Annotated in this window: 98 protein-coding genes, 3 tRNA genes, 1 pseudogene and 2 riboswitches (2 of these 104 cut by a window edge); of the genes and pseudogenes, 52 read left to right on the top strand and 50 right to left on the bottom strand. The window is 58.6% G+C overall.

Features of this window, described 5'->3' with window-relative positions; all coding sequences use genetic code 11:
• Positions 1-1,062, top strand: partial view of an MFS transporter gene (locus F8N44_RS18495; RefSeq protein WP_150651300.1) — the 3' portion only. The gene continues 249 nt to the left of window position 1, outside the view; only the last 1,062 of its 1,311 coding nucleotides appear in the window; its start codon lies off the left edge, out of view; its stop codon occupies positions 1,060-1,062.
• A gap of 330 nt (positions 1,063-1,392) precedes the next feature.
• On the opposite strand, the gene F8N44_RS18490 is transcribed toward F8N44_RS18495, so the two are convergent.
• The gene (locus tag F8N44_RS18490; RefSeq protein ID WP_150651299.1) at positions 1,393-1,761 is read right to left on the bottom strand and encodes a hypothetical protein; all 369 of its coding nucleotides are present in this window, start codon (positions 1,759-1,761) and stop codon (positions 1,393-1,395) included.
• A 98-nt stretch (positions 1,762-1,859) separates the two neighbouring features.
• Here F8N44_RS18490 and F8N44_RS18485 point away from each other — a divergent pair, with 98 nt between their 5' ends.
• Positions 1,860-2,759 carry a LysR family transcriptional regulator gene (locus tag F8N44_RS18485; protein WP_150651298.1) on the top strand — a complete coding sequence of 300 codons (900 nt, stop codon included), beginning with the start codon at positions 1,860-1,862 and terminating at the stop codon, positions 2,757-2,759.
• A gap of 65 nt (positions 2,760-2,824) precedes the next feature.
• On the opposite strand, the gene F8N44_RS18480 is transcribed toward F8N44_RS18485, so the two are convergent.
• Positions 2,825-4,774, bottom strand: coding sequence for an Ig-like domain-containing protein (locus F8N44_RS18480; RefSeq protein ID WP_150651297.1), 1,950 nt, complete (start codon positions 4,772-4,774; stop codon positions 2,825-2,827).
• Positions 4,775-4,980: 206 nt separating this feature from the next.
• On the opposite strand from F8N44_RS18480, the gene F8N44_RS18475 reads away from it, so the two are divergent.
• From F8N44_RS18475 to rarD, 3 genes are all read left to right on the top strand, one after another.
• Positions 4,981-5,994 (top strand): aldo/keto reductase, encoded by a 1,014-nt coding sequence (locus F8N44_RS18475; protein ID WP_150651296.1) that lies wholly within the window; start codon positions 4,981-4,983, stop codon positions 5,992-5,994.
• Positions 5,995-6,103: 109 nt separating this feature from the next.
• Complete coding sequence (locus tag F8N44_RS18470) at positions 6,104-8,221, top strand: acyltransferase family protein (protein ID WP_150651295.1); 2,118 nt, start codon at positions 6,104-6,106, stop codon at positions 8,219-8,221.
• Between the two features lie 141 nt (positions 8,222-8,362).
• On the top strand, positions 8,363-9,244 hold the full coding sequence (rarD, locus tag F8N44_RS18465; protein ID WP_150651294.1) for an EamA family transporter RarD: 882 nt from the start codon (positions 8,363-8,365) through the stop codon (positions 9,242-9,244).
• Positions 9,245-9,390: 146 nt separating this feature from the next.
• On the opposite strand, the gene hppD is transcribed toward rarD, so the two are convergent.
• Positions 9,391-10,467 (bottom strand): 4-hydroxyphenylpyruvate dioxygenase, encoded by a 1,077-nt coding sequence (hppD, locus tag F8N44_RS18460; RefSeq protein WP_007912211.1) that lies wholly within the window; start codon positions 10,465-10,467, stop codon positions 9,391-9,393.
• A gap of 245 nt (positions 10,468-10,712) precedes the next feature.
• On the bottom strand, positions 10,713-11,660 hold the full coding sequence (locus F8N44_RS18455; protein ID WP_150651293.1) for a DMT family transporter: 948 nt from the start codon (positions 11,658-11,660) through the stop codon (positions 10,713-10,715).
• Positions 11,661-11,738: 78 nt separating this feature from the next.
• On the opposite strand from F8N44_RS18455, the gene F8N44_RS18450 reads away from it, so the two are divergent.
• From F8N44_RS18450 to F8N44_RS18440, 3 genes are all read left to right on the top strand, one after another.
• On the top strand, positions 11,739-12,608 hold the full coding sequence (locus F8N44_RS18450) for a LysR family transcriptional regulator (protein ID WP_150651292.1): 870 nt from the start codon (positions 11,739-11,741) through the stop codon (positions 12,606-12,608).
• A 118-nt stretch (positions 12,609-12,726) separates the two neighbouring features.
• On the top strand, positions 12,727-14,262 hold the full coding sequence (locus F8N44_RS18445) for a cyclic diguanylate phosphodiesterase (protein WP_150651291.1): 1,536 nt from the start codon (positions 12,727-12,729) through the stop codon (positions 14,260-14,262).
• 234 nt (positions 14,263-14,496) lie between these two features.
• Entirely contained in the window at positions 14,497-14,862 is a 366-nt protein-coding gene (locus F8N44_RS18440; RefSeq protein ID WP_150651290.1) for a histone-like nucleoid-structuring protein, MvaT/MvaU family, read from the top strand.
• A 219-nt stretch (positions 14,863-15,081) separates the two neighbouring features.
• Here the strand turns inward: F8N44_RS18440 and F8N44_RS18435 are convergent, their stop codons facing one another.
• Positions 15,082-15,597 carry a DUF4946 domain-containing protein gene (locus F8N44_RS18435; RefSeq protein ID WP_150651289.1) on the bottom strand — a complete coding sequence of 172 codons (516 nt, stop codon included), beginning with the start codon at positions 15,595-15,597 and terminating at the stop codon, positions 15,082-15,084.
• A 139-nt stretch (positions 15,598-15,736) separates the two neighbouring features.
• On the opposite strand from F8N44_RS18435, the gene gloA reads away from it, so the two are divergent.
• The gene (gene gloA, locus F8N44_RS18430) at positions 15,737-16,258 is read left to right on the top strand and encodes a lactoylglutathione lyase (RefSeq protein ID WP_150651288.1); all 522 of its coding nucleotides are present in this window, start codon (positions 15,737-15,739) and stop codon (positions 16,256-16,258) included.
• Between the two features lie 391 nt (positions 16,259-16,649).
• Here the strand turns inward: gloA and ahpF are convergent, their stop codons facing one another.
• From ahpF to F8N44_RS18415, 3 genes are all read right to left on the bottom strand, one after another.
• The gene (gene ahpF / locus F8N44_RS18425; RefSeq protein WP_150651287.1) at positions 16,650-18,212 is read right to left on the bottom strand and encodes an alkyl hydroperoxide reductase subunit F; all 1,563 of its coding nucleotides are present in this window, start codon (positions 18,210-18,212) and stop codon (positions 16,650-16,652) included.
• 124 nt (positions 18,213-18,336) lie between these two features.
• Complete coding sequence (gene ahpC, locus F8N44_RS18420) at positions 18,337-18,900, bottom strand: alkyl hydroperoxide reductase subunit C (protein ID WP_034154256.1); 564 nt, start codon at positions 18,898-18,900, stop codon at positions 18,337-18,339.
• Between the two features lie 137 nt (positions 18,901-19,037).
• Positions 19,038-19,976, bottom strand: a complete 939-nt coding sequence (locus F8N44_RS18415; RefSeq protein ID WP_150651286.1) for a site-specific integrase — start codon at positions 19,974-19,976, stop codon at positions 19,038-19,040.
• Between the two features lie 177 nt (positions 19,977-20,153).
• Here F8N44_RS18415 and F8N44_RS18410 point away from each other — a divergent pair, with 177 nt between their 5' ends.
• Entirely contained in the window at positions 20,154-21,170 is a 1,017-nt protein-coding gene (locus F8N44_RS18410; protein ID WP_150651285.1) for a DNA-binding protein, read from the top strand.
• On the opposite strand, the gene gorA is transcribed toward F8N44_RS18410, so the two are convergent.
• Together gorA and galU are read right to left on the bottom strand one after the other, a co-directional pair.
• Positions 21,167-22,525 (bottom strand): glutathione-disulfide reductase, encoded by a 1,359-nt coding sequence (gorA, locus tag F8N44_RS18405; protein ID WP_150651284.1) that lies wholly within the window; start codon positions 22,523-22,525, stop codon positions 21,167-21,169. The genes F8N44_RS18410 and gorA overlap by 4 nt on opposite strands.
• A 128-nt stretch (positions 22,526-22,653) precedes the next feature.
• Positions 22,654-23,493: a UTP--glucose-1-phosphate uridylyltransferase GalU gene (galU, locus tag F8N44_RS18400; RefSeq protein ID WP_007912230.1), complete on the bottom strand. Its 840-nt coding sequence runs from the start codon at positions 23,491-23,493 to the stop codon at positions 22,654-22,656.
• Positions 23,494-23,751: 258 nt separating this feature from the next.
• On the opposite strand from galU, the gene F8N44_RS18395 reads away from it, so the two are divergent.
• Both F8N44_RS18395 and F8N44_RS18390 read left to right on the top strand, forming a co-directional pair.
• Positions 23,752-23,937: a hypothetical protein gene (locus tag F8N44_RS18395; RefSeq protein ID WP_007912238.1), complete on the top strand. Its 186-nt coding sequence runs from the start codon at positions 23,752-23,754 to the stop codon at positions 23,935-23,937.
• Between the two features lie 142 nt (positions 23,938-24,079).
• Entirely contained in the window at positions 24,080-24,361 is a 282-nt protein-coding gene (locus F8N44_RS18390; RefSeq protein WP_191630920.1) for a hypothetical protein, read from the top strand.
• 3 nt (positions 24,362-24,364) lie between these two features.
• Here F8N44_RS18390 and F8N44_RS18385 read toward each other — a convergent pair whose 3' ends face one another.
• Together F8N44_RS18385 and F8N44_RS18380 are read right to left on the bottom strand one after the other, a co-directional pair.
• Positions 24,365-24,595 (bottom strand): hypothetical protein, encoded by a 231-nt coding sequence (locus tag F8N44_RS18385; protein ID WP_127927182.1) that lies wholly within the window; start codon positions 24,593-24,595, stop codon positions 24,365-24,367.
• Between the two features lie 71 nt (positions 24,596-24,666).
• Entirely contained in the window at positions 24,667-25,023 is a 357-nt protein-coding gene (locus F8N44_RS18380; RefSeq protein ID WP_150651282.1) for a hypothetical protein, read from the bottom strand.
• Between the two features lie 211 nt (positions 25,024-25,234).
• On the opposite strand from F8N44_RS18380, the gene F8N44_RS18375 reads away from it, so the two are divergent.
• The 5 genes from F8N44_RS18375 to ada all read left to right on the top strand — a co-directional run bounded on the left by F8N44_RS18375 (position 25,235) and on the right by ada (position 28,372).
• Positions 25,235-25,537 (top strand): DUF1883 domain-containing protein, encoded by a 303-nt coding sequence (locus tag F8N44_RS18375; protein WP_007912251.1) that lies wholly within the window; start codon positions 25,235-25,237, stop codon positions 25,535-25,537.
• Positions 25,538-25,571: 34 nt separating this feature from the next.
• The gene (locus tag F8N44_RS31380; protein ID WP_191630917.1) at positions 25,572-25,742 is read left to right on the top strand and encodes a hypothetical protein; all 171 of its coding nucleotides are present in this window, start codon (positions 25,572-25,574) and stop codon (positions 25,740-25,742) included.
• A gap of 93 nt (positions 25,743-25,835) precedes the next feature.
• A complete protein-coding gene (locus tag F8N44_RS18370; RefSeq protein WP_150651281.1) occupies positions 25,836-26,546 on the top strand; it encodes a 2OG-Fe(II) oxygenase in 711 nt (236 codons plus the stop codon).
• A 5-nt stretch (positions 26,547-26,551) separates the two neighbouring features.
• Positions 26,552-27,217, top strand: a complete 666-nt coding sequence (gene alkB, locus F8N44_RS18365; protein WP_150651341.1) for a DNA oxidative demethylase AlkB — start codon at positions 26,552-26,554, stop codon at positions 27,215-27,217.
• 87 nt (positions 27,218-27,304) lie between these two features.
• Positions 27,305-28,372, top strand: a complete 1,068-nt coding sequence (gene ada, locus F8N44_RS18360) for a bifunctional DNA-binding transcriptional regulator/O6-methylguanine-DNA methyltransferase Ada (protein WP_150651280.1) — start codon at positions 27,305-27,307, stop codon at positions 28,370-28,372.
• A gap of 27 nt (positions 28,373-28,399) precedes the next feature.
• Here the strand turns inward: ada and F8N44_RS18355 are convergent, their stop codons facing one another.
• On the bottom strand, positions 28,400-29,383 hold the full coding sequence (locus tag F8N44_RS18355) for an MDR family oxidoreductase (RefSeq protein ID WP_150651279.1): 984 nt from the start codon (positions 29,381-29,383) through the stop codon (positions 28,400-28,402).
• Positions 29,384-29,570: 187 nt separating this feature from the next.
• On the opposite strand from F8N44_RS18355, the gene F8N44_RS18350 reads away from it, so the two are divergent.
• The 10 genes from F8N44_RS18350 to F8N44_RS18305 all read left to right on the top strand — a co-directional run bounded on the left by F8N44_RS18350 (position 29,571) and on the right by F8N44_RS18305 (position 39,966).
• On the top strand, positions 29,571-32,009 hold the full coding sequence (locus F8N44_RS18350) for an autotransporter (protein WP_150651278.1): 2,439 nt from the start codon (positions 29,571-29,573) through the stop codon (positions 32,007-32,009).
• 97 nt (positions 32,010-32,106) lie between these two features.
• The gene (locus F8N44_RS18345; protein ID WP_150651277.1) at positions 32,107-33,171 is read left to right on the top strand and encodes an NAD(P)H-dependent flavin oxidoreductase; all 1,065 of its coding nucleotides are present in this window, start codon (positions 32,107-32,109) and stop codon (positions 33,169-33,171) included.
• A 168-nt stretch (positions 33,172-33,339) separates the two neighbouring features.
• Positions 33,340-34,107 (top strand): molybdate ABC transporter substrate-binding protein, encoded by a 768-nt coding sequence (gene modA, locus F8N44_RS18340; RefSeq protein WP_150651276.1) that lies wholly within the window; start codon positions 33,340-33,342, stop codon positions 34,105-34,107.
• The gene (gene modB, locus F8N44_RS18335; RefSeq protein WP_150651275.1) at positions 34,108-34,788 is read left to right on the top strand and encodes a molybdate ABC transporter permease subunit; all 681 of its coding nucleotides are present in this window, start codon (positions 34,108-34,110) and stop codon (positions 34,786-34,788) included.
• A 3-nt stretch (positions 34,789-34,791) separates the two neighbouring features.
• Entirely contained in the window at positions 34,792-35,871 is a 1,080-nt protein-coding gene (gene modC, locus F8N44_RS18330; protein ID WP_150651274.1) for a molybdenum ABC transporter ATP-binding protein, read from the top strand.
• 71 nt (positions 35,872-35,942) lie between these two features.
• Complete coding sequence (locus tag F8N44_RS18325; RefSeq protein WP_150651273.1) at positions 35,943-36,980, top strand: DNA topoisomerase IB; 1,038 nt, start codon at positions 35,943-35,945, stop codon at positions 36,978-36,980.
• Between the two features lie 144 nt (positions 36,981-37,124).
• Positions 37,125-38,762 carry an ABC-F family ATP-binding cassette domain-containing protein gene (locus F8N44_RS18320; protein WP_150651272.1) on the top strand — a complete coding sequence of 546 codons (1,638 nt, stop codon included), beginning with the start codon at positions 37,125-37,127 and terminating at the stop codon, positions 38,760-38,762.
• 71 nt (positions 38,763-38,833) lie between these two features.
• Positions 38,834-39,064 (top strand): hypothetical protein, encoded by a 231-nt coding sequence (locus F8N44_RS18315; RefSeq protein WP_150651271.1) that lies wholly within the window; start codon positions 38,834-38,836, stop codon positions 39,062-39,064.
• A gap of 117 nt (positions 39,065-39,181) precedes the next feature.
• Positions 39,182-39,412: a hypothetical protein gene (locus F8N44_RS18310; protein WP_008082703.1), complete on the top strand. Its 231-nt coding sequence runs from the start codon at positions 39,182-39,184 to the stop codon at positions 39,410-39,412.
• A 269-nt stretch (positions 39,413-39,681) separates the two neighbouring features.
• A complete protein-coding gene (locus F8N44_RS18305; protein ID WP_150651270.1) occupies positions 39,682-39,966 on the top strand; it encodes a hypothetical protein in 285 nt (94 codons plus the stop codon).
• 181 nt (positions 39,967-40,147) lie between these two features.
• Here the strand turns inward: F8N44_RS18305 and F8N44_RS18300 are convergent, their stop codons facing one another.
• From F8N44_RS18300 to F8N44_RS18260, 9 genes are all read right to left on the bottom strand, one after another.
• Positions 40,148-40,354 carry a hypothetical protein gene (locus tag F8N44_RS18300; RefSeq protein WP_127927159.1) on the bottom strand — a complete coding sequence of 69 codons (207 nt, stop codon included), beginning with the start codon at positions 40,352-40,354 and terminating at the stop codon, positions 40,148-40,150.
• 182 nt (positions 40,355-40,536) lie between these two features.
• Positions 40,537-40,623, bottom strand: a tRNA-Leu gene (locus F8N44_RS18295).
• Between the two features lie 196 nt (positions 40,624-40,819).
• Positions 40,820-40,893, bottom strand: a tRNA-Cys gene (locus F8N44_RS18290).
• Positions 40,894-40,940: 47 nt separating this feature from the next.
• Positions 40,941-41,016 (bottom strand) — tRNA-Gly (locus F8N44_RS18285).
• A 60-nt stretch (positions 41,017-41,076) separates the two neighbouring features.
• A complete protein-coding gene (gene pgsA / locus F8N44_RS18280) occupies positions 41,077-41,637 on the bottom strand; it encodes a CDP-diacylglycerol--glycerol-3-phosphate 3-phosphatidyltransferase (RefSeq protein ID WP_150651269.1) in 561 nt (186 codons plus the stop codon).
• 32 nt (positions 41,638-41,669) lie between these two features.
• Positions 41,670-43,493, bottom strand: coding sequence for an excinuclease ABC subunit UvrC (uvrC, locus tag F8N44_RS18275; RefSeq protein ID WP_127927157.1), 1,824 nt, complete (start codon positions 43,491-43,493; stop codon positions 41,670-41,672).
• A 2-nt stretch (positions 43,494-43,495) separates the two neighbouring features.
• The gene (uvrY, locus tag F8N44_RS18270; protein ID WP_016984198.1) at positions 43,496-44,137 is read right to left on the bottom strand and encodes a UvrY/SirA/GacA family response regulator transcription factor; all 642 of its coding nucleotides are present in this window, start codon (positions 44,135-44,137) and stop codon (positions 43,496-43,498) included.
• 127 nt (positions 44,138-44,264) lie between these two features.
• On the bottom strand, positions 44,265-44,708 hold the full coding sequence (locus tag F8N44_RS18265) for a GNAT family N-acetyltransferase (protein ID WP_150651268.1): 444 nt from the start codon (positions 44,706-44,708) through the stop codon (positions 44,265-44,267).
• Positions 44,705-45,466 carry a carbon-nitrogen hydrolase family protein gene (locus tag F8N44_RS18260; protein WP_150651267.1) on the bottom strand — a complete coding sequence of 254 codons (762 nt, stop codon included), beginning with the start codon at positions 45,464-45,466 and terminating at the stop codon, positions 44,705-44,707. The genes F8N44_RS18265 and F8N44_RS18260 overlap by 4 nt, the downstream gene beginning before the upstream one ends.
• A 616-nt stretch (positions 45,467-46,082) precedes the next feature.
• On the opposite strand from F8N44_RS18260, the gene F8N44_RS18255 reads away from it, so the two are divergent.
• Entirely contained in the window at positions 46,083-47,159 is a 1,077-nt protein-coding gene (locus F8N44_RS18255) for a 3-deoxy-7-phosphoheptulonate synthase (protein WP_150651266.1), read from the top strand.
• Between the two features lie 55 nt (positions 47,160-47,214).
• Here F8N44_RS18255 and F8N44_RS31800 read toward each other — a convergent pair whose 3' ends face one another.
• Positions 47,215-47,460, bottom strand: a complete 246-nt coding sequence (locus F8N44_RS31800) for a hypothetical protein (protein WP_224794788.1) — start codon at positions 47,458-47,460, stop codon at positions 47,215-47,217.
• 18 nt (positions 47,461-47,478) lie between these two features.
• On the bottom strand, positions 47,479-48,291 hold the full coding sequence (locus F8N44_RS18250; protein WP_224794787.1) for a hypothetical protein: 813 nt from the start codon (positions 48,289-48,291) through the stop codon (positions 47,479-47,481).
• Positions 48,292-48,625: 334 nt separating this feature from the next.
• Here F8N44_RS18250 and F8N44_RS18245 point away from each other — a divergent pair, with 334 nt between their 5' ends.
• The 10 genes from F8N44_RS18245 (at position 48,626) to F8N44_RS18200 (ending at position 61,716) form a co-directional block, all read left to right on the top strand.
• Positions 48,626-49,495, top strand: coding sequence for a lipase family alpha/beta hydrolase (locus F8N44_RS18245; RefSeq protein WP_150651340.1), 870 nt, complete (start codon positions 48,626-48,628; stop codon positions 49,493-49,495).
• A gap of 97 nt (positions 49,496-49,592) precedes the next feature.
• Positions 49,593-49,874: a peptidylprolyl isomerase gene (locus tag F8N44_RS18240; protein ID WP_028622714.1), complete on the top strand. Its 282-nt coding sequence runs from the start codon at positions 49,593-49,595 to the stop codon at positions 49,872-49,874.
• A gap of 133 nt (positions 49,875-50,007) precedes the next feature.
• Positions 50,008-51,876: an extracellular solute-binding protein gene (locus tag F8N44_RS18235; protein ID WP_150651265.1), complete on the top strand. Its 1,869-nt coding sequence runs from the start codon at positions 50,008-50,010 to the stop codon at positions 51,874-51,876.
• The gene (locus tag F8N44_RS18230) at positions 51,876-52,937 is read left to right on the top strand and encodes a microcin C ABC transporter permease YejB (protein WP_150651264.1); all 1,062 of its coding nucleotides are present in this window, start codon (positions 51,876-51,878) and stop codon (positions 52,935-52,937) included. Before F8N44_RS18235 ends, F8N44_RS18230 begins: the two co-directional genes overlap by 1 nt.
• Positions 52,937-53,959, top strand: coding sequence for an ABC transporter permease (locus F8N44_RS18225; protein WP_150651263.1), 1,023 nt, complete (start codon positions 52,937-52,939; stop codon positions 53,957-53,959). Before F8N44_RS18230 ends, F8N44_RS18225 begins: the two co-directional genes overlap by 1 nt.
• Positions 53,960-53,968: 9 nt before the next feature.
• On the top strand, positions 53,969-55,543 hold the full coding sequence (locus tag F8N44_RS18220) for an ABC transporter ATP-binding protein (RefSeq protein ID WP_150651262.1): 1,575 nt from the start codon (positions 53,969-53,971) through the stop codon (positions 55,541-55,543).
• 164 nt (positions 55,544-55,707) lie between these two features.
• The gene (locus tag F8N44_RS18215) at positions 55,708-57,114 is read left to right on the top strand and encodes a sigma-54 interaction domain-containing protein (RefSeq protein WP_150651261.1); all 1,407 of its coding nucleotides are present in this window, start codon (positions 55,708-55,710) and stop codon (positions 57,112-57,114) included.
• A gap of 296 nt (positions 57,115-57,410) precedes the next feature.
• Positions 57,411-58,802, top strand: coding sequence for a GntP family permease (locus tag F8N44_RS18210; protein ID WP_150651260.1), 1,392 nt, complete (start codon positions 57,411-57,413; stop codon positions 58,800-58,802).
• 7 nt (positions 58,803-58,809) lie between these two features.
• Complete coding sequence (gene hbdH / locus F8N44_RS18205; protein WP_150651259.1) at positions 58,810-59,583, top strand: 3-hydroxybutyrate dehydrogenase; 774 nt, start codon at positions 58,810-58,812, stop codon at positions 59,581-59,583.
• A gap of 159 nt (positions 59,584-59,742) precedes the next feature.
• A complete protein-coding gene (locus F8N44_RS18200) occupies positions 59,743-61,716 on the top strand; it encodes an acetoacetate--CoA ligase (RefSeq protein WP_150651258.1) in 1,974 nt (657 codons plus the stop codon).
• Between the two features lie 18 nt (positions 61,717-61,734).
• On the opposite strand, the gene F8N44_RS18195 is transcribed toward F8N44_RS18200, so the two are convergent.
• Entirely contained in the window at positions 61,735-65,406 is a 3,672-nt protein-coding gene (locus tag F8N44_RS18195; RefSeq protein WP_150651257.1) for a hypothetical protein, read from the bottom strand.
• A gap of 160 nt (positions 65,407-65,566) precedes the next feature.
• On the bottom strand, positions 65,567-66,676 hold the full coding sequence (locus F8N44_RS18190) for a PilT/PilU family type 4a pilus ATPase (protein ID WP_150651256.1): 1,110 nt from the start codon (positions 66,674-66,676) through the stop codon (positions 65,567-65,569).
• Positions 66,677-66,789: 113 nt separating this feature from the next.
• Here F8N44_RS18190 and F8N44_RS18185 point away from each other — a divergent pair, with 113 nt between their 5' ends.
• Together F8N44_RS18185 and F8N44_RS18180 are read left to right on the top strand one after the other, a co-directional pair.
• Positions 66,790-69,339, top strand: a complete 2,550-nt coding sequence (locus tag F8N44_RS18185; protein WP_150651255.1) for a PAS domain S-box protein — start codon at positions 66,790-66,792, stop codon at positions 69,337-69,339.
• 51 nt (positions 69,340-69,390) lie between these two features.
• The gene (locus F8N44_RS18180; protein ID WP_007912322.1) at positions 69,391-69,666 is read left to right on the top strand and encodes a peptidylprolyl isomerase; all 276 of its coding nucleotides are present in this window, start codon (positions 69,391-69,393) and stop codon (positions 69,664-69,666) included.
• 130 nt (positions 69,667-69,796) lie between these two features.
• Here F8N44_RS18180 and F8N44_RS18175 read toward each other — a convergent pair whose 3' ends face one another.
• The 8 genes from F8N44_RS18175 to F8N44_RS18140 form a co-directional block, all read right to left on the bottom strand.
• Positions 69,797-70,732: a sugar kinase gene (locus F8N44_RS18175; protein ID WP_150651254.1), complete on the bottom strand. Its 936-nt coding sequence runs from the start codon at positions 70,730-70,732 to the stop codon at positions 69,797-69,799.
• A 131-nt stretch (positions 70,733-70,863) separates the two neighbouring features.
• Complete coding sequence (locus tag F8N44_RS18170) at positions 70,864-72,078, bottom strand: amino acid deaminase (RefSeq protein ID WP_150651253.1); 1,215 nt, start codon at positions 72,076-72,078, stop codon at positions 70,864-70,866.
• Between the two features lie 39 nt (positions 72,079-72,117).
• A complete protein-coding gene (locus tag F8N44_RS18165; RefSeq protein ID WP_150651252.1) occupies positions 72,118-72,882 on the bottom strand; it encodes an IclR family transcriptional regulator in 765 nt (254 codons plus the stop codon).
• A gap of 225 nt (positions 72,883-73,107) precedes the next feature.
• Positions 73,108-73,497 (bottom strand): RidA family protein, encoded by a 390-nt coding sequence (locus F8N44_RS18160; RefSeq protein WP_007912330.1) that lies wholly within the window; start codon positions 73,495-73,497, stop codon positions 73,108-73,110.
• Positions 73,498-73,528: 31 nt separating this feature from the next.
• Complete coding sequence (locus tag F8N44_RS18155; RefSeq protein ID WP_150651251.1) at positions 73,529-74,320, bottom strand: amino acid ABC transporter ATP-binding protein; 792 nt, start codon at positions 74,318-74,320, stop codon at positions 73,529-73,531.
• Entirely contained in the window at positions 74,317-74,979 is a 663-nt protein-coding gene (locus F8N44_RS18150; protein WP_150651250.1) for an amino acid ABC transporter permease, read from the bottom strand. The genes F8N44_RS18155 and F8N44_RS18150 overlap by 4 nt, the downstream gene beginning before the upstream one ends.
• A gap of 9 nt (positions 74,980-74,988) precedes the next feature.
• The gene (locus tag F8N44_RS18145; protein ID WP_003225455.1) at positions 74,989-75,651 is read right to left on the bottom strand and encodes an amino acid ABC transporter permease; all 663 of its coding nucleotides are present in this window, start codon (positions 75,649-75,651) and stop codon (positions 74,989-74,991) included.
• Positions 75,652-75,702: 51 nt separating this feature from the next.
• On the bottom strand, positions 75,703-76,551 hold the full coding sequence (locus F8N44_RS18140; protein ID WP_134177514.1) for a transporter substrate-binding domain-containing protein: 849 nt from the start codon (positions 76,549-76,551) through the stop codon (positions 75,703-75,705).
• Positions 76,552-76,945: 394 nt separating this feature from the next.
• On the opposite strand from F8N44_RS18140, the gene F8N44_RS18135 reads away from it, so the two are divergent.
• Both F8N44_RS18135 and F8N44_RS18130 read left to right on the top strand, forming a co-directional pair.
• Complete coding sequence (locus tag F8N44_RS18135) at positions 76,946-77,350, top strand: hypothetical protein (protein WP_150651249.1); 405 nt, start codon at positions 76,946-76,948, stop codon at positions 77,348-77,350.
• A 79-nt stretch (positions 77,351-77,429) separates the two neighbouring features.
• The gene (locus F8N44_RS18130) at positions 77,430-77,861 is read left to right on the top strand and encodes a thioredoxin family protein (RefSeq protein WP_150651248.1); all 432 of its coding nucleotides are present in this window, start codon (positions 77,430-77,432) and stop codon (positions 77,859-77,861) included.
• A gap of 202 nt (positions 77,862-78,063) precedes the next feature.
• Here F8N44_RS18130 and F8N44_RS18125 read toward each other — a convergent pair whose 3' ends face one another.
• The 6 genes from F8N44_RS18125 to cobW form a co-directional block, all read right to left on the bottom strand.
• A complete protein-coding gene (locus F8N44_RS18125; protein WP_150651247.1) occupies positions 78,064-79,623 on the bottom strand; it encodes a TerC family protein in 1,560 nt (519 codons plus the stop codon).
• Positions 79,624-80,000: 377 nt separating this feature from the next.
• On the bottom strand, positions 80,001-81,647 hold the full coding sequence (locus F8N44_RS18115) for a phospholipase D-like domain-containing protein (protein ID WP_150651246.1): 1,647 nt from the start codon (positions 81,645-81,647) through the stop codon (positions 80,001-80,003).
• Positions 81,648-81,821: 174 nt separating this feature from the next.
• A complete protein-coding gene (locus tag F8N44_RS18110) occupies positions 81,822-82,562 on the bottom strand; it encodes a vWA domain-containing protein (RefSeq protein WP_191630916.1) in 741 nt (246 codons plus the stop codon).
• Positions 82,487-83,488: an ATP-binding protein gene (locus F8N44_RS18105; protein WP_150651245.1), complete on the bottom strand. Its 1,002-nt coding sequence runs from the start codon at positions 83,486-83,488 to the stop codon at positions 82,487-82,489. Before F8N44_RS18105 ends, F8N44_RS18110 begins: the two co-directional genes overlap by 76 nt.
• Positions 83,489-83,711: 223 nt before the next feature.
• Positions 83,712-87,560: a cobaltochelatase subunit CobN gene (cobN, locus tag F8N44_RS18100; protein ID WP_150651244.1), complete on the bottom strand. Its 3,849-nt coding sequence runs from the start codon at positions 87,558-87,560 to the stop codon at positions 83,712-83,714.
• A 3-nt stretch (positions 87,561-87,563) separates the two neighbouring features.
• Positions 87,564-88,637: a cobalamin biosynthesis protein CobW gene (cobW, locus tag F8N44_RS18095; RefSeq protein WP_016984348.1), complete on the bottom strand. Its 1,074-nt coding sequence runs from the start codon at positions 88,635-88,637 to the stop codon at positions 87,564-87,566.
• Between the two features lie 98 nt (positions 88,638-88,735).
• Positions 88,736-88,948: riboswitch (cobalamin riboswitch) on the bottom strand.
• Between the two features lie 1,036 nt (positions 88,949-89,984).
• A riboswitch (cobalamin riboswitch) is annotated at positions 89,985-90,207 on the top strand.
• A 123-nt stretch (positions 90,208-90,330) separates the two neighbouring features.
• Here cobW and F8N44_RS18090 point away from each other — a divergent pair.
• The 4 genes from F8N44_RS18090 to cobM all read left to right on the top strand — a co-directional run bounded on the left by F8N44_RS18090 (position 90,331) and on the right by cobM (position 92,479).
• Positions 90,331-90,528, top strand: a complete 198-nt coding sequence (locus tag F8N44_RS18090; RefSeq protein ID WP_110719158.1) for a CbtB domain-containing protein — start codon at positions 90,331-90,333, stop codon at positions 90,526-90,528.
• An 11-nt stretch (positions 90,529-90,539) separates the two neighbouring features.
• Positions 90,540-91,241, top strand: a complete 702-nt coding sequence (locus tag F8N44_RS18085) for a CbtA family protein (RefSeq protein WP_150651243.1) — start codon at positions 90,540-90,542, stop codon at positions 91,239-91,241.
• Positions 91,238-91,651 carry a cobalamin biosynthesis protein gene (locus tag F8N44_RS18080; protein WP_150651242.1) on the top strand — a complete coding sequence of 138 codons (414 nt, stop codon included), beginning with the start codon at positions 91,238-91,240 and terminating at the stop codon, positions 91,649-91,651. The genes F8N44_RS18085 and F8N44_RS18080 overlap by 4 nt, the downstream gene beginning before the upstream one ends.
• Positions 91,652-91,732: 81 nt before the next feature.
• Positions 91,733-92,479 (top strand): precorrin-4 C(11)-methyltransferase, encoded by a 747-nt coding sequence (cobM, locus tag F8N44_RS18075; RefSeq protein ID WP_150651241.1) that lies wholly within the window; start codon positions 91,733-91,735, stop codon positions 92,477-92,479.
• Positions 92,480-92,623: 144 nt separating this feature from the next.
• Here cobM and nfuA read toward each other — a convergent pair whose 3' ends face one another.
• The 3 genes from nfuA to F8N44_RS18060 all read right to left on the bottom strand — a co-directional run bounded on the left by nfuA (position 92,624) and on the right by F8N44_RS18060 (position 96,777).
• Complete coding sequence (gene nfuA / locus F8N44_RS18070; RefSeq protein WP_007912592.1) at positions 92,624-93,208, bottom strand: Fe-S biogenesis protein NfuA; 585 nt, start codon at positions 93,206-93,208, stop codon at positions 92,624-92,626.
• 57 nt (positions 93,209-93,265) lie between these two features.
• Positions 93,266-94,288: an acyltransferase family protein gene (locus tag F8N44_RS18065; protein WP_150651240.1), complete on the bottom strand. Its 1,023-nt coding sequence runs from the start codon at positions 94,286-94,288 to the stop codon at positions 93,266-93,268.
• A gap of 182 nt (positions 94,289-94,470) precedes the next feature.
• Positions 94,471-96,777, bottom strand: coding sequence for a fatty acid cis/trans isomerase (locus F8N44_RS18060; RefSeq protein WP_150651239.1), 2,307 nt, complete (start codon positions 96,775-96,777; stop codon positions 94,471-94,473).
• A 154-nt stretch (positions 96,778-96,931) separates the two neighbouring features.
• Here F8N44_RS18060 and metH point away from each other — a divergent pair, with 154 nt between their 5' ends.
• Complete coding sequence (metH, locus tag F8N44_RS18055) at positions 96,932-100,642, top strand: methionine synthase (RefSeq protein WP_150651238.1); 3,711 nt, start codon at positions 96,932-96,934, stop codon at positions 100,640-100,642.
• Positions 100,643-100,821: 179 nt separating this feature from the next.
• Positions 100,822-101,040, top strand: coding sequence for a DUF2970 domain-containing protein (locus tag F8N44_RS18050; RefSeq protein ID WP_150651237.1), 219 nt, complete (start codon positions 100,822-100,824; stop codon positions 101,038-101,040).
• Between the two features lie 5 nt (positions 101,041-101,045).
• On the opposite strand, the gene F8N44_RS18045 is transcribed toward F8N44_RS18050, so the two are convergent.
• On the bottom strand, positions 101,046-102,119 hold the full coding sequence (locus tag F8N44_RS18045; RefSeq protein ID WP_150651236.1) for an ABC transporter substrate-binding protein: 1,074 nt from the start codon (positions 102,117-102,119) through the stop codon (positions 101,046-101,048).
• A gap of 524 nt (positions 102,120-102,643) precedes the next feature.
• Between F8N44_RS18045 and F8N44_RS18040 the strand changes: the two genes are divergently transcribed.
• Positions 102,644-104,302: a nitrite/sulfite reductase gene (locus tag F8N44_RS18040; RefSeq protein ID WP_105708966.1), complete on the top strand. Its 1,659-nt coding sequence runs from the start codon at positions 102,644-102,646 to the stop codon at positions 104,300-104,302.
• Positions 104,286-104,780 (top strand): DUF934 domain-containing protein, encoded by a 495-nt coding sequence (locus F8N44_RS18035; protein WP_150651235.1) that lies wholly within the window; start codon positions 104,286-104,288, stop codon positions 104,778-104,780. Before F8N44_RS18040 ends, F8N44_RS18035 begins: the two co-directional genes overlap by 17 nt.
• Before the next feature lie 68 nt (positions 104,781-104,848).
• Here F8N44_RS18035 and sohB read toward each other — a convergent pair whose 3' ends face one another.
• Positions 104,849-105,880 (bottom strand): protease SohB, encoded by a 1,032-nt coding sequence (sohB, locus tag F8N44_RS18030; protein WP_077573155.1) that lies wholly within the window; start codon positions 105,878-105,880, stop codon positions 104,849-104,851.
• 204 nt (positions 105,881-106,084) lie between these two features.
• Here sohB and F8N44_RS18025 point away from each other — a divergent pair, with 204 nt between their 5' ends.
• Both F8N44_RS18025 and F8N44_RS18020 read left to right on the top strand, forming a co-directional pair.
• Complete coding sequence (locus F8N44_RS18025; RefSeq protein ID WP_150651234.1) at positions 106,085-106,795, top strand: histidine phosphatase family protein; 711 nt, start codon at positions 106,085-106,087, stop codon at positions 106,793-106,795.
• Between the two features lie 50 nt (positions 106,796-106,845).
• Positions 106,846-107,163 (top strand): SCP2 sterol-binding domain-containing protein, encoded by a 318-nt coding sequence (locus tag F8N44_RS18020; protein ID WP_150651233.1) that lies wholly within the window; start codon positions 106,846-106,848, stop codon positions 107,161-107,163.
• 158 nt (positions 107,164-107,321) lie between these two features.
• On the opposite strand, the gene F8N44_RS18015 is transcribed toward F8N44_RS18020, so the two are convergent.
• The 5 genes and pseudogenes from F8N44_RS18015 to F8N44_RS17995 all read right to left on the bottom strand — a co-directional run.
• Entirely contained in the window at positions 107,322-108,896 is a 1,575-nt protein-coding gene (locus F8N44_RS18015; RefSeq protein ID WP_150651232.1) for an ABC transporter ATP-binding protein, read from the bottom strand.
• A 1-nt stretch (position 108,897) separates the two neighbouring features.
• Positions 108,898-109,920 (bottom strand): ABC transporter permease, encoded by a 1,023-nt coding sequence (locus F8N44_RS18010; RefSeq protein WP_150651231.1) that lies wholly within the window; start codon positions 109,918-109,920, stop codon positions 108,898-108,900.
• Complete coding sequence (locus F8N44_RS18005) at positions 109,920-110,984, bottom strand: microcin C ABC transporter permease YejB (RefSeq protein ID WP_150651230.1); 1,065 nt, start codon at positions 110,982-110,984, stop codon at positions 109,920-109,922. The genes F8N44_RS18010 and F8N44_RS18005 overlap by 1 nt, the downstream gene beginning before the upstream one ends.
• Positions 110,971-112,811, bottom strand: a pseudogene (locus F8N44_RS18000) (extracellular solute-binding protein). The gene F8N44_RS18005 and the pseudogene F8N44_RS18000 overlap by 14 nt, the downstream one beginning before the upstream one ends.
• Positions 112,812-113,036: 225 nt before the next feature.
• A protein-coding gene (locus F8N44_RS17995; RefSeq protein WP_150651229.1) for a TonB-dependent receptor crosses the window boundary here: on the bottom strand, positions 113,037-115,343 show its 3' portion. 348 nt of this gene lie beyond the right edge of the window; the window shows 2,307 of its 2,655 coding nt (coding positions 349-2,655); the start codon falls outside the window, past its right edge; the stop codon is at positions 113,037-113,039.

Below are 115,343 nucleotides of genomic sequence, written 5' to 3'. Positions count from 1 at the left end.
TTGACCAAATTCGGTCCACGGCGCTGGATCGCGCTGATGATGATCACCTGGGGCACGCTGTCGACCTGCCTGTTGTTCGTCACCACGCCGACCGAGTTCTACACCCTGCGGCTGTTCACCGGTGCGGCTGAAGCCGGGTTCTTCCCCGGCGTTGTTTTGTATCTCTCGCAGTGGTTCCCGACCTTTCGCCGTGGGCGGATCATGGCGTTGTTCATGTCGGCGATCCCGGTGTCCGGTTTGCTCGGCAGCCCGTTTTCTGGCTGGATTCTCAATCACTTTGCGGCGGGCCAGGGCGGTCTGGCCGGCTGGCAGTGGATGTTTCTGCTGCAAGGCATTCCTACCGTCATCCTCGGCGCCCTCGCCTATTTCCTGCTGAGCGACAGCTTCGCCAACGCCAAGTGGCTGAGCCCGCATGAGCGTGCGGTGCTGGAAGCGGATCAGGCCGAAGATTTGGCAAACAAACCGAGAACCACTTCCGACTCGCTGCTGGCCGTGTTCAAGAACCCGGCGATCTGGGCGTTCGGTCTGATCTATTTCTGCATCCAGAGCGGCGTGTACGCGATCAACTTCTGGCTGCCGTCGATCATCAAAAACCTCGGCTTCAGCGATAACCTGGTGATCGGCTGGCTGAGTGCAATTCCGTATCTGCTGGCGGCGGTGTTCATGCTGGTGGTCGGGCGTTCGGCGGACTTGCGCAAGGAGCGTCGCTGGCACTTGGTGGTGCCGATGCTGATGGGTGCGATCGGTCTGGTGATCGCCGTTAACTTTGCGGCGAACCCGGCGATTGCGATTCTCGGCCTGACCATTGCCACCATGGGCGCGTTGACGGGTCTGCCGATGTTCTGGCCGGTGCCGACGGCCATGTTGAGTGCGGGCGCTGCGGCGGGCGGGCTGGCGTTGATCAACTCGATGGGGCAGATGGCTGGCTTCCTCAGCCCTTATCTGGTGGGTTGGGTCAAGGACAGCACCGGTTCGACCGATGCAGCGCTGTATCTGCTGGCGGGTGTGATTGTTGGCGGGAGTTTGCTGGCGTTGCGCATGACGCGGACGTTGCGGGCTTGAGTTTTTTGATGGATGGAAGAACGGCCCTTTTCAGGGTCGTTTTTTATTGGGGTTTCGGCTGGGCTTTTGTGCTGTTCTGGAGATCTTTTCCCCCTCACCCCAGCCCTCTCCCCCCAGGGGGCGAGGGGGAAAGGGAGCCGATCTTCGGGCTTTTCAAAGTCTGAGTTCGACTTGGAATTGCATGGCATTACAAAGAGTTCGGTTGCTCCAGTAACGAAGGGAAAGGGAGCCGATTTTGGTGCTTTTCAAGACCTGAGTTCGACTCGCTATTGCACGTCGGTGTACCTCGTTCAAACACCTCGGTCGGTCCCCTCTCCCCCTGGGAGAGGGTTAGGGTGAGGGCAGTGCTTTGGCATCCAGCTCAATCACCAGACCACCGGGCATTTGCACAAAAATCTGCGCGATCCCCTCGCCCGGTACCTGCGCCAACTGATACGGCAATCCACTCTCACGCACCCGCTGCAACACCGTTTCCGCCGGCTCATCAGTACGAAACGCGATGTGGCTCAGTTCAGTGTCATCGGGCAGCGGCCGCTCGATCACATGCACCACGGCGTGTTCATCCTGATACAGCCAACGCCCCGGAAACGGAAACGGCGGTCGACGGCCCGGCTTGAGCCCGAGCAACTTGGCGAAACCGTCCTGCAAGGCCTGACCGTCAGCGGTATTGAAGGCCAGATGATCGAATGTCCAGGTCATGCGCCTCTCCTGCGATTGTTGACTGATTGCAGTATCTGCCCTTGCTAATCACTGAAAAATCCCGCAAAAACGCAAAGATCTTTAAAGGATTTTTAGCAATGAGCTCGATTCTAGATCTGGAGATCTTCGTCCGTGTCGCCGACGCCGGCAGCATCTCCGCCGCCGCTCGTGCCTTGGAGCTGACGCCAGCCGCCGCCAGTATTGCGCTGAAGCGCTTGGAAACCCGCCTCGGCATTCGTTTATTCGCACGCTCCACGCGCAGTATTCGTCTGACTGAAGAAGGTCGCTGTTATCTGCAAAGCGTGCGCTTGGCACTGGCGGCGCTGGCCGAGGGTGAACAGGCACTTAAACAACAAAGCGAAGGGTTGAGCGGCGTGTTGCAACTGGCTGCGCCGTCGGACTTCGGACGCAACGTGTTGTTACCGTGGCTCGATGATTTCAAGCGCGAACACCCGAATATTCAACTGCAACTGCTACTCAACGACCGGCATGCCGATCTGTTTCGCGAGACCGTCGATGTGGCGCTGCGCTTCGGCGTGCCAAGTGATTCGACGCTGGTGGCGTTGCCGATTCTGCCGCAACACCGGCGGGTTGCCTGCGCCAGCCCTGACTATCTGGCGCGCCATGGCACTCCGCAACATCCCGCCGAACTGAGCGAGCATAGTGCCCTGCTCTATTTGCGTAACGGCAGTCCCTACAACACTTGGCGCTTCAGTCGCGGCGATGAAACGCTGGAAGTCGAAGTCCACGGCGACTACTTCAGCGACGACGGCGAAGTCGCCCGCCGCTGGGCGCTGGCCGGGCATGGCATCGCTTACAAGGCTTGGCTCGACATTGCCGAAGATGTCCGCGCCGGGCGGCTGGTGACGTTGTTCGAAGATTGGGACGGGGAAAGCGTGCCGTTCAATTTGCTGTGTCCGCATCGGGTGCAGGTGTCGGAACGGGTCAGGGTATTGCAGGGGTTTCTGCAAGAGCGCTGCACCGGGCTGAGCCGATAAATCACTTTGCCCCGTAGCGTGTTTTGATCGTTCCCGACCGGGAGGACGATCAAAACAATACTGAACTACAGAGGTAGGAGGCACCACGATGTGAGTACATGACGCCCAGGAGAACCAAAAAAGGTTGTATCTGGCCGCATATAAACATAGCTGCTACCGAATAAACAACACGCATTTACATGCTCAGGGATGGATGGAAAATAAACACGTCGTATGTCTCCAATGAAGGTCCAATTATAAACCTGCATCCCACCTAGCGTATGCATCCAAGCAATTGCATCATCCGCCCGAAGCTTTTCAGCACTGATCCGCAATTGAAAAACATTCGTAACAGCCACCAAGTAACTAACTGTCTCACCCTCCTGATCCGTGACATATATCGTCGCCACACCCTGCTTGAGTCCCGTCACCTTACCCGCCGCAGTCACCGGCGCAGTCAACGGATCCGAAGACGCATAGTCATACGGCGGAACCCCACCCGTCGGCACACGAACACCCGTATTGCCAATCGAATCCTCCCCGGTTTTCGGCCACTGCGGAATCTTCACCGAAAACCCGTCCAGCTTCATCTGCGTCCGGTCGATGCTCAACGCCAAACGTTGAAACCGCCAAGGATCCGACTCAAGTTGATTCCCGGTTTTTTCCTTCGCAATAAAGCTGTGCTGACCTACGGCGATCGGTATCAATTTGCTCTGCCACTTATAGTTGGCCGCGACTTGAATATCTTCGACATAAGTTCCGTCATCAAACAGCTGCAGCACCACGCCTGCCAGCGCAGAGCCTGACAACACCACTTTATTATCCGAAACCGTGCCGCCGTTCTGCACGTCTCCTCCGGACGAATTCTTCACCGCCAAAATAAGCGGTTTCACAATCACCCGTGCCCGGGCAACTTTCGATGTTGCAATAACGATTCCCCCGCGTACTTGCTCATACAGCACAGCGACCGCACTGTCGCCAATGACCTTGGCATTGGGAATCATCAACCTGTGCACAAAAGGAAGCCTGCCGACAGGCTCGTCAACCGTATGTACGACAACGGGTCCGCTACTCGGCGTCGCGGTGTATTTCACGCGGACAGTGTCGTTAGTGGCCCAGAGAGATTCCAGAACATGCACCTGGATGGTCAGGTCCTTGTTCCCCAGTTTGTTCAGGTCAATCGTGTCTGGCGCGTCGTGCGGGTCATCCGGGTCTTCGGCAATATCGGGAGCTGCCAGCCGTGTACCCTTGAGATCAACCACGACCCGGATCGCCGCCGACCATGGCGAATTCAAGTCGGCACCGTTGCCAATTTGATCGCTCACGGTATAAGAAAAAGCGAACTGCGGATGATCGCCTGCAGCCTCTAAGTCGGCTTTATCGAGTAGCAGACCGAGCCGGGTGGGCACGCTAGTGGGTGTGGCTGGAGCCTCGTCAGGGTGCACTTCGCGCGATACATCATGACCATTACAGTTAAGCAATATTCTGTCGTAGGCCCGGCAGTAAGGGTAGGAGAAGTAAACCTGCACGCCCTGCGCTGCCCTGTCGGCATCAACACCGTCGTCAATCAGGTCTTGAGGCAGTACGAGTTCAAGTTCGGAATGTCCTTCATCACCGGCGATCTGGTCGTCCATGCCTGGCCGAATAGCGTTGTACAAAATCGTTAGTGGCGGTTCCGAAGTGCCTTCATTACTGCTTCCACGAACGACTGTATACGTAAGTTGGTTGAGGTAGCCGGGATCCGACCTCAATTTTTTTTTGGGTATATAGAGCACCACCGAATCATCAGTGGATTGAGTCTGGGTGCTGGCGATATTAGTTTCGCCGTTCAAATTTAGCTGAACAGTGTCCAGCGGTGCTTGTCCCAAGTAGGAATCAATGATGACCGTAGCGCCGCTTGGCGTCAGGTCATAAAACTGCATGCCAATACCGCAATCTGCGCCAGCCACAGACTTGTTACTGTCCGGCAGCTGCGGCGGATAAAGAACTAGTACAGACTCATCGGGTGTCGCTGAAAAACAAGGTTGATTAGTCATGGAAACACTCCTGATCTGGCTCATGGAATAGGACTTTTTGGGCTAACTCCATCGTTCAGGATCAGGCCAGATTTACCTGATGACTGCCTACTGTCATATCTGACAGTTACGACGAATGGTCACTCACTGAGCGCAAACTGGCTTTGCCGACACGTCTTGCTTCTGGTATTTGATTAGAGCTTTCCCACCGACAAAAGGATTTCGGCATGAGCTATCGCACACTCGGTCACTCGGGCTTGCAGGTGTCCACCCTCACCCTCGGCACGATGATGTTTGGCGAGCAGACCAGCGCTGAGGATTCGCTGCGCATCATCGACAAGGCCTGGGATCAGGGGATCAATTTCATCGACACCGCCGACGTCTACACCAACGGTCGTTCCGAAGAGATCGTCGGTGAAGCGATTGCCCGTCATCGGCATGACTGGGTGCTGGCGACCAAGGTCGGTTTCGGCCCGGTGGACGGCGTGCCGAATCGCAGCGGTTTGAGCCGCAAACACATCTTCAATGGCATCGATGCCAGCCTGACCCGGCTCGGCACTGACTATCTCGACATTTATTACCTGCACCGCGAAGACCACAACACGCCGCTGGAAGTGAGCGTGTCGGCGATTGGCGATCTGATTCGTCAGGGCAAGATTCGTTATTGGGGCCTGTCGAACTATCGCGGCTGGCGGATTGCCGAGGTGATTCGCATCGCCGATAAACTCGGCGTTGACCGTCCTGTGATCAGTCAGCCGTTGTACAACATCGTCAACCGCCAGGCCGAGACCGAGCAGATCACTGCGGCACAAACCTACGGCCTTGGTGTAGTGCCTTACAGTCCGCTGGCCCGGGGCGTGCTCAGCGGCAAGTACGCGCCGGATGTCAAACCGGACGCCAACAGCCGCGCCGGACGCCAGGACAAGCGCATTCTGGAAACCGAGTGGCGCGTGGAATCGCTTCGCATCGCCCAGAAAATTCAGCAGTACACCGAGCAGCGCGGGGTCGGGATGGTCGAGTTCGCGATTGCCTGGGTGTTGAATAACAGTGCGGTGACGTCGGCGATTGTCGGGCCGCGAACTGAAGATCAGTGGGATGCTTATACCAAGGCGCAGGCCGTGCAGATCACGGCGCAGGATGAGGCGTTTATCGATTCGCTGGTCTCGCCGGGTCACGCGTCGACACCGGGATTCAACGATGTCAGTCATTTTGTGTCGGGGCGTAAACCCCATCAGGGTTGAGCTTTACTGCAAGCCTTCGACAGCCGATACCCTCGGCTGTCTTTCAACGAATCAAGCGCGATCAAATGGACTGTTGATTGATCGCCCGGCAATGACCAGGGACTGATAAATGCTCAATCGCCCCGTTGAGGTATCCAGCAAGCCTTTGCGCGGGCTGCTGTTCAAACTGCGTGGCGCGAAAAATCTGCACGAGCCTCTTTCGCCAGCGGCGACCGTGGCTACCGGGGATCGCAAACCATCGATCGAGTATCGTGCGGATATCGACGGGTTACGTGCAATCGCAGTGTTGCTGGTGTTGATTTTCCACGGCGGTCTGACGCTTTTCCCGTCCGGGTTTATTGGCGTCGATATCTTCTTCGTGATCTCGGGTTATCTGACCACCGCGATCATCATGAAATCGCTGAACAACGGCACGTTCACGTTCTCGGGGTTCTATACGCGGCGAATCTGGCGCTTGCAGCCAGCGGTGATTGCGTTGCTGGCCGTGACCCTGATTATCACAACGCTGCTGTACTTGCCCGATGACTATGTCGACTTTCTGAAAAGCGAAAAGTACACATCGCTAATCATCTCCAACCAGTATTTTTCCAAAGTCACAACGGGCTACGCCACGCCTGATGCGGCCAGCCTGCCGCTGTTGCACACCTGGTCGCTGGCCATCGAATGGCAGTGGTATCTGGCCCTGCCGCTGGGCCTCTGGTTGCTCTACCGCTATCTGGCGAAAAGCCTGTTCAAAGCGGTGGTGCTCGGCTTGACCCTGGCGGCAATGGCGCTCGCGCTGTACTTGTCTTACTCGGTTCCTGACAAAAACTACTACTTCTTCACCGCGCGAATTTTCGAATTGATGATCGGCTCCTGTGCAGTCATTTTCAGCACGGACACGTTCAGGCTCAATCGCCTGAGCGCCACGCTGGTCTGTGCGTTTTCGCTGGCGACGATCCTCTACTGCGCCACTCTGGCAGATATCCTGCCGGGCTTTCCGCGCTACCACGCCATTGCCGTGTGCCTCGCCACTGCAGCCTTGCTGTTTCAGGGGATTGGCGATGCGAGCTTTACCTCGAAACTGCTGGCGTTCAAACCCCTGGTGTTCATAGGCACGCTTTCGTACTCCCTGTACTTGTGGCACTGGCCGATCCTGGCGCTGATGAATTACATGGGCATCACCCTCACCGCGCCAGCGACGGTCGTTTACTTCGTCTCCACGTTCGTCATGGCCTGGCTCTGCTACGTGCTGATCGAAAACCGCTTTCGAAAGGCCAGGCTCGGCTTTGCCAAAACCCTTGTCGTGCTGATGATCCTGCCCGCAATCGGCCTGTCGCTGCTCCACGCGGCCAGCGTCAGACAGGAAGGCTGGCCGAACCGCTTCAACGAAGGCTACAACAACGTCTTCAACGGTTTGAAAGCGTCTGTTCCAGCCACTCGGGAGGGATGCCTGGGTGTCAGTGACGGCGCCGATCCGGGCTGTATAGCGGGCGCCGCGCAGGCCGCGCCGCAAATATTGCTGATGGGCGATTCATTTTCGAATCACTACTGGGGCTTTGTCGAAACACTGGCCAAGGATGCCAATCTTGCCGTCCTCACACAGGGTTATCCGGCATGCCTGGCCTTGCCCGGGATCTACCTCTATGACGTGAGTAAGTACACGAACGGGCTGTATCAAAAATGCCACAACGCGACGCGTCGCTATTACGACTTGATCGCGAAGAAGCATTTCAAGTATGTGATCGTTGGCCAGTTCTGGGAGGCTTATCTCAAGGATGACATCGTCACCAAACTGGACGACCCGCGCAGCCCGGAGCTGTCGCAACAACGCCTCGGCACAGCGATCCGCAAAGCCCTGGATATCATTGTCGAATCCGGTGCTACTCCGGTCTTTCTGGAGAACACGCTGCCTATGCCTGCGGGGATCAATACCTGCCTGCTGCAACAGGTCAAGCTGCGCGGGTTGATGGGCAGTGCCGAGCAAAGCAGCCTCTGCGCCACGGCGCCATGGTCAGGCGCGAAAGAGCCGGTGCTCGAACGACTGTTCAATGACTTGAAGACTGAATACCCCGGCTTGATCGTCATTGACCCAAAAATCGTGCAATGCAAAGACGCCGCGTGCATGACCACTGTCGACGGTTTACCGGTCTATCGTGACATTGGCCACATCACCGATTACGCCTCTTACAAGTTCGGCGAGATGTACCTGAGGCGTTTCGGCAATCCGTTGAAGGTTGCGCAGTGATGTTTCACTCACACTGACTACGCTTGTGCAGGAGCTGTTGCAGGGAAATGTGTGTGAGGAATATTGAGCATCCGGCCAATATTCAGCACAAAAACCACGTATCCTTCGCGCCCCGTTTGACCATCAACCCGCGAGGACAGTTTGTCTAAAGGTATCGCTCTATCGGTTTCAGCCTCGGTGCTGTTTGCCGTCATGTATTACTACACCTCGTTGCTCACACCGTTGAGTGGCGTGGAGATCTTTGGCTGGCGGATGCTGCTGACCGTACCGTGCATGACCGTGTTCATGCTGGTGTCCGGAGAATGGCGGCGGGTGCTGGAGCTGATTCGGATGGTGGCGGCACAGCCAAAACTGGTCGCCGGGTTGATCGTCTCGGCCGCCCTGCTCGGCGTGCAACTGTGGCTGTTCATGTGGGCGCCGCTCAATGGCTACAGCCTCGACGTGTCGCTGGGCTACTTTCTGCTGCCACTGGCGATGGTCCTGACCGGGCGAATTGCCTACGGCGAGAGCCTGTCGTATTTGCAAAAGGTTGCGGTGTTCTTCGCGATTCTGGGTGTGTTGAACGAGCTGTACCAGGTCGGCGGGTTTTCCTGGGCGACACTGGTGGTGGTCGTCGGCTATCCGCTGTACTTCGTCCTGCGTAAATACCTGAAGACCGACAACCTCGGCGGCTTGTGGATCGACATGACACTGATGCTGCCGGTCGCCTGGTGGTTTGTGCAGGGTGGCGAGCAAGGCTTTGGCGTGTTTGATCAGTACCCGGGGCTGATGTGGCTGATTCCGCTGCTCGGCCTGATCAGCGCGTCGGCACTGGTGGTGTACATCATTGCCAGTCGCTTGCTGCCATTCAGCCTGTTTGGTTTGTTGAGTTATGTTGAGCCGGTGTTGCTGCTCGGCGTGGCGTTGCTGCTCGGTGAGAGCATCAAGTCCAGTGAATGGCTGACCTATATTCCGATCTGGCTGGCGGTTGTGGTGCTGGTCTTCGAAGGCTTCAAACACCTGACGCGGCAACGCCGCCCTTAAAAGCAAAAGATCGCAGCCTGCGGCAGCTCCTACATTTGGAATGCGTTTTTCCTGTAGGAGCTGCCGCAGGCTGCGATCTTTTGATCTTGAAAAAAATCCCGGCCCTGCATCTCTGCAGGCCGGGATTTTTTCATTTCAGTGGCCGATTACTCGGTAGCAAGTACACCGCGACGCACCTGATCACGCTCGATCGACTCGAACAGAGCCTTGAAGTTACCTTCGCCGAAACCATCATCGCCTTTACGCTGGATGAACTCGAAGAACACCGGGCCCATCAGGGTTTCCGAGAAGATCTGCAGCAGCAGACGCTTGTCGCCCTGCTCCGAGGCGCCGTCGAGCAGGATGCCACGTGATTGCAGTTGATCCACCGGCTCGCCATGGTTAGGCAGACGGCCTTCGAGCATTTCGTAATAGGTGTCCGGCGGCGCGGTCATGAAGCGCATGCCGATCTTCTTCAACTGATCCCAGGTCTTGATCAGGTCGTCGGTGAGGAACGCAACGTGCTGGATGCCCTCGCCGTTGAACTGCATCAGGAACTCTTCGATCTGGCCCGCGCCTTTGGACGACTCTTCGTTCAGCGGGATGCGGATCATGCCGTCCGGTGCGGTCATCGCTTTCGAGGTCAGGCCGGTGTATTCGCCCTTGATGTCGAAGTAACGGATCTCGCGGAAGTTGAACAGCTTCTCGTAGAAGTTCGCCCAGTAGGCCATGCGACCGCGATACACGTTGTGCGTCAGGTGGTCGATGATCTTCAGGCCGGCACCGACCGGATTGCGATCAACGCCTTCGATAAACACGAAGTCGATGTCGTAGATCGAGCTGCCTTCGCCGAAACGGTCGATCAGGTACAGCGGCGCGCCGCCAATGCCTTTGATCGCCGGCAGGTTCAGCTCCATCGGGCCGGTTTCGATATGGATCGGCTGGGCGCCGAGTTCCAGTGCGCGGTTATAGGCTTTCTGCGAATCCTTGACGCGGAACGCCATGCCGCAAACGGACGGGCCGTGCTCAGCCGCGAAGTACGAAGCGACGCTGTTGGGTTCGTTGTTGAGGATCAGGTTGATCGCGCCCTGACGGTACAGGTGCACGTTCTTCGAGCGGTGGGTGGCGACTTTGGTGAAGCCCATGATCTCGAAGATCGGCTCCAGGGTTCCCGGCACCGGCGATGCGAGCTCGATGAATTCAAAGCCCATCAGGCCCATTGGGTTTTCGTATAAATCTGCCATGGTGGCGCCTCATCATTTCTTATCAATTAACCAGGGTTATTTGTCAGTCATGCGAGGTCGGTGGGTGGCGCGCAGGAGATGCCACGCACACTGCGGGCGAGGAAGTCACCGTAGATCAGTTGAAACCCGAATATCTTCATTGTCGACCCAAGGCTCTTGCGGGCGAGGCTTCTGCTGCCAGAAGACGATTATTATTGTATGCGTAACCCGATTCTACACAGCGTAAATAGGCTTGTCTGCCCTCCCTATAAAATCCGCTTTTTTGCGCCCGGTGCAAGGGGTTTGTTGCACAGGTAAATGCCACTCAGGATCAGCGCGCCACCCAGGTACATGGCCGCTGTCAATTGTTCGCCCAGCAGCAGCGCGCCAAGGATCACCGCCGTCAACGGATTGAGCGCGATAAACACTCCGCTGCGTGTCGCGCCGATCTTGCGGATGCCGTCGTAATAGCCGATGTAGGCCAGCGCCGAGCCCAGGACGCCGAGGTACAGCAGGCTCAGCCATTGCGCCAGGCCCAGATTATTCAGCGTCTGCCAGCTCAGCTCGCCACGTACCGCCGCCAGAGCGCACAACATGACTGTGCCGATCAGGATCGAGTACGTCACGGTCTGCACCGGCCCCAACGTCCGATTCAAATCACGGGAAAACAACGAATAAACGCCCCAGCCCAGCACACAGCCAAGAATCAACAGATCACCGATCCACGCATGCGGCGTTGCAGCCAGTAATTGCGGATTGCGACTGATGATCACCAGGCCAGCGCCGACTATGCAGATCGCGATGCCGGCGGTTTTCACCCGACCCAGACGTTCCTTCAACAACCACCACGAGACAAGACCAATCACCGCCGGGTTCAACGCCACAATCAACGAAGCCCGCGACGCGTTGATATATTGCAGGCCGTAAAAAAAGCACAGGTTATAGAAGAAGATCCCGAAGAACCCCAGCAGTGCCAGATGCAGCCATTGTCGTGGAGTCGGCCGCGCCAAAGGGATCCGCGCCAGCCACAGGAAGCCGAGCAACGCCGCACTGGCGAGCAGGAAGCGCAGGCTGGCGGCGAACATCGGAGTCAGGCTGCCCGCAAGGAAACGTCCAGCGACAAAGGTCCCGCCCCAGATCATGGTGACCGCCGCCAGACTCAGGTAAACGGGGATGTCGGATGATGTTGTGTGCAGCTGGTCGACGTTGCGCATGACGCTCCAGATTCAGGAACTTGAGGAATGCCGTATCATTCATCTCATTCTCTGTCATCGTAAAATGAGCAAATACTCATGACCCTCACGCAGCTGGAGATCTTCTCGCTGGTCGCCGAACTGCGCGGTTTCACCCTCGCGGCCCATCGGTTGGGGATTTCGCAGTCGGCGGTGTCCCACGCGATGAAGTCGCTGGAACAGGAACTCGGCGTCGAATTGCTGCGCCGGCATCAGTCGTCCGTGGAACTCAGTGATATCGGTGAGCAATTGCTGCTACGCGCCCGCGCCATGCTCGGGCTGGCCAACACCTTGCGCCAGGAAGCCGCTGATGCACGCGGCATGAAAAGCGGTACCTTGCGCATCGGCTCGTTCGGCCCGACTTCGTCGATCAAGCTGCTGCCCGATATTCTGCGGCAATATCGCGAGGCGCATCCGGGCATCGAAGTGCACATCGATGAAGGGCCGGATCGACAAGTGATTCAATGGCTGGAAGAGCGGCGGATCGACATCGGTTTTGTGGTGCTGCCAGAGGAGCGCTTCGACACGTTTGCCTTGCTCGAAGATCAGATGGTTGCCCTGCTCCCTTTGGATCATCCCCTGGCAGCGCGGTCGGCGTTGAGTCTCAAGGATCTGTGCGACGCACCTTTCGTGCTTACTGAGGCTGGTTCTTCGGAACTGGTATCGCGGCTGTTCACGGCCGCGCGTTTGCAACCGAACATTCGCTATCGCTGTTCGCAACTGCTCAGCACTCTCGACACGGTCAGCCGTGGTGACGCCATCACGATTGTTGCCGAAGGTTCATTGCCGGAGGAAGCAACGCCGCGCTACGTGAAGAGGCCGTTGTTGCCCGCCGTGCAGCGTCAGGTCGGACTTGCCGTCCTCGATCAGCGTCAGGCGTCACCCGCTACTCTGGCCTTTATCGAGCTGGCAACGCGGATGAAGCACTGATGAGCGGCGCGAGCGCCTTCGGCCATCTATCCTCCCCTCTGGCTGATGTGTTTTTCAGCGGCGCGCCGTAATCCGGCCTGCATTCGAGAGCCCCACTCCACCGCGACAGGATGCGCCCATGCCGTTGACCGTCAGACCCCGCCGCAAGCGCAGCACCCGCATCGTCTTCACCCTGCTCAGCGGTTTGCTTCCGGTGCTGCTGGGCAGCGCGATTCTTTACATGCAGGCCGAACGCACGCTGGAGCAAGGTTCACGACAGACTGCCGAAGAGGCGTTGCGCCAATTCGAGTTAATGCTCGACAACACTGCTCAAGCCGCTCATGAATTGCTGCCACTGGCCGGCCAGACTTGTGAGAACGTCAAACTCGCCTTGCGCGAGCAAGTGACCCGCCGCCCGTTCGTGCGCTCGACCAATCTGGTGTGGGACGACAACCTCTATTGCAGCTCGTTGTTTGGCGACTTCAAGGAAGCCGTCAACGCGGGCGACTATAACCAGGGCAAGTTGTGGCTGATGAATGGCAACCCGGTGACACCCAACACCGCCCTGTTGGTCTATCGGCTCAGCGAAGGTCGTGGCGGCGCCCTGACGACACTCGACGGTTACCATCTAAGCAACATGTTGCGTCTGATCGGCCGGCACATGTTGCTGGTGCTGCAAGTGGGCGACAACTGGCTGGCGGCCGACGGCAAAGTACACACTGGTGCCCTGCCCGCGTTGCCGATAGCCCAGCACACACTGGATTCTTCGCGGTACGCGTTCAGTGTCTCCGCCGGTTTTCCCGAGGGCGAAACCTGGCGCTACATGGCCGATAAATATCCGCCGCTGTTCAGTCTGTTGATCTTTTTTGGCGTGGTGTCCGGTGCCATAGGACATGTCTTGCAAAAGCGCTCTACGTCGCCGAGCCACGAGATGCTCCGCGCGCTTGAGGCCGGCGAATTCATCCCTTACTTCCAGCCCGTGGTGCATGGTGACAGCAAGAAATGGTCGGGGGCCGAAGTGTTGATGCGCTGGACACACCCCAAAGAAGGGCTGGTGCGCCCGGATCTGTTTATCCCGTTCGCCGAGCATTCGGGCCTGATCGTGCCGATGACCCGCGCCCTGATGCAACAGACCGCGACGCTGCTGGGGCCACTGTCAGCAACCTTCACCCCGCCGTTTCATATCGGCATCAATATTACTGCGAGCCACTGCAAGGATCTCGAACTGGTTGAGGACTGCCGGGCGTTTCTCGCCGCGTTCGCGCCCGACAGCATCAGCCTGGTGCTGGAGCTGACCGAGCGGGAGTTGATCGAACCGACCGACATCACCCGGCAACTGTTCGAGCAATTGCATGCACTGGACGTGAAGATCGCGATTGACGACTTCGGCACCGGCCACTCGAGCCTCGGCTACTTGCGCAAATTCAATGTCGACTTTCTCAAGATAGATCAGAGTTTCGTCGCCATGATCGGCATCGATGCGCTGTCCCGGCACATTCTCGACACCATTATCGAACTGTCGGCCAAGCTTGATTTGGGTATTGTTGCCGAAGGTGTCGAAACTCAGGCGCAAGCCGATTATCTGACAGCGCATCACGTCAACTTCCTGCAAGGCTACCTGTTCGGCAAACCGATGCCGGCTGCGGATTTCATCAGCGCATTAACTCACCATTAACTAAGCCTGATTAAGACGAGCGTACCGATCAGACGCACCAAATTGATACAAAAGACCGCTGTTGTTACATGAAGACAACATCAGGATTTACTCTTGGCGCATTAACTACTACAATTTTTTCAACCTGAGCAAAATTGGCAGGTGAGCCATTTATCACCGAGTCGCTTCAAGGCTCTTGGCTTATAGCTTTGTTTGCGGTTGGTATCAGCCAAACACACTATTGGAGTAAAGATATTGTCCAGACTCGCTGAATTTCGCGCAGCTGAAAAGGCCCTTCAGGAACAGCTCAAGCAACTGGAATCGCTGAAGAACGATGCCGGGCTGAAGAAAGAAATCGAATTCGAAGAAAAGCTCCAGGGGCTGATGAAAAACTACGGCAAAGGCCTGAAAGACATCATCGCCATTCTCGATCCGAACCCGGCAAAATCCGGTCTGCAGACCTCTGCAGCACCTAAAACCCGCCGCGCTCGCGTGGTCAAGGTCTACCAGAACCCGCACACCGGTGAACTGATCGAAACCAAGGGCGGCAACCACCGCGGCCTGAAAGCGTGGAAGGAACAATACGGTGCAGCCACCGTTGATTCCTGGTTGCGCGGTTAATCCAGCGCCAACAACAAAGCCCTGCATCATGCAGGGCTTTTTTATTGACAATATCTAACAAATGAAATGATTTTCATCGAACAAGTTGCGATTTTTCTGTAACGTTACTGAGCCACATACTCAAACATTTTGATGCGCAATGTTGCGATTCAGGGTCAACGTTAAACTTTGTGCTTAATGCCTTCGGGTATCTAACCATCCCACGAAGAGTACAGTGACTTAAAGTTTCAAGCTGTTTCTCACCGCCACTATCTCGTCGGCGCTAGCCTTATAAACCTCTGCCTGCCCAGCGTAAGAAAGCACATAAGCCTTTTCCGCCTCGACCGCAGCTACCAGGGTTTGCGACAACACATGTCGACCGTTCTCGGTGATCGTGCAAGTGGTTTCCAGCGCCGATAACGTACCCAGCGTGGCCGGATGCACTTTGTTGCAGACACTTTGGTAGCCGCCCTGGAAGAAGTCCTTCTGGATCGACTTGCGCATTTCCAGCAGCACGCCTTGCAAGTTGACCTGATGCCCACTTTCCACCTGCGTCATGGTCAATTCCATGACCATCACCTGATTGCCATCGACGTCGTTTTTGACCGCACGCTGACGGGAAACCTGCGCAGTCGTTTCAGGTAGCACCTCGACTTGCCAACCGGCCGGCCAGGTAATGCTCGGCTCACCCGCTGATGCACTGACAGCGCCAGAACACGCAAAAAACACAAACAGGAATTTGAACAGTCGGATCATTGCCGGACACACTCGCAGATTGAGCCGTAAAGTCTGAGCCTCACCCGCACGCAGGGCAAGTCTGCCCTTTCATTTGGCGATGCCGGCAGGCATGCGTATCATTGCGCCCATTCACTCGCCCATAGTTATTGGAGGGCCCATGAGCCTGCACGAACTCAACACTTTCCCCGGCGTAACCGCCACCCCAGACAGCGCAACCCGTAACTTCGTCTTCAACCACACCATGTTACGCGTCAAAGACATCACCAAATCTCTGGATTTCTACACCCGCGTACTGGGTTTCTCGCTGGTCGAGAAGCGTGACTTCGCGGAAGCCGAGTTCAGTCTGTACTTCCTAGCATTGGTCGACAAGGCGCAGATCCCGGCCGACGCCGCCGCTCGCACCGAGTGGATGAAGTCGATTCCAGGCATTCTCGAACTGACCCATAACCACGGCACCGAGAATGACGCGGATTTCGCTTATCACAATGGCAATACCGATCCACGTGGGTTTGGTCATATCTGCATTTCGGTGCCGGATATTGTCTCGGCCTGTGCGCGCTTTGAAGAACTGGGCTGCGACTTCCAGAAGCGTCTGACCGATGGCCGCATGAAAAGCCTGGCGTTCATCAAGGATCCGGATGGTTACTGGGTCGAGATCATTCAGCCTGCGCCGCTGTAAAGCTGAAAAGCTGAAAAGCCCCTCACCCTAACCCTCTCCCGAAGGGAGAGGGGACTGATTGGGGGATATTGGAGAAGTACGCCGACTTGAACGAATGGCGCTGAATCCATAATCGATTAGATCTTACAGATCGACACCCCACTTCGGACATCTCGATCGACTCCCTCTCCCTCGGGAGAGGGAACTGATTGAGGGATATTCAAGAATTACGCCGACTTGAACGATTGGCGTTGAATCCATAATCGACTGGATCTTTCAGGTCGATGTACAACGCCAGACACCTCGGTCGGCTCCCTCTCCCTCGGGAGAGGGCTGGGGTGAGGGGCAGCTTTTCACACGCAATAAAAAAACCCGTGATCGCTCACGGGTTTTTTCATTTCAGGCCTGGCAGTTACGCCGGGGCCGAAGTGCGGATCAAGTGATCAAAAGCACTCAACGAAGCCTTGGCGCCCTCGCCCACCGCAATCACGATCTGCTTGTACGGAACAGTGGTCACGTCGCCGGCAGCGAAGATACCCGCGATCGACGTTTCACCCCGGTTATCGACAATGATCTCGCCACGCGGCGACAGCTCGATAGTGCCCTTCAGCCAGTCAGTGTTCGGCAGCAAACCGATCTGCACGAAGATCCCTTCCAGCTCGACAGTGCGCAGTTCGTCAGTGGTGCGATCCTTGTAACGCAGGCCGTTGACCTTCTCGCCATTACCGGTGACTTCAGTGGTTTGCGCACTGGTGATCACGGTAACGTTCGGCAGGCTGTGCAGTTTGCGTTGCAATACGGCGTCAGCACGCAGTTGTACGTCGAACTCCAGCAGCGTTACGTGCGACACGATACCTGCTAGGTCGATGGCCGCTTCAACGCCGGAGTTACCACCGCCGATGACCGCCACACGCTTGCCTTTAAATAGTGGACCGTCGCAGTGCGGGCAGTACGCCACGCCTTTGTTACGGTATTCCTGCTCGCCCGGCACGTTCATTTCGCGCCACCGCGCACCGGTCGCCAGAATCACGCTCTTGGCTTTGAGGGTTGCGCCGCTGGCGAAGCGGACTTCATGCAGCTCGCCGTTCTTGCCTGGGATCAGCTTGTCGGCGCGCTGCAGGTTCATGATGTCGACGTCGTATTGCTTGACGTGTTCTTCCAGCGCCGTCGCCAGTTTTGGCCCTTCGGTTTCCTGCACGGAAATGAAGTTCTCGATGGCCATGGTGTCGAGCACCTGACCGCCGAAACGCTCAGCCGCAACACCGGTACGGATGCCTTTACGTGCAGCGTAAATCGCTGCCGAAGCACCGGCCGGGCCACCACCGACGACGAGTACATCAAAAGCTTCTTTGGCGCTGATTTTCTCGGCCTGACGCTCGATGGCGCCAGTGTCGAGTTTGGCGAGAATCTCTTCCAGGCCCATGCGGCCCTGACCGAAGTTTTCACTGTTAAGGTAGATGCTCGGCACAGCCATGATCTTGCGATCGTTGACTTCGTCCTGGAACAACGCACCGTCAATAGCGACGTGACGAATGTTCGGGTTGAGCACGGCCATCAGGTTCAGCGCCTGGACTACGTCCGGGCAGTTCTGGCAAGACAGCGAGAAGTACGTCTCGAAGCTGAACTGGCCTTTGAGCGAGCGGATCTGCTCGATCACTTCAACACTGGCTTTCGAAGGGTGGCCGCCGACTTGCAGCAAGGCCAGCACCAGCGAAGTGAATTCGTGGCCCATCGGGATGCCGGCGAAACGCAGACTGATGTCGGCGCCCGGGCGGTTGATCGAGAACGACGGCTTGCGAGCATCGTCACCGCTGTCGATCAAAGTAATCTGGCTCGAAAGACTGGCAACGTCTTTCAGCAGTTCCAGCATTTCACGGGATTTCGCACCGTCGTCGAGGGAGGCAACGATCTCGATCGGCTGGGTGACCCGTTCCAGGTACGATTTCAACTGGGCTTTAAGATTGGCGTCCAACATACGGGCGATTTCCTTTATTTGAGGCGAAAAAAAGCCCGAGCGAAACTCGCCCGGGCATTTTTATTGGGCGGTGCAGCGTACTTAAGAAGGTGCGGCGTACCGCCCTGAGTTGCGTGTCACAGACTTAGATCTTGCCGACCAGGTCCAGGGACGGCGCCAGAGTGGCCTCGCCTTCTTTCCACTTGGCTGGGCAAACTTCGCCTGGGTGAGCAGCAACGTACTGAGCAGCCTTGATCTTGCGCAGCAGCTCGGAAGCGTCACGGCCAACGCCGCCATCGTTCAGTTCAACGATTTTGATCTGGCCTTCAGGGTTGATCACGAAGGTGCCACGGTCAGCCAGACCAGCTTCTTCGATCAGCACGTCGAAGTTGCGGGAGATGGCGTGGGTCGGGTCGCCGATCATGGTGTATTCGATTTTGCCGATGGCTGGCGAAGTGTTGTGCCAGGCAGCATGGGCAAAGTGGGTGTCGGTGGAAACACTGTAGATCTCTACGCCCAGTTTCTGGAAGGCAGCGTAGTTGTCAGCCAGGTCTTCCAGCTCGGTTGGGCAAACGAAGGTGAAGTCGGCTGGGTAGAAGAACACGACCGACCACTTGCCTTTCAGGTCAGCGTCCGAGACTTGAACGAAGTCGCCGTTTTTGAACGCGGTAGCTTTGAACGGTTTTACTTGGCTGTTGATGATAGGCATTGATGACTCTCCGTCAGTGGTTGTGAATTCGATGGGTGAATCCTACCCACTCACTTGACGGATGGCTCATTGGCAAACCTGATGCTGCTGATTTGTTTTCGCTATTAGCCGACTGTATTAATAGAAGAAAACGATATCTACGACGAAGCCGGGTTATCCGTAATCCGAGCCATCCCCTGGAATGGGCTGGCTTCAACATAGCGCATTGCGGACTTCATATCCTTCCAGCCGACGTAACTCATCAACGATTTCAGATCCCAGCCGCTTTGATGGGCCCACGTGGCGAAGCCTCGGCGCAGGGAATGGCTGGTGTAGTTTTCGGCAGCAATACCGGCGCGCTGCAAAGCCTGGCGCAGCAGCGGGATGATGCTGTTGGCGTGTAGCCCCTCCTCGTTCAGATTGCCCCAGCGGTCGATGCTGCGAAAAACCGGGCCACGCACCAGCGCCGCTTCGGTGATCCAGTCGATATAGGCCTGCACCGGGCAAAGCTTGAGTAGCGCCGGGGCTTGATAGGTCTGCCCGAGATTTTCCCGATCACCCTTGCTGCGCGGCAAATACAAGGTGATGCCTTTGCCGGCGTGCGCCTGCACGTGCTCGATCTGCAAGCGACACAACTCGTCGCTGCGAAAACCGCGCCAGAAGCCCAGCAGAATCAGTGCGCGATCACGATAAGCCTTGAGCAAGAGCGGACGATCCTGCTGTTCTCTCGCGGCTTGTACTTCATGTTCGAGCCAGTCAATCACTCGCTGCAGATCCTGTAACTGCAGCGGCTCGGCCTGTTTCTCCTGCGCCGGATGCAACGCACGTATGCCTTTGAAGACTTTGCGCACCACCGGCGCCTTGGTTGGATCGGTAAACCCCTGGCTGTTGTGCCACTGCGCCAGCGCCGACAAGCGCAGCTTCAACGTATTGATCGACAGCTCTTCGGCGTGCGCCACCAGATACCGCGCAACGCTATCGGCTGTGGCCGGCAAAAACCCGCCCCACTTCACTTCGAAATGCTCGATGGCCGCGCGATAGCTGCGGCGGGTGTTATCGCGGGTGGCGGCTTGCAGATAGCGATCCAGATCGCTCATGGGCTGTTTTCTCGCTGGCGTACTGAGACAGGGATGCAGAAACGCATTTTGCCGCCTGACACTGGGTAATACCAGTATATCCCGCGTCTTTATTATCAAAGGTTTATCTTTATTTTTGAGATGGTACACTGCGTTTTTTAGTGGCATGTACCACAGTACGTAACCGTAGGAGTTCATATGGCCCGTGGCGGCATTACCAAAGCCTTGGTGCAGATAGCGCGCACAGCGATCCTCGCCCGTGGCGAACACCCGAGCATCGATGCAGTACGCATTGAAATGGGCAACACCGGTTCGAAAACCACGATCCATCGCTATCTGAAAGAGCTGGACGACGGCGCGCAGCCGGTTGAAGCCTCGGCAGAGCCGATCGATGATGAGTTGACCGCCCTTGTCTCTCGCCTCGCTCAGCGTCTGAAGGAACAAGCGCAAGAGCCTATCGAACAGGCTCGCGAACTATTTGAGGAACAGCGCGAAGCACTGGAGTCGGAGCTGAAACAAACTCGCCAGGCGCTGGAAAAGCTCGAACAGGAGCACGACATTCAAGGCGCAGCGCTGGAGCGCGAGTCCGAAGCCCTGAACAACACCCGATCGATGCTGCAAACTGAGCAAACCCGCAATGCCGGACTGAATCAGGCATTGGCCGACTTTGAATTGCGCCTGCAGGACAAGGACGAGCAGATCCGCTCGCTGGAAGAAAAGCACCTGCACGCCCGTGATGCGCTGGAGCACTATCGCAACGCCAGCAAAGAGCAGCGCGAGCAGGAACAGAGCCGTCACGAAGCACAAGTGCAACAGATTCAGGCCGAACTGCGTCAGGCGCAGCAAAGTGCGCTGGTTCGTCAGGACGAGATCACGCAGCTGCACCGCGACAACGAGCGCCTGCTCACGGAAAACCGTGGCACCCAACGTGAGCTGAGCCTGCTGCAGGATCAGCTGAAACAGAGCAATCAGCGTCAGGACCAATTGCTGGAGCAAGCGACCCGCGTCGACAGCGAACGCACCCTCCTCCAGGAACGCCTGCGCGTGGCCACACTGGAAAGCCAGACCCTCAAACAGAGCGTCGAGGAGCAAACGCTGCTCAACCAGTCACTGGAAAAGGAATTGAACAAGGCTCGGACGAGCCTGGAAGAAAGCCAGCGTCTGGCGGCTACCGTTGCGGCAGCGCCAGACTCGGCCAAACCGAAAGACGCTTAAGCGCCGACCGGCGTACGCATGGTGACGAATTCTTCGGCGGCCGTCGGGTGCACCCCGATCGTGTCGTCGAAGTCACGCTTGGTCGCGCCAGCCTTCAAAGCAATCGCCAAACCCTGAACGATCTCGCCAGCGTCCGGGCCGACCATGTGGCAACCGAGGACTTTATCGGTTTTGCCGTCGACCACCAGCTTCATCAAGGTCTTTTCCTGACACTCAGTCAGCGTCAACTTCATCGGACGGAAACGGCTTTCGAAGATCACCACATCGTGACCGGCTTCGCGCGCCTCTTCTTCCGTCAAACCGACCGTACCGATGTTCGGCAGGCTGAACACCGCCGTCGGGATCATCTTGTAATCCACCGGACGATATTGCTCTGGCTTGAACAGACGTCGCGCCACAGCCATGCCTTCGGCCAACGCCACAGGCGTCAGTTGCACACGACCGATGACATCGCCCAGCGCCAGAATCGATGGCTCGCTGGTCTGGTACTGCTCGTCGACTTTGATGAAGCCTTTGTCGTTGAGCTGCACGTCGGTGTTTTCCAGCCCCAGATTGTCGAGCATCGGGCGGCGGCCGGTGGCGTAGAAAATGCAGTCCGCCTCCAGCTCACGACCATCCTTGAGGGTGGCTTTCAAGCTACCGTCAGCCTGCTTGTCGATACGCGCAATGTCGGCGTTGAATTGCAGATCCAGACCACGCTTGGTCAGCTCTTCCTGCAAATGCTTGCGCACCGAACCATCAAAGCCGCGCAAGAACAGATCGCCGCGATACAGCAGCGTGGTGTTCGCGCCAAGACCATGGAAAATCCCGGCAAACTCGACCGCGATATAACCGCCGCCAACCACCAGTACACGCTTTGGCAGCTCTTTGAGGAAGAACGCCTCATTGGAACCGATCGCGTGTTCGCGCCCCGGAATCTCCGGAATCTGCGGCCAGCCACCGGTGGCGATCAGAATATTTTTCGCAGTAAAGCGCTCGCCATTCACTTCGACTTCATGCGGGCCAACGATTTTCGCGTGCGCCTCGTGCAAGGTCACACCACTGTTGACTAGCAGATTACGGTAAATGCCGTTGAGGCGATTGATCTCGCGATCCTTGTTGGCGATCAGCGTCGCCCAATCGAAATTCGCTTCGCCCAGGCTCCAGCCAAACCCGGACGCCTGCTCGAAGTCTTCGGCGAAATGCGCGCCGTACACCAGCAGCTTTTTCGGCACGCAGCCGACATTGACACAGGTCCCGCCCAGATAACGGCTCTCCGCCACCGCCACTTTCGCGCCAAAACCAGCCGCAAAACGCGCAGCGCGCACACCGCCGGAACCGGCACCAATCACATAAAGGTCAAAATCGTAGGCCATTTCTATCTCCTCGGCAGGGGATCAGCATACCTGCAGACACCCATTGGGCAAGCACTGCCAGTCATATGGGGACGTAAAATGAAAAAACCCGCCGAAGCGGGTTTTTCTTGCAGACCAATCAAGCGCTCTTAGTAAGCCTTGCCAGTCTTGTAGAAGTTCTCGAAGCAGAAGTTGGTCGCTTCGATGTAACCTTCAGCGCCACCGCAGTCGAAACGCTTGCCTTTGAACTTGTAGGCCATGACGCAGCCGTTCTGGGCTTGTTTCATCAGGGCGTCGGTGATCTGGATTTCGCCGCCCTTGCCTGGCTCGGTCTGTTCGATCAGGTCGAAGATGTCCGGGGTCAGGATGTAACGACCGATGATTGCCAGGTTCGATGGCGCGTCTTCCGGCTTTGGCTTCTCGACCATGCTGTGCACGCGGTAGATGTCGTCGCGGATCATTTCGCCGGCGATCACGCCGTACTTGCTGGTTTCCTGCGGATCGACTTCCTGGATGGCGATGATCGAGCAGCGGAACTGCTTGTACAGCTTGACCATCTGGGTCAGTACGCCGTCGCCTTCGAGGTTGACGCACAGGTCGTCCGCCAGGACCACGGCGAACGGTTCGTCACCGATCAGCGGGCGACCGGTCAGGATCGCGTGGCCCAGACCTTTCATTTCGGTCTGACGGGTGTAGGAGAACGAGCACTCGTCGAGCAGTTTGCGGATACCGACCAGGTATTTCTCTTTGTCGGTGCCTTTGATCTGGTTTTCCAGCTCGTAGCTGATGTCGAAGTGGTCTTCCAGAGCACGCTTGCCACGACCGGTGACGATGGAGATTTCCGTCAGGCCAGCGTCCAGAGCTTCTTCAACGCCGTACTGGATCAGTGGCTTGTTTACCACCGGCAGCATTTCTTTAGGCATGGCTTTAGTCGCTGGCAGGAAGCGAGTACCGTAACCGGCTGCTGGGAACAAGCATTTCTTGATCATATAAGTCCTTGAAAGGGCTGTGTGTACGAGTTTCGGCGCAGTCTAATCAGGCGGCGTGCACCTTACAATGCCCCGCACTGGCTAACCGATGCCAACATAGAGAAATATTCTCGCCGATAGTTCCATCGACATCCTGGCGCAGCCAGATCAGCGTAGCTCAAAGCTGTCGCCAATCCGGATTACCATACGCTCATCGCCCCCCAATGCCAGCATTTGCCGGTATCATGGCGCCTTTGAACCAGCGAACGAGACAGATAGATGGCTGCGGTAAAAATCATCAACGGGTACGTGATCGACAAGAAAGACGGCAAGTGGACGCTGACCACCACCAATGGCGAACACATCGCCGGGCCTTTCGACAGCGAACAAATGGCGACTGATGTAGCTTCCGTGTTCACGGACACGCCGGCATCGGCGAAACGCCGTGGCAAAGATCAAGACTGATCAGTTGCGATACGCCCGAGCCCTGCCCTTGAGCAGGGCTTTTTTGTGCCCACTTACAAACAAGTGGCCAAACGCTATAACCTTTTGCCACCGGCGCTGTCACAGCGTCTAGTCCCCCTCGCTGAAGACCATGAACATGACCATGAAAAAATTGCTGCCACTGATTGCGGTATTGGCACTGGCCGGCTGTGCGACCTCCCAACCCACGTACCTGAACAACGGCGAGCAGGGGCTGTCGATCGATTGTTCCGGCGAAGCCAACTCTTGGGCAACCTGCTATGAAAAAGCCGATGCGTCCTGCGCAGGCACCGGTTATCGCATCGTCGGCACAGACGGCACGCCTCAGCCCAAAGAAAGCGACAAAACCCTTGGCGTCGATGTCGGCAACTACAAGAACCGCAGCGTTGTGGTGGTCTGCAAATAAACCTTACATGTGAATTTCGGCGAACTTGATACCGAGTCCGCGCACGACTTCGATCAGATCGTCGAGGCGAGCGAACGACTCGACTTCGTCATTATCGTCCACCAGAAAGTAGCTGCGGCCGGCGCTCTTCTTGAAAAACACGATCCACTCCCCCGGATTCGCCGGGTTCTGGATGACATGGGTGGCAGAGATAAGGCCCTCTGCATGGCGCTCACGTACTTGTTCTCGCTTCATCGCGACTCCAGAAATGAAAATGCCGTCACAGCATCGCTGCGACGGCATTGGTGCTGATGACGAGCAGTCTATCAGCCGGAAATACACGCATTGGCGGCGCGTTGCACATCACGCGGGCGAACCGGCACATTCGACATGCGCTCATGCAGCTTGATACTGCTGCCGCCCGAGCGATCTTCGATATCAAACACCGCTGCTGCGCCGGTGGAAAGTTTCCCCGGCACGATCACCTGAACCCCGTCCTTGTGCGGCTGGACTTGCAGCGCGCCGCGGCTGTCTGCCAGCTTTTCGGCCAGACACTGGGCATATTCATGGGGTTTCTTGCCGGAGATTACGCTCATGGTCGGCAGCGTTTCATTGATTTCGGAAACACTCGCGCAACCACCCACAGCCAGAACCAACGGCAGACACACCACACCCCACTTCATACAAAACCTCCGTTAAAGACCGTCCGACAGCACAAATGCCGTTTTTCTCCGGGGTCTTCTGCATTTAACCCGCATCCGATTGCGAATATCTGTTCAAAATTGTCAAACCAACGCCCGACGGCCAGATAATAACCCGTGCGGGCTGATAAACTGCGCCCAATCGACAAGCTATCGTTTTGATTTTGTAGAAAAAGCCCTTCTGGAGGCGCCCATGAAATTCATTCACCAGCGCGAACACCTCAACGAAGACGACATCGTCGTCATCCAATGCTCGCAAATGTGCAACATCCGTCTGATGAACGACGCCAACTTCCGCAGCTTCAAGAATGGCGGCCGTCACACCTACCACGGCGGCGCGTTCGACACCTTCCCGGCCCGTATCACCGCGCCGAGCACCGGCTTCTGGAACATCACCATCGACACCGTCAACCGCCGTGCGATCAGCGTGACGCGCAAGCCGACACTGACTCACTCGATCAAGATCATCCGCCGCTCCAGCACCAAACTCAGCTGAGACACACCGTCCAACCAGAAAGGAATGCACGACCGTGGCCCAAACGACCAAATACGTCATCAAGTACAAACTCAACGGTGAACGCCGCTTCGAGTTCGCGCAACTGGAAAACGGCACTGAAGAAGAAGCCAAGGCTGCTCTGGATGCCCTTCACGGCCAGAGCGACGACGTGATCAGCGAGATCGCCGTCAGCAAAGCGCTGTAAGCATCGACAGGAATTCGACCGCAAGCGGCGGAGTGTTCCGCCGCAAGACCCTGCCTAGACTGACTTTCTTCGACCATGAGTCAAGGAGTCAGCATGTCGATGTCCCCTTCCCGGCTGGATTCGCTCGACTGGGCAAGCCTTGAGCAGCAACTGGATCAAGACGGCTGTGCGATCATCCGTTCGCTGCTGCAGGCCGAAACCTGTGATCAATTGAGTGAGTTGTATCCGCAGACCGAACCGTTTCGCTCGCAGGTCATCATGGCCCGCCACGGTTTCGGTCGCGGCGAGTACAAATACTTTCGCTACCCCCTGCCGACACCCGCAGAACGCCTTCGCTGCGCGCTGTATCCACGCCTGGTTCCGTTGGCCAATCGCTGGTACGAACGCATGAACCTGGCCGAGCGTTTTCCGCTGGATCACGCTGAATTTCTACAGCGCTGTCATGCCGCCGGTCAGACCCGCCCGACTCCTCTGCTATTGCAGTACGGCCCGCAGGACTACAACTGCCTGCACCAGGATTTGTACGGCGAATCGGTATTTCCACTGCAAGTGGCGATTCTTCTGTCAGAACCCGGTCAAGACTTTACCGGGGGCGAATTTGTTCTCACCGAACAACGCCCGCGCATGCAATCCCGGCCGCACGTGCTGGATCTGAAGAAAGGAGATGCGGTGATCTTTGCTGTCAATCAGCGCCCGGTCAAAGGCCTGCGCGGTGATTATCGGGTAACCATGCGCCATGGCGTCAGTCGCCTGCACAGTGGAAAAAGGCATACCCTAGGCATCATCTTTCACGACGCCACATGACTGCCATGCAACCGAGCACTTTCGATCTTTTCGCCGATCACGAACCCGAGCAACGCCCGCGCGCCGAACAGATTGGCGAGCAATCATGGGTGCTGCATGGTTTCGCCCTGCCGCTGATCGAGCAGATCCTGCCGGCGCTGGATGCGATTCTTGCCGTAGCCCCCTTGCGCCACATGGTCACACCGGGTGGATTCAGCATGTCGGTGGGCACCAGCAGTTGCGGCGCTCTGGGCTGGATCACTGATCGCCACGGTTATCGTTACTCGAGCGTCGATCCGCTCAGTGATTTGCCTTGGCCGGCGATGCCGCAAGTATTCTCGACACTCGCGCAGTCGGCAGCGGCGCGAGCCGGATTCACTGACTTCAACGCTGATTCCTGCCTGATCAACCGCTATATCCCCGGTGCCAAGATGTCATTGCATCAGGACAAAGACGAAAAGGCCTACAGCGCACCGATCGTTTCGCTGTCACTCGGGTTGCCGGCCATGTTTCTCTTCGGTGGTTTCAGTCGCAGCGACAAGAGCCAGCGCATTGCCTTGCTGCATGGCGACATGGTGGTCTGGGGCGGCGTTGATCGCTTGCGTTATCACGGTGTGCTGCCGATCAAACAGGGCCGGCATCCACGTCTGGGTGAGCAGCGGATCAATCTGACCTTTCGCGTGGCCGGATAACCTGCAAAAGTTTGACCGCAAGGCTCGGAGTGTTGTGCCTTGCGACGCTGGTTAACCTGAATCAAACAGGTCAACGGATAACCGCTCATGAAAACGCTTTCGACCACCTTCAACACCGAAAACGATCCACGCTGGGCCGCTGTGGTTGCGCGAGACTCACGGGCGGACGGGCAATTTGTCTACGCAGTAAAAACCACTGGTATCTACTGCCGTCCGAGCAGCCTCTCACGGTTGCCGAAACCGCAGAACGTCGAGTTTTTCGATACCGCTGAACAGGCCGAAGCCGCGGGCTACCGTCCGAGCAAGCGTGCCAGCAAAGATCAGAGTGATGTGGCCGCGCAGCATGCCGCGACCGTCGCCATTGCCTGCCGTCTTATCGAATCCGCCGAGACCTTGCCGGCACTGAATGAACTGGCGGAGACCGCCGGCCTGAGTCCGTTTCATTTCCACCGTGTCTTCAAAGCTGCGACGGGACTGACGCCCAAAGGCTACGCAACGGCCCATCGCTCGCGCAAAGTCCGTGAGCGTCTGGCAGATGGCGGTTCGGTGACGGATGCGCTGTACGACGCGGGCTTCAATTCCAACAGCCGTTTCTACGAGTCAGCGGATCACTTGCTGGGCATGAAACCGGGTGACTATCGTGCGGCCGGGAGGAACAACGACATCCGCTTCGCCGTTGGCCAGTGCTCGCTCGGAGCGATTCTGGTGGCGCAAAGCGAGCGTGGCGTATGCGCGATTCTGCTGGGCGACGATCCGCATCAACTGGTGTGCGATCTGCAGGATCAGTTTCGCCAGGCCAACCTGATCGGGGCCGATGCCGGTTTCGAACAACTGATTGCCAAGGTGGTGGGGTTTATCGAAGCTCCGGCGATTGGCCTGGATCTGCCGCTGGACGTTCGCGGCACTGCGTTTCAGGAGCGTGTGTGGCAGGCGCTGCGGGAAATTCCGGCGGGCCACACGGCCAGTTACGCCGAAATTGCCCAGCGCATCGGTGCGCCGACGTCCATGCGCGCGGTGGCTCAGGCTTGCGGCGCCAACCGTCTGGCAGTGGCGATCCCCTGCCATCGCGTGGTGCGCAGCGATGGCAATCTTTCGGGCTATCGCTGGGGCGTCGAGCGCAAACGTCAGTTGCTTGAGCGCGAGACGACGTCCTGAGCGGACGTCTCGCCTCGTCGGCAGCTATCAGCGATTGACGTCCACCACAACCCGTCCGCGTAGTTGCCCGGCGAGCAACTTCGGCGCCGCATCAATGGCCTCACTCAGACCGATTTCATGGCTGATCAATGCCAACAACGAGAAATCCAGATCCTTGGCCAGACGATCCCACGCCTCCAGACGGCGAGCCTTGGGCTGGGTCACGCTGTTGATGCCGGCCAGGGTCACGCCACGCAAAATGAACGGGGCGACCGAAGCCGGGAAATCCATGCCCTGCGCCAGACCACACGCGGCGACGGTGCCTTCGGAGCGAGTGCTGGCACAGGCATTGGCCAGCGTGTGACTGCCCACCGAGTCGATCACCGCTGCCCAGCGCTCTTTGGCCAGTGGTTTGCCGGGCGCTGACAAGGTCGCGCGGTCGATGATTTCGCCAGCGCCCAATTGCTGCAGATATTCATGCTCGGAAACGCGGCCGGTGGATGCGACGACGCGATAGCCGAGCTTGCTCAGCAGTGCGATGGCAAAACTGCCGACGCCGCCATTGGCGCCCGTCACCAGCACTTCACCCTGCTCTGGCGTCACGCCATTGCGCTCGAGCGCCAGAATGCACAGCATCGCGGTATAACCGGCCGTACCGATGGCCATGGCTTGCGCCGCCGTGAACGCTGCGGGCAATGGGATCAGCCAGTCGCCATTGAGCCGCGCCTTCTGCGCGAGGCCACCCCAGTGATTCTCGCCGACACCCCAGCCATTGAGCAGCACCTGATCACCCACCTTGTAGTCGGGGTGCGAACTGGCTTCTACAGTGCCCGCCAGGTCGATCCCCGGCACCATCGGAAACTTGCGCACCACCGGACTGCTGCCGGTAATCGCCAGGCCATCCTTGAAGTTCAGCGTGCTGTACGCAACGCCGACGGTGACATCGCCTTCAGGCAATTGCTCTTCGTTGACCTGCTGCAGGTTGGCGCGATAACCGCTGTCGTCTTTGTCGATCACAATGGCGTTGAACATGACTGCCTCGCATGACTGGTTTCGGAATGTCGTGCCCTGAAATACCACATCGCAACACGCTGCCACATTCGACTTTGCGCCAATCGGCGAATCGGCCGGGTATTTCCATCGCGGGCGACTATGCTTTTTCGACGGTCGTGGTTTCGCCGTTATTTCTTCAGAAATCGGCCTGTCGATGGAGCTGACAATGCCTTACCCGCGCTCGTTACTTGTGATGTTGATGCTGAGTCTGCTGGCGTTCGGCAGTGCCTGGGCGGCGCCAGCCACCGAGGCTCCGAGCGAGCCTACCTGGCCGCAAGTCATCAGCAGCGGCAAGGCGAAACTGACGGTGTATCAGCCGCAACTCGACAGCTGGGACGGCTATACCCTCAATGCTCGCGCAGCCGTTGAAGCCACCGGCGCCGATGGCAAGTCCACCTACGGAATTGTCCAGTTCAGCGCACATACACTGGTCGACAAGGCCACCCGCTGGGTCGCGCTGGATCAGTACAAAATCATCAAAGCCGACTTCCCCGCCGATGCCAGTCAAGCCGACACCTGGATCGCGGCGCTGCAAAAAGATGCCGAGAACCGCAAGAAAACCATTTCGCTTGATCAGCTCGAAGCTGCGGTCGGCGTAATCTCTGCAGAACAGAAAGCCGACAGCGCGCCACTGGAAAACACCCCGCCGACGATTATCAGTTCCGACGTACCCGCCCTGCTCGTCTATATCGATGGCGACGCGGCGTACCGACCGGTAGAAGGCACGGCGATGCAGCGGGTGATCAATACTCGCCCGCTATTATTGAAAGACGCGCAGGGCAAACATTATCTGCACGTCTTTGATGGCTGGATGGTCGCGGACCAGATCAATGGCGCGTATACCCGCCTGGCCACACCGCTTGCCGAACTGGAGAAAGCCAAACAGGTCGCCATTCAGAGCCGGCAAGTGGATCTGCTGACTGGGCAAAGCGATCCCAAAGACAAGATTCCAAGCCTGGCCAAACCGCCACAACCGAAGATTTTCATCGCAACCACCCCCACGGAATTACTGGTCACTGACGGCGCAGCGCAATGGACGCCCATTCAGGGCACCGGGTTGCTGTATGTCAGCAATACCACCGGGCACATTTTCAAGGAAATCGGTGACCAGAACAGCTATGTGCTGATCTCCGGGCGCTGGTTTCGCGCCACTGACATGAATGGCCCGTGGACGTTTACCCCCGCAGACAAACTGCCGGCGGACTTCGCCAACATTCCCGACGACAGCCCGAAAGAGAACGTCAAGGCCTCGGTCGCCGGCACGCCGCAAGCCAAAGAAGCGGCCATTGCTGCAACCATTCCACAAACTTCAGCGATCAAGAAAAGCGCGGTAAAAATGACCGCGCCGCAGTTCGATGGCGAGCCGCAACTCAAAGCCATCAACGCCACAACCCTGCAATACATGGTCAATAGCGCCACGCCCATCATCCGCGTCGACAACAACAGTTGGTACGCGGTGGAGAACGGTATCTGGTTCACCGCCACCACCGTAAATGGCCCTTGGGTTGTCGCCAGTTCCGTGCCGGCGGTGATCTATTCGATCCCGCCGAGTTCGCCGATGCACTACCTCACCTACGTCAAAGTCTACGAGTCCAGCGGGGACACGGTAGTGGTCGGCTACACGCCGGGATATCAGGGTTCGAACCAGGATCCGGCCACAGGCGTCGTGGTTTATGGCACCGGTTATCCCTACACACCGTGGGTGGGCAGCGTCTGGTATGGGCCGCCGATGACTTACGGTTTCGGCGTCGCCATCCGCTATACGCCGTGGACTGGCTGGACCTTTGGTTTCGGCTTTGGCTGGAGCTGGGGCGGCAGCACTGTAGCGATGGGTTGGGGCTGGGGCGCTTACCCGTGGTGGGGCAACTACGGCTGGGGTTACGCCTGGGGTCCGCATCTGTATCCGGCGCCTTTGGCCTGGGGTGGCGCCGCTTACGGTTATCGCGGTGGCGCAGTGGCCTGGGGTCCCGGTGGCTGGGCCGGCACCACCGGCAACATTTATCATCAGTGGGGCGACCGGGCCACGGTCAGCCGCTACGGTGCCGGTTACAACGCCTGGACTGGCAATCGCTGGGCCGGTCAGGTCGGCGCTTCCTACACCTCCCGCACTGGCGTCGCAGCCGCCGGTCAACGGGGCGCCGTGCATAACGTTTACACCGGCAATTATGCAGCCGGACGCAGTGGCGTGGCAGTCGGACCGAACGGTGGCGCAATTGCCGGCGAACGGGTCACCGCCGGCAATGCGCGCAACGGTACGCAGGTCACCGCCAATCGGGGCGCCGTCTACAACCCCAACACGGGCAACACCACCCAATATGGCGGCATTCGGGGACGCAATGGCGGCGCTGCACACATCGGCGACAACGTTTATGCCGGCCACGACGGTAACGTGTACAAAAAGACCGACAACGGCTGGCAGTCGATGGTCGGCGGCGGCACGACGCGTAGCGCACCCATCAACAACAATGCGCAGTTGCAGAACCTCAACCGTGACTCCGCTGCGCGCAACTTCGGCAACCAGCGAACCAACAACTTTCACAACTCCTCGCAATTCATGAATCACTCGTTTGGCGGCGGTGGAGGCGGCGGATTTCATCGACGCTGAAAAACTGCACGGGTTGTTCTGAATTTCGAACTGGCTGCGAATCCGGTTTTGCTGTTAAAAACCAGCTCTGCCTTTCACCGTTCGGAGACCAGCCTTCATGAGTCAATGGCCAGATACGCGCATTCTTGACCTGCTCGGCATTGAATTGCCGATCATTCAGGGCCCGATGGCCGGCGCGACGAATTCGTCCATGGTCATCGCCGTGTGCAATGCCGGTGGCCTGGGTTCGATGCCGGCGGCCATGCTGAGCATCGAGCAATTGCGCGAAGAGCTGAAAACCATTCGCCAACACACCAACAAGCCCTTCAACGTGAACTTCTTCTGCCACCAGCCACCGGCAGCCGATGAGCAACGTGCGCATGACTGGAAGCATCTGCTCGAGCCGTACTACCGCGAACTGGGGGCCGATTTCGACGCACCGACGCCGGTGTCAAACCGAGCACCGTTCGACGCGGCAGCCTGCGCAGTGCTGGAAGAATTTCGACCTGAGGTCGTGAGCTTTCACTTCGGTCTGCCAGAGAAATCCCTGCTTGATCGGGTCAAGGCGACCGGGGCAAAAATTCTGTCCTCGGCCACTACTGTCGATGAAGCGGTCTGGCTGGAACAGCACGGTTGCGACGCAATTATCGCCATGGGCTACGAGGCTGGCGGTCATCGGGGCATGTTTCTCAGTGATGACCTGAGCAGTCAGGTCGGTACGTTTGCCCTGGTGCCTCAGATAGTCGATGCGGTTAACGTGCCGGTGATTGCCGCTGGAGCTATTGCCGATGCACGCGGCGTGGCGGCGGCGTTTGTATTGGGCGCATCGGCGGTTCAGGTCGGCACGGCCTATTTGTTCACGCCAGAAGCAAAAGTCAGCGCCGCTCACCACACAGCGCTGCGTACCGCCAAGGAAAGCGAAACCGCGATCACCAATCTCTTCACCGGACGTCCAGCGCGTGGAATTCTCAACCGCGTCATGCGTGAGCTGGGCCCGATGTCGTCGATAGCACCGGCGTTTCCTTTGGCCGGTGGTGCGCTGATGCCGTTGCGAGCGATCAACGAGGCAGAGTTTGCCAACCTCTGGGCCGGTCAGGCATTCACCCTGGGCAAAGACATTGGTAGCGCTGAACTGACCCGGCAACTGGCTGAAGGTGCGCTGGCAAAACTTACTCGTCATTGAAGCAGCCCATCGTGAGAATTCAGGCATCCTCACACGGGTTTTAACCAACACTTCCTGTTTGGCGGCATTTCGCTATATATTTCGCTATATAGCGAACACCCCTCGCATCGGCGCAGTCCATTTCCAACAATAGCTGCCCTCTGCACCTGCCAACCACGGAGCTGTTACATGACCACTCGTGCCTCACGTTTTGCACCTGCCTGTCTGGCCTCTTTGCTTGCGGTATTCGCCGTCGGCGCTGTTCAGGCCGATGAGGTGCAGGTGGCGGTTGCGGCCAATTTCACCGCGCCGATTCAGGCCATCGCCGCCGATTTCGAGAAAGACACCGGGCATAAACTGGTTGCAGCTTACGGCGCCACTGGCCAGTTCTACACCCAGATCAAGAACGGTGCGCCGTTCGAAGTGTTTCTTTCCGCTGACGACACCACCCCGGAAAAACTCGAAAAAGAAGGCGACACCGTCAAAGGTTCGCGCTTCACCTACGCCATCGGCACGCTGGCGTTGTGGTCGGCGAAAGAAGGCTATGTCGATGCGAAGGGCGAGGTTCTGAAAAAGAACGAGTACCAGCACCTGTCCATCGCCAACCCGAAAGCCGCACCATACGGCCTTGCCGCAACGCAAGTGCTGGAAAAACTCAAACTGACCGAGGCCACCAAAGCCAAGATCGTCGAAGGCCAGAACATCACCCAGGCTCACCAGTTCGTCTCGACCGGCAACGCCGAACTGGGCTTTGTCGCCCTGTCGCAGATCTACAAGGACGGCAACGTCAGCAGCGGTTCGGCATGGATCGTCCCTGCTGATATGCACGACCCGATCAAACAGGACGCCGTCATTCTGAACAAAGGCAAAGACAATGCCGCCGCCAAGGCACTGGTTGAATACCTCAAAGGCCCGAAAGCCGCTGCGGTGATCAAGTCCTACGGATACCAGCTGTAAATGTCACTGACGAGTGCCGATTTCGCGGCGATCTGGCTGACCCTGAAACTGGCGTCGCTGACCACCGCAATCCTGCTGGTTGTCGGCACTCCGATTGCCCTGTGGCTGTCGCGCACCCGTTCGTGGCTGCGCGGCCCGATCGGGGCGATCGTCGCCCTGCCCCTTGTTTTGCCGCCAACGGTGATCGGTTTCTATCTGCTGCTGATGATGGGTCCGCACGGGTTTCTCGGCCAGTTCACCCAATGGCTGGGGCTGGGCACCCTGACGTTCAGCTTCACCGGGTTGGTGATCGGTTCGGTGATCTATTCCATGCCGTTCGTGGTGCAACCGTTGCAAAACGCCTTCTCGGCGATCGGCCCCCGTCCACTGGAAGTGGCCGCGACCTTGCGCGCCAATCCGTGGGACACGTTTTTCAGCGTGATTGTGCCGCTGGCGCGTCCCGGTTTTATTACGGCGGCGATTCTCGGCTTCGCGCATACCGTCGGTGAGTTCGGCGTGGTGCTGATGATCGGCGGCAACATTCCCGACAAGACCCGCGTGGTTTCCGTGCAAATCTACGACCACGTCGAAGCGATGGAATACGCACAGGCTCACTGGCTGGCCGGGGCGATGCTGGTGTTCTCCTTTCTGGTGTTGCTGGCGCTGTACTCCAGCCGCAAGACCCGCGCAGGCTGGAGCTGATCGATGATCGATGTACGTCTGAACATGGTCTTTTCGGGCTTCAGCCTCGATGTCGACCTGAACTTGCCGGGCCGTGGCGTGACTGCGCTTTATGGGCACTCGGGCTCCGGCAAAACCACCTGCCTGCGCTGTATCGCCGGGCTTGAGCGCGCCGAGCAAGGATTCGTTCAGATCAATGACGAAGTCTGGCAGGACAGCGATAACGGCATTTTCGTCCCACCCCACAAACGTGCGCTCGGCTACGTGTTTCAAGAGGCCAGCCTGTTCCCGCATCTGTCGGTGCTGGCCAATCTGCAATTCGGCCTCAAGCGCATCGCCAGATCCCAGCGCCGGGTCGACATGGCGCAAGCCACCGAACTGTTGGGCATCGGTCATTTGCTCGAACGCCATCCGCAACATTTGTCGGGTGGCGAACGCCAGCGCGTCGGTATCGCCCGAGCGTTACTCACCAGCCCGAAACTGTTGCTGATGGATGAGCCCCTGGCGGCGCTCGACAGTCAGCGCAAACGTGAAATCCTGCCTTACCTGCAACGCCTGCATGACGAACTGCACATTCCCGTGCTGTACGTCAGCCATGCACAGGATGAAGTCGCACGGCTGGCCGACCATATGGTGCTGCTCAGCGAAGGCAGAGCGCTGGCCAGCGGCCCGATCGGCGAAACCCTCGCACGCCTCGATCTGCCGATGGCGATGGGCGATGACGCCGGCGTGATCATTGAAGGCCAGGTCAGTGCTTACGACGCCGAATATCAATTGCTGAGCCTGCAACTGCCGGCCACCGAGATGAGCATTCGCGTCACCCACGCGCCGATGGCACTGGGTCAGGCCTTGCGCTGTAAAGTACACGCGCGCGATATCAGCCTGACCCTGCAGAACAGCGAGGCCAGCAGCATTCTCAATCGACTGCCGGTGACGGTGGTCAGCGAGCAATCGGCCGACAACGCCGCCCACGTGCTGATTCGTCTAGATGCTGGCGGCACCCCGCTGCTCGCGCGCATCACGCGCTATTCCAGAGATCAGCTGGGTGTGCACCCGGGACAGCAATTGTGGGCGCAGATCAAAGCAGTTGCGGTCCTCGCTTAAATCATTCGGCACCACGGCAGCGGCATGCGGTCAATCGTTTACAGACCGCCGTGCCACCGAAGGAAACCGCCATGCCCGACACCGCGCTGACCGTAGAACTGCCAGCCGATCTGCATTACGTCGATGACACCCAGCCCGGTATCACCCGCAAAAAACTGCGCGGCAAGTTCAGCTATTTCGAACCGTCAGGCGAGCGCATCAGCGACCCTGACGAAATCAAACGCATCAACGCGCTCGCCGTGCCGCCAGCCTATACCGATGTGTGGATCTGCGCCGATCCACGCGGCCACTTGCAAGCCACCGGCCGTGACGCCCGTGGCCGCAAGCAATATCGCTATCACCCGCGCTGGCGCGAAGTGCGCGATGCCGACAAGTATTCGCGACTGCGCGAGTTCGGTCTGGCGCTGCCAAAGTTGCGCCAACAACTGGAGGCGTTGTTGGCCGCGCCCGGCTTCAGTCGCGACAAGGTCATGGCCACGGTGATCACCCTGCTCGACGCCACACTGATTCGCGTCGGCAACACGCAATACGCCCGCGACAACCGCTCCTATGGCCTGACCACCCTGCGCAGTCGCCATGTCGAGGTCAACGGCAGTGCGATCCTGTTCCAGTTTCGCGGCAAGAGTGGCATCGAACATCAGATCACCGTCAAGGACCGGCGCCTGGCGCGCATCATCAAGCGTTGTCTGGAAATTCCCGGGCAGAACCTGTTCCAGTATCTGGATGAAAACGGCGAGCGCCACACCGTCAGTTCTTCCGACGTCAACGCCTACCTGCAAACCCTCACCGGCGCCGACTTCACCGCCAAGGATTACCGCACCTGGGCCGGTAGCGCTTTGGCGTTGGCGGTGTTGCGCGAGTTGCAATGGGAGTCCGAGACCGAAGCCAAGCGGCACGTGGTCGAGATGGTCAAAGGCGTCGCCAAGCAACTCGGCAACACCCCGGCGGTTTGCCGAAAATGCTACATCCACCCTGCTGTGGTGGAAAAATTCATGCTCGGCGCGCTTGCCGAACTGCCGCGTCCGCGCGTACGCAAGGGCTTGCGGGCCGAGGAAGTCGCATTGGCAATGTTTCTCGAGCGAATGAGTGAAATGGCCGGCGCACCTTGATCCGCTTCGCTGCGTCATCTAGGCTAGCGACCTTGCCCTCCTCCGGATGACCGCAGAAGTGAACAAACTCAGCCTTCTAAAAATGTAATCGCGACACGCCGCTCTCGGCGCTTGTCAGTATTCACGACATTTTTGGAGGTGCCGATGACTCACGTCTCGCGTACACCTGCACTCGTTTCCCTGAATCAACTGGGTTTTCAGTTCGCCAATGGCGTAACGCTGTTCGAAGCCCTGAACCTGAATTTCGATGGTCAACCGACCGCTATCGTCGGGCGTAATGGTGTTGGCAAAAGTGTGCTTGCACGCTTGATCGCCGGACAGCTACAACCCACCGCTGGCAGCGTGACACGTTCGGTTTGCGTGCATTACGTCGTGCAAACGTTCGTCACCACACCAAGGCAAACCGTAGCTGACGCAACGGGAACGGCCTCGGTGCTCAGCGCACTGGAACGACTGAAATTCGCTGGTGCCACAACTGCAGATTTCGATCTCATCGGCGAACGCTGGGATCTGGCGGTACGCTTGCGCCAGATGCTTGATGACGCGGGGCTGGGCGACATCACAGCTACACATCTGACGGAACATCTCAGCGGCGGCCAGCAAGCCAGACTTGCCTTGATCGGCGCGCTAATGAGCAAAGCGCCATTGCTGGTGCTCGACGAGCCGACCAATCACCTCGACAGTGCCGGTCGACAATGGCTAATGCGCGCGCTTCAGCGCTGGCGCGGCGGCCTGATCGTCGTCAGTCATGACCGGCAATTGCTGGAGCAAATGCAACGAATCGTCGAACTTACGCCTCTGGGGGCAACAGTTTTCAGCGGCAGGTTTTCGGACTTCGCCGAGCAACGGCGAATGCATCAACAAGCGGCGCAAGCACAACTCGATCAGGCTCGAATCGAACGTCAACGCGAACGTGCGCGGTTGCAACGCGAGCACGACACGATCCAGCGTCATGCGGCCAGCAGCCGTCGCAATGCCCAAACCGCCAATGTTTCCGGGTTCGAACGGGCAGCGTTGAAAGCGGCTGCGCGGGAAATCATGGGACATGTAAAGGTCGGCCATCAGGCGCACAAATCCGCACTGGATGAGCGCGTTCGCCAGGCGTACGAAAACGTATTGCCGGACGACGGCGTGTTGATCAATCTGCCGGGCAGTGTGGTTCCAAACTCTCGCCGAGTGTGCACACTGATCGACGCGTGTCTGCCATGGTTGCCGGCAGATGCGCCCACCACTCGGCTTGACCTCACCATTCAGGGACCGCTGCGCATCGCTGTCAGCGGTCACAACGGTTGTGGCAAATCAACGCTGTTGAAATTGCTGGCGGGTGAATGCACACCATCAAGTGGCGAGTGCATCACGCATGTGCCTTTTGCCTTTCTCGATCAACAACTGAAACTGCTGGATGACCACACTTCCATTGTCGATCAATTACAGGCCCAGCAAACGCCCCTGAGCGAAGGAACGTTGCGCAGTTACCTCGCGCAATTACAACTGGACGCACAACGCGTCACTCGACCATGCGCCTCACTCAGTGGCGGCGAACGCTTGAAAGCCGCCCTCGCATTGGCTTTGTGGCGCCAGACGCCCGCGCAATTACTGTTGCTGGATGAGCCCACCAACCATCTGGATCTGACGTCGGTGCAAGCTTTCGAACAGGCCTTGCAGACTTTTCCCGGGGCGATTGTCGCGGTTTCCCACGATCAGGCGTTTCTACGGGCGTTAAACCCGAGCCATCATTTGACCTGGCACCGCGAAGGCTGGCGCTGGCAACCGACGAGCTGAACCGGGTATTTTTTGCACGATTGCCGAGGGCTTCTATAGTTGATCTGACACGAATCAGCTGCGGTGACGCCATGGAAGACATTTTCGTCGTGAAGCGTTGCAAGAACATCATCATTTATGGTCGACGGGCCGGAGACAGTCAGCATGATCCAGCCGATGCGCACAGCTGGTTTCGCATCTGCGACACGCGTACTAACGGTTTCATCGGCGATGGCTATGAAAAAGAGGAAGACGCACAGCGCGAATGCAAGCGTCTCAACGCAGTGAGTTCCCCACTACCGGCCCGCGCACCGTCCGGCTGATGCCGATCAGAAGCGGGTCTATACTGAAACCAGCTGAAGGAGCAGCGCCCATGGCAGAAGGCTCGCAACACGCGGGCTTTTTGCTGCAGCTCAGGTTTCATAGAACGGAGGTGTTCCATGTCCGAAAAAGAGTCCATCACCACCCTCCTCACCCTGCTCGACGCCCGGCAGGCGCGCTTGGCGGCCGCCTGCAAAGAGATCGCCGACTGGGTCGACCACCAAGGCGGACACCCGACCGCCCTGCGCATCCGTGACCGGCTGAATGATATCGAGAAGGATGCTCCGCTGATTCGCAATACGCTGTCGGCGCTCAAGCCTGTCGATCGGCCATTGCCTCGGTTCAGATAACGCCGTTCCCACCAAGGCTATTTCAGAATTGGCCTCACCAGCGGTGACACACGGGTCACCGCGTGTTTGTCTGCACGCCATATTCTTTTTCTGCGATGGCGTTTTTCACAGAATGACCACATCTACGCGTTTACAGTGAAATCACTCCTTTGCTCTGCAGCAACGCTCACACCCGCCCGCATGCGGGTGTTTTTTTGCCTGCACCCCAGCGCCGAACGGTGTGGTCCGTGAGTTGTCAAAATCAATACACGTCGCACAGGAGACGGTTTATGGTTATCCATTTCAACGTCGACGGGCATCTGGCCTGTGGGCACAAAGGCAAACAGCTTGCGGCGAGCCGTGAACTCAATCGCGTCAAGTGCCGCAGCTGCCGCAATACCGATGCCTACAAGCAGGCACGAAAGGATCAGCGCAACGCGGCCCGCCGAATGGCTCGCCAGCCCAGAGACACGCACAGCGCAGCAAACTGGCGCGCGGAGTGGATCGAACGACTGACAGCAATGGCCGGACTTCAGCGCTTGCCTCGCGGCTTTAGTGGCCAGGCATTTGTCTAGTACTGCATAAGGCACAAAAAAGGCCTGCATGAGAAAACTCATGCAGGCCTTTTATATTTTTGGCACCCAGCAGGGATCGAACTGAAACACCTGGCTCTCTCCTGATGGTCGGAGCGCTGGCCGGCAAATGGTGGAGAGCACTCCCCTACGGCCGCCTGACCAGGAATGGGGAATTCTCCACTCAAAACCAACTCAGCAGGCGAAGTATCCTTGCGAATGTTCGTTCACCGGTGAAACACGCCAACATCAAGCCGCCGCCCATGACGGTGAAAAGAACTCCACCCACGCCCTCGATTGCAATCAGAAATACTCCCAATGCGAGGATTGCGGCACCCAGTGAACAGAGTACCTTACGACTCTGCTTCTGCTCGGGATAACGGCTGAACATTCATTGCCCCCAGTAACTGACACCTGGGACAACTGTAGACCAGTCGCGACCGCTCAATATCGCGACCTGTCATTAGGTAAGGAGGTCATGCAGACCAGGGAATGCGGACCAACATCAAAATAGCGGACCGGAAACAAACAAGGGTTTGCATCAGCTTTCGCCCGCAAACCCTTGATTCAAGATGGTGCCCGAAGCCGGAATCGAACCGGCACGCCCTTACGAGCGGGGGATTTTAAGTCCCATGCGTCTACCAGTTTCGCCATTCGGGCGGTAGCGCGGTGCTGCAGTCTTCCGCTGCAAAGCAGCAATCCTTGAAGGATCCAGCCTTGAACAGCAGAGCGGGAAATATATACATCACTTCCCGGTGAAGCAAGTTCGCAATGGCCGTTTTTCAAGACTAAATCTTGCAGCGCAGTGCAAATAAAAAAGCTCCGTAAATCATGGATCTACGGAGCTTGTTTATAGTGGAGGCCGAGGTCGGAATCGAACCGGCGTAGGTGGATTTGCAATCCACTGCATAACCATTTTGCTACTCGGCCTCAAAACATTTGTTATCAGTAGCACAACAACAAATGCGTTTTAAACTTGGAGCGGGAAACGAGACTCGAACTCGCGACCCCGACCTTGGCAAGGTCGTGCTCTACCAACTGAGCTATTCCCGCTTGGTGATGCGCATTCTATAGAATTAAGAAGCTCCGTCAACCCCTTGATTCAAAAAAGTTTTATTTCTTTTCAACATCAGTCTTCAGGTGCGGCCAGGCAGCGCGAAGGTATTGCACCATCGACCACAACGTCAGGCCGGCGGATATCATCAGCAAGGCATAACCAAGAACTACCCAGAAGCTGAAGTCCTTCGGGTTGGCCAACAGAATCACCAGCGCGAGCATCTGCGCTGCGGTTTTCCATTTACCGAGATTGGAAACGGCTACGTGGGCGCGGGCGCCGAGTTCGGCCATCCACTCACGCAAGGCCGACACTACAATCTCGCGACCGATGATGACAGCCGCTGGCAAGGTGAGCCAGAGATTGCCATGTTCCTGGACCAGAAGCACCAGCGCCACTGCGACCATGAGTTTGTCGGCGACCGGGTCGAGAAACGCTCCGAACGGAGTGCTTTGCTCCAGACGGCGGGCCAGATAACCATCCAGCCAGTCAGTCGCTGCCGCAAAGGCAAACACCGAAGCGGACGCCATGTAACTCCACTGATAAGGCAGATAGAACAGCAAAATGAAGATCGGGATAAGCAGGACGCGTAGAACGGTAATCAGATTAGGGATATTCATCGGCACAACTGGCTACGAGGTGAAGGGGCATTCTACTCGCTATGCAGGTTCGCATAAATCGACTCTGCGAGCTTTTTACTGATCCCCGGGGCTTTGGCGATCTCTTCGATGCTTGCACGAGACAGCTCCTGCAATCCACCAAAATGTTTCAACAAGTCGCGACGTCGGGTCGGCCCGACACCCGCAACGCCTTCCAGTGTTGACGTACGGCGGGTTTTGCCACGGCGAGCGCGATGTCCTGTGATAGCGAAGCGGTGAGCCTCATCGCGAATCTGTTGAATAAGGTGCAACGCCGGCGAATCGCCACGCAATGTGAACTCATGCGCCGCATCATTTAGATACAACGTTTCGAAGCCGGCCTTACGCGTGGCGCCCTTGGCAACGCCCAGCAGGATCAGGTCGGGCACAGCCAACTCGTTCAGAACATCCCGGGCCATTGACAGTTGGCCCTTGCCACCGTCCACCAGCAAGATGTCCGGCAACTTGCCCTCGCCTTCCTTGAGTTTGCTGAAGCGTCGCGTCAGGGCCTGATGCATGGCGGCATAATCGTCACCGGCCGTGACACCTTCGATGTTGTAGCGCCGGTAGTCCGACTTGATCGCACCTTCAGGGCCAAACACCACGCAGGACGCAACCGTCGCTTCACCACTGGAATGACTGATGTCGTAGCATTCCAGACGTTGCGGCGGTTCATCCAGGTTCAATACTTCGGCCAGCGCCTCAAACCGCGCTGCGGTATGTTGACGGTTGGCCAGACGTGCACCCAATGCCTGCTCGGCGTTGGTTACAGCCAGTTGCTGCCAGCGCGCACGCGTGCCGCGCACCCGATGACTGATGGCCAGCTCGCGGCCCCGCAACTCATGGATCGCTTCGATCAGCGTCGGGAAATCTTCGTGCACCACATTGACGATCAGTTCACTGGGCAAATCGCGCTCAGGGCTGCTGATGAAATACTGGCCAAGAAAAGCGGCCATGACTTCCGATACGTCCTCTTCGATCCCGACTTGCGGGAAGAAATTCTTGCTGCCCAACACGCGTCCGCCGCGCACACTGATCAAATGCACGCAGGCGCCGCCCGGGTTGACGAATGCCGCGATGACATCGATATCCCCCGTGCCGCCTTCCATGCTTTGTTGATCCTGGACTCGACGTAGCAGTGCGATCTGATCCCGCAACTCGGCGGCTCGTTCGAACTCCAGATTGATCGCCGCCTCTTCCATCGCCGTTGACAGCTCATTGGTCAACGCGTGACTGCGACCTTCAAGGAACATGACCGAGTGGCGCACGTCTTCGGCATAAACCTCAGGCTCGACCAAGCCGACGCAAGGTGCTTTGCAACGTTTGATCTGATACTGCAGGCATGGCCGGGTACGGTTTTTGTAGTAGCTGTCTTCACACTGGCGAACGAAGAAAGTCTTTTGCAGCAGACTCAGGCTCTCGCGAATGGCGCCAGCGCTTGGATAGGGACCGAAATATTTGCCTTTGGCTTTTTTCGCTCCGCGGTGAATGCTCAGGCGCGGGAACTGGCCATCGGACAGAAACACATAGGGGTAGGATTTGTCGTCGCGCAACAGGATGTTGTAAGGCGGCCGCCATTCCTTGATCAGGGTTTGCTCAAGCAGCAGCGCTTCGGTTTCGTTGGCGGTGATGGTCGTTTCGACCTGCGCAATGCGCCCGACCAATGCAGCAGTTTTAGGCGCCAGACCGGTTTTGCGAAAGTAGCTGGCCAAACGCTTTTTGAGGTTCTTGGCCTTGCCCACGTACAACAGGCGCGCATCGCTGTCGAACATGCGATAGACGCCAGGGCGCCCGCTGACTGTCGACAGAAACGCGCCGGAATCGAATGTTTCAGTCATGGTCAGAGGCTGGCATCAACCATGCCGTGACGAACCGCCAACAGTGTCAACTCGACGTCGCTGCTGATCGAAAGCTTCTCGAAAATACGGTAGCGATAGGTGTTCACGGTTTTCGGCGACAGACACAACTTGTCGGAAATGATCTGTACCTTCTGACAGCCGACAATCATCAAGGCGATTTGAATTTCCCGCTCGGATAACGCATCGAAGGGAGAATCGTTGGACGGCTGGAAGGACTTGATAGCCAATTGCTGGGCAATCTGCGGACTGATATAGCGTTGACCGGCAAACACCAGGCGAATGGCCTGGACCATTTCCGGCAATCCGGCACCCTTGGTCAGATAACCCGCAGCCCCTGCCTGTAGCAAGCGTGTCGGGAAAGGATCCTCTTCACACACCGTAACCGCGACAACCTTGATATCCGGATGGCTGCGCAACAGTTTGCGCGTGGCTTCCAGGCCGCCGATGCCAGGCATCTTGACGTCCATCAGCACCACATCGGGCTTCAACTCTCGGGCCTTGATCAGGGACTCTTCCCCGGATTCGGCCTGGCCAACCACCTGCAAGCCATCGATATCGGCCAGCATACGTGTAATGCCTGTACGAACGAGATCATGGTCATCGACCACTAGCACCCTAATCAAGCAGACACCTCGCGATATGGTCAAATTGGGATGCCGGACACCTTAGCAAAAAGTGCCACGCAGACCTAGCAGAATGCGTCATTTAAAAAGTTTCAATTCATCATTGAGGGCTTGCCGGCCGTGGCTTTCAGAGCACACGTGTACTGATATCAAGCTGCATTCGCAGAAAACACTCGTCCGCACCCTGAACCTGTAGTCCTTTTCTTTCATACAAGTTTCTTGCCGGATTATTTTCGAATACGGTCAGTCGCAAAGCCGGGCGCCTTTCTTTGCGGGCCATGTCGATAACCTGATCAATCGCCCAGGAACCCGCACCTCGCCCCTGAAACGCTTCCGCAATCTGCAATTCACGAATGTACAGTGCGCGCATATCCCGGCTGAGACTGAGGAAGCCCACCGCCAGCCCGCCCTGCACTATCAGCCAGTTCTGCCGCCCTGACCATGCCACGTCAAACGCCTCGTCCTGCCATAAGAGGTCATGGCGAATGTAGTAGCGCAACATGTTCTGACAGGTGAGATCGCGGGCAAACGCCAGATCCTCTGGCACTGCCTCTCGGAGCTGAAATGTCATGGCGTGCTCAATACAGGAACAATCCGTCCCTGCCACACACCATCGCTACGCTGAGCCACGACCAACAGGTCGCCCGCCCCCGCAGCTGCGACGATCAGTGAACCGTCTTCAGACCAGATGCCACTGCGCCCAGCGGATTGCCAACCACCCGTCAGCCCTCCGTGATTGGCCATCAGCACAGCCATTGCGTGTTGCCGGGCGTAGCCCTGAAGTATCGCTGTGTCGGCCGCGTAACCTTTTTCGCTGATCAACACGCCGGCCGCGTACAAGCCTGCGCCCTGGTCTGCGGCCGTCGCGGCATGGCTGGCATGTGAGAAATCGGCGCACACTGCCAGCGCGACCACTTCGCCGCCGATGTTCAATGTCGGACCGCCGAGACCGGGTGCAAAAACCAATTCCTCGCCCGCGTGCAAATGCTGCTTGCTGTAAACACCGAGCGAACCATCAGCCCCCAGGACCAGAGCACCAATGCGCACCGAATCACTGTCCTCCAGCCGAACTGGCATGCCGACGACGGCAGTCACCCCAAGCTTTCGGGCCAAATCCCTAAGCGGTTGCAGCACGGCATCTTGCGGTTCGATCGCCAACGCTGCGGCCGTTTCTCCTTCGTAGCCAGTCAGCGACAGCTCGGGAAAAACCAGCAACTCGACACCCTGCTCTGCTGCTGCCTCGAGGAAGCGACGATGTCGGGCAATATTCCCGGAGAGGTCACCGGCAATGGAAATGCTCTGGGCTGCGGCAATGGTCAATGTCGACACGATTCATCCTTGGCAATCAAGCGAAGCGCAGAGTGTCACAACTCTTGCGTGAATCGAGCAATAGGCGTTTTGTTGATTATGCGATAGCAATTTCTGATTGCTGAGGCCTATCGGCCTCTAGTAAGCTCGGCCCATTCATCGGAGACAGACCATGCTCAACGCCCTTTCACAGCTTCGTACCGCCAGCGCCTTGCGCTCGGTTGCGGCTGCCCGGGTGAATGACGTTTGCGCTCCGGTCAGCTTTTATTTTGGGTATTGGTTTAGCCACTGGCGCGCCTGATACCCAAACGGCGCCCATGAAAACGGGTCGCCTACCAGAGAATTCTCAACCCCCGGTCGGCCTCCCGACCGGGGGTTTTGTTTTTTCAGCCCCAGACTTTTTCCGCAACACACCAGACATTTTGAGGATTCACGACATGAACTACGCCACTTATTACCGTTACGACAGCTCCAGCGCCTGGCGATTTACCAGCTTCCGCTCGGGACAGCCTGCCGCCTCCGATCGGTCACCTACAGGTGGCAAGCACATACACGTAGCCAATACGGCCAACTGTCGAACACCCCAGTAGGGCCGAGCGCGCGGGAAGAACCCGCCGCCAGCCCAGGAAGACCAAATATGAACTCGTCCGTTTCTGCTCTGCCGCTGCCCACCTTGAACTCTGCCAACGAAGCATTGACCCTGCGTCTGCCCAGCTCGTTGCAACTCAAACAGCAATTGCCTCTGAGCAATGCCCTGAACCTGCAAGTCGCCGCCCATCGTCAGGCAATTCGCGCCATTCTCAACGGCCAGGACCCGCGACTGCTGGTCATCGTTGGCCCTTGTTCTATCCACGATCCACAATCTGCACTTGAGTACGCCGGCAAGCTCGCTCGACTGGCTGAAGACGTCAGCGGCGAAATGCTGTTGGTGATGCGCGCCTACGTCGAGAAACCGCGTACCACGGTCGGCTGGAAAGGCCTGGCCTACGACCCGCATCTTGATGGCAGCGACGACATGGCTGGCGGCCTGACGCTGTCGCGCGAGCTGATGCTGGAAATGATCCGCCTCGGCTTGCCGGTGGCCACCGAGTTGCTGCAACCCATGGCGGCCGGATACTTCGATGACCTGTTGAGCTGGGTCGCAATTGGCGCCCGCACCACTGAATCGCAGATCCACCGGGAAATGGCCAGTGGACTGAGCATGCCGGTAGGTTTCAAGAACGGCACCGACGGCGGCGCCACCATTGCCGTTGACGCCATGCGTTCGGCCGCCCATCCGCACCGGCATTTCGGCGTCGACAGCCAAGGGCATCCGGCCATCATTCAAACGCCAGGCAACCCCGACACCCATCTGGTGCTACGCGGGGGCCATAAAGGGCCGAACCATGATCGCGACAGCGTGGCGAAAATCCACGCCGACCTGAACCGACTGAAAATTCCGAGCCGGATCATGGTCGATTGCAGCCACGCCAACAGCGGCAAGGACCCATTGCGTCAGCCTGCCGTATTCAACGAAGTGCTTGAGCAACGCTTGCAAGGTGATCGTGCTCTGATCGGCATGATGATTGAGTCTCACCTGTTCGAAGGTTGCCAACCGCTGAGCGAATCCCTGCGTTACGGGATTTCGATTACTGATGGCTGCCTCGGTTTCAGCGCAACGGAACGCTTGCTCCTTGACGCCGCGCAGCGTCTTGCTGCACACGCCAAAGGCTGATTGCCAGGCCTGCCCTCCTGATTGATTGCAATCCGGAGGGCAGGTGACGCTGCCGCTAAACCTCCATTCGCACCAGCGCCACCGCTGACTCCTGACTGACATCGTCCAGACGCTCAACGGTGTAAGACACACGCACAGTCGTGCCATGGTGCTCACGCCAGAATCGATGCGGCACGATAAAGATCAGTGGTTTTCCCGCCGTCTCAGGAGTGATTTCGCGGTCATCCCGGTGATTGAAAAGATCCCCGTCGCACTTGAGGTAAACCAACTCACCTTCCTGCGTCTGAGCATTACCCATCACGACGGTGACGCCATCGATCTAATCCTCTTTCAGCAGCACGCCATCTTCAGCCTCAAGCACATCAGGAGCGTCCAGCTCACCACGCAGAAACGGGGTGACCAGAATCCTTGCAGCTTCGGATTCGCGAACCGTTCCATCGGACTGTTCGACGCGATAGCGCACCACCACCTCGCCACCAAGATGCTCAGCGATATGCGCCCCGTCCACCCAAAATGACAACACCTCCGCGACAGCAAAGGCTTCGACCTTCAAGCAATCGCTGAACGTTGCCGGCAATGCATCTGCGCCCCACTGCAACGTAATCCGATCTCCCACAGCCATTCGGGCGTAAGGCTGGAGCACGACAAGCGTGCCTTCGGTCACTCGCGCCGGATCCAGAGTCCCGCCGATCAGCCCCTCGACAATCGGTGCGAGCAACTGCGACCGTGTATCTCCGACAGACAATTGCACAGGCGAAGACAGCGCAAGCTCGACTCCTGCACTGCGCAACTTCCAGTGGATCTCCAGCGAACCGCCATCCAGCGCCGCGATATGCATGCCCTTGATGACGAAAATGACATCCTTGCCGACCTGGGCTTCGCTGACATGGCGGACCATCTCATGCTGATAAGCAAAGCCCTCTATATCGAGGCCCTCCCAACTCAACAGCAACTGATCGCCGCAAGCCATGTCTGGATAAGGAGCGACTCGGATAACGACCTTGCCCAGCGAAGGATCCAGCACCGTTCCCTCCAGAGAATCGATGGTGACCGCTGGCAGCAGTTCGCTCGCCACACAGGGACTGACGTGGTGGCGCATCCGGTAGCAAAACTCGACTTCGTGCGTGTTCATTAGTGCCTCCATTCCTTGGAAAAAACGCCGCTTCGTGGGCGGCGTCGACAACCAACATTGAACGCTAACCCTCACATTTCCGATGTCAGCCGGCTCCGCCGCACGCACTCGGCAAAGGCATCGAACTCGGTAGGCAAACTGCACAAAAACGCGATCAACCTAGCGATAGATGGCTGCAAGTTCCGATTCGGATTTCATAAGTATCTGAAAATTCGTACAAGTCCTAGTCCAGATTCATCGGCCAAGAGAAGTCTCTTCCTACTTCTTCAACGAGATGAGTGTTTTAGAGTGGCCACCGGATTCCCCGATGAACTTCTGTGAAAAAGGTAAGAACATGCAACGGAATGCTTCAACTCGCTATCCCATCCTGTTGGTACACGGCCTGTTCGGATTCGAGCGCATCGGTCATTTCGAGCTGTTCCATGATGTAAAGGACGCCTTGAAAACGGCCGGCAGCCGAGTGTTTGTTCCGCACCTTTCTGCTACCCACAAAAACGAAACAAGGGGTGAGCAACTGCTTGCACAGATTGATCGTGTGCTGCGTGGCACAGGTGCCGACAAAGTCAACCTCATCGGACACAGTCAGGGAGCACTGGCCGCTCGATATGCTGCTGCGCTTGCACCACACGCCGTCGCCTCGGTGACTTCCGTCAGCGGGCCGAACCACGGTTCGGAACTGGCTGATTTTCTGCGCAAGGCATTGGTACCCGGGCGCCTGCCGGAGGCTGTCGCACAGAACGTCGCGACGCTGTTTGCCAACTTCCTTTCATTGCTCAGCGGCAGCATGACGTTGCCGCAGAACGCGCTGGCGGCGCTCAATGCGCTGACGACCGAAGGAGTGGGCGACTTCAACGACAAATTTCCGCAGGGCCTGCCCAGGACCTGGGGCGGACACGGCCCGGAACAGGTCAACGGTGTGCGTTATTACTCGTGGAGCGGCGTCCTGCCGGCAAACAACCCGTCGACACTCGATCCCGCCCAGCACATTTGCCATGCACTGTCGCAATATTTCATGACCGAGACGCAGCAGAACGATGGCTTCGTCGGCCGCTTCAGCTCTCACTTGGGACAGGTGATCCGCTCCGACTATCCGCTGGACCATCTGGGCAGCCTGCGCCGCACAGCCAGTCCCGTCACGCCTGTGCCCGATCCGATTGGGCTGTATGTTGAACATGCCGAACGTCTGTGCGCCGCGAATCTCTGATCAAAGCCACGGACAATCGAAAGGAACTTTGCCGAGAATTCGCCCACTGAATCCGGTAGGCTCCACACTTTACTGAAATAGATTGGAGAGTTTCCCCATGGCTAAAGCCACTGCCCGCCACATCCTTGTTGCCAGCGAAGACAAGTGCAACGAACTCAAGACCCAGATCGAAGGCGGCGCTGATTTCGCCGAAGTCGCCAAAGCCAACTCCACCTGCCCGTCCAGCCGTCAGGGCGGCGACCTGGGCTCGTTCGGTCCTGGCCAGATGGTCAAGGAATTCGACACCGTGGTCTTCAGCGCGCCAATCAACGTTGTGCAAGGTCCGGTGAAGACTCAGTTCGGTTATCACCTGCTGGAAGTCACCAGCCGTCAGGACTGATCCGTCGCCTGATTGTTTACCAACGGCCCGCCTTCTGGTGGGCCGTTGTGTTTCAGTTACATATACGGCTGGCGACTGACGCGCCTCTCGCGTACAACTTGCGCTTATCGATTTCCCGGTTCCAAGGCTGACAATGCGACTGGTTTTCCCCACATTGATGCTCACCGCCCTCGCCCTGCTGACAGGTGCCGCTGGCGCGAGCGCTGCACCGCAACACGCGCTGACCGTTTACGGCGAACCTGCCAAGTACCCTGCCGGTTTCAGCCACTTCGACTACACCAACCTGCAAGCGCCCAAAGGTGGGACGATGCGTCGCTCGGCCATCGAGATCGGCCACTTCGACCATGTCCTTCCTTATATAGACAAAGGCATCGGCGTCACGCAGATCGATGGCTTGCTTTATTCGCCACTGGCCCAGCGCTCGCTGGACGAGCCTTACACCGTCTATGGCCTGGTTGCGCAAAAGATGGAGCGCTCGGACGATGGTCTGTCGCTGCGGTTCTTCATCAATCCCAAGGCACGCTTCGCCGATGGCAAGCCAATTACCGCCGAAGACGTACGCTACACCTACGATTTATTGATGACCCAGGGCAGCCTGCGTTATCGCACCCAGTTTGCTGACGTCAAAGGCGTCGAAGTGGAAGGCCCGTTGACCGTGCGGTTCGACTTCAAGAGCAATGAAAACCGCACCCTGCCCCTGGACGTCGCGACCCTTCCGGTATTTCCCGAGCATTGGTGGAAGAGCCGCGATTTCGCCGGAGGTGGCGGCTATGAACCGCCACTGGGCAGCGGCCCCTATCGAGTCGGCAAAGTCGATTCGGGGCGCAGCATCACCTTTGAGCGCAACGCCGACTGGTGGGGCAAAGACTTGCCGGTCAGTCGCGGCCTCTACAATTTCGATCATTTCAGCATCGAGTACTTCGGTGATACCGACGTCGCTCGGCAAGTGCTGCGCGGTGGTGCCTATGACTACAACCGCGAGTTCTCGGCCACCGGCTACTCGATCGGCTACGACAGCCCCGCACTGCGCGACGGGCGCCTGCAAAAAGCTCATCTGGCCACCGAGGCGCCGCAGTCGGCGCAGGGGTTTGTGTTCAACCTGCAAAAACCGGTATTCGCCGATCGCCGTGTGCGCCAGGCCCTGGCCATGCTCTGGGACTTCGAATGGAGCAACCGGCAGATGATGCGCGGCATGTATATCCGTCAGCAGAGCTACTTTTCCAACACGCCACTGGCGGCAAGCGAATTGCCCGATGCACAGGAACTGAAAATCCTCGAACCGCTGCGCGGCCAGGTTCCCGATGAAGTCTTCAGCAAAGTCTTTGAAGCGCCGAAAACCGACGGCAGCGGCCTGATCCGCGACAAACAATTGCAAGCCCTCGAATTGCTCGAACAGGCTGGCTGGAAACCGGATGGCGATCAACTGGTGAATGCCCAGGGCGAGCCGCTGACCTTCACCTTCCTGGTCAGCCAGAACGGCATGGATCGCTTGCTGCTGCCGTACAAACGCACCCTGAAACAGATCGGCATCGACATGAACATTCGCCGCATCGACTCCTCGCAATACGTCAATCGCCTGATGAGCCGTGACTACGACATGATCGTCACAGGCTACCCGGTCAGCACTTCGCCGGGAGGCGAGTTGCTCAATTACTTTGCTTCCGCATCGGCCAACGACCCGGGCGCGAACAACTACATGGTGTTGAAAAACCCGGCGGTGGATACGCTGATCAACGGCCTGATTCGCGCCTCAACCCAGTCCGACATGCTGCATTACGCGCATGCTCTGGATCGGGTGCTGCAATGGAACTACTACTGGATTCCCAACTACTATCCGCCGGGCACCTCGACCGTCTGGTGGAACCGTTTCGGCATACCGTCGGTGCAAGCCAGCAATGACGAAGCCATCGAGAGCTGGTGGGAAATAAGCAGCACACCACTGACCAATCAGCAGATGACCGCCGAAAAAATCGCCCGTGGCAGACCCGGAGGGCCGCACTGATGTGGGGTTACATACTGCGGCGATTGCTGCTGATCATCCCGACGCTGGTGATCATTCTGCTGGTCAATTTCGTGATCATTCAAGCCGCGCCCGGTGGCCCGGTAGAACAGGCCATCGCCCACCTGCAGGGCATCGGCGGCGCGAGTGTCGGCGGCGGCGCCAGCGAAACCATGAGCGGCACCTCCCGCGCCAGTCGCGGTCTCGATCCGCAACTGATCAAGGACATCGAAAAACAGTACGGTTTCGACAAACCGGCCCACGAACGCCTGTGGCTGATGCTGAAGAACTACGCGCATCTGGATTTCGGCAAAAGCTTTTTCCGTGGCGCGACAGTCACCGATCTGATCCTGGAAAAAATGCCGGTGACCATTTCCCTCGGGTTGTGGGCGACGCTGATCACCTATCTGGTCTCGATTCCGCTGGGGATCCGCAAGGCCGTGCATCATGGCAGTCATTTCGATATCTGGAGCAGCACGGCGATCATTATCGGCTACGCGATGCCGGCGTTTCTGTTTGCGATGTTCCTGATCGTGGTGTTTGCCGGCGGCACGTCGCTGAACTGGTTTCCGGTGCGTGGCCTGGTCTCGGACAACTTCGAATCGCTGTCGACACTCGGCAAGATTGCCGACTACTTCTGGCACCTGGTGCTGCCGGTGACGGCGCTGGTGATCGGTGGTTTCGCCACGCTGACGATCCTGACCAAAAACTCGTTTCTCAATGAAATCACTCGCCAATACGTGGTAACCGCCCGCGCCAAAGGCCTGAGCGAACGCCGTGTGCTCTACGGCCATGTATTCCGCAATGCGATGCTGCTGGTGGTTTCCGGTATCCCGCAGGCATTTATCAGTGTGTTCTTCGCCGGCTCGTTGCTGATCGAAGTGATCTTCTCCCTCGACGGTCTCGGGCGCATGAGCTACGAAGCCGCGGTTTCGCGGGACTACCCGGTGGTGTTCGGTTCGTTGTTCATCTTCACCCTGTTCGGCCTGCTGATAAAACTGGTGGGCGACCTGTGCTACACGCTGGTCGATCCACGTATCGACTTCGCCGCGAGGAACGCCTGATGTTCAAGCTTTCCCCTCTGGGACGTCGGCGCTTCGAGCGCTTCAAGAAAAACCGTCGCGGCTGGTGGTCGCTGTGGCTATTCATCGGCCTGTTCGTGCTGACATTGGGTGGCGAGTTGATCGCCAATGACAAGCCCTTGGTCGTCAGCTATCAGGACCAATGGTACTTCCCGGTATTCAAGCGACACACCGAGCAGGAGTTCGGCGGGCAACTGCCGTTCCAGGCGGATTATCGCAGCGACTATGTGCAGAACCTGATTCGCAAGGACGGTGGCTGGCTGCTGTTCCCGCCGATCCCGTTCAGTGACGACACGCCGAACTACGACCTCAACAAACCGGCGCCGAGCCCGCCGACGTCGGTCAACTGGTTAGGCACGGACGATCAATCGCGGGATGTGCTCGCACGGGTGATTTTCGGCGCACGGGTATCGATTCTGTTTGCCTTGATGCTGACCTTTGTCAGCGCGTTGATCGGCATCGCCGCCGGGGCATTGCAGGGCTACTACGGTGGCTGGGTCGATTTGCTCGGGCAACGCGTGCTGGAAGTCTGGTCGGGGCTGCCGGTGTTGTATCTGTTGATCATCCTCTCCGGTTTTGTCGAACCGAATTTCTGGTGGCTGTTGGGGATCATGGCGCTGTTTTCATGGCTGGCACTGGTGGATGTGGTGCGCGCCGAGTTCCTGCGCGGACGCAATCTGGAGTACGTCAAAGCCGCGCGTGCGCTGGGCCTGAGCGACAGAAAAGTGATTTTCCGGCACATTCTGCCCAACGCCATGAACGCGACACTGAGCTATTTGCCATTCATTCTGACCGGAGCGATTTCCACCCTTACCGCGCTGGATTTTCTCGGTTTCGGCATGCCTGCCGGCAGTGCTTCGCTGGGTGAGTTGATCGGTCAGGGCAAACAAAACCTGCAAGCACCGTGGCTCGGATTGACGGCATTTTTCGCCCTGGCGCTGATCCTTTCTTTATTGGTATTCATCGGCGAAGCGTTGCGTGACGCATTCGACCCTCGATCCTGAAGCGTGACCATGACTGACAACCTGATTGAAATCCGTAACCTCAACGTTGCCTTCCATGGCCAGAGCGTGGTGCGCGACCTGTGCCTGGACATTCGCCCCGGCGAATGTCTGGCCCTGGTTGGCGAGTCGGGCTCAGGCAAATCGGTAACCGCTCATTCGATTCTGCAATTGCTGCCGGAAAGTGAAGCGCAAACCACCGGCAGCATTCGCTATCGCGGACAGGAACTGATCGGCGCCGATCCCAAGGTCTTGCGCGAATTGCGCGGCAACCGTATCGCGATGATCTTTCAGGAGCCGATGACCTCGCTCAATCCGCTGCACACCATCGAAAAACAGATTGGCGAAACCCTGCTGTTGCACCGAGGTCTTGGCGGCAAAGCGGCGCAGGCGCGGATCCTCGAACTGCTGGGACTGGTGGGTATTCAGAAACCCAAGGAACGGCTCAAGGCCTATCCCCATCAGCTCTCTGGCGGACAACGGCAACGGGTGATGATCGCCATGGCCCTGGCCTGCGAACCCGAGCTGTTGATCGCCGATGAGCCGACCACCGCACTCGACGTGACGGTGCAGCGCAAGATCCTGCTGCTGCTCAAATCCCTGCAACAGCGCTTGGGCATGTCGCTGCTGCTGATCAGCCATGATCTCAATCTGGTGCGCAGCATTGCTCAACGCGTGTGCGTGATGAAGGCCGGGGAAATCGTCGAACAGGCGCCCTGCGAAACCCTGTTTACCGAGCCGAAGCATCCTTATAGCTGCGTGCTGCTCAACGCCGAACCCGAAGGTGAAGCCCTGCCCCGGGATGAGCGCGAAAACGTGCTGGAAGTGGATGATCTGAAGGTTGAGTTCGTCGTCGGTGGCGGTCTGTTCCAGCGCAAACAGTACCTGCGGGCGGTGGATGGCATCAGCCTGAGTATCCAGCGCGGCAAGACGTTGGGCATCGTCGGCGAGTCTGGTTCCGGCAAGTCGACGCTGGGTCAGGCGATCCTGCGTCTGCTCGACTCCGAAGGCAGTATCCGCTTTCAGGGTGAAGCGCTCGACGGCCTCAATCAGAAACAGATGCGCCCGTGGCGCCGACAGATGCAGGTGGTGTTTCAGGACCCGTTCGGCAGTCTCAGCCCGCGCATGTCGGTCGCGCAGATCATCAGCGAAGGCCTGGAAGTGCACTGCGAGTCGACCGCCGATGAGTGCGACGAACAAGTGATCCGCGTGCTTAAAGAAGTCGGCCTCGATCCCGAGAGTCGCCATCGCTACCCACACGAATTCTCCGGTGGCCAGCGCCAGCGCATTGCTATCGCGCGGGCACTGGTGCTGAAACCGGCGCTGATTCTGCTCGACGAGCCGACTTCAGCGCTGGATCGCACGGTGCAGAAACAAGTGGTCGCCCTGCTCCGTCAGCTTCAGGAAAAACACGGTTTGACCTATCTGTTCATCAGCCACGATCTGGCGGTGGTGCGCGCTCTGGCCCACGACATGATCGTGATCAAGGACGGCAAAGTGGTCGAGCGTGGCGCCAGCCATGATGTGTTCGACGCGCCACAGCATCCGTACACCAAAGAGCTTTTGGCGGCGGCGCATCCGGGGTAGGCGTCATATGTGTTCGGCTTGGAACCGGGTCGAGGCTTTCGCGAGCAGGCTCGCTCCCACAAGGTTCGCGCTGGACACAAAATTTGGCAACGACCAAATCTACTGTGTGCGAGCCTGCTCGCGAAGGGGCCGGCACAGGCTATACACAATCAGGATCAGCCTCCATGAATACCACCGAAAGCCTCAAGGACTACCAACGGGTTCGCAGCCTGGCGATCCGTTCGCTATTCGAGATCATCGAGCAGTCCAGCGAAGGCACGGTGATTGTCGACCGCGATGCCAACATCGTCTGGATGAACGAGCGCTACGCCCGGCGTTTCGGTCTTGAATCGGCGGCAGGCGCAATCGGCAAGCCTTGTGAAAGCGTGATCCCCGGCAGTCTGTTGCGCGAGGTCGTGCGTACCGGTCGCCCTATTCTTCTGGACATGCAAGACACCCCGAAAGAGCCATTGGTGGTGATGCGCCTGCCGATCCACGATGACGCCGGCACGGTGATCGGCGCGATCGGTTTTGCCCTGTTCGACGAGTTGCGCACTCTGTCGCCGATGCTCAAACGCTACTTGAGCATGCAAGAAGAACTGGCCTCGACCCGTTCTCTGCTGCGCGCCCGGCAGACCAAATACAACTTCGCCCATTTCATCGGCACCAGCGCCGCCAGCCTCGAAGTCAAGCGCCGTGCCCGGCGCAGTGCCAGCGCCGAGTCGCCGGTGCTGCTGCTCGGCGAAACCGGCACCGGTAAAGAGCTGCTGGCCCAGGCGATTCACAGTGCTTCGCCACGGGCGCACAAAGCGTTCGTCAGCATCAACAGCGCGGCGATTCCCGAGGCGCTGCTGGAGGCGGAATTTTTTGGCACGGCACCCGGTGCGTTCACCGGCGCCGACCGCAAGGGTCGTACCGGCAAGCTGCAGATCGCACAGGGCGGCACGCTGTTTCTCGACGAGATTGGTGACATGCCGCTGCCCTTGCAGAGCAAGCTGCTGCGTGTGCTGCAGGAAAAGGAATTCGAACCGGTCGGTTCCAACGAGGTGATTCAGAGCGACGTTCGCGTGATCGCCGCGACTTCGACCGATCTGCAAGCGGCGATCAAACGCGGTGAATTCCGTGCCGATTTGTACTACCGCCTCAATGTGTTGCCGATCCAGGTGCCGCCATTGCGTGAGCGTCTTGATGATCTGCCAGCGCTCAGCGAAGCGATTCTGGAAGAGCTGCGCAGCCAGCATGAACTGCACCGGGATGCGCTGGCGTTGCTCGGACAGCACGCGTGGCCGGGAAACATTCGCGAACTGCGTAATGTGCTGGAACGGGCGGCGTTGCTCAGTGATGACTTGATGCTGAGCGAGCAGGATATTCGTGCGGCGATTGGTACGTTGACGCCGGTTGAACGTGCGTCGATGGGTACCGTTGAAACGCTGGCTGGCGAGACATTTGCTCAGGCGCGGGAGAGATTTGATCGGCAACTGATTCAGGCAGCCCTTGCGCAATGTGCGGGTAACGTGCCGGAGGCAGCTGCTCGACTGGGACTCGGGCGGTCGACGTTGTACAAAAAAATGGTGGCGCTGGGGATTGCTTGAGTCTCTATAAAGAGACATCGATCTCTTTTTTTAGATCAGTTATTTGAAGGTCAAACGATCGCAGCCTTCGGCAGCTCCTACAGGGGGAATTCGCGCTCGCACTGTAGGAGCTGCCGAAGGCTGCGATCTTTTCGGTTTAACTTAGTCTCTAAAACGAGACAAAACCGTTGAAAAGCTTTATCTGCAACCAATAAATTCCATATATTTCAACAACTTAAATATCTGGCACGGATCTCGCTAACGCCTCTCCCACACCCGTTCCACCCACAAAAATAACAATTCTGGAGAGACACACCATGAGTGTGATCATTGCCTTGGCAGCCCTCGCGCTGCTGATGCTTGCCGCCTACCGTGGCTACAGCGTTATCCTCTTCGCGCCGATTGCCGCCCTTGGCGCGGTGCTGCTTACCGACCCCTCCGCCGTCGCGCCTGCCTTCACCGGTGTGTTCATGGAGAAAATGGTCGGGTTCATAAAATTGTATTTCCCCGTTTTCCTCCTCGGTGCCGTGTTCGGCAAGTTGATCGAACTGTCGGGGTTCTCCCGCTCGATTGTCGCTGCGGCCATTCGTTTGCTCGGCACCAAACAGGCGATGCTGGTGATCGTGCTGGTCTGCGCCCTGCTCACTTATGGCGGCGTGTCGCTGTTCGTGGTGGTGTTTGCGGTGTACCCGTTTGCCGCCGAGATGTTTCGCCAAAGCAATATCCCCAAACGGCTGATCCCGGCAACCATCGCCCTCGGCGCGTTCTCGTTCACCATGGACGCCCTGCCCGGCACCCCGCAGATCCAGAACATCATCCCCAGCACGTTCTTCAACACCACGGCTTGGGCGGCGCCGTGGCTGGGCGTGATCGGTACGATTTTCGTGTTCTGCGCCGGCATGCTGTTTCTCCAGCGTCAACGCAACAAAGCGCAGCGCGCCGGTGAAGGCTACGGCACTGAACTGCGCAACGAACCGGAAACCGCTGAAGACCTGAAGCTGCCGAATCCATGGATTGCCCTGTCGCCGCTGCTGGCAGTGGGCATCATGAACCTGCTGTTCACCCAATGGATTCCGCAGTGGTATGGCAAGACTCACAGCCTTGCGCTGCCGGGCATGGCCACACCGATTACCACCGAAATCGCCAAACTGACGGCGATCTGGGCGGTGCAAGCGGCTTTGCTGGTTGGCATTCTGATGGTATTGGCGTTCGGTTTTCAGGCGATTCGCAGCAAGCTCGCCGAGGGCAGTAAAAGCGCGGTCAGCGGTGCGTTGCTGGCGGCGATGAACACCGCGTCGGAATACGGCTTCGGCGCAGTGATCGCTTCGCTGCCGGGCTTTCTGGTGCTGGCGGACTGGCTCAAGCAGATCCCCAATCCGCTGGTCAACGAAGCCATCACCGTGACGCTGCTGGCCGGTATCACCGGCTCGGCGTCGGGCGGCATGAGCATTGCGCTGGCGGCGATGTCCGAGCAGTTCATTGCCGCCGCTCATGCCGCGAACATTCCGCTGGAAGTGCTACACCGCGTCGCCGCGATGGCCAGCGGCGGTATGGACACCTTGCCGCACAACGGCGCGGTCATCACCTTGCTCGCGGTGACGGGGCTGACCCACCGCGAAGCCTATAAAGACATTTTCTGTATTACGCTGATCAAGACCCTGGCGGTTTTCGTAGTGATCGGCACTTTCTACGCCACTGGCATTGTGTGAGGTATTCATGACCACTCTTTCCGGCAAGACTGCACTGGTAACCGGCTCCACCAGCGGCATCGGCCTGGGCATCGCACTGAGCCTGGCCAAGGCAGGCGCGAACCTGATTCTCAACGGCTTTGGTGATGCCTCGAAAGTCATCGCCGAGGTCGGGCAACTCGGTGGCAAGGTTGGCCATCATCCGGCGGATGTCAGTGACCCGGCGCAAATCGCCGAGATGATCACTTACGCCGAGCGCGAGTTCGGCGGCGTCGACATTCTCGTCAACAACGCCGGAATCCAGCATGTGGCGGCGGTGGAAGATTTTCCCGTCGAACGCTGGGATTCGATCATCGCCATCAACCTGTCTTCGGTGTTTCACAGCACGCGACTGAGCTTGCCGGGGATGCGCACCAAGGGTTGGGGGCGAATCATCAACATTGCCTCGGTGCATGGCCAGGTCGGTTCGACCGGCAAAGCGGCCTACGTGGCCGCCAAGCACGGTGTGATCGGTTTGACCAAAGTGGTCGGCCTGGAAACCGCTACCAGTAACGTTACGTGCAACGCGATCTGCCCGGGTTGGGTGCTGACGCCGCTGGTGCAGAAGCAGATCGATGACCGTGCGGCCAAGGGTGTCGATCCGCAGCAGGCGCAACATGATCTGCTCGCCGAGAAACAGCCGTCGCTGGAATTCGTCACACCACAGCATCTGGGTGAACTGGTGTTGTTTTTGTGCAGCGAGGCTGGCAGCCAGGTACGCGGGGCGGCGTGGAATATTGATGGTGGGTGGCTCGCCCAATAGCAAAGACATCCCCCTCTCTGTGGGAGCGAGCCTGCTCGCGAAAGCGCTGGGTCAGCCAATGAAGTCGTTGAGTGCACGGACGTCTTCGCGAGCAGGCTCGCTCCCACAGGTGTCATGTGTGCGCTCGACCTTGTGCATGAATAAAACAAGAGGCAACCAATGTCCGACATCCTCTGGCAACCCGATGCCAACCGTATCGCCAAGTCGCGCATGGACGCTTTCCGTCGTGCGGCCAATCAACGCCACAACCTGAAACTCGACGGCTACCCGGCCCTGCACCAATGGAGCGTCGAGCAGCGCGCCGAGTTCTGGCAAGCGATCGTCGATTTCTTCGATATCCGCTTCCACACGCAGCCTGATGCCGTACTGCGTGAAGGCGCGAAAATGCCGGACGCCGAGTGGTTTCCCGGCGCTACGTTGAACTTCGCCGAACATTTGCTGCGTCGTCGCGACGATTCTGTGGCCGTGGTCAGCGTGGCGGAAAATGGTCAGCGTGAGCAATTGACCTGGGCTGAACTGGCCGCGCACGTCGCCGGGTTTCAGGCGAGCTTGCAGGCCGCCGGGGTTGGCCTCGGCGATCGCGTCGCAGCCTGCATGCCCAATACCTGGCAGACGCTGGTGGCGATGCTCGCCACCACCAGCCTTGGCGCGATCTGGTCGTGCTCTTCGCCGGACTTCGGCACCCACGGTGTGATAGACCGCTTCGGCCAGATCGAACCGAACGTACTGATCACTTGCGCCGGTTATCGCTATGCCGGCAAGGCGATCGACCAGAGCGACAAAATCAACGGAATACTCGAACAACTGCCAACGTTGAGGCAGTTGATCATCGTGCCTTACGCTCACCCGCACGCCCGCATCGAGACTTACCGGACTCGCGCGGAAGTGACCTTGTGGGATGACTTTTACGAAGCGGGCGGCGACCCGGATTTTGTCCCGGTGCCGTTCAATCATCCGCTGTATGTGTTGTATTCCAGCGGCACCACTGGCGTGCCGAAATGCATTATTCACAGCACCGGCGGCGTACTGCTGCAACACGTCAAGGAACACGGCCTGCATTGCGATCTTGGCCCGGGCGATCGACTTTTCTACTACACCACCTGCGGCTGGATGATGTGGAACTGGCTGGTCTCCGCGCTCGCGGTCGGCAGCGCCGTGGTGCTGTATGACGGCTCGCCGTTTTACCCGGACAACCAGCGTTTGCTCGACTTGATCGACGACGAGCGCATCAGTGTGTTCGGCACCAGCCCCAAGTTCCTCGCCACCCTGGAAAGCAGCGGCGCCAAACCCCGCGACAGTCATGATCTGGGCAGCCTCAAGACGTTGCTGTGCACCGGTTCGGCGCTATCGCCGCAAAGCTATGACTTCGTCTATCGCGACTTCAAGCCTGATGTGTGCTTGGCATCGATGTCTGGCGGCACCGATATCGTCTCGTGTTTCGTCAATGGCAACCCGCTGTCGCCAGTGCGGCGCGGCCAGATCATGGGCAAGAGTCTGGGCATGGCGGTTGAAGTCTGGAATGACGCCGGCCAGCCGGTCGTGGGCGAAAAAGGCGAACTTGTCTGCACCCGGCACTTCCCCGCCATGCCGATCGGCCTGTGGAATGACCCGGACGGAACAAGACTGCGGCAGTCGTATTTCAGTTTGTTTCCCGGTGTCTGGGCACAGGGTGATTACGCCGAACAACGGACTCATGGCGGGATGCTGATCCATGGGCGCTCGGATGCCGTACTCAATCCCGGCGGCGTGCGCATCGGCACGGCGGAGATCTACCGTCAGGTTGAGAAAGTCGTTGAAGTGCTGGACAGCGTCGCCATCGGTCAGCAGTGGCAGGATGACGTGCGGGTTGTGCTGTTTGTCAGGTTGCGTGAAGGGGTTGAGCTGGATGAGGCGCTGGAGCAGCGTATCCGTCAGGCGATTCGCGCGAACACTACACCCCGACACGTACCAGCGAAGATCGTTGCGGTGACGGACATTCCGCGCACCATCAGCGGCAAGGTTGTGGAACTGGCCGTGCGCGAGGTGGTGCACGGCCGACCGGTGAAAAACACCGATGCGCTGGCCAATCCCGAAGCGTTGGAGCAGTTTCGGGATCGGCCGGAGCTTGGCGCGACCGAGGTCATTCAAAGATGAAACTCGCGTTGCACGGTTTTAGTTCAGGTTGACCACAACTTCACCCGTAATCGGCTGATTCGCACTGGCGTCAATTGCGGCACGCATGACGCTAACGTTCATCGAAAACGCGGTTTCGTTGGTTCTCAACAGACTGAGCAATGCCACCACAAGCGCTAGCGAGTCCGCATTGGCAAGTGCTTGAGCGCTGTTGTGAAAACCGTCAGCGCCGCTCATCTCTCGCGGCTGGCAGCCCTTCGCCAGGTTTAGCAAGGGCGCCACATCCAAGCCTATCTCGCCATTGATAGTCGCACTTTCTGCAGTGACCAGACTGGTCTTGGCAGGGGTAACCCGTGTCATTTCATGAATGAGGTCATCCGCGATTTCGCCATAACCCGACAAGCTGAATCGCTGATTGAAGTTGGTCGTATTGACCGTCATGTACTGCAGATGCTTCCTCTCCTGCGCGCCCGCATTTTTCCACTTAGCATAATCGAATGGGTTTACCTGGATGACGCTGTCATCGACTTTCAAAACGTCCAGGTAAACGTTACTCGCGGAAATGCCGCCAAAATCCAGCCTGATTGCACCTAACAAATTCGATAAGCCGTCACGCGCAGCCGGAGTACTGCCCAAGAACAGCCCAATTGCGAGATCAGTTTCGAATTTCAAGGCGGGAGACCGCAACACATCGATTGCGTTGTCAATTTTCAAGCGGGCTGCTGTCAGGCTGCGCTCTACAATATGGCTCGTGAAAATATCCGGTATCGGCTTTTGTAGCAGCGGCAAACTGAATTTCTGTTGATGATCGAAATTAACAAGTCGCTTTCCCCACGGTTTACCCAAACGATTGACTGCAAACCACTGACTACTTTTATTGATGGCGCAAACATTCAAGGCTGCCGCCGCGCTTCCCAATGGACGCCACTTACCAAGCCCCAGATCTGCAGCACTCGCCAGTTTGTGAAATTCCTGCGCAGTACCGGTCAACCTGCCCATCTGGACAACCGCAGCTTCCACCACTTTCGCTCCCGACACGCCCAAATGCATAACGCTTTTGAACAATGCTTTAGACGCTTGGTAACCTGCGGTCGGTAATCCATCAATCGGGTTGAAGGTGGACACCGTCAGCGACATGCCAAACCTGACCAGGCTGCCGATTTTTGCGGTCAGTGATACTGTCTTGGCTGCGATGTGCAAAATTTTCGCCGGGGCACCCAATACAGTGAAAAATATACCGATCGCATCCATCGTACATGCATAAATACCGTCAACAATCTGATTCCTGTTCCCCGAAGCCAAGTCCTCAATGCACTTCTTGAATGGGACGCACAAATCAATAATATAGGTCAACACCTCTTTATATATATTGGCTGTACGCTCACGATCTGTGTACTCGGTGAATACATCCCTGAAATCCTGAAGAGTGCCCAAGGGCCTGTTTTCCACTACAAACCGGGCAATATTTTCGATGTGTTTACTGACAAAAAACTGATAACAATTACGGGCTGTTTTTGGCGTGGAAGTCGGCGCCGGGACAGAGCCCAGCTTTTCTATGACCATGATCCCTGAAGCATTCCGGACAGGTTTTTTCCCGACAATGTAGCTATCGAAATCAGTTGGCACATTATGCGTTGCGGGCAAAGGAATAAATGCATCATTAAGCTTCCCTTTGTACTCTACCCTGCCAGGCATATTCATTTTTTGAGTGTAGACAATCAGTTTGCCTAACTCGTCATTCCTTCTGCACTCGCCCAGCAAGGTGAACATTTCATAACATAACGTCTGATTATTGCCGTAGGACGCTATCATGATCACGCCAAACCGCCCTACCGCTTGATCCTTCTTTATCTGAACCTCGATATTTTTAGGTGGTAGATTAGCCACACCCACCAGGTTGTAATTACTCGATGCGGGATAGTACAACTCCGCGACCGAGGGCCGAACAGTAAAAAAAGTGACCTTGCTGGAGGCAAATATTTCCCGATCGGCACGCGGCATTCCGGCTATAGCCAATTTGATATTCGAACCAATAGCCTTATGAATATCTTTGTGATAACTGGACAATTCCGCTTCGAACATCGGCTTTATGGGAGGCAACAGCAACAGGTTGGGGAAGGCATTAAATATATTGGGTTCTTTATTCCAATCCCATGTCGCGGATGTCAATAAACCTTCGATATGCAGATCAAGCATCGAAGCCCTCATTGCGGAGAAGGCTTCAGGGCGTAACAGCGGTTCTTCGATAAAATCACAATTGGGTAATGCCTGCCGCAAGGCCGTCATCGCCAATCGTTTTCGATTGGGTGGGGGCGCCGCAAACGCCTTGACTCCCAAGACCATTGCATCGACATGAACTTTATAGGCATCCAGGGCACTTTGGGCCGCAGCAGTAGCAGAGGTCTTCAGATTTTCATGAGTGATGACCTCGTTGATCAATGCCCAGTCAATGATAGGGTCGATAGCAGCAATACCCTGAAGTTGCCCCAGTACCGGACTAACCGTCTCCATATTTGCGAACTTCATGATCTGCTCATAAGACATGAAACGAGAGGCCCCTCTTCGATTGACCTCGACAAAATTTAGCGCTTGGCAAAAAGTCACCCAGCCTATCGAGCCGACATAAAGTTCCGCCGGCAGGTTTTTCACCAAGAGTGCGGGGGCCACGTGAGCCAACAGTAAATGAGAAATCAATGGAACGATCGAGTGCGACTGACCCTTTGCAGCGAGATAGGCCTCAAAATTTTCTCGAAGCGTATATAAAGGCTTGTCAGCCATTGAACCCGGATCGTAAATATCAAAAGGCCCAATGCAATTACGCTTTCCACTTATCCCGATAGAAGCGTCCGACTGCAAAATAATAGCGGTCAGCAAAACCTGTGCAAGGTCGTCTTCATCGACTTTTTGGGATTCCGTTGCCCCCCACCAGCCCAATGCCTCGACGTATTCCCGGGCAAGTTGCTGCGAGGTGGAATGGCGAACCAAAATCGCTATGACCTCATTCGCACTATTCCAATCGACAGTAACTGTATTATATGGCTTGACCCGCTTAAAAATACTGCCAAGCAAGCTTTCACCCGCTGGAAACTTTTTTTCAGTCAACGCACGAATCTCGGCACACTGAAGCGGCGTCAAGGCGATCGATTCATCATTGAAACCTGTTATCTGCCCCCAATAGTTAACAAAGTTATCTGCCTCAGGCCACTTCCATTCAAGAAAGCCAATCAAACTATCTAGCTTTGTCCTGTCATCCGGTATGTTGAACCCGTGAAAGCTTAACCATTGCGAGATCCACACTGTGTTATCAAGGTGAACAAAGCCGCCGAGTTCCATGGCAATCGCAGCTATCCGCTCAAGTTTAAGGCTTGCCTCGGCATTAGGTTTAACGTTGTGCGTCACATCTACCCAGCCTTCGTGAGACACATATACATGAAGCTCACCAGAAGACGTCACCCTGCTGTACAGCGTTGACCCGATCAGATTTCTCAATTCCTCAAGCATTTCACTCGCGGGTTTATGCAAGCGTCCGAAAGAAGACTCTGGCCACAGCCTTAAAACCCATTCGCTATTGACCGATAGATTAGGCACTTCATTTTCTTGCACTTCGCCCCGGAACTTTTTCAACTGCTCGATCAACACCCTCCGCTCCGCTTCATCTGCAGCAGAACAGCGCACATTGTCGACAGCAACTAACCCGGAAATCTTGTTCAAACCACATCGATTCTTCATATCACGACTCTGTTTATTAATTAGGACTTTTAGAACAGCAAGCCAAACTTAATAAAAACAGAAAAACTTTCAACCACTTAAATATTATTCGACATTTCACCACCCAACCCAACGATATTAGTCGACATCCACACACAGCAACTTATTCCACCAAACCCCAATCACCTGCAGACATATCAGCGCTCCCTGCAGACTCGACTTTCAGCTTTATATCAAGCCTTAAATTATTTACCGAGTCTGCATTTTTTAATGCCTCATCCACTGTAATCGCACGCTCCTCGACCAACCGCAGCAGTGCTGTATCGAAGGTCTGCATGCCCGACTCGGCGGATTTTTCCATGATGCTTTTCAACTCGCCTAACTCATTTCGGCGGATTGAATCAGCAATTGTCGGTGTACCTAACAACACCTCTACAGCGGCCCTTCGTTGCCCATTAACAGTGCGCACTAACCGCTGCGAGATAAATGCTTTCAGATTATTGCCCAACGTCTGCAACAACTGCGGCCGCCGCTCTTCCGGGAACATATTGATAATTCGATCCAGCGCCTGATTGGCGTTGGTGGCATGCAACGTCGACAGCACCAGATGCCCGGTATCGGCAAACGCCAAAGCATGCTCCATGGTTTCGCGATCACGGATTTCACCGATCAGCACTACATCCGGCGCCTGGCGCAAAGTGTTTTTCAAGGCCGCATGAAAACTGCGCGTATCGACCCCGACCTCACGTTGATTGATGATTGAACGCTGGTGCCGATGGATGTACTCGATCGGGTCCTCGATGGTGATGATGTGCCCGGTGCTGTGGCGGTTGCGGTGGTCGATCAATGCCGCCAGCGAAGTCGACTTACCCGAATCGGTGGCGCCGACAAACAGGATCAACCCTTGCTTGAGCATGACGGTGTCGAGCAGTACGGGCGGCAGTTTCAGGTCAGCGAAGCGCGGGATGTCGAGTTTGACGTTGCGGATAACGATCGATACATCGTTGCGCTGTTTGAAGATGTTCACGCGAAAGCGGCCGATGCCCGTTCGCGAAATCGCCAGGTTCATTTCCAGATCCCGGTCGAACTCCCGTCGTTGCTCGGCGTCCATCAGGGAGGCGGCGATGGCGGCGGTTTCACCGATCTTGAAAGGCTGCTCGCTCAACGCCGTGAGCACGCCGTCGACCCGCGCGCTGGGCGGTGCGCCCGTGGACAGGAACAGATCCGAACCGTTTTTATTGGACAAAACTGACAACAGTGCATCGATTTCCATGGCAAAAAGCACCCGCGAAGCATTCAATGAACAGACAATGGCCTGCGCCTGGCGCAGATCGACTGCAACAATGATAGACGTCGCCTCAACGAACCACGCTCAGGACTGATGTAATGAATGCTGTACCGAACACCGACGACGCGCAGGCTCTGATCGCCCGTACCGACTGGAGCCGCAGCCCCTTGGGCGCTGCCGGCAACTGGCCGCAGAGCCTGCGTACCGCGGTGGACATCGTGATTCACTCGCCGATGCCGATGCTGTTGTTGTGGGGCCCGCAACTCACGCAGATCTACAACAATGGTTTCGCCCTGCTCGCCGGGCACAAGCATCCGCACGCTTTCGGACAGCCTGCGCACCAGATCTGGCCAGAACTTCAAGAGTTTACCGACCCCATTTACAGAGCAGTCCTACAAGGCCAGGTGCGCACCTACAGCGAAAGACGCTTCACCCTGCAACGTGACGGCAAAGAGTCTGACTTCTGGCTGGATCTGACTTACAGCCCGATCCGCGATGAAACCGGGCAAGTCGCCGGAATTCTGGTGACTGCCATCGAAACCAACGAACGCCGACGCATTGCTCTGGAACTGCAGCGACGCTCCGAGGAAAGCCTCAAGGCCCAACGCGAAACCGAGGAACGTCTGCAACTGGCCCTGGCCGCCACCGACGCCGTCGGCACCTGGGACTGGGATATCGGCGAAGATCGCTTTATCGCCGATGCGCATTTCGCTCAGTTGCATGGCGTCGACCCCGGCCTGTCCGGTCAATTGCCGATCAGCGATTATTTGCAAGGCGTGCATCCCGAAGACCGCGCGATGATCGCGCGCAGCATCAAACACTGCATCACCCATGGCACCGAATACGCTGAGGAATACCGCTTGTTGCAGGCTGACGGCGAGGTGCGCTGGGTGTTCGCTCGCGGACGCTGCTACAAGGATCATCATGGCCGGCCCACGCGATTCCTCGGAGCAGCGCTGGATCTGACCGAGCGCAAACATACCGAACAGGCCTTGCGTCAGAGCCAGACCGAGCTGCAACTGATCATCAACGCCATGCCGATCCTGATCAGTTATGTCGACTGTGAAGAGCGCTTCCGCCTGAACAACGCGGCCTACCTCGACTGGTACGGGCTGACGCCGCAGGAGCTCTATGGGCGCACGATTCGCGACGTGATCGGTGAAGAGGCCTATTTCCTGCGTCTGCCTTACATCGCCGAGGCCCTGGCCGGCAGACCTTGTTCGTTCAGCCTGTACACCCCGCACCGCGATGGCAGCATTCGCCACGCGCTGATGAATTACCTGCCACGTTACGGTGCGGACGGCGCGGTGAATGGTTTCTACATCTTTGTAATCGATGAAACCGAGCGCAAGAAAACCGAAGAAGCCTTGCGCAATCTCAACGAAACCCTGGAAGAACGGGTCAGCGCTCGCACCGAACAACTGGCGCAGGCCAACCAGCGTTTGCAGAACGAGATGTTCGAACGCGAGCGTGCCGAAGATGCCTTGCGCCATGCGCAGAAGATGGAGGCTGTCGGTCAGCTCACCGGCGGTATCGCCCACGACTTCAACAACATGCTCACCGGGATCATCGGCAGTCTCGATTTGATGCAGCGCTATATTGCCAACGGCCGGGCCGACGAAATTGGTCGATTTACCGAAGCGGCGGTGTCCTCGGCAAATCGTGCGGCAGCACTGACCCACCGGTTGCTGGCGTTTTCGCGGCGACAGTCGCTGGATCGTAAAACCTTGAACGTCAATGAACTGGTGCATTCGCTGGAAGATCTGATCCGCCGGACCAAGGGCGACCCGATCGAACTCAAACTGCGTCTGGCCGAGAATGTATGGCCGGTCAGCACCGACGTCAGCCAACTGGAAAACGCCCTGCTCAACCTGGTCATCAATGCCCGGGATGCGATGCCTGATGGCGGCGAACTGGTGATTGAAACCGCCAACGTGTATCTCGATGGCAACGACATCACCACACTGGAACCGGTCAAGGCCGGCGATTACCTGATGCTGGCAGTCAGCGACAATGGCACCGGCATGACGCCTTCCGTGCGTTCCAAGGCATTCGATCCGTTCTTCACCACCAAGCCCATTGGCCAGGGCACCGGGCTGGGACTGTCGATGATCTATGGTTTTGCCCAGCAGTCGGGCGGGCATGTCAGCCTCGACAGCTTGCCGGGCCAAGGCACTTGTGTGCGGTTGTATTTGCCGCGTTTGTACGGTATCGAGCCGGAACGGCCAGCGATCGCACCGCTTGAGCAAGCGCCGACGACGGCGACGGCGACGGCGACCGGCGAAACCGTGGTGATCGTCGAAGATGACCCGGCGGTGCGCATGCTGGTGCTCGATCTGCTCAGGGAGTTGGGTTATCAAGCCTACGAAGCCGAGGATGCGAAGACCGCCCTGCCTATGCTTGAGTCCGGTCTGCGGGTGGATCTGCTGGTGACCGACGTCGGCCTGCCCGGCATGAATGGCCGGCAGCTGGCGGAAATCGCCCGTCAGCATCGGCCGGGTCTCAAGGTGTTATTCATGACCGGTTATGCGCAGAAAGCCGCCGAGCGTCAGGGTTTTCTCGAGGACGGCATGGACATGGTCGCCAAACCGTTTGCCATTGAGCTGCTGGCCAGCAAGATCCGCACGATGCTCAGCCAAACCCCGTGACTTGAGGCATAATCCGCGCCCCGCCGTCACCCCGTTATCAGGTACCGCACGATGAAAGCCCAAGCCCGCCACATTCTGGTGAAAACCGCCGAAGAGGCCGAACAGCTCAAACAACGCATCGCCAAGGGTGAAGCGTTCGATGTGCTGGCGAAGAAATTTTCCACCTGCCCGTCCGGCAAGCGCGGCGGCGATCTGGGTGAAGTGCGGCCGGGGCAAATGGTCGGGGCGATTGATGCGGTGATTTTCAAGAAACCGCTGCGCACCGTGCATGGGCCGATCAAGAGCAAGTTCGGGTATCACCTGGTGCAGGTGTTTTACCGCGATTAAACACCGCTTTCCTGTAGGAGCTGTCGAGTGAAACGAGGCTGCGATCTTTTGATCTTGTTTTGTAACATCAAGATCAAAAGATCGTCCGATCGCGGCCCGAGCCTTCGGCAGCTCCTACAGGGATTGCATTTCAGGGTCTGGGAATCAATGCCCCCGGCACCTGAATCACCTTGCTTGCCAGCAAGTGCCCGGCCTCGGCAGCCTCAGCCGGACTTGCGCCGAGCAAGCGACTGGCCAGATACGCCGCACTGAACGAATCCCCCGCCGCCGTGGTGTCCACCACCTTCTCGACCTTCTGCGCCGGCACTTCAAATGTCTCTCCATCACAGCGAATCAGACACGCCTCGGCGCCCCGCTTGAGCACTACTTCCGGCGTGCCGAATTGCCCGTAAGCGGCAAACACCGCCGCGCAATCGGCGAAACCGAACAGCGCCTGCTCGTCCTCCACCGTCAGCAGCGCCAGATCAACGTAGGGCAACACGCTGCGATAGGCGTCGCGCGCGCCTTCCACCGAGGCCCACAAACGCGGCCGGTAGTTGTTGTCGAAGACGATGCGCGCATCACGCTGGCGCGCTTCGATCAGCGTCTGGATCAGTTTTTCCCGGCCCGATGCACCGAGAACGGCCAAGGTGATACCGCTGAAATACAAGACGTCGTAATCCGGCAGCGCCGCCAGAATCGGCTCGGCGGCCGGTGTGGTGAAACAGTCGCGAACCGCCGCTTCATTGCGCCAGTAGAGAAAACGCCGCTCGCCGCTGGCATCGGTCTGGATGCAATACAGGCCCGGCAAGCGACCCGGCAGACGCTGCACCAGATCCAGACCAATGCCTTCGCTGGTCCATATCCGGCACATGGCATCGCTGAAGCTGTCATCGCCCAGCGCGGTGACGTAATCGACCTGGGCCTTGTCGCCCATCGCGCGGGACAGGTACACCGCGGTGTTCAGGGTGTCGCCGCCGAAGCTTTGCTGCAGGCTGCCGTCGGCGCGTTGCTGCAGTTCGATCATGCATTCGCCGATCAGGGCGATACGTGGAATGTTCGGGCCCAAAAGGCTGAGGGTATTCATCTTGTGCTGTCTCTGGTTGATCGATGGTGTCGGGACTGGCGCCTTCGCGAGCAAGCTCGCTCCAACAGGGGAATGCATTCCAAGTGTGGGAGCGAGCCTGCTCGCGAATGGCCGCGACTCGGTCTCAAGCTTTAGAAACAAGTCTCCATGCTCTCGATCACCGACAGTTGTTCATCCACCAACAGCCCCACACGCCACTTGTCGAACGTCAGGCACGGATGCGACGTACCAAAGGAAATGATGTCGCCAACGCGCAATTCAACGCCCGGTGCCACCGTCATGAATGCGTGCTGATCCATCACCGCCGTGACCTTGCACGCACCGACGTCCTCGCCCAGCGCCGGCACCACGCCGGCCTTGTAACGCAGCAGCGGCACCGGCAAACCGGCATCGTACGCCACGTCGCGTTTGCCCAGCGCAATCACCGCAAAGCCCGGCTCCGGCAACGACTGCACATGCGCCCAGACTTCCAGCGCTGGACGCAAACCTTCGTGAAGATCACTGCGGCGGTCGAGCACGCAGCACTGCGCCTCTTTGTAGATGCCATGGTCGTGCGCCACGTAACTGCCCGGGCGCAACACGCTGAGGAAACGCCCGGCAGCGTTCTGCGCTTCGAACGATTCAGCAATCAGGTCGTACCATGCCGAACCCGAGGCGGTGATGATCGGTTTGGCGATGGCGAACGCGCCGCTGTCCTGCAACTGCACCGCCAGACGCACCAAGGATGCAGCAAACTCACGAATCCCGCTGACCGCGTGATCGCCGTGAATCACCCCTTCGTAACCTTCAATACCGGTCAGGGCCAGCGCCGGTTGCGCGTTGATCGCCTTGGCCAGTTCGATGACTTCCTGCTCGCTGCGGCAACCACAACGTCCGCCAACGACGCCGTATTCGATCATCACGTTGAGCTTCACTCCACGCGAGGCGAAGTAGGCACCGAGATCGGCAACGTTGTCCGGGTGATCGACCATGCAATAGAAATCGAACGACGGATCGGCCAGCAGATCGGCAATCATCGCCATGTTCGGCGTGCCGACCAATTGGTTGGCCATCAGCACGCGGCGCACGCCATGGGCGTAAGCAGCCTGGGTCTGGGTCGCGCTGGCGAGGGTGATGCCCCACGCGCCGGCGTCGAGCTGACGCTTGAACAGTGCCGGGGTCATGCTGGTTTTGCCGTGGGGCGCGAGTTCCGCGCCGCTGTCGCTGACAAACTTCTGCATCCAGCGGATGTTGTGCTCCAGCGCTTCGCGGTGCAGCACCAGCGCCGGCAGGCTGACGTCACGCGTCAGGTGCGCGCCAATGGCCGCGTCGCCCTTTTCCACAGCGGTATTGATGGCAGTCGTCATGTTCGAACTCCTCACTTTCGCGGCCGCAGGCAGCCGCGGTTATTCGTTGATGCGCCGGGCGAGGCTGTTGGCGCTCTCGATCAGAACCCGGCGATAGTCGTGGTAATTGTTCTTCGCATCGGCCCGAGGGGCGACGATGCACAAGGTGCAAATGGCGACACCGCTGGGGTCTTTGACCGGGGCGGCGAAGCAATGGGTAAAGGTGTCGGCAACGCTGTCGAAGGAAAAGAATCCATCGATGCCGGCCTGACGGATTTCGGCGAGAAAACGCTCCAATGGCAAACGCTCGCCGTCGGGCAGGATGTAATCGTCCTCGTCGATCAGGTCGATGATCTGCTGATCGCTCAGGTGTGCGAGCAACAGACGCCCGGAAGCCGTCCACGGGATCGGCGCGTTTTCACCGATGTCGGAGGAAATACGGAAATGCCGCTCGCCCTCCTTCATCAACGCCACCGTGTATTTACGGCCGTTGAGCAGGCACATCTGCGCGGTTTCACGGGTCTGGCTGACGATCTCCTGCAAGGCGTGATCGGCCTCACGGCTGAGGTCGAAGTGACGCAAGTGCGCCTGACCGAGAAAGTACAACTGCCGGCCCAGATAGACGTGACCGTCCTTGCCAACCGGTTCCAGAATCCGTCGTTCCAGCAGCGCAGCGACCAGTTCGTAGACGGTGGATTTCGGGCTGCCGATGCCGTTGGCGATGTCGTTCGGACGCAGCGGCTGGCCGATTTCCTTGAGGAAATCGAGGATATCGAACGCCCGGTCCAGACCGCGGGCCCGGCGCTTGATGGTGTCTTCGGTCATTTCAGTGGATCCCATTCAAAGTCGCCGGATGGTAACTGGCCCTTGGTGTTGTGTCAGTTGGATTGCTGCCCTCACCCCCCGCCCTCTCCCGGAGGGAGAGGGAGCCTGACCGTATCGATGTAAATGTAAGCGTCATACGCAAAATCCGCATCGATACAGATCAGTCCCCTCTCCCTTGGGAGAGGGTTAGGGTGAGGGGCTGTGGCCTAAGCAACGCAGCAATTTTCAAGCCTTTTTCTTGTACGCAATGCAGTCGATCTCGACCTTGCAATCAACCATCATGCTTGCCTGCACACAGGCGCGCGCCGGTGCATGTTCCGGTTTGAAGTACTCGCCAAAAACCTTATTGAAACTGCTGAAATCACGCGGATCGTCCAGCCACACGCCGGCACGTACCACATCTTCCAGGCCATAACCGGCCTCTTCGAGAATCGCGATCAGGTTCTTCATGGTCTGGTGAGTCTGCTCGACGATGCCGCCGACAATAATCTCGCCATCCACCGCCGGTACCTGGCCGGAAACGTGCAGCCAGCCGTCCGCTTCAACGGCGCGAGCGAAGGGACGTGGCTGGCCGCCAGCGGCGGTGCTGCCGGTGCCGTAACGCGTAATGCTCATGGGTGTTTCTCCTGATTGAAAATGTGAAAAGTCAAAACCGCGTGCTTTTGAGAAATTCCGCCAGACGCGGCGATTGCGGGCGCTCGAACAGATCCTTGGGAGGCCCCTGCTCCTCGATCCGCCCCTGATTCATGAAAACGATTTTGTCCGAGACCTCGAAGGCAAAACGCATTTCGTGGGTCACCAGCAACATGGTCATGCCGTCCTCAGCCAGGCCCTTGATCACGTTGAGCACTTCGCCGACCAGTTCCGGGTCGAGGGCGGAAGTGACTTCGTCGAAGAGCATCAGGCTCGGGTTCATCGCAATCGCCCGGGCAATCGCCACGCGCTGTTGCTGACCGCCGGACAACTGACCGGGAAAGTGATTGCGCCGCTCCAGCAAACCGACGCGCTCCAGCCATTTTTCCGCGAGGGCGACGGCTTCGTCCTTGTGCATTTTCTTCACCTTGAGCAAACCCAGGGTGACGTTTTGCAACGCGGTCAGATGCGGGAACAGGTTGAATTGCTGGAACGCCATGCCGGTCATCGCACGATGGCGGGCGATGACTTTTTCCGCGTGGCGCACACGCTTGCCGTTGACCTCGTCATAGCCGATGGATTCACCGTCGAGCAGGATCTGCCCGCCCTGGAATTCCTCGAGCATGTTCACGCAACGCAGCAGCGTGGTCTTGCCCGAACCGCTGGAGCCGATCAGCGTCACCACGTTGCCGCGCTGCATGCTCAGATCGACACCCTTGAGCACTTCGACTGTGCCGTACTGTTTGTGCAGGCCACGGATGTCCAGCAACGCCTGAGGCTGTGAAGAAACTTGAGCTTGAGTCATGGCAGAGCCACCCGTTTTTCAATGTGCCGGCCGAGTAACTCGATGCCGAAGTTGATGACGAAGAACAGAAAACCGGCGAACAGGTAGAACTCCAGGGTCATGAAGTTCCGGGCGATGATCTGTTGCGTGCTGAGGAGCAATTCGGCGACGCCGATCACCGAGAGCAAGGTCGAGGCCTTGACGATTTCGGTGGACGAGTTGACCCAGGTCGGCAGGATCTGCCGCAGTGCCTGAGGCAGCAGCACGTAACCGAGAGATTGGTAAAAGGTCAGGCCGATGGCTTTGCTCGCCTCCATCTGCCCACGCGGCAGAGCTTGCAGCGCACCACGAACAATCTCGGCAACGTGGGAGCCGCAGAACAGCGTCAGGCCCAAGGCGCCGGCCTGAAACGCGCTGATCTGCCAGCCCAGCGCCGGTGCCATGTAGAAGCAGGCCAGTACCAGCACAAACACCGGTGTGCCGCGAATCAGGTCGACGTAAAAACGAAACGGCGCGCGCATCCAGAATTTGCCATAGGTCAACACCAGCCCGGCGACCACGCCAAGCATCGTGCCGAGCAGAATCGCCAGGGCCGATACTTGCACACTGGTCAAAAAGCCCTGCCACAGCGGCTCACGCGCGACCCACAATTCATGTAACCAACTGGGAGATTCGTACATCGCAGCCTCCTATCGGCGGATCGCCAGACGCTGCTCGAGGTATCGCAGCAGCATGGCAATGAGGTAACAGGCCGCGACATACAACGCCGTGGTCACCAGCCAGGTTTCAATCACCCGGTAGCTCTCGACGTTGATCTTGCGCGCGTAATAGGTCAGCTCCGGGACTGCAATTGCGGCGGCCAGCGAGGTGTCCTTGAACAGCGAGATGAAGTTGTTCGACAGCGCCGGCAAGACGTTGCGCAACATCACCGGCACGGTGACGTACGCCTTGACCTGCCACTCGCCGAGACCGATCGCCAGCCCGGCTTCGCGCTGACCTTTGGGGATGCTCAGCAAACCACCGCGGAACACTTCGGTCAGGTATGCCCCGGCATACAGCGACAGGGTGATGATGAACGACGGGATCTTGTCCAGCCGAATCCCCAGACTCGGCAGCGCAAAGTAGATCAACAGAATCAACACCAGAATCGGCGTGTTACGGACCACCGTGACATACACCGAGGCCAGCACCCGCAAGGCGCGATGCTTGGAAAGCAAGGCAAACGCCATCAGCAGGCCGATCACGCAGCCGATGGCGATCGACACCAAGGCCAGTTCAAGACCCAGACCGAGCCCCGCCAGCAAGGTGTCGAAATCGCGCCACACGGCGGCAAAGTTCAACTGATAGTTCATGGTCAGCAGTACCTTGAGCGGGGCGACTTTAATCGCCCCACTCTCACGGGATCATTTGAATTCGACTGGGAAACCGATGGCGGGCGACGGCAGATCAACACCGAACCACTGTTTGAACGACGCCGCGTAAGTCGGGAATTCAACGCCGGTCATGGCTTCATGCAGTGCGGTGTTGACGAAGTTCAGCCAGTCCTGATCGCCGCGTTTAACCGCACACGCGTAGGTTTGCGGGCTCCACGCATAGCTTGGGCTGCGGTAGCGGCCAGGGTTCTGCACCATCAGGTATTTGACCGAGGACTGGTCAGTGGCGGCGGCATCGGCGCGGCCGGAGTTCACCGCTTGATACATCAGGTCGACGCTGTCGTACTGATCGACTTTGGCTTTGGGCAATGCCTGATGCACCAACTCTTCGGCGTAGACGTTTTGCAGCACGGCCACGGTGACGCTGTCGCCGGCGGCTTGCAGGTCTTCGATTTCCTTGTACTTGCTGTTGTTCGGCAGCAACAGGCCGACCCCTTCGCGGTAGTACGGCAGGGTGAACGCCACTTGCTGCGCACGGCTGGCGGTGACGGTGATGAACTGGCAACTCATGTCGACCTTGTCGGTGAGCAGATTGGGAATCCGCGCATCGGACGACTGCACCACGAACTCGACTTTGCTCGGGTCGTTGAACAGACCTTTGGCGACGATCCGCGCGATGTCGATATCGAAGCCCTGCAACTTGCCGTCCGCGCCCTGAAAGTGCCACGGCGCATTGGTGCTGCCGGTGCCCACGATCAACTTGCCACGGGCCAGAACACTGTCGAGCTTGCTGTCGGCTGCCTGGGCCATACCCATGACAGCGGACGAAGCCGCAAGAACAAGAACACACGCTTTGAACAACGAAGGACGGCGATGCATGGCAAGCACTCCAGAATTGTGTTTATTCCGCTATACCGGAACACGGTTTGTTACTACGGAATAGACAGCAGAAAGTGTGCCACAGGATTGGATGTAAATCGTGCAAGCTTTGAAAATTCATTGAATTCATTGGGTTAAGAGAGACGAACGCAGCCTCCTTCCGCGCTTGGCTTTTTCGGCCGCGCTACGGAACGCTACCTTTCTGGGAAGGAATGCCACATCGGGGTGCGCCGCTCGATGTTTGCCCTCCGGCATCACAGCGACCGCTCATCGGATTTAACGCTCCACCTGTCAGATCTGACAGTTGCCGACTCGCGATACAAGTCGCCTAATCGCTCAGTGCGCCCATTTGGCGCAGCGTCAACTGACCCTGATATCAGAAAGGAACTTTGAAATGGCTAACTTGATCAAGAACGGCGACTTTTCCCAAGAAGGCAATGAATGGACAGCGTCCAATCCCGACAATGTGTTTTATGAGTCGGGCTACTGCCTGATCGGCTTGGAGGATTACATCACTCAGGACGTCATCATCGGTAATGGGGGGATGTTCAAGCTGAGCGCGAAGTTGAAAACCGAGGATGGTTTCGGTAGTAAAGTTTCGGTGGAGACGGTTCCCAGTGGGGAGAAGTTTGATCTTCTTCACGCCGGCGGTGGGGAAGATTGGTTCGTTGCTGAGAAAAACTTCACGGTACAAGCAGGCACTCTCAAACTTATCGTCAAGTTGCAGGCGGACGATGGGGTGATCGGCGGGAAAGGTGCCTACTTCGACGACTTGGAGCTATTGCGCGAATCCGTGTGAAGCCTTGATACCTGAAAGCGGCTTGCTGTCCATCAGTGAACCGCTTTCTTTTCCAGATATGAACACAAGAAGGTTTTCCATGGACGCGATTGCCGACTGCTCCAAGTTACCCTCCACTTACCGCAAAGCGCTGAAAACCTGGCGCCCGGTAATCCTGTATTTCGCCAACGAACATTGCCCCGCCTGCGAATGGGCCGGGCCGATCTTTCGCCAGACGGCCGAGCCATACCGGCAGCGCGCCAATATCTACATGCTCAATACCAGCGAGTCCCCGCGCCACCCGCTGGTCACCGGCACGCCCACCGTGCTGTTTTACAAGAACGGCAGACTGGTGAAAAAACTCAAAGGCATCGGCACCGAAGAAACCCTCGCACGGGATTTCGCCGAGCATATCGGCAAGACCAAAGCGCCTGCTGCGCCCCGCAAACGAACACATGATCTGCTTTGGCTGCGTCAGACACTTCGCACTTTGCGCACAGTTTCGCGTACGTGCCTGAGGAGTCACTGCTGAACGGGCTGGCTGAAGGTTTCGCAGCAGCATTACCCAAAAATCTCAGGGAGAGTTGGACATGAAGAATCTGATATTTCTCGCACTTGGGTGGGAACAGGAAGGATCGCTACACTTTTCATCAGTGAATACTGCGGTGCTTGAACCAAAGCATTCGCGAGCAGGCTCGCGAAGAGGCCAGCGCAGTTAGTAGAGAACTCCAGGATTACGCTGGCGCGCGCTCCAAAAGCACCCGCGTCACCCGCCGCTCTTCCACGGCTTTGACCGTCATGTGCCAGCCTTCAAGTTCCAGACGATCACCTATGACCGGGAGACGATCCAGAAGGCTCATCACCAACCCGGCCATGGTCTGATAGTCCTCGGTCGGCCTGGCGCCAAACCCGGTGCGTTGGCGCACCCGCGCCAGGTTCAGCGCACCGCTGACCATAAACCCGCCCTGCTCCTCGACGACATCCGGGCCTTCGATTTCGCTGGCATCCGGCAACTCACCGGCAATCGATTCGAGGATGTCGGTCATGGTCAACACGCCGACAAAATCACCAAATTCGTTGACCACAAAAGCAATGTGCGTCGACGCAGCGCGCATCTGCTCCAGTGCGTTGAGGATCGAATAACTGTCGAGCAAGTTGATGGTCTTGCGCGCCAGATGTTCCAGATTCGGCTCGGTGCCGGCCAGGTACTCTTTGAGCAGTTCCTTCTTGTGCACGAAGCCCAACGGCTCATCCACCGCACCGTTGCGAATCAATGGCAGACGCGAATAGGACGAGTGCATCAAGCGGGTACGAATCGCCTCGCGGTCATCGGCCAGATCAACCGTGTCGACATCGGCGCGCACGGTCATCAGCCCGCGAATCGGCCGCTCGGCGAGTTGCAGCACACCGCTGATCATCACCCGCTCGCGACGGTCGAACAGTTCGGCACTCGGCGCGTCACCGTCGTCGAGCAGGTCGGAGATTTCCTCGCCGACTTCTTCCGCCGCCAGTTTGCGCCCGCCCAGCAAGCGCATGACCGCGTGAGCCGTGCGTTCGCGTATCGGTCGCAGGCCTTGCATCGAACGTTTGCGGCGTGCCCGGGCGATCTGGTTGAACACCTCGATCAGAATCGAGAAACCGATGGCGGCGTACAGATAACCTTTCGGAATGTGGAAGCCCAGACCTTCGGCCGTCAGGGCAAAACCGATCATCATCAGGAAGCCCAGACACAGCATGATCACCGTCGGGTGTGCATTGACGAAACGCGTCAGCGGCTTGCTGGCAACGATCATCAAGCCAATCGAGATGATCACCGCGATCATCATCACCGCCAGTTCATCGACCATGCCCACGGCGGTAATCACCGCATCCAGCGAGAACACCGCGTCGAGTACCACGATCTGCGCGACGATCGGCCAGAACAAGGCATAAGCGCTGTTGGTCGTGCGTTCGCCGACGTGACCTTCAAGGCGTTCGTGCAACTCCATGGTGGCTTTGAACAACAGGAACACACCACCGAACAGCATGATCAGGTCACGGCCGGAGAAGCTCTTGTCGAACACCTCGAACAACGGCTGCGTGAGGGTCACCAGCCAGGAAATACTTGCCAACAGGCCCAAGCGCATGATCAGCGCCAGCGACAGGCCGATAATCCGCGCACGGTCGCGCTGATGCGGTGGCAATTTATCCGCGAGGATTGCGATGAACACCAGGTTGTCGATACCCAGCACCAGTTCCAGCACGATCAAAGTCAACAAGCCTAACCAGGCCGTGGGATCCGCTAACCATTCCATAAAACGTCTCTATCTCTCTCGATTGATTCAGGCTGCCGGACACGGCAAAGCGCAACGCAAAGGCTCTGGGGCCGCGTTAGCAACGATAGTCGGGTGTCGGAAAACTGGATGTTGCGAGTGCGTCAAGACCGCGCCATGGCGCGAAGGGAAGCTGAAACTGGGAGGCTCCGAGAGGGTGTTCATGTAGATCCTGAATGAAAAATGGCCTTGGAGCGTACAGGCTTTGGGAACATTTCCTACAGCGGCAAATCATTTCAAAATCTGTAATCAGCACCGAATACCTCTGTAGGAGCTGCCGAAGGCTGCGATCTTTTGATCTTGTTTTTTACAATTAAAATCAAAAGATCGCAGCCTGCGGCAGCTCCTACAGTACGGTGTCAACGGCCGGCAAAACGCAAACGCGACAACTGCCGTAAATCCCCTTCGACGTAGTAATCGTTAGTCCAACTGTCATCCGCCGCCAATGGACTCACCTGTTTCAACGCCAGTTTCTTCGCGAAATAACGAAAGCGGTAATGCTCGTAGAACCGCAGCAATTCCAGACCATAGCGGTCGGCCAGATCGGTATCGCCGCGAATGATCAGGTAGTTTTCATCATTGCCATTGCTGGCCGAAGCGCTGAGATTGTGGCTGCCGCTGATGATGGTCGGAGTGTCTGTGGTGAAGTCAGTAACCACCGCTTTGGTGTGCACCAGCAGATTGCCTTTCTGGCCTTTCATGTTCTCGCGCAGCCAGCCTTCCAGCCCGGTATTGAGCAGCGCGGTGGCGGCGAATTCGGCGCTGCGGTCGGCGTGGAATCCGCTGATGCGACTGGCGGTGTTCTGCAGGCCATAACGCAGAATGTCATCGTGCGGCTGGCCGAGTAACGCGTTAAGAATCGCGTCCGGCAGCGAGAACGCGGTGACGAACAGCACGTCCTTTTTTGCCGCGCTGATGATCTCAACGAACGCTTTCAGGTCAGCCCCGCCGGTACGCGGTGAAAAACCGACGAATAACGGCTGTTGCGCATTCATCGGGTTGTGTTCGGTGACCCAGTCGCGGGTTACACCGACATCATCCGGCTGTACCCAGATCTGCTCGAACGTTTGCAGATAACTGGCAGCAACCGATTCCTCGTCCAGGACATGCACCACATTGGCCTGACGATAGATCCCGTTGGCGGTGAAGTTGGTACTGCCACACAGCACCGCTGCAGGCTGATGCTCGCCGCCGCCATCGACGCGACTCAGAACGATGAACTTGTTGTGAAAGATGTTATGGGTCACCCGCCCGCGTTTGCTCGCGAGCGGCAGCGCCGCCAGACTCGCTTGGTTGATCGTGGTGTCTTCGTCATCCAGCCGCGCGTGATACAGCACCCGCACCTTTACGCCCCGCGCGAATGCCGCGTTCACCGCATCGATGATCGCCTGCAATTGATATTCATAGATGGCAATGTCCAGCGCCCATTGCTCATCGACGGCACGCTCGATAAAACCCAGCAAGCGCCCGAGCAAGCCGTTTTCCAGCCACTGACGGGCCGCATCGGGCCAGGCTTCGATGGGCATGTTTTTATTGGCGCTGATCTGCGCGTCGAGATCGGGAAACTTGCGCTGGAATGCCTGACTGGCAGCGACGGCGCGATTGAAAATCACACTTTGATTGTGCGGATGACCGTCATCGGAGGTGATCGTCAGCTCCAGCGATTCGCCCAACTGCACGGCATCGGCAGAGCCGTAGGCCAGGTGCACACGATAGTGAAGGGTCATGCCCGGATTGACCGCGTAATCAGCCCAGCGAAATTTCTGCAGCGGGGCGGTATCGCTCGGTGTGGCGTGGAATTGGGGGAACGTGTGAGCCTTTGCGGGAAACGTCAGGCTGTTGAACAGGAACAACCAGGGTTTGCTGCCCTGCTGCTTTTCGATGGCAAAACCCAACAGTCCCTTGCGCCGAGGCTCGGCCAGATCCATGGCCAGCAGCACGCCGTTGGTGCCAGCGTAGGCTTTGACGCGGAAATCCTCTGCGGGGTTTTTGACCAGTACGCGCATCGCTCACTCCTTGTGATTGGGCTGGGTGCAGCATAGAGCAGGGATGCGGGTTTTGATGTTCCTGACCGGGTACCGAGTCGATGCCTTCGCGAGCAGGCTCGCTCCCACAGTTGAACGCATTCCAAGGTGGGAGCGAGCCTGCTCGCGAAGACGGTAGAACAATCGCCGAAAAGGTTAGAGAGAAATCAGCTCATCAATGTGTCGATATTCGGATCCCAACGCTGAAGCCAGATCCCGCGCCCGCCCCAACCGGATCGGCCCACGCTCGATGTCGATCAACAAGCCCGGACACGCCAGTGCCGGCAATCCTGACCACTGTTTCAAACGCCCATCGGTCACCACCAGCAACCGCTGCTGCTCGGCAGGAAAACGCTTGCGCCGCACCGCCAACCATTGCTCGGCCTGCACCAGCGCCACCAGCAACGGTGTGCCACCGCCAGCGCCCAACGCCTCCAGCCAGGCATGCAAACCGCTGGACGCCTTCAACCCTTGCACCTGCCATTTCGGCGCCGAGCCACTGGCCGTCAACAACGCCAGGCGCGCACGTTGGCCATAAGCGTCATCGAACAGTTGCGCGAGCAGGCCTTTGGCATCGCTCAAAGCCTGATGGCGCCGTGTCGAGGCCGACGCATCGACGACCACCAGCCACAGTTCATGCGGCGAGCGTGTGCGCAGTTGAAACAGCAGATCTTCACGCCCCTGAGGACGCCCGTTGAGCAACGTGCCCGGCCAGTTCACCATACCGCTGCGAGCGACATGACGCTTGCCTTGGCGTCCGTTGTCCAGCCATCCGGCGCGGGGTCTGGCATTCGCCCCCGCGTCGGACCGGGGGCGAATGCCTAAAGCTTTTTTGGCCAGCTCGGCACTTCGCGGCGCGCGCCCGTGGCGAGCGCGGGCGCCGGCATGTCGCCCCACTGGCCCTGCCCTTCACTCGGCGAAGCCTGAGCCTCTGCGGGCGATTGTGCTGACTGTTGAGGGCTCGATGCCGGTTGCTCACGACGACGATGGCGCAGGGCAAACTCGGCCACGGCGTCGATATCTTCTTCGCCAATCACCGCAGCCCCGCGCCATGCAGCGTGGGCACGAGCGGCGCGTAACCAGACCAGATCGGCACGCAGACCATCGACCCCGGCGGCAAAACAACGCTCGGTAATCTGTGCCAGCGACACGTCGTCCAGCGCTATGTTGACCAAGGCAACGCGAGCGGTTTCGCAGCGAGTACGCAGGGCTTGTTGCTCAGCTTCCCACTGCGCACAGAACGCTTGCGGATCGCTGTCGAAATCCAGTCGCCGACGAATGATCTGTCCGCGTTCGGTCGGTGCCGTGTGGCCACTGAGGGCGACGTTCAAGCCGAAGCGGTCGAGCAACTGAGGGCGCAACTCGCCCTCTTCCGGATTCATGGTGCCGATCAGTACGAACTTCGCCGAATGCCGATGGGAAATACCGTCGCGCTCGATCAGGTTGGTGCCGCTGGCGGCGACATCGAGCAGCAGGTCGACAAGGTGATCAGGCAGCAGATTGACTTCATCGACGTAGAGCACACCGCCGTCAGCCTTGGCCAGTACGCCCGGCGAAAACTGCGCCCGCCCCTCGCTGAGGGCAGCGTCGAGGTCGAGGGTGCCGACCAGACGTTCTTCGGTAGCGCCCAGCGGCAAGGTGACAAATTGACCACTGGCGAGCAGATCGGCCAGGCCACGGGCCAGGGTGGATTTGGCCATGCCACGCGGGCCTTCGATCAACACGCCGCCGATTTTCGGGTCGATGGCGGTGAGGCACAGGGCGAGTTTCAAGTCATCGGCGCCGACCACGGCGGAGAGCGGGAAATGCGGGGTGTCGGTCATTTGGGTTTTCTCTGTCGTGGTCATTGGTGTTCTTGGCATTGTGGTGTGTCAGTTGGGATGGCCCTCACCCTAGCCCTCTCCCAGAGGGAGAGGGAACTGACCGAGGTGTTCTTTCAAGGTACGCCGACCTGATATATCGAGCCGAGCTCAAGTTTTGACAGCAACATAGATCGGCCCCCTCTCCCTTCGGGAGAGGGCTGGGGTGAGGGTAGCTTTTGAGCGGCTACATATCTTCCTCAATATCCAGCAGCAGATTTTCCAGCGCCTCTTTATAAGCCCCCGGTTCCTGCCACATCCCGCGCTGCTGTGCCTCAAGCATGCGCTCCGTCATATCCCTCAGCGCATGCGGATTATGCTCGCGCACAAACTCCCGAGTCGCCGGGTCGAGCAAATAGGCATCCGCCAACAACGCATACTGGTGGTCATCGATCAACTGCGTGGTAGCGTCAAACGCAAACAGGTTATCAACCGTCGCCGCCAGTTCGAACGCGCCTTTATAGCCGTGTCGCTTGACCCCGTCGATCCATTTCGGATTAGCCGCCCGCGAGCGAATGACCCGGTTCAGCTCTTCTTTCAAGGTGCGAATCTTCGGCAGATCCGGCTGGCTGTGATCGCCGTGATAACTGGCCGCCGCTTCGCCGCGCAGGGTTTCCACGGCGGCGAGCATGCCGCCCTGGAATTGGTAGTAGTCGTTGGAATCGAGCAAGTCGTGCTCGCGATTGTCCTGATTCTGCAACACCGCTTGCACCTGACTCAGGCGCTGCACGAACTGCTCACGCGCAGCAGTGCCGTCGTCGGAACCACCGTAGGCGTAAGCGCCCCAGTTCAGATAAACCTCGGCCAGATCCTCGCGGCTCTGCCACAAACGACCGTCGATGGCGCCCTGCACGCCCGCACCGTAGGCACCGGGCTTGGCCCCGAAGATTCGCCAACCGGCCTGACGCCGCGCCGTTTCTTCATCAAGACCCGATTGCAGCAGAGCCTCGCGCTCGGCGCGGACTTTCGCGGCCAACGGGTTGAGGTCGTCCGGTTCATCCAGCGCAGCAACGGCTTGCACGGCGGCGTCGAACAGGCGAATCAGATTGGCGAAGGCATCGCGGAAGAATCCGGAAACCCGCAGCGTGACGTCGACACGAGGGCGATCGAGCAGGCTCAGCGGCAGAATCTCGAAATCATCGACACGCTGACTGCCAGTGGCCCACACCGGGCGCACACCCATCAACGCCATGGCCTGGGCGATGTCGTCGCCGCCGGTGCGCATGGTCGCGGTGCCCCAGACCGACAGGCCCAGTTGGCGCAGGTGATCGCCGTGGTCCTGCAGGTGACGCTCAAGAATCAACGTTGCTGACTGGAAACCGATGCGCCACGCGGTAGTGGTCGGCAGATTGCGCACGTCGACCGAGTAGAAATTACGGCCGGTCGGTAACACGTCGAGGCGACCACGACTGGGCGCGCCGCTCGGGCCGGCGGGGACGAAACGACCGCTGAGGGCGTCGAGCAGGCCGCGCATTTCAGCGGGGCCGCAGGCGTCCAGGCGCGGGGCGACGACTTCGCGCAGATGGTCGATGATTGCACTGACTTCAGACCACCGAGGTCCCTGTGGGAGCGAGCTTGCTCGCGAAAGCTGTGTGTCAGTGAATGAAGTGCTGGCTGACACGACGCCTTCGCGAGCAAGCTCGCTCCCACATGGATCGTGCAAAGCTTGGAAAATCAGCTGTGTGGCAAACAGTTCAAGACGTTCGCGGGTGTCGCCGGCGGTGCGCCAAACCTCGTCGATTTGAGATTGCAGCTCTAGCGGGCGCGGGCCTGTCCATGGATCGGCCAGTGCACAATCGAGCGGATCGAAACCCAGTTCGAATGCTTTGGCCAGTGCTCGCAGCAGACTCGACTGCGCGCCCTTCCCGTCTCCGCGCGGAATACGCAACAACGCCAGCAACGTATCAATGCGCAAACGCCCGGTCGGCGACTCGCCAAAAATGTGCAAGCCATCGCGAATCTGCGATTCCTTCAGATCACACAAATAGGTATCGAGGCGCGGCAACCAGATCGCCGCATCGGCGTCGCTGTCCAGCCCGGCATCGAGTTGCAGTTCGCGGTCGATCTGCGTCTCGCGCACCAATTGCAGAATGTCGCGCTGCAACTCGCGGGCACGACGCGGATCGAGCAGTTGCGCTTCGTAATATTCGTCGGCCAGCAGCTCCAGATTGCGCAGCGGGCCGTAGGTTTCGGCGCGGGTCAGCGGCGGCATCAGGTGGTCGATGATCACCGCTTGCGTACGCCGTTTGGCCTGGGCGCCCTCGCCCGGGTCGTTGACGATAAACGGATAGATGTTCGGCAGCGGCCCGAGCAACGCGTCCGGCCAGCAGTTTTCCGAAAGGCCCACGCCTTTGCCCGGCAGCCATTCGAGGTTGCCGTGCTTGCCGACGTGAATCACGCCGTGCGCGCCGTAGGTGTTGCGCAACCAGAAATAGAACGCCAGATAACCGTGCGGCGGCACCAGATCGGGGTCGTGATACACCGCGCTTGGATCAACCTGATAACCGCGCGCCGGCTGGATGCCGACGAAGGTCAGACCGAAGCGAATGCCGGCGATCATCATGCGCCCGTCACGGCACATCGGATCGTTTTGCGGCGGGCCCCAGCGTTCGACAACGGCGGCGCGATTGGCCTCGGGCAGCGCATTGAACATCGTCAGGTACGCGTCCATCGCCAGGCTTTGCTGGCACGGGCGCAGATCAATCGTGTCGAGATCGTTGCTGACGCCGCCGAGCAATTGCTGGATCAACTCGGTGCCGCTAATCGGCAGTTCAGCGGTGAGCGGATAGCCCTCAGCCTGCAACGCGCGCAGGATGTTCAGCGCCGCTGCCGGAGTGTCGAGGCCGACGCCGTTGCCGATGCGTCCGTCGCGGGTCGGGTAGTTGGCGAGGATCAGCGCGATGCGTTTTTCGCCATTCGACACCCGCGCCAGATCGATCCAGCGCCGCGCCAGTTCAGCGACAAAATCCATGCGCTCGGGTTGCGCGCGGTAGCAGACCACATCGGACTGACTGCGCTCGCTGCGCCAGGCCAGATCCTTGAAACTGATCGGCCGACTGATGATGCGCCCGTCGAGTTCCGGCAAGGCAATGTGCATCGCCAGATCGCGCGGGCCGAGGCCCTGCTCGCTGTCGCGCCAGCCGGGTTCGTTGTCCTGCGCGCAGATCGCCTGAATCACTGGAATGTTGCGGCGAAACGGCCGTAAATGCGGCGCTTCCGGGCTGGACTGGGCGAAACCGGTGGTGTTCAAAATCACCCCGGCCTCGACTTCGTCCAGCCAATCCTCGACCACCGCCAGGCAGCCGGGTTCTTTCAGACTGGCCACGGCGATCGGCAGCGGATTAAGCCCGGCCGCCTGCAAGCGCTGGCAGAAAACATCGATGAACGCGGTGTTCGCCGCTTGCAGGTGCGAGCGGTAGAACAGCACCGCCGCCACCGGGTTTTCCGGCAGCCATTCGGCTTGCCAGTCACTCAGTGCTGCGCTGGTTTTGTTCGGGTGGTAGATCGCCGTGCGCGGCAGGGTTTGCGGTTCTTCCCAAGCGTAATCGCGGGCGAGCCAACGATCAGCCAGGCAGCGGAAGAAATCCAGCGCATTGCCCAGGCCGCCCTGCCGCAGGAATTGCCAGAGGCGGTCGCGATCCTCGGCGTTGACGGTGCTCAAGTCGCTGAGCTCCGGATCGGGACGGTCATCGCCCGGCACCAGAATCACCTGCACGCCGCGTTCGGAAAGCTCGACCAAGCGCTCGACGCCATAACGCCAATAGGCAATGCCGCCGTGCAGCGAGATCAGAATCACCTTGGCGTGACGCAGCACTTCGTCGACGTAGAGATCGACTGAGGCGTGATTCTGCACCTGCATCGGATTGGCCAGACGCAGGCTCGGGTAATCTTCCGGCAACTGCTGCGCGGCTTCGGCGAGCAGCGCCAGGCTGGAATCTCCGCTGCACAGGATCACCAACTCGGCGGGGGTTTGGCCAAGGTCGGCAATGTTGTCATCCGAGACGAAACCGCCGGGCTGGGTCCTGAGCAGATGCATGGTTTAAACGCTGAGCGCGGCGCGCAGTTGCGCTTCGAGTTGGGCGGCGTCGAGTTCCTGACCGATCAATACCAGACGGGTGACGCGCGCTTCCTCGGCGCCCCACTGACGGTCGAAATGCTTGTCGAAACGCGTGCCGACGCCTTGGATCAGCAGGCGCATTGGCTTGTTTGGAATGGCCGCAAAGCCCTTCACGCGCAAGATGCCGTGCTTGACCACCAGTTGCGTCAGCGCGTCGAGCAGCAGGCTTTCGTCGGCTTGCGGCAGTTCGATGGAGATTGAATCGAAGGCGTCGTGATCGTGGTCATCGTGATCGTCATCGCCTTCACCGTGATGATGGTCGTGATGGCTGTGGCGGCTGTCGATGTGTTCTTCGGAACCGGCGCCGAGGCCGATCAACACGTCCAGTGGCAGACGGCCGTTGCTGGCTTCGATGATTTTCACCGCTGGCGGCAATTCTTCGGCGACTTCAGCGCGGACGCGAGCGAGGTCTTCCGGGCTGGTCTGGTCGGCCTTGTTCAGGATCACCAGGTCAGCGCTGGCCAGTTGGTCGGCGAACAGTTCGTGCAGCGGCGATTCGTGATCGAGGTTCGGGTCGAGTTTGCGCTGCGCATCGACTTGATCCGGGAACGCCGCGAAGGTGCCAGCGGCCACTGCCGGGCTGTCGACCACGGTGATCACCGCGTCAACGGTGCAGGCGCTGCGGATTTCCGGCCACTGGAAGGCTTGCACCAGTGGTTTCGGCAGGGCCAGGCCCGAGGTTTCGATAAGGATGTGGTCGAGGTCACCGCGACGTGCGACCAGTTCACGCATCACCGGGAAGAACTCTTCCTGAACGGTGCAGCACAGGCAGCCGTTGGCCAGTTCGTAAACGCGGCCGGTGGCTTCTTCTTCGGTGCAGCCGATGGTGCACTGTTTGAGGATTTCACCGTCGATGCCCAACTCGCCAAACTCGTTGACGATCACCGCGATGCGACGGCCCTGAGCGTTATCGAGCATGTGCCGCAGCAGCGTGGTTTTGCCCGAGCCGAGGAAGCCGGTGACGATGGTGACGGGGAGTTTGGCCAGTGTTTTCATCGGTATGCCCTTTGGCAAGCGGCGGGCATACGGGACGAGAACCGGCAACGCGCGTGCGCGCCGGAAGCGTTCGCCACCGGATCACCCCGCCCGGTTGTAGTGAGAATCTGTGACGAGGCAGGTCTCCTGGCTGACGGTGTTCAGGCGCTGGGCCTGGCGTTGGCTGCGCCTTCCCGCTGGCTCATGGGTTGAGCTGGCAGTGGCGTGGCAGCGAACATCACCGTTCACAGTTGCGGGGGCAGCCGCGGCATTGACCGCGTTCCCTTCTTAGCTTCGGCAACGGCCGAAGAACCTCGAAAGCGCAAGGCTACGCATGGCTTGCTTATGGGTCAATGCTTTGGGGGTTTTGGATTGGGGGCATATCCGTTGCTGCGGGTGCGGCCGCTGGCGGTTTCGCTCTTACAGCGAGTCACCTTTTCCAAACGCCGAAAAGGTAACCCAAAAGGCTTTGCCCCGGCGTACGGCACTTCGCTGAGGCTCAGTGTTCCCTCGCTACGGTGTCCATCCGGGGGCATCGCCTACGGTTTGCTTCGCTGCACCTCCTCTCGATGAATGCGGCTTCGCCGCACGGCGCTGCGCGCCTACCCCGGATGAACACCTACGCTCGGCCTGCCGAAGGGGCAAAAAGCCAGATCAAAAGCCAGATCAAGAGCCAAAGCCAGATCAAGAGCCCCTCACCCTAGCCCTCTCCCGGAGGGAGAGGGGACTAATCGCGGTGTTTGGGAGAGCTACGCCGACGTGCGATACCGCGTTGAACTCAGGCTTTGAAAAGCAAAGATCACAAAAAAGATCAAGAGCCCCTCACCCTAGCCCTCTCCCCAAGGGAGAGGGGACTGACCGAGGTGTTTGGGAGAGATACGCCGACGTGCGATACCGAGTTGAACTCAAGCTTTGAAAAGCCCAAAAATCGGCTCCCTCTCCCTCGGGAGAGGGCTGGGGTGAGGGGCAGCAAACAACGCAATCAAAAGCCGAACACCCGCGCTCTTCACCACTCAATAGGCCGAGTGTCAGCTCGCCTGCTCTTGATCTTGATCCACGGGCGACGTCGGAAGGCTGAGTGGAGGGATTGATCCGGGCGTGGGAGCGCAGCGACCGTTTGGCGCAGCCAAACACAGCGGGAGTAGGTGCAGCGAAGCAAACCGGAGACGCTGCGCCCGGATCGATCCCGCAGCGAAGGAACCCCGAGCCCCAGCGAGCGGGCCGCACGCAGGAGCAAGCGTTTTTTGCTTACTTTTTTTGGCGTTTGAAAAAAAGTGAGTCGCCGTAAGGGCGAAACCGTAATCAGCAACACCCGCAGCAACGGATCAGCCCCCCACCAAATTGACTAAAATCCCCAACCCATGCTCTCCTACACAACTTGTTACGGGTGCCCTTCACAGGGTGAAACGGGAAACCGGTGAATCATGTGCTTTACTCAGAGCCATGTCAGTCCGGTGCTGCCCCCGCAACGGTAAGCGAGCGAAGCGTCAAAACCACTGTGTCTGTACGGCATGGGAAGGTGACGCTTGCAGGTCGGCCTGACGCCAACCCCTCGTGAGCCCGGAGACCGGCCCGCAACACACAGCCCGCACCTCGTGCGTCGCTGAACATAACAAACCCGCGGTGGGCGGGCGCTGTTCGAACCTCTGCGAGCCCGACCCGCAGGGGTCTTCATGCGCTCAAATCACCCGCTGACACTCCAGAGGGAAGCGCCATGTCGATCATCAGCAGCACCGGCAGCAACACGGACAAAATCTCCAGCACCGCCACCCTGAGCCAACGCCTGGCCGCCGCGATCTTTGCGTCGATCCTCGGCGCCAGCCTGGTCTACTTCGCCGGTTTCTCGCACATCGAAGCGGTGCACAACGCCGCCCACGATACCCGCCACAGCGCCGCGTTCCCGTGCCACTGAGACCTGTCGACATGATCAAGCGTATTGCGCAAACCGCAGGTTTCACTGGTCTGCTGGCCGCCCTGCTCCTCACTCTGCTGCAAAGTTTCTGGGTGTCGCCGCTGATCCTTCAGGCGGAAACCTTCGAGAAAGCCGAACCGGTCGCTGAAGTTCATGAACACGCCGCCGGCAGCGCTGCGCACACCCACGATGCTGAAGCTTGGGAGCCGGAAGACGGCTGGCAGCGTGTGGTCTCGACCACTGGTGGCAATTTGGTGGTGGCGGTGGGTTTCGCCCTGATGCTCGCGGGCCTGTACACCCTGCGCGCGCCAACCAAAACCTCGCAAGGTCTGCTCTGGGGCCTGGCCGGTTACGCAACATTCGTACTGGCACCGACGATGGGCCTGCCACCTGAATTGCCGGGCACTGCCGCTGCTGATCTGGCCTCACGCCAGATGTGGTGGATCGGCACGGCCGCGTCGACCGCGGTCGGCCTGTCGTTGATCGCGTTCAGCCGTCACTGGCTGATGAAAGTCCTCGGTGTGGCCATCCTTGCTGTGCCCCACGTAATCGGCGCACCCCAGCCGGAAGTGCATTCGATGCTCGCTCCCGAGGCATTGGAAGCCCAGTTCAAAATCGCTTCGCAGTTGACCAACGTAGTGTTCTGGCTGGCCCTCGGCCTGATCAGCGCCTGGTTGTTCCGCCGCAAAAGCGATGGCCAATACCACGCATGACCGATGACAGCGCAGCGCCGACCTTTGTAGTCGGCCTGGGCTGCCAGCGCGGCTGCCCGGCCAGCACGCTGCGCGCGTTACTTGATCAGGCGTTACAGGCACATCGGATTGAGCTGCAAGCGGTCAAGGCCTTGGCCAGTATCGACCTGAAGCGTGATGAGCCCGGTCTACAGGAACTCGCCGCACAGTTGGCGCTGCCGTTGCTGTACTTCAGCAGCGAAGAATTGGCCAGTTATCAGGAACGACTCAGCCACCGTTCCGAGATCGCTTACGAACGGACCGGTTGCTATGGCGTCGCCGAAAGTGCCGCGCTGGCCCTTGCCGAACAGCTGATTCAGGCACCGGCAAAACTGCTGATTTCCCGGCAAAAATACGCTCAGGCCACCTTCGCATTGGCCGGCGCGGCATAAATTCCCGATAATCCCCGCCACCGATCATGAGCAATCTTCATCTGAAGCGATTGCCGTGCCCCTTTTTCACAGGATTCAACCATGACCGTCTACTTCATCGGTGCCGGCCCCGGCGACCCGGAATTGATCACCGTCAAAGGCCAGCGGCTGATCCGCAGCTGCCCGGTGATTATCTACGCAGGCTCGTTGGTGCCGGCGGCGGTGCTCGACGGCCATCAAGCCGAGACGGTGGTCAACAGCGCTGAATTGCATCTGGAACAGATCATCGAATTGATCAAAACCGCCCACGCCAACGGTGATGATGTGGCGCGCGTGCATTCCGGTGATCCGAGCCTGTATGGCGCGATTGGTGAGCAGATTCGCTATCTGCGCGAGCTGAATATTCCATTCGAGATCATTCCCGGTGTGACGGCGACGGCAGCCTGCGCCGCGTTGCTCGGTGCGGAACTGACGTTGCCGGACGTCTCGCAAAGCGTGATTCTGACCCGCTACGCCGATAAAACCGCGATGCCGGCCGGTGAGGAACTGGGCAGCCTGGCGCAACATGGCGCGACCATGGCGATTCATCTGGGCGTTAACCATTTGCCGAAGATTCTGGTGGAACTGCTGCCGCATTACGGCGCGGATTGCCCGATTGCGGTCATTCACCGGGCGACGTGGCCGGATCAGGATTGGGTGGTCGGGACGCTGGCCGATATCGCCGGGAAGGTTGAGGCCAAAGGTTTTCGGCGTACGGCGTTGATTCTGGTCGGGCGGGTTTTGGGCAGTGAAGTGTTTAGCGAGTCATCGCTGTATCGCGCGGGGCATGCGCACCTTTATCGCCCTTGAAGGCCACTTCGCAAGCAGGCTCGCTCCCACATTGGGAATGCGATCAAATGTGGGAGCGAGCTTGCTCGCGAAGGCTTTCTTGAATTTCAGGCATAAAAAAACGGCGCTCACGGGGCGCCGTTTTTCATGTCCGCAGCGAACACCTTAGTAGTAGGCGTTTTCTTTCTGCGTATGGTCGGTCACGTCGCGAACGCCCTTCAGTTCAGGGATGCGCTCGAGCAAAGTGCGCTCGATGCCTTCCTTCAAGGTCACGTCCGCCTGGCCGCAGCCCTGGCAACCGCCACCGAACTGCAGAACGGCGATGCCGTCTTCAACCACATCGATCAGGCTGACCTGACCGCCGTGGCTGGCCAGCCCCGGGTTGATTTCGGTTTGCAGGTAGTAGTTGATGCGCTCGTTGACCGGGCTGTCGGCGTTGACCATCGGGACTTTGGCGTTTGGCGCCTTGATAGTCAGCTGGCCGCCCATACGGTCGGTGGCGTAATCGACAACGGCGTCGTCGAGAAACGCTTCGCTGAAGTGATCGATATAAGCGGTGAAGCTTTTCAGCCCCAGCGCGGTGTCTTCAGGTTTTTCTTCGCCCGGCTTGCAGTAGGCAATGCAGGTTTCGGCGTACTGGGTGCCAGGCTGGGTGATGAAGACGCGGATGCCGATGCCCGGGGTGTTCTGCTTGGAGAGCAGATCAGCCAGGTAATCGTGGGCGGCGTCGGTAATGGTAATAGCGGTCATGGAAACTCCTCGCAGGCTTGGGCGCAGTTTACGCCAATCGTTGCGCCGGACAAAGTCCTAGTATTTTTGTCGGGAAAGATTCTCGTCGGGCTCGTCATCAACACGAGCCTTGAGCCAGCGATAGCTGCGTTTTTCCACCCATTCGTAGCTCAGCCACGAGCCAACGCCGATCGCCAGCGCGCACACGACAAACATCAGATACGGGTTGACACCGTAGCGCCGCGCGATAAATCCACCCACCGACAGCACCAGAACGTGCATCAAGTACACCGAATACGAGCAATCGCCGAGCAGTTTGAGCACACGGCTGCGCTCGACATAACGCTCAAGCGAGATACACGCCATCACCAGCACCGCACTCGGCACGCCCCAGTTGAGCAGTCTCGGCGCCGGCGCCAAGTGATAAATCGTTAGCAACGCCACGACGATGGCCGCCAGTGGCAGCCACAGTCCTGCACCGATCCAGCCCCGGCGATAGAGCATGCCGATGCCGATCCCCAGCAGAAACTCATAGACGATGTCCGAACGGTAAAACTCGCTTATCCAGCCAAACCCGGTCCACGCCTGACTCACTGCAAACAGCAATGCCGCGACCACCAACAGGCGCACCTGCAGGCGGAACAGCAACGCCCAGGCAAACAGCACGTAAAACAGGATTTCGTAATTCAGCGTCCAGCCGACATTCAGCGTCGGATAGAAGCCGTAGCCGCCGGGGTTCTCAGTCGGGATGAACAGCAACGACAACAGCAAATGGCCCCAGTCCACCGTTTGATCCGGCAGCAACGGCTGGGCGAACACCACCAGCAGTGCCATCAACAGCGTGTACAGCCAGTACGCCGGGACGATGCGAAACAGGCGGTAAAGCAGAAAGCGCGCCGGCGGCAGCGGTTTGTTTTCGGTCGAGAGGAAAATCACCAGGCCGCTGATGACAAAGAAGATATCGACGCCCACCGCGCCCTTGTCGATGAACAGCTGCCCGATGGGCCCACGTGCCTGAAATTCGAAGAAGATCTGCATGAAGTGATGGCAGACCACCGTCCACGCGGCAAGCGCACGCAGGGCTTGCACTGAAATCAACATCGGCCGCTCCCGATCACAATTGCAAAAACACCACTTCAACCTGTGGGAGCGAGCCTGCTCGCGAAAGCGACGGCACTTTCAATGTATTCGGTGCCTGACACTCCGCCTTCGCGAGCAGGCTCGCTCCCACAGGGGATTTGTTGTGTTACCTGAAGCTATGACAGTCGGCCTGTTTCAAACGATCAAAGATTCTCGTAGCGGTTCATGTCCAGTACGCCCTCTTCCACCGGGTCGGTTTCGTGCAGATACTGGCTCAGATCATGGAAATAGAACCAGAATTGCGGATGACTGCGACGGATTCCCCAGCGTTCGACGATTTTCTCGAAGCGATTGGCATCCTTGGCGTTTTCCATGGCATCGACAAATTCAGGCACTTGAGCGGCAGGGATATTGAAGATGAAATTCGGATAACTGCTGAGCACGCCCGGATAAATCGTGAGGGTGTCCAGCCCAGGCTGATAGCGCAGTGATTCACCGAGCAGGAACGCTACGTTACTGTGCGCGCGGTTGCGCAGCAGGCTGTAGACCTCGCGTTTGCCGCTGGCGGTTTCAATGCGCAGCATCGTTGCTTCCGGCAACTGATCGATAACCTTCAAACCGGCCGCCGGACGCGAGGTCAGACGGCTCAGCGCCTGTTCGGCATTTTGCAACGCAGGGTCGATATTCGGCCGCGAGCAGTAAGCGCCATCGCAGCGATTGATCGGATCCGGGCGCGCATTGAGATCACCGTAACGCACCAGCAATTGCATGGCGAAGTCGTATTTCGGATCCTTCTCATCGAGCTTCAGCGCGGTCGGCTTGTCGTCGTCAATCGCCTCATAATCGAGCCACATCTTGAACTGGCCGCTGCTCTGGTACCAATCGTCGAGGTAATCCTCGCGAGAATCGGCCGGCATCAGGCGCAGGAAGTTTTGCTCGGCGCCGTTGCGGATCAGGTCGAAATACAGACGGGTTTGTGCCTGATGCGAGACGTTGCCGAACACATCGAAGTTGACCGCCAACTGGTAATAGGTGCGCTCGAGCAAGGGAAAGTCGAACAGCCACATTGTCTGCGGCACCTCGCCGATCAGGCCTTTGGTCACCGAAGCGCTGTCGAAGTGGCGGAAAATGCTCAGCAACGCGTTGTCGTTGCCGGCCCACAGGGTCGACCAGCTCGGCGCGGGCACATCGGCGTAGCTGTCGCGACGCAAAGCCTCGTACTCGTTCCTTTTGTTGCGGTAGTTGTGCCACAGGCTCAAAACGCTGCCGACATCGTCGTTCTGCCCGGGCATGGCCAACAGCGGCGTGGCCTGCCCGCGATAGTTCGGGTCGGTGATATAGAGATCGTGTTCCGGCGCCTGGAACAGCGCCCAGAAGTTGTCACGAATCACATCGGTTGCGATCTGCCCACGGCACACCGGGCCGCGAATAAAGGTGCGGACAAAGTATTCGGCGTTATCGAGCATGAACTGATAACGCGCCTGCGCCGGAATCGCCTCGAAGGTGGCAAACGGATTGGCGCGGCTCTGCGGGCCGTAACCGGGCAGCGCGTTGACCTGCCAGTTGCCGCTGTAGAACAGGCTTTTCACCCGCGCCATCTTCGCCGCGCTCAGTGGATAGGTGATGTGGGTTTTGTGCACGATCACCCCTTGCACCGGCCACAAGCGGTAATACACCTGCGTGCCCGGATCGTCGTTGGGGCGACGGGTGGCGATCAGGTCGATCGGCTGACCGCTCGGCGTACGCGAACGCACCCACTGGAAGTAATGCCCCGGCTCGCCATCCTTGAAATAGAGGTGCGCGAGGTACAAGTGCTCGTACAGCCAACGTCCGACCAGACTCTGCCGGGCGCCGGGAGTATTGAGCAGATTTTCCCACTGGACGATTTGCAGCGCCTCTTTCGCGCTCGGCGCCAGGCTTTGCTCGTCAATCGGCGCACCTGACGCCAGCCAACGCTGCAACGTCTGATACTGCTGATCGGTCAGCCCGGTGACCGCCAGCGGCATGCCTTCTTTTGGGTGGGCGCCGGCATAGCCTTCGAACTCGGCGGGCAGCGCGCACATATTCTGGCGGTTCAGGCCCAGCACGATGTCTTGCGGGAGTTTGGCGTTGGGTGTCAGCGGCGTTTTGTGACCCAGCTCCAGCATGCGCGCCATCAGCGCGGCCTGACTGCCCTGCGCATCTAGCACCGAATAGAAGTCTTTCTGCTGCCAGGCGCGTTTGCCGAAGGCGTCGTAAAACAATCGGGTGGTCGGCGCCGCGACGGTGCGCTCGCCGTCATACACCGGCATTTTGCTCGCACCACGGGCCGCGCCCTCGCCACTGCCCAGATTGAGTTGGCAGGCCGAGTCGTAGCACGCATGGCAGGCCACGCACTTCTCGGTGAAAATTGGCTGGATGTCGCGGACGTACGAAATCGAAGAAGAAATGGCCGGTGCAGTCGCTGGCTCTTGCGCCACGGCGCCCCAGCTGAGAAACAGCAACACAAAACCCATGACGCGGTAAGACATGCTACTGATCCCGATTGTTAAAAAACGCCGCGATTCTACAGTATGACGCCCGTACCAACATGAGCGATATTCATGCAAAAGCCCCGCATGCTCTAAAAGCGCACAGGTTTGCTATGATCCCGCTCCTTCGTAATGGTCTTTCCGAGTAGTCCAAATGTCCGATCGCAGCGTCCGCCTTCAAGCTCTCAAGCAAGCTCTCAAAGAGCGCATCCTGATACTCGACGGCGGTATGGGCACGATGATCCAGAGCTACAAGCTCGAAGAGCAGGATTATCGCGGCAAGCGCTTCGCGGACTGGCCGAGTGACGTCAAGGGCAACAACGACCTGCTGGTGATCACCCGTCCGGACGTGATCGGCGGCATCGAGAAAGCCTACCTGGATGCCGGTGCCGACATCCTCGAAACCAACACCTTCAACGCCACGCGCATTTCCATGGCCGACTACGGTATGGAAGAGCTGGCCTACGAGTTAAACGTAGAAGGCGCACGTCTGGCCCGCAAGGTCGCCGACGCCAAGACCGCCGAGAACCCGGCCAAGCCGCGTTTCGTCGCCGGCGTGCTCGGCCCGACCAGCCGCACCTGCTCGCTGTCGCCGGACGTCAACAACCCCGGCTATCGCAACGTCACCTTTGATGAGCTGGTGGAGAACTACACCGAAGCCACCAAAGGGCTGATCGAGGGCGGCGCCGACCTGATTCTGATCGAAACCATTTTCGACACCCTCAATGCCAAAGCGGCGATCTTCGCCGTGCAGGGCGTGTTCGAAGAGCTGCACCTCGAACTGCCGATCATGATTTCCGGCACTATCACCGACGCCTCCGGCCGCACCCTGTCGGGCCAGACCACCGAAGCGTTCTGGAACTCCGTGGCACACGCCAAGCCGATCTCCGTCGGTCTCAACTGCGCGCTCGGCGCCAGTGAACTGCGTCCGTACCTGGAAGAGCTGTCGAACAAGGCCAGCACTCACGTTTCCGCGCACCCGAACGCCGGCCTGCCGAACGAGTTCGGCGAGTACGACGAACTGCCGTCGCAAACCGCGAAAGTCATCGAAGAATTCGCCCAGAGCGGCTTCCTCAACATCGTCGGCGGTTGCTGTGGCACCACGCCGGGGCACATCGAAGCGATCGCCAAAGCCGTCGCCGGTTACGCACCGCGGCAGATTCCGGACATCCCCAAGGCGTGCCGCCTCTCGGGTCTGGAGCCGTTCACCATCGATCGCAACTCGCTGTTCGTTAACGTCGGCGAACGCACCAACATCACCGGCTCGGCGAAATTCGCCCGCCTGATCCGTGAAGACAACTACACCGAAGCGCTGGAAGTCGCCCTGCAACAGGTCGAGGCTGGCGCGCAGGTGATCGACATCAACATGGACGAAGGCATGCTCGATTCGAAGAAGGCCATGGTGACCTTCCTCAATCTGATCGCCGGTGAACCGGACATCTCGCGCGTGCCGATCATGATCGACTCGTCGAAATGGGAAGTGATCGAAGCCGGCCTCAAGTGCATTCAGGGCAAGGGCATCGTCAACTCGATCAGCATGAAAGAAGGCGTCGAGCAGTTCATCCACCACGCCAAACTGTGCAAGCGCTACGGCGCGGCGGTAGTGGTGATGGCGTTCGACGAAGCCGGCCAGGCCGACACCGAAGCGCGCAAAAAAGAAATCTGCAAACGCTCCTACGACATTCTGGTCAACGAAGTCGGCTTCCCACCGGAAGACATCATCTTCGACCCGAACATCTTCGCCGTCGCCACCGGTATCGAAGAACACAACAATTACGCGGTCGACTTCATCAACGCCTGCGCCTACATCCGCGACGAACTGCCATATGCGCTGACTTCGGGCGGCGTGTCCAACGTGTCGTTCTCGTTCCGCGGCAACAACCCGGTGCGCGAGGCGATCCACTCGGTGTTCCTGCTCTACGCCATCCGCGCGGGCCTGACCATGGGCATCGTCAACGCCGGGCAGCTGGAGATTTACGACCAGATCCCGCAAGAGCTGCGCGACGCCGTGGAAGACGTGATCCTCAACCGCACGCCGGAAGGCACCGACGCCCTCCTCGCCATCGCCGACAAGTACAAGGGCGATGGCAGCGTCAAGGAAGCCGAAACCGAAGAGTGGCGCAGCTGGGAGGTCAACAAGCGTCTGGAACATGCGCTGGTAAAAGGCATCACCACGCACATCGTTGAAGACACCGAAGAGTCGCGTCAGTCGTTCGCCCGCCCGATCGAAGTGATCGAAGGCCCGCTGATGTCCGGCATGAACATCGTTGGCGACCTGTTCGGCGCCGGCAAAATGTTCCTGCCGCAAGTGGTGAAATCCGCCCGTGTGATGAAGCAGGCCGTGGCGCACTTGATCCCGTTCATCGAGCTGGAAAAGGGCGACAAGCCGGAAGCCAAGGGCAAGATCCTCATGGCGACCGTGAAAGGTGACGTGCACGACATCGGCAAGAACATTGTCGGCGTGGTGCTCGGATGCAACGGCTATGACATCGTCGACCTCGGCGTGATGGTGCCAGCCGAGAAGATTCTGCAGGTGGCCAAAGAACAGAAGTGCGACATCATCGGTTTGTCCGGTTTGATCACGCCGTCGCTGGATGAAATGGTCCACGTAGCGCGTGAGATGCAGCGTCAGGACTTCCACCTGCCGCTGATGATCGGTGGCGCGACCACTTCCAAAGCGCACACCGCGGTGAAGATCGAACCGAAGTACAGCAACGATGCCGTGGTTTACGTGACCGACGCCTCCCGCGCCGTGGGCGTGGCGACGCAATTGCTGTCGAAAGAGTTGAAGGCCGGCTTCGTCGAGAAAACGCGCCTCGAATACGTCGATGTGCGCGAACGCACCTCGAACCGCAGTGCCCGTACCGAGCGTCTGAGCTACGCCGCCGCGATCGCCAAGAAGCCGCAGTTCGACTGGGCGACCTATCAGCCAGTCAAACCAACCTTTACCGGCAGCAAGGTTCTGGACAACATCGACCTCAAGGTTTTGGCCGAATACATCGACTGGACGCCGTTCTTCATCTCCTGGGATCTGGCCGGCAAATTCCCGCGCATCCTTGAAGACGAAGTGGTCGGTGAAGCCGCCACCGCGCTGTACAAAGACGCGCAAGAGATGCTCGCCAAACTGATCGACGAGAAGCTGATCAGCGCCCGCGCGGTGTTCGGTTTCTGGCCGGCCAATCAGGTGCATGACGACGACATCGAGCTGTACGGCGAGGACGGTCAGCCAATGGCCAAACTGCATCACCTGCGTCAGCAGATCATCAAGACCGACGGCAAACCGAACTTCTCGCTGGCCGACTTCGTGGCGCCGAAGGACAGCGAAGTGACCGACTACGTCGGCGGTTTCATCACCACCGCCGGCATCGGCGCCGAAGAAGTGGCCAAGGCTTACCAGGACGCTGGCGACGACTACAACTCGATCATGGTCAAAGCCCTCGCCGATCGTCTGGCCGAGGCCTGCGCCGAGTGGCTGCACCAGCAAGTGCGTAAAGAGCACTGGGGTTATGCCAAGGACGAAACCCTCGACAACGAAGCGCTGATCAAAGAACAGTACAGCGGCATCCGCCCTGCCCCGGGTTACCCGGCGTGCCCGGATCACACCGAGAAGGCGGCGTTGTTTGCCCTGCTCGATCCGGAAGCTGAAGAGATGCGCGCCGGTCGCAGCGGTGTGTTCCTCACCGAGCACTACGCGATGTTCCCGGCGGCAGCGGTCAGCGGCTGGTACTTCGCCCATCCGCAGGCGCAGTACTTTGCCGTGGGCAAGATCGACAAGGATCAGGTCGCCAGCTACACCTCGCGTAAAGGCCAGGAGTTGAGCGTGACCGAGCGCTGGCTGGCGCCGAACCTCGGCTACGACAACTAATCCAGCTTCAACGCATCACCCTGTGGGAGCGAGCCTGCTCGCGAAAGCGGTCGATCAATCAACATTGATGTTGACTGACACGACGCCTTCGCGAGCAGGCTCGCTCCCACATTTGCTTTTAAGGTGTTCTGCAGAGGGTTGGCTATGCTTGTCTGACACACACGGCAGACGAGGGATTTATGGACGATCCAGTCGACAACAAACCGCCGACCTTCTGGCAGATGCTGCACAGCGTGATGGCGGCGGCGTTTGGGGTGCAAAGCGGCAAGAACCGGGCAAGGGACTTCACCCATGGCAAGCCCAGCCATTTTGTGATGCTGGGGATTCTGTTCACTGCGGTGTTTGCGCTGGCATTGTTTGCCATCGTCAAACTGGTGCTGCATTTCGCCGGGGTCTGACGCGGTCAGCGCATCAGGGTTTGCAAGGTGAACGGGTAGCGGTAGTAATCCGGCTGCCCCTTGGCTGAGAGCTTGCGGAAATTCACGCCGTAGTTCGGCGACTTGCCCATGGCCAGCATTTGGCGGGCCTGACGCTGGTCGATCAGTTGCAGCAACGGAATCTGCCGATCACGGCCGCCGTAGCTATTCAAATCGACACCCTGTTCCACGTCATGCAACTCGACCAATGCCCAGCCGCCCAGGGTGAAATGCCCGCCGACCAACGCGCTCAGGCGCCCGTCGACCAATGCCTGCAAGGCTGCCGGCGAGGTGTTGACCGCGCTGAACAAGGCATCTTTGCCGGGGACTTTGCCCGTCTCGGCGTACGCACGCATCGCGCCGAAGGCCATTTCATCATTGGCCGACCACACCAGCGACACCTTCGGATAACGGGCGAACAGCTGTTTGGCCTGCTCATAGGCGCGTTCTTGCGTCCAGCCGCTGTACACCAGTTGCCGCAGGCGAATCTGTGGATGTTCGGCCAACGCCCGCTGCATGCCGCGCTCGCGCAGTTGCGCCGAAGGGGTTACCTTCAGCCCGGAAAACGCCAGCACTTCAATCGGCTCAGTGCCTGTCGCTGCCGGATGCAGGCGGATCAGCTCTTTCATCATCAAGTAGCCGCCCTCCTCGTCATTCGGCACCAGACTGCCGATGCGATCGTCACGCTCACCGACCAGCGCCTGCTGATCAGGCGTCAACGCGGCGTTGACCATAAACAGCTTCACGCCACTGTACTGGGCCAGGCGCAGGATCTGCGGGGCGACGTATTGTTCGTTGACGAAAATCAGGTATTCGGGACGATTCGGTCCCTGCAACGCCAGGCGTGCCTGCGCCAGGGTCAGTTCGGGCTGGCGCTGGGAATAGAGGATCTGCAAGTCGATACCCAGATCATGGGCGGCCGCCTGCATGAATTGCGAGTAACTGACCCAGAAGGCTTCCTGCGTCGAGCCCGGATTCAGAAACAGCACAGACTCGGCCCGCGTGCTGCTCTGGAACAGCGCACCGAACAACAGAAGACTGATGTGGAAGAGCTTGAACATGAAACATCCGGGCCCAAGGAAAAATGGCCGCGCATTATAGCCATCGATCCACCGGCTATTGATGCCTGATCCCGTTTTTGTCCGACAATTCGTCGGGTGCGGGCCCGGATGGGTCGTTTACTGATGGCTGACCCAGAATACCGCTGTCCCTACTACGAGAATGATCAGGAACAAAATGGCCCACGCATCGACACTGCTGTCGCTTTTTCTTGCCTTGGTCGGATTGCTCATTGCATCGCCTCTTGTCGGTTTTATCGGTGATTGCAGAAAGACTCGACCACAGTTAAGACGATGATTGTCCGCACGACAAATGTGGGTTAGTTGACAGCCATTCTCGTTAGGCGATTTGGTTCTTTCCATATACTCAAACATCACTTTTGCGCATAACTGCAAACAGGTATATTGCCCCGGCTCCCTTAGGGAGCGCGCGGCCGTGCGCGCAGAATTGCAGAGGCACCATCGGACTTCAGCAAGCGAAAACGCAGCGTTTTCCGAGTAGCCCAAAGCCTGAGAACAGGACTTATATGTACGTATACGACGAGTACGATCAGCGGATCATCGAGGACCGCGTCAAGCAGTTCCGTGATCAGACCCGACGCTATCTGGCAGGTGAGCTGAGCGAAGAAGAATTCCGCCCCCTGCGCCTGCAAAATGGCCTGTACATCCAGCGCTTCGCGCCGATGTTGCGTGTGGCGGTGCCTTACGGCCAGCTGACTTCGCGTCAGACGCGCATGATGGCCAAGATTGCCCGCGACTACGACAAGGGCTACGCCCACATCAGTACGCGGCAGAACGTGCAGTTCAACTGGCCGGCGGTGGAAGACATCCCGGACATCCTCGCTGAACTGGCCACCGTGCAGATGCACGCGATCCAGACCAGCGGCAACTGCCTGCGCAACGTCACTACCGACCAGTTCGCCGGCGTCGCCGCCGACGAAGTGATCGACCCGCGCCCATGGTGCGAAATCGTCCGTCAGTGGACGACGTTCCACCCGGAATTCGCCTACCTGCCGCGTAAATTCAAGATCGCCGTCAACGGTTCGACCGCTGACCGTGCCGCCATTGAAGTCCATGACATCGGCCTTGAGCCGGTGCACAACGCCGCTGGCGAACTGGGTTTCCGCGTGCTGGTGGGCGGTGGCCTCGGTCGTACGCCGGTGGTTGGCGCGTTCATCAACGAGTTCCTGCCGTGGCAGGACCTGCTGAGCTACCTCGACGCCATCCTGCGTGTGTACAACCGCTACGGCCGTCGCGACAACAAATACAAGGCGCGGATCAAGATCCTCGTCAAAGCCCTCACGCCTGAAGTGTTTGCGCAGAAAGTCGATGCGGAAATGGAACACCTGCGCGGTGGCCAGACCACATTGACCGACGCTGAACTGCAACGCGTGGCCAAGCACTTCGTCGACCCGGACTACAAAGCGCTGGAAAACCAGACCGCGCAACTCGCCGATCTCGACAAAGAGCATCCGGGTTTCGCTCGCTGGCGCACCCGCAACACCCTGGCGCACAAAAAGCCGGGTTATGTCGCCGTGACCCTGTCGCTGAAGCCGACCGGCGTTGCCCCGGGCGACATCACTGACAAGCAGCTCGATGCCGTCGCCGATCTGGCCGACCGCTACAGCTTCGGTCAACTGCGCACCTCGCACGAGCAGAACATCATTCTGGCGGACGTCGAGCAGAGTCAGTTGTTCACCCTTTGGGGCGAGCTGCGTGAAGGCGGTTTCGCTACGCCGAACATCGGTCTGCTGACCGACATCATCTGCTGCCCTGGCGGTGATTTCTGCTCGCTGGCCAACGCCAAGTCGATCCCGATTGCCGAGTCGATCCAGCGTCGCTTCGACGACCTCGACTACCTGTTCGACATCGGTGAGCTGGATCTGAACATCTCCGGTTGCATGAACGCCTGCGGTCACCACCACGTCGGCCACATCGGCATCCTCGGCGTCGACAAGAAAGGCGAAGAGTTCTATCAGGTCTCCCTCGGCGGCAGCGCCAGCCGTGATGCGAGCCTGGGCAAGATCCTCGGCCCGTCCTTCGCTCAGGAAGCCATGCCTGACGTGATCTCGAAGCTGATCGACGTGTACGTTGAACAACGTACCGAAGACGAGCGCTTCATCGACACCTACCAGCGTATTGGCATCGACCTCTTCAAGGAACGCGTCTATGCAGCGAATCATTAAGAACAACGAGGTCGTCGACGAAACCTGGCACTTGCTGCCCAAGGATTTCAACATCGACGAGATCAGCAACTGCGACGATCTGATCGTGCCGCTGCAACTGTGGCGCGAACATAGCCGCATGCTCAAGGCTCGCGACGGCGGTCTGGGTGTGTGGCTGGACGCCGACGAAGAAGCCGAGGAAATCGGTGAAGACGTCACTGAGTTTCAGGTGATTGCCTTGAACTTCCCGGCGTTCACCGACGGCCGCAACTACTCCAACGCCCGCCTGCTGCGTGACCGTTACGGTTTCAAAGGTGAACTGCGGGCGATTGGCGACGTGCTGCGCGATCAGCTGTTCTACATGCACCGCTGTGGCTTCGACGCCTTTGCCATCCGTGCCGATAAAGACCCGTACGAAGCCCTTGAAGGTCTCAAGGACTTCTCGGTGACCTATCAGGCCGCCACTGACGAGCCGCTGCCGCTGTTCCGTCGCCGCTAAGTCTTCAGGTTTAGCGCGGACAAAAAAACGCCGGTCATGTGACCGGCGTTTTTTTATGCCTGTTCGATTTACCAGAAGCGCTGCTGGGTCAAGCGACTCCACCAGCTCAGCAGCACGCGGTCGACTGAACCGCTGGCAGCCATGCCAATGCGCTCTTGCAGGCTTTTGCGCTCGGCGTAGTGCAGGTGATAGACCTCGGCCTTTTTCGCCCGGTCTGCCAGGTATTCATCGCTGGTCTTGAGTTCATCGACCAGTTGCTTATCCAGCGCCGCAACGCCGAGCCAGACTTCACCGGTCGCCACGTCGTCAATCGCCAGTTGCGGGCGATAGCGGGCGACGAAGTTCTTGAACAGCTGATGAGTGATGTCCAGGTCTTCCTGGAACTTCTCCCGGCCCTTCTCGGTGTTTTCGCCAAACACGGTCAGGGTGCGTTTGTACTCGCCGGCGGTGAGGACTTCAAAGTCGATATCGTGCTTCTTCAGCAAGCGATTGACGTTAGGCAATTGCGCCACTACACCGATCGAACCAAGAATCGCGAACGGCGCGCTGATGATCTTCTCGCCAATGCACGCCATCATGTAGCCGCCGCTGGCCGCGACCTTGTCGATGCACACGGTCAACGGCACGCCGGCCTCGCGAATACGCGCCAGTTGCGACGATGCAAGGCCGTAGCTATGGACCATGCCGCCACCGCTTTCCAGACGCAGGACCACTTCGTCCTTGGGTGTGGCGAGGGTCAGCAGCGCGGTGATTTCATGGCGCAGGCTTTCGGTCGCGGAAGCTTTGATGTCGCCGTCGAAATCGAGGACGAATACGCGGGATTTGGCTTCTGGCTGCTTCTTCTGCTTTTTCGCGCTTTTCTCGGACTTGGCTTCGCCCTTGCGCAAAGCCTTGAGCTGATCCTTGTCGAGCAAAGTCTGCTCCAGCCGCTCACGCAGACCCTTGTAGAAATCATTGAGCTTGCTGACCTGCAACTGACCGGCAGATTTGCGCCGGCCTTTGCTGCGCAATGCAGCAAAACTGGCAAGCACCACCAGAATGGCAATCACCAGAGTGACGGTCTTGGCCAGGAAGCTGGCGTATTCGGTGAAAAACTCCACAGAGACTCCTTAGAACAGTGCGTGGATGTGAAACACACGCGGGATGGCTCCAGCATACCCATGCGCCGGCTCATCGGCCAGCCGTGAAACCTCTGGCAACACCCCTGTAACGGGCATTTCAAACAAGCGTATGTTTTTTCATTGACAGCTACCCGTCATCCTCATAACCTCGCCAAACCTTCAACGTACCGGGATGACGCGGACGTGGGCAGTATCTATTTGATTCGACATGGCCAGGCCTCCTTTGGTGCAGACGACTATGACGTCCTGTCGCCGACCGGTGTGCGTCAGGCAGAAATCCTCGGTCAGCACCTCGCTGAACTGGGGATCAGCTTCGATCGCTGCCTCGCCGGAGACCTGCGTCGTCAGCAGCACACGGCCACCAGCGCGCTGGAACAGTTCGCCGCCAAAGGGCTGTCGGTACCGATCCTGGAAACCGATTCCGCCTTCAACGAATTCGATGCCGATGCGGTGATCCGCGCCCTGCTCCCGGACATGCTGGCGGACGAGCCGGAAGCCCTCGACATCTTGCGCAACGCCGCACAGAACCGTGGCGAATTCCAACGTATTTTCGCCCTGATCATCGAACGCTGGCTGGCCGGCACATACGACACGCCGGGGCTGGAAAGCTGGCTGGGTTTCGTCGAACGCGTCCAGGCCGGGCTGCACCGGATCCTCGATCTGGCCGATAAAAACCAGAAAATCGCCGTGTTCACCTCCGGCGGCACCATCACTGCCCTGCTCCACCTCATTACGCAAATGCCTGCCAGACAGGCCTTTGAATTGAACTGGCAAATCGTCAACACCTCGCTCAACCAGCTGAAGTTCCGCGGTCGCGAGGTGGCTTTGGCCTCCTTCAACAGTCATGCGCATCTGCAGCTGTTGAAGGCTCCGGAACTCATCACTTTTCGCTGAGTCCGGTTAACTGTGAACCTTGCTGTAATCAACCTCATAAGGATCGAACCATGACCTCCGTAGCCGATGCCGTAAAAGCAATGCAAGCCAAGTTCAACCCAGCCGCTGCTGCCGGTCTGGATCTGGTCTTCGGTTTCAACATCACTGACGAAGACAAGCAGTACTCGCTGATCGTCAAAGACGGCACCTGCGACATCCAGGAAGGCGAAAACCCGGACGCCAACTGCACGCTGGTGCTGGACAGCGAAACCCTGAAAGGTATCGTCAGCGGCGATACCGATGGCATGCAGGCTTTCATGGGCGGCAAGCTGCGCGTTGAAGGCGACATGATGCTGTCGATGAAACTGTCCGAGCTGTTCCCGGCGTAATAGCGACGTTCAGTGACACAAAAATCCCGCCCCCAGTGGCGGGATTTTTGCGTTTCGGCGCTGTAGGAGCTGCGGCACGCTGCGATCTTTTGACCTTGCTTTTTCAAACCCAAAGTCAAAAGATCGCAGCCTCGTTTCACTCGACAGCTCCTACAGGGTTACTCGGTGTATGACGCGGCTAGTAGCTCCCGGGTATACGAATGCTGCGCCGCATGAAACAGCGCGTTCGTCTCACCGCGCTCCACCACCTCGCCATCCTTCATCACGATCAAGTCATGCGCCAACGCGCGCACCACCGCCAGATCGTGGCTGATGAACAGATAGGTCAGGCCGTGCTCTGCCTGCAAACGCCTCAGCAACGCGACGATCTGCTTTTGCACCGTGCGATCCAGTGCCGACGTCGGCTCATCCAGCAGGATCAAGTCAGGCTTGAGCACCAGCGCCCGGGCAATGGCGATGCGTTGCCGCTGACCACCGGAAAACTCGTGGGGATAGCGATGGCGGGTGGCAGGGTCGAGACCGACTTCGCGCAGCACATCGATCACCGCCCGTTCGCGCTCAGCGGCATTCAAATCGCTGTGCACCTGTAGACCTTCGGCGATGATCTGCTCCACACACAGGCGCGGACTGAGGCTGCCAAACGGATCCTGAAACACCACTTGCAGACGTTTGCGTAGCGGCCGAAGTTGTTTGCCGCTCAAATGCTCCAGCGCCTCTCCTTGAAAGCGAATACTGCCTTGCGCGTCGAGCAAACGCAGAATCGCCTGGCCCAGCGTCGACTTGCCGGAACCGGATTCGCCGACAATCCCCAAGGTCTTGCCGCGCTGAAGATTCAAGTCAATGCCGTTGACCGCGTGCAAGTACGACTTCGCGCGCAGCCATCCGCCGCCCAAACGGAAGCGCACATTGAGATCGCGCACCTCCAGCAAATCCTCCGCAGGCTCCCGGCACAACGCCTCGCCACCCGGCTCGGCGTTGAGCAACTCGATGCTGTAAGGATGTTGCGGCGCGCTGAACAACTGTTCACACGACGCTTGTTCGACGATCAGACCGCCACGCATGACCGCCACTCGCTGAGCGATGTTTCGCACCAGATTCAGATCATGACTGATGATCAACAGCGCCATGCCCAGGCGCTCCTGCAGTTCTTTGAGCAACAGCAGAATCTTGCGTTGCACGGTCACGTCCAGCGCGGTGGTCGGCTCGTCGGCGATCAACAACTGCGGTTCGCAGGCCAGCGCCATGGCGATCATCACCCGTTGTCGCTGACCGCCCGACAGTTGATGCGGATAGGCCTTGAGCCGTTCGCGCGGGCGTTGAATGCCGACCAGTTCGAGCAACTGCAGAATCCGTTGGCGCGCCGCCGCCCCGGCCAGTCCCTTGTGCAGCGCGAGGCTTTCGCCCAGTTGCCGCTCAATCGTGTGCAAAGGGTTCAGCGAACTCATCGGCTCCTGAAAAATCATCGCGATACGGTTGCCACGCAACTGCCGCAAGTAGCGCTCATGCACGCCAAGCAGCTCCTCGCCGGCATAACGGATGCTGCCGTCGATCCGGGTGATGGCCGGGTCAAGCAGTTGCAGAATGCTGTGCGCCGTCACCGATTTGCCCGAGCCGGATTCGCCGACCAGCGCCAGACATTCGCCGGGGCGGATATCAAGGTCGATGCCGTGCACCACAGACTGGCCATTGAAGGCGACGCGCAGATCGCGTATTTCGATCAGATGTTCAGGCATCTCAAGTCCTCGGATCAAACGCATCACGGCAGGCCTCGCCGATGAAAACCAGCAATGAAAGAATCAGTGCCAAGGCAAAGAACGCGGTCAAACCCAGCCACGGCGCTTGCAGATTGCTCTTGCCCTGACCGATCAACTCGCCCAGCGAAGCACTGCCGGCCGGCATGCCGAAACCGAGAAAATCCAGCGCCGACAAAGTCGCAATCGCCCCGGTGAGAATGAACGGCAGATAGGTCAGCGTGGCGCTCATGGCATTGGGCAGAATGTGTCGAACAATTACCTGCGCATCGCCGACACCCAGAGCCCGCGCCGCTTTCACATATTCCAGGCCACGGCTGCGCAGGAACTCGGCCCGCACCACATCGACCAGGCTCAACCAGGAAAACAGCGCCATGATCCCCAGCAACCACCAGAAATTCGGTTCGACAAACCCGGACAGAATGATCAGCAGGTACAACACCGGCAGCCCCGACCAGACCTCCAGCAAGCGCTGACCGATCAAGTCGACCCAACCGCCGTAGTAACCCTGCAACGCGCCGGCAGCGATGCCAATCACTGCACTCGCTGCGGTCAGCGCCAAGGCAAACAGCAGCGATATACGCGTGCCGAAAATCACCCGCGCCAGCACATCGCGCGCTTGATCATCCGTGCCCAGCCAGTTTTCGCTACTGGGCGGACTCGGTGCCGGTTCCGTCAGGTCGTAATTGACCGTGTCGAACGCGAACGGAATCGGCGCAAACCACATCCGCCCGCCCTGCCCCTCGATCAATTGCCGCACCTGCGTGCTGCGATAGTCCGGCTGAAACGGCAACTCGCCGCCGAAATCCTGCTCGGTGTAGCGCTTGAACGCGGGGAAATACCAGTCGCCCTGATACGCCACCAGCAGCGGCTTGTCATTGGCCACCAGCTCACCGCCAAGGCTCAGGCCGAACAGCGCGAGAAACAGCCACAACGACCACCAGCCACGCCGATGTGCCTTGAAGCGCGCCCAGCGACGCTGACCGATTGGAGATAACGTCAGCATCAGGCAGCCCTCGCGGTGAAGTCGATGCGCGGGTCGACCAGCGTGTAGCAGAGGTCGCCGAGCAGTTTTATCAGCAGGCCAAACAGGGTGAAGATAAACAGCGAGCCGAACACCACCGGGTAGTCACGTGCCACCGCCGCTTCGTAACTGAGGCGGCCGAGACCATCGAGGGAAAAGATCACTTCGATCAGCAGCGAGCCGCCGAAGAACACCGTCACCAGCGCTTGCGGCAAACCGGCAACGACCAGCAGCATCGCATTGCGAAACACATGGCCGTACAACACCTGCCTTTGACTCAGCCCTTTGGCGCGCGCGGTCACCACGTACAGCCGCGAGATCTCGTTGAGAAAGCTGTTCTTGGTGAGGATCGTCAACGTGGCGAAACCACCGATGACCAAGGCAGTCACCGGCAGCACCAAGTGCCAGAAATAGTCGGCCACCTTCGCCCACGGCGACAGCTCGGCGAAGTTGTCCGAGACCAGCCCGCGCACCGGAAACCAGTCCAGCGCCGTGCCACCGGCAAACACCACGATCAGCAACAGCGCGAAGAGAAATCCCGGCAACGCATAACCGATGATGATCGCCACGCTGCTCCAGACATCGAACGCCGAACCGTTGTGCACGGCTTTGCGAATGCCCAGCGGAATCGACACCAGATAGGTGATCAGCGTCGCCCACAGACCCAGCGACAACGTCACTGGCAACTTCTGCCAGATCAATTCGGTGACGCTGGCACCGCGAAAGAAACTCTGACCGAAATCCAGTTGCGCATAGCTTTTGAGCATCAGCCACAAGCGCTCGCTGGCCGGCTTATCGAAGCCGTACTGGCGCTCGATATCGGCCACCAGTTTCGGGTCCAGCCCACGGGTCGCGCGGGATTCGCCACCAACGGTTTCGACGTGGCTGGAGCCCACTGCCGCGCCGACGCCAATGCCTTGCAAGCGCGCGATGGCTTGCTCTACCGGGCCACCGGGCGCGGCTTGCACGATGACGAAATTGACCAGCAGGATCGCGAGCAAGGTCGGCACGATCAGCAGCAGACGCCGCAAGCTATAACCCCACATGGCTGTACTCCTTGGGCATCTGGTTTGCGCTCAGTGCGGTCGGGCTGATTTCCCACCAGGTGTCGAGACCGGCGTCGTACAGCGGGGCAATCGCCGGTCGGCCGAAGCGGTTCCACCACACCGTGGAAATCCCCGGCGGGTAATAGTTGGGGACCCAGTAATAGCCCCACTGCAACACCCGATCCAGTGCATGAGCGTGGCGCAGCAGACTCTCGCGATTGTCGGCCTGCACCAGCCCTTCGAGCAGTGTGTCGACGGCTGGATCACGCAGCACCATGTAATTGTTCGAGCCGGGATCATCGGCGCCGTCGGAGCCGAAGTAGTTGAACATCTCGCGCCCCGGGGCCTGACTCACCGGGTAACCGGCAACGATCATGTCGTAGTCGCGATTACGCACGCGGTTGGTGTATTGCGCCGTGTCGACCTGACGGATATCGAAGCCGATGCCGATCTGCGCGAGGTTGCGTTTGAACGGTAACAACAGCCGTTCGAAACCCTTCTGGCCATTAAGGAAAGTGAAGTGCAGCGGCTCGCCACTGGCGTTCACCAACTGATCGCCCTGAGGTTTCCAGCCAGCGGCCTCCAGCAGTTTCAGTGCCTGCAATTGTTCAGCGCGGATGTTGCCACTGCCGTCGGTTTTCGGTGCTTCAAACACCGTGGTGAACACTTCATCGGGAATCTGTCCGCGCAACGGCTCAAGAATCTTCAGCTCTTCGGCATCCGGCAACGCGGTGGCCGCCAGTGCGCTGTGAGAGAAGAAGCTGCGCTGACGCAGGTACATGCTGCGCATCATTTGCCGGTTGCTCCATTCGAAATCCCAGAGCATGGCGATGGCCTGACGCACCCGGCGATCCTGAAACAGCGGTTTTTGCAGGTTGAACACAAAACCCTGCGCGCCTTGCGCAGCACCGGGTGCGAGGTGTTCACGGCGCAATTTGCCTTGCTCCAGCGCGGCCCCGGTGTAACCGATGGTGAAACTGGTGGCGGAGAACTCGCGGTTGTAATCGAAGCCACCAGCCTTGAGCACCTGCCGCGATACGTCGGTGTCGGCGAAGAACTCCACGCTCAGTTGATCGAAGTTGTACAGGCCACGAGTGATCGGCAGGTCCTTGGCCCACCAGTCTTGCACCCGTTGGAATTTCACGCTGCGCCCGGCATCCACCGCGCTGATGCGGTACGGGCCGCTACCCGGCGGAATCTCGAAACCGCCGCCCTCGGCGAAGTCGCGAGTGCGCCACCAATGTTCGGGCAGCACTGGCAGTGTCGCCAGGTCCAGCGGCAAGGTGCGGCTGTCGTTTTTTTGAAGAGGAAGCGCACTTGCGTCGGCGACTCCACGACAACCTCGGCGACATCACGAAACTGCTGGCGGTATTTGAGGCTGCCCTGAGTGGTGAACAGCTCGAAGGTGTAACGTACGTCTTCGGCGGTGATCGGTGTGCCGTCGTCGAAACGTGCCTTGGGGTTGAGGTAAAAACGCAACCAGCGGCGATCCGGATCGAGCTCCATCTGCTGCGCCACCAGACCGTAGACGCTGTAAGGCTCGTCCTTGCTGCGATAGGCCAGCGGTGCGTAGAGCCAGCCATCGATATCGGCCACGCCAGTGCCTTTGTCGGTATAGGGAATCAGGTGATCGAACGGGCCGCTTTCCAGCGAAGAACGGCGCAGGCTGCCGCCCTTCGGTGCATCGGGGTTGGCGTAGGCCAGGTGCTGGAAGTCGGGGGCGTATTTGGGAGGTTCGCCGTACACGGTTAACGCCGGTTGCGGGGCGGCCCAGCTGAACGGAGTCAAAAGCGCGAAAGCGCTGAATAAAATGAGCCTGGAGAACATGGGCAGATCCTTTTACACGGTGTCGCTGACGGCCTCTTCGCGAGCAAGCTCGCTCCCACATGGATCTTCCGTGAACACAAATCCCTGTGGGAGCGAGCTTGCTCGCGAAAGCGTCAATGCAGTCAACACACCTTCTGCCTACCTGTGATGTGCAACAGGCCGGCGATTTTTATAGAGCAGGCTTTAGATCAATCGGTGACTAAAACCCGCCACAACTGATCACTTTCAGAACTTGTAACTGACCCGCGTGTACAGCGTCCGGCCAAACGGGTCGCCATATTTCGGGTCGTAGCCGCTCTGGAACGTGTAGGTCTGGTTGCTGAACGGTGGCTCGCGGTCGAACAGGTTTTTCGCGCCGAGGGTCACGCTCAGGGTCTTGCGCCAGGTGTAGGTGCCGGCCAGATCCCAGACGTTGTACGAGCCGACGTAATCGTGAGTGTCGCGATCGGAGTCGTGGTAACCACTGGTGTAGCGGTTGGTGAGCGCGGCACCGAATGGGCCGTAATTCCAGCTACCGGTCAGGCTGTGGCGCCAGCGCGCCACGGCACCCGCTGACGCAAAGTCACCGCCACGGAAATCGCCCAGCTTGTCGATGTAGTCGCCCTTGAGCTGTTGCTGATAGTCATACCGAGTGACGTAAGTGCCTTGCAGGCCGATGCCGAAGTTGCCGTACGGCGTGCTCGGTAAACGGTAATCGAAGCTGACATCGACGCCGTTGGTCTTGATCTTGCCGAGGTTGGCCAGCCCGGTGACGATGTGATCGATGGAGCCGTCCGGTTTGCGGATCAGGCGATCCGGGTACAGTTCAGGATTGTCGAACACCGCCGATTCGGGGAACTCGGCAATCTGGTTGGCGATGTCGATCCACCAGAAATCCAGCCCGGCGCTCAGGCGCTCGAACGGCTGGTAGACAAAGCCGAGGGTGACGTTGCGTGCGGTTTCCGGGCTCAGATCGGTATTGCCGCCGCTGGTGCGATTGAACTGTTGCGCACAGTCACGGTTGGCGATGCCGCCATTGCTCGGATTGCCGCCAGCGCACAAACGCGGGTCGTTGTAGTTGGCGTTGGTGAAACTGGTGAAGGTCGGGTTGTACAACTCATACAACGACGGCGCGCGAAAGCCTTCGCTGTAGGCACCGCGCACCACCAGTTCCTTGAATGGCTGGAAGCGGAACGAGTACTTCGGATTGGTGGTGCTGCCGAAATCGCTGTACTTGTCATGGCGTACGGCGGCGGACAGTTCCAGGCTGTCGAGCACCGGTACGTTGACCTCGGCGTATTCGGCGGAGACGCTGCGATCCCCGGCTACGCTGCCATTCGGATCGACACCGAGGCTTTGCACGTCGCCGGCAAATGCTGCGAAATCCTGATGGAAATCTTCCTTGCGATACTCGCCGCCGAGCGCCAACGCCGAAGGACCGGCACCAAACCAGTCGCCGATTTCACGGCTGATGCGCCCGTCGATGGCCTTCACCCGCCCGACCGCCGTGGCGTAATCACCGTCCACCGCGTTGGCCGCCAACAGCGCGGAACCGGCAGCTGTCTGCGGACCGAACGGATTGATCACACCGTTGGCAATACCGGCACTGACGGCGCGGTCGTTGACGTAACCGTCCTGAATACTGTTGACCACTTTGTTCTGGTTGTACGAGGCACCGACGTTGTAATCCCACCCGACCAGCGTGCCGTCGAAACTCAGCAGCAAGCGCTGACTGGTGTTGTCGTCTTCGTGCTGACGCGCGCCGACGGCGGTTTCGCGCCAGTTGACGTCAACCGGTTGTGTCGGGTCGAGGGCGAATCCGTTCGGCCCCGGCGTGATGCCGTTACCCGGATAGAACGCCGTGCCGGGGTTGACCTGATTACCCATCAGCGTGCCCGGGCCGATTTGCGTGCGGTTTTCGTTGCGCGCCCAGAAGTATTCGAGGCTGACGTTGTGATCGTCCGACAGCTTTCCCGTGGCTTTGGCGAAGGCCGAGGTCTTCTCGGTTTCCGGCACCAGATCGAGGTAATTCCACAAGCTCTGTCGGCAGATTCCGTTACGTGCCAGCAAACCCGGTGCGTTGCAGCCAGAACCAGCCAATGGATTGGTGGCGTTACTGCCCTGGCTCCAGTTGGCCGGCGAGGCGGTGCCGGAGGTGTAGTCGAGTCCGCGATTCGGCTGGTAGTTATAGGTGTAGCCGCGATCTTCGGCGGCCAGGCGTTGTTGCTTGTCGTAACTGACCACGCCGAACACGTTGAAGCGATCATCCTGCAAATCACCGAAACCCCAACTGCCGCTGAAGTTACGGCTTTCACCGCCCCCCGAATGGGTCGGCGTATCGTAGTTGGTGCTGATCTGCCCTTCGGTGAGGCTGGTCTTGGTAATGAAGTTGATCACCCCGCCAATCGCGTCGGTGCCGTACAACGCCGAGGCGCCATCACGCAGCACTTCGACACGGTCAATGGCGGCAAACGGAATAGTGTTGAGATCGACACCCGAGCCATTGATTGCGTTGGTCGCGTTGTTGCTCAGACGACGGCCGTTGAGCAGCAC

The organism is Pseudomonas fluorescens (assembly GCF_902497745.1).
Classification (GTDB): Bacteria; Pseudomonadota; Gammaproteobacteria; order Pseudomonadales; family Pseudomonadaceae; genus Aquipseudomonas; species Aquipseudomonas fluorescens_BM.
The sequence above is the reverse complement of the archived record's forward strand: the minus strand, read 5'-3'. Positions and strand labels throughout refer to the sequence as shown.

Coding starts and splice junctions, on each gene's coding strand:
- hbdH (WP_150651259.1), top strand. CDS start 58,810: ATGACCACTCTTTCCGGCAAGACTGCACTGGTAACCGGCTCCACCAGC.
- F8N44_RS18390 (WP_191630920.1), top strand. CDS start 24,080: ATGAAAAAATTGCTGCCACTGATTGCGGTATTGGCACTGGCCGGCTGT.
- F8N44_RS18480 (WP_150651297.1), bottom strand. CDS start 4,774: ATGACTAATCAACCTTGTTTTTCAGCGACACCCGATGAGTCTGTACTA.
- F8N44_RS18445 (WP_150651291.1), top strand. CDS start 12,727: ATGCCGTTGACCGTCAGACCCCGCCGCAAGCGCAGCACCCGCATCGTC.
- F8N44_RS18175 (WP_150651254.1), bottom strand. CDS start 70,732: ATGAATACCCTCAGCCTTTTGGGCCCGAACATTCCACGTATCGCCCTG.
- gorA (WP_150651284.1), bottom strand. CDS start 22,525: ATGGCCTACGATTTTGACCTTTATGTGATTGGTGCCGGTTCCGGCGGT.
- F8N44_RS18115 (WP_150651246.1), bottom strand. CDS start 81,647: ATGCGCGTACTGGTCAAAAACCCCGCAGAGGATTTCCGCGTCAAAGCC.
- F8N44_RS18490 (WP_150651299.1), bottom strand. CDS start 1,761: ATGACCTGGACATTCGATCATCTGGCCTTCAATACCGCTGACGGTCAG.
- cobN (WP_150651244.1), bottom strand. CDS start 87,560: ATGCATCTGCTCAGGACCCAGCCCGGCGGTTTCGTCTCGGATGACAAC.
- F8N44_RS18190 (WP_150651256.1), bottom strand. CDS start 66,676: ATGGAAATCGATGCACTGTTGTCAGTTTTGTCCAATAAAAACGGTTCG.
- F8N44_RS18235 (WP_150651265.1), top strand. CDS start 50,008: ATGCGACTGGTTTTCCCCACATTGATGCTCACCGCCCTCGCCCTGCTG.
- F8N44_RS18355 (WP_150651279.1), bottom strand. CDS start 29,383: ATGTTCAACGCCATTGTGATCGACAAAGACGACAGCGGTTATCGCGCC.
- modA (WP_150651276.1), top strand. CDS start 33,340: ATGACCACTCGTGCCTCACGTTTTGCACCTGCCTGTCTGGCCTCTTTG.
- uvrC (WP_127927157.1), bottom strand. CDS start 43,493: ATGACTGAAACATTCGATTCCGGCGCGTTTCTGTCGACAGTCAGCGGG.
- F8N44_RS18455 (WP_150651293.1), bottom strand. CDS start 11,660: ATGCGCAACGTCGACCAGCTGCACACAACATCATCCGACATCCCCGTT.
- F8N44_RS18185 (WP_150651255.1), top strand. CDS start 66,790: ATGAATGCTGTACCGAACACCGACGACGCGCAGGCTCTGATCGCCCGT.
- F8N44_RS18300 (WP_127927159.1), bottom strand. CDS start 40,354: ATGTTCAGCCGTTATCCCGAGCAGAAGCAGAGTCGTAAGGTACTCTGT.
- F8N44_RS18035 (WP_150651235.1), top strand. CDS start 104,286: ATGCAGCGAATCATTAAGAACAACGAGGTCGTCGACGAAACCTGGCAC.
- alkB (WP_150651341.1), top strand. CDS start 26,552: ATGCAACCGAGCACTTTCGATCTTTTCGCCGATCACGAACCCGAGCAA.
- F8N44_RS18320 (WP_150651272.1), top strand. CDS start 37,125: ATGACTCACGTCTCGCGTACACCTGCACTCGTTTCCCTGAATCAACTG.
- F8N44_RS18305 (WP_150651270.1), top strand. CDS start 39,682: ATGGTTATCCATTTCAACGTCGACGGGCATCTGGCCTGTGGGCACAAA.
- F8N44_RS18160 (WP_007912330.1), bottom strand. CDS start 73,497: ATGAGCATTACGCGTTACGGCACCGGCAGCACCGCCGCTGGCGGCCAG.
- gloA (WP_150651288.1), top strand. CDS start 15,737: ATGAGCCTGCACGAACTCAACACTTTCCCCGGCGTAACCGCCACCCCA.
- F8N44_RS18180 (WP_007912322.1), top strand. CDS start 69,391: ATGAAAGCCCAAGCCCGCCACATTCTGGTGAAAACCGCCGAAGAGGCC.
- F8N44_RS18045 (WP_150651236.1), bottom strand. CDS start 102,119: ATGTTCAAGCTCTTCCACATCAGTCTTCTGTTGTTCGGTGCGCTGTTC.
- F8N44_RS18145 (WP_003225455.1), bottom strand. CDS start 75,651: ATGAACTATCAGTTGAACTTTGCCGCCGTGTGGCGCGATTTCGACACC.
- F8N44_RS18085 (WP_150651243.1), top strand. CDS start 90,540: ATGATCAAGCGTATTGCGCAAACCGCAGGTTTCACTGGTCTGCTGGCC.
- F8N44_RS18240 (WP_028622714.1), top strand. CDS start 49,593: ATGGCTAAAGCCACTGCCCGCCACATCCTTGTTGCCAGCGAAGACAAG.
- F8N44_RS18140 (WP_134177514.1), bottom strand. CDS start 76,551: ATGCATCGCCGTCCTTCGTTGTTCAAAGCGTGTGTTCTTGTTCTTGCG.
- F8N44_RS18020 (WP_150651233.1), top strand. CDS start 106,846: ATGACCTCCGTAGCCGATGCCGTAAAAGCAATGCAAGCCAAGTTCAAC.
- F8N44_RS18015 (WP_150651232.1), bottom strand. CDS start 108,896: ATGCCTGAACATCTGATCGAAATACGCGATCTGCGCGTCGCCTTCAAT.
- F8N44_RS18435 (WP_150651289.1), bottom strand. CDS start 15,597: ATGATCCGACTGTTCAAATTCCTGTTTGTGTTTTTTGCGTGTTCTGGC.
- F8N44_RS18370 (WP_150651281.1), top strand. CDS start 25,836: ATGTCGATGTCCCCTTCCCGGCTGGATTCGCTCGACTGGGCAAGCCTT.
- modC (WP_150651274.1), top strand. CDS start 34,792: ATGATCGATGTACGTCTGAACATGGTCTTTTCGGGCTTCAGCCTCGAT.
- F8N44_RS18010 (WP_150651231.1), bottom strand. CDS start 109,920: ATGCTGACGTTATCTCCAATCGGTCAGCGTCGCTGGGCGCGCTTCAAG.
- F8N44_RS18325 (WP_150651273.1), top strand. CDS start 35,943: ATGCCCGACACCGCGCTGACCGTAGAACTGCCAGCCGATCTGCATTAC.
- F8N44_RS18215 (WP_150651261.1), top strand. CDS start 55,708: ATGAATACCACCGAAAGCCTCAAGGACTACCAACGGGTTCGCAGCCTG.
- F8N44_RS18415 (WP_150651286.1), bottom strand. CDS start 19,976: ATGAGCGATCTGGATCGCTATCTGCAAGCCGCCACCCGCGATAACACC.
- ahpC (WP_034154256.1), bottom strand. CDS start 18,900: ATGCCTATCATCAACAGCCAAGTAAAACCGTTCAAAGCTACCGCGTTC.
- metH (WP_150651238.1), top strand. CDS start 96,932: ATGTCCGATCGCAGCGTCCGCCTTCAAGCTCTCAAGCAAGCTCTCAAA.
- F8N44_RS18125 (WP_150651247.1), bottom strand. CDS start 79,623: ATGGAATGGTTAGCGGATCCCACGGCCTGGTTAGGCTTGTTGACTTTG.
- F8N44_RS18315 (WP_150651271.1), top strand. CDS start 38,834: ATGGAAGACATTTTCGTCGTGAAGCGTTGCAAGAACATCATCATTTAT.
- F8N44_RS18265 (WP_150651268.1), bottom strand. CDS start 44,708: ATGACATTTCAGCTCCGAGAGGCAGTGCCAGAGGATCTGGCGTTTGCC.
- nfuA (WP_007912592.1), bottom strand. CDS start 93,208: ATGACCGCTATTACCATTACCGACGCCGCCCACGATTACCTGGCTGAT.
- F8N44_RS18310 (WP_008082703.1), top strand. CDS start 39,182: ATGTCCGAAAAAGAGTCCATCACCACCCTCCTCACCCTGCTCGACGCC.
- F8N44_RS18255 (WP_150651266.1), top strand. CDS start 46,083: ATGAACTCGTCCGTTTCTGCTCTGCCGCTGCCCACCTTGAACTCTGCC.
- F8N44_RS18050 (WP_150651237.1), top strand. CDS start 100,822: ATGGACGATCCAGTCGACAACAAACCGCCGACCTTCTGGCAGATGCTG.
- F8N44_RS18225 (WP_150651263.1), top strand. CDS start 52,937: ATGTTCAAGCTTTCCCCTCTGGGACGTCGGCGCTTCGAGCGCTTCAAG.
- F8N44_RS18155 (WP_150651251.1), bottom strand. CDS start 74,320: ATGACTCAAGCTCAAGTTTCTTCACAGCCTCAGGCGTTGCTGGACATC.
- modB (WP_150651275.1), top strand. CDS start 34,108: ATGTCACTGACGAGTGCCGATTTCGCGGCGATCTGGCTGACCCTGAAA.
- F8N44_RS18345 (WP_150651277.1), top strand. CDS start 32,107: ATGAGTCAATGGCCAGATACGCGCATTCTTGACCTGCTCGGCATTGAA.
- F8N44_RS18060 (WP_150651239.1), bottom strand. CDS start 96,777: ATGTCTTACCGCGTCATGGGTTTTGTGTTGCTGTTTCTCAGCTGGGGC.
- F8N44_RS18385 (WP_127927182.1), bottom strand. CDS start 24,595: ATGAAGCGAGAACAAGTACGTGAGCGCCATGCAGAGGGCCTTATCTCT.
- F8N44_RS18380 (WP_150651282.1), bottom strand. CDS start 25,023: ATGAAGTGGGGTGTGGTGTGTCTGCCGTTGGTTCTGGCTGTGGGTGGT.
- F8N44_RS18150 (WP_150651250.1), bottom strand. CDS start 74,979: ATGTACGAATCTCCCAGTTGGTTACATGAATTGTGGGTCGCGCGTGAG.
- pgsA (WP_150651269.1), bottom strand. CDS start 41,637: ATGAATATCCCTAATCTGATTACCGTTCTACGCGTCCTGCTTATCCCG.
- F8N44_RS18450 (WP_150651292.1), top strand. CDS start 11,739: ATGACCCTCACGCAGCTGGAGATCTTCTCGCTGGTCGCCGAACTGCGC.
- F8N44_RS18005 (WP_150651230.1), bottom strand. CDS start 110,984: ATGTGGGGTTATAGCTTGCGGCGTCTGCTGCTGATCGTGCCGACCTTG.
- F8N44_RS18130 (WP_150651248.1), top strand. CDS start 77,430: ATGGACGCGATTGCCGACTGCTCCAAGTTACCCTCCACTTACCGCAAA.
- F8N44_RS18410 (WP_150651285.1), top strand. CDS start 20,154: ATGGCCCGTGGCGGCATTACCAAAGCCTTGGTGCAGATAGCGCGCACA.
- F8N44_RS18230 (WP_150651264.1), top strand. CDS start 51,876: ATGTGGGGTTACATACTGCGGCGATTGCTGCTGATCATCCCGACGCTG.
- cobW (WP_016984348.1), bottom strand. CDS start 88,637: ATGAAAACACTGGCCAAACTCCCCGTCACCATCGTCACCGGCTTCCTC.
- F8N44_RS18395 (WP_007912238.1), top strand. CDS start 23,752: ATGGCTGCGGTAAAAATCATCAACGGGTACGTGATCGACAAGAAAGAC.
- F8N44_RS18375 (WP_007912251.1), top strand. CDS start 25,235: ATGAAATTCATTCACCAGCGCGAACACCTCAACGAAGACGACATCGTC.
- F8N44_RS18475 (WP_150651296.1), top strand. CDS start 4,981: ATGAGCTATCGCACACTCGGTCACTCGGGCTTGCAGGTGTCCACCCTC.
- F8N44_RS18105 (WP_150651245.1), bottom strand. CDS start 83,488: ATGACCGACACCCCGCATTTCCCGCTCTCCGCCGTGGTCGGCGCCGAT.
- F8N44_RS18040 (WP_105708966.1), top strand. CDS start 102,644: ATGTACGTATACGACGAGTACGATCAGCGGATCATCGAGGACCGCGTC.
- cobM (WP_150651241.1), top strand. CDS start 91,733: ATGACCGTCTACTTCATCGGTGCCGGCCCCGGCGACCCGGAATTGATC.
- ada (WP_150651280.1), top strand. CDS start 27,305: ATGAAAACGCTTTCGACCACCTTCAACACCGAAAACGATCCACGCTGG.
- F8N44_RS18350 (WP_150651278.1), top strand. CDS start 29,571: ATGCCTTACCCGCGCTCGTTACTTGTGATGTTGATGCTGAGTCTGCTG.
- F8N44_RS18210 (WP_150651260.1), top strand. CDS start 57,411: ATGAGTGTGATCATTGCCTTGGCAGCCCTCGCGCTGCTGATGCTTGCC.
- galU (WP_007912230.1), bottom strand. CDS start 23,493: ATGATCAAGAAATGCTTGTTCCCAGCAGCCGGTTACGGTACTCGCTTC.
- F8N44_RS18065 (WP_150651240.1), bottom strand. CDS start 94,288: ATGTTGATTTCAGTGCAAGCCCTGCGTGCGCTTGCCGCGTGGACGGTG.
- F8N44_RS18090 (WP_110719158.1), top strand. CDS start 90,331: ATGTCGATCATCAGCAGCACCGGCAGCAACACGGACAAAATCTCCAGC.
- F8N44_RS18245 (WP_150651340.1), top strand. CDS start 48,626: ATGCAACGGAATGCTTCAACTCGCTATCCCATCCTGTTGGTACACGGC.
- hppD (WP_007912211.1), bottom strand. CDS start 10,467: ATGGCAGATTTATACGAAAACCCAATGGGCCTGATGGGCTTTGAATTC.
- F8N44_RS18170 (WP_150651253.1), bottom strand. CDS start 72,078: ATGACGACTGCCATCAATACCGCTGTGGAAAAGGGCGACGCGGCCATT.
- F8N44_RS18135 (WP_150651249.1), top strand. CDS start 76,946: ATGGCTAACTTGATCAAGAACGGCGACTTTTCCCAAGAAGGCAATGAA.
- ahpF (WP_150651287.1), bottom strand. CDS start 18,212: ATGTTGGACGCCAATCTTAAAGCCCAGTTGAAATCGTACCTGGAACGG.
- F8N44_RS18485 (WP_150651298.1), top strand. CDS start 1,860: ATGAGCTCGATTCTAGATCTGGAGATCTTCGTCCGTGTCGCCGACGCC.
- F8N44_RS18200 (WP_150651258.1), top strand. CDS start 59,743: ATGTCCGACATCCTCTGGCAACCCGATGCCAACCGTATCGCCAAGTCG.
- F8N44_RS18250 (WP_224794787.1), bottom strand. CDS start 48,291: ATGAACACGCACGAAGTCGAGTTTTGCTACCGGATGCGCCACCACGTC.
- F8N44_RS18080 (WP_150651242.1), top strand. CDS start 91,238: ATGACCGATGACAGCGCAGCGCCGACCTTTGTAGTCGGCCTGGGCTGC.
- F8N44_RS18165 (WP_150651252.1), bottom strand. CDS start 72,882: ATGACCGAAGACACCATCAAGCGCCGGGCCCGCGGTCTGGACCGGGCG.
- F8N44_RS18220 (WP_150651262.1), top strand. CDS start 53,969: ATGACTGACAACCTGATTGAAATCCGTAACCTCAACGTTGCCTTCCAT.
- F8N44_RS18470 (WP_150651295.1), top strand. CDS start 6,104: ATGCTCAATCGCCCCGTTGAGGTATCCAGCAAGCCTTTGCGCGGGCTG.